Below are 115343 nucleotides of genomic sequence, written 5' to 3' on the forward strand. Positions count from 1 at the left end.
TTGATCAGCTTGGTAAAAATCTTGCCGCGCTTGGCATCCGCGGCGCCTTTCTTGTGTTTGATGGTACTCCATTTATTATGGCCTGACATTAGCTGCTTCCTTTCCGATCAGTTTGTGATTGAAACGCCAAATACTATCACGCTGAAAATGCTGTTGTAAAGTGGGAAAATGGCGGTTAAACTGTGTTGCCGGATTGATCTAGATAGGACTTTCGTCCTGACAGGGAGAAAAATGAACAGGGACTGTCGGCCATTGAAAACTTTCCTGCCTGTGCTTTTGCTGCTTTGCCTGGTTCTGACCGCCGGTTGCGCCAGGGTTGTCTTCACGGGCGAGGGGCCACCCATCCTGTCCGAGGAAGAGGTGACGCGCCCCTACCAGAAGGTGGGGACGATAGAGGTGCACCGGACTCGGGACTTCACCACCGAAACCCTGACTCCCGCCGACTACAACTGGGCCTACGACGCCCTGCGTGCCGAGGCGGGCAAGATCGGAGCTGACGCCGTCATCAGCCCGGAGGTGAAGGTGGAGACGGAAACCTTCATCATCTTCCCCAGAAGCGAGATGACCGCGCGGGGAACCGCCATCAAATTCCGCTGATTTATTTCCTCCTCCTGAGAAAATTCCGTTGATTATCGGCGGCTGTTTTTGAGATAGTGTGCGCCGTATACACTATCGCGGCCGGTGCACCGGTCGCCATGAATTCAAAACATATGGGAGGATGGCCATGAAAGCGGTACTGATGGAAGGCTTTGGCGGAGTCGATGTGCTCAAGGTAGGTGAGATGGAGAAACCGGCACCCAAGGAAAACGAGGTGCTGATAAAGGTCTGCGCGACCTCCATCAACCGTCCCGACCTGGTACAGCGCGAAGGGAAGTATCCTCCCCCGCCGGGTGATTCCGAGATCCTCGGTCTCGAGGTTGCCGGCGTGATCGAGGCGCTCGGTTCGGGCGTCACTGGCTGGAAGGTGGGTGACCGCGTGGTGTCGCTGGTGGGCGGCGGCGGCTACGCCGAGTACGCCGTGGCGTATGCGAACCATCTGATGGCGATTCCCGAAACGGTCAGCTTCGAAGAGGCCGCCTGCATCTGCGAGTCTTACATCACCGCGTTTTTGAACGTCTTCATGATCGGCGGACTGCAGGACGGTGAGACCGCGCTCTTGCACGGTGGCGGCGGCGGGGTGAACACCGCAGCGATCCAGCTCTGCAAGGCGCTTGCGCCCAACTCCAAGCTGATCGTCACCGCTTCCCCCGAGAAGATCGAACGCGTGAAGGAGCTCGGCGCTGACCTCGTGATCAACTTCCGCGAGAACCCGGACTTCACCGAGATCGTGAAGGAGTTCACCAACAAGAAGGGGGTCGACGTGATCCTCGACCACGTGGGTGCCAAGTACCTGGGACCCAATATGAACTCCCTGGGGTACAAGGGTAGGCTCGTCATCATCGGCGTCATCTCCGGCATCAAGGCGGAGCTGAACTTGGCCCTCATGATGGTGAAGCGCCAGCAGATCATCGGCAGCGTGCTCCGCTCCCGTCCCGTCTCCGAGAAAGGCGAGATCGCGGCCGAGTTCGTGCGCCGCGCCATGCCGAAGTTCGCCGACCGTACCATCGTACCGATCATCGAGAAGGTGTTCCCGATCGAAGAGGTGGTCGCCGCACACCGCATGATGGAAGAAGACAAACACTTCGGCAAGATCGTGCTGAAGGTAGCGCAATAGCGGAAACCTCCCCCTGGCGGGGGGAAGCTTGCAGGTGTCTGTAGGGGCGAATAATCATTCGCCCCTACAACTTTGGGCACCTCGACTGCTCCCTCCGTATGGATGGAGGTCCTACAACAAAGGAGAGCAGTTTCAGGATGGAAGCATATTCGGATTTTTTCTTCACCGTGTGGATCAGGTTCTTCTTCCTGCTGACTCCCTTCTTCGTCCTCTCCACCTTTCTCGCCATGACCCCCGAGCTAACCGCCCGTGAGCGGCGCGCGACCGCGTTCCGGGTGACCCTCGCCGTCATGGTCGCCTGCTTCGTCCTCTACTCCTTCGGGAACACGCTCTTCTCCCTTTTCGGCATCACGCTCGACTCCTTCCGGATCGGCGCCGGGAGCCTTCTTTTCCTCTCCGCGGTGCACATGGTGCACGGTGACGACAGCGCGCCTACGAGTGAGAAGCGCGACGCCATCTCCGTGGTACCCCTTGCGATCCCGGTGACCGTCGGGCCGGGGACGACCGGCGCGCTCCTCGTCATGGGTGCGGAGGTGCAGCACAACTGGCAGGTGTTCGTCGGGCTTGCCGCCCTTGCCATGGCGGTTCTGTGCGTCGGCATCCTGCTCGTGTGCGCCTCCTTCATCGAGCACATCGTCGGGAAGAAGGGGATCACCATCCTGAGCAAGCTGACCGGTCTCTTCGTCGCCGCGCTCGCCGCCCAGATCGTCTTCACCGGGGTCAGGAACTTCCTGAAGGTCGGGGCGTGACAGAGCCCTAAGCCGAATCCCCCTCTCCCGCCGGGAGAGGGTGCCCGTAGGGCGGGTGAGGGCGCCGCCACGAAGTGAGGGGGCCGCATCTGCCGATGCCCTCACCCCTGCCCCTCTCCCGAAGGGCGAGGGGGATTGCTGTATCTTTGGGAATTGCACAATTTAAAAGGGGGCTTCCGTAACCGGAAGCCCCCTTCGTTTTTCCTGCTTATAATGCCTGGCGACTACAGGCTGAGCTCGGCGTGGCCGTTGCAGAGCCTTTCGCGCTCGGCGATGACGCCGGCGTCCTCGAGGTAGTCGTCGAAGTTCATGTCGCGGTCGATGATGCCGACCGGCGTGATCTCGATGATCCGGTTCGCCACGGTGGAGACGAACTCGTGGTCGTGCGAGGAGAAGAGCACCACCTCGGTGTAGGAGATGAGACCGTTGTTCAGGGCGGTGATGGACTCAAGGTCCAGATGGTTTGTCGGCTCGTCAAGGATCAGCGCGTTCGCGCCGGCGAGCATCATCCTGGAGAGCATGCAGCGGACCCGCTCGCCGCCGGAAAGGACGCTGGTCTTCTTGGTCGCCTCGTCGCCGGAGAAGAGCATCCTCCCCAAAAAGCCGCGCGCGAAGCTCTCACCCTCGGTCGGCGGGGAGTACTGCCCCAGCCACTCGATCAGGTTCAGGTCCCCCTTGAAGTAGTCGCCGTTCTCCTTGGGGAAGTACGCGTTGGTTATGGTGATACCCCAGCGGTAGGTACCCTCGTCCGGCTCCAGTTCGCCCGCGAGGATCTGGAACAGGGTGCTTTTGGCGAGCGAGTTGCTCCCCACGAAGGCGATCTTGTCGTTTTTCCTGACGATCAGGTCGAGGTTCTTGAACACCTGCACCCCGTCCACCGTCTTGGAGAGACCCTTCACCTCGAGGATGATGTCGCCGCAGGGGCGCTCGGGCTTGAAGACCACGTACGGGTACTTGCGGGAGGATACCGGCATGTCCTCGATGGTGAGTTTTTCGAGAAGCTTCTTCCTGGAGGTCGCCTGCTTCGCCTTCGATGCGTTGGACGAGAAGCGCTGGATGAACTCCTTCAGTTCGGCGGCCTTGTCCTGGACCTTCTTGCTATCGTCCTGGCGCTGCTTCAGGTTCAGCTGGCTCGCCTGGTACCAGAAGTCGTAGTTTCCGACGTAAACCTGGATGCGGCTGAAGTCGATGTCGGCTATATGGGTGCAGACCTGGTTCAGGAAGTGGCGGTCGTGGGACACGACGATCACGGTATTCTGGAAGCGGTACAGGAAGTCCTCAAGCCATGCGATCGATTTCAGGTCCAGGTGGTTGGTAGGCTCGTCCAGAAGGAGCACGTCCGGGTTCCCGAAGAGGGCCTGTGCCAAAAGTACGCGTACCTTGTCACCTGCTTCCAGTTCCTTCATCAGCTTGCCGCGCAACTCCTCGGGGATACCTAGGCCGTTCAGGAGTACTGCGGCCTCGCTCTCCGCCTCGTAGCCGTTCATCTCGGCGAATTCGGCCTCCAGTTCGGCGGAACGGATGCCGTCCTCCTCGCTGAACTCCGGCTTCGAGTAGATCGCCTCGCGCTCTGCCATCACCTCATAGAGTTTCTTGTGCCCCATGATGACGGTGTTGAACACGGTGTGCTCGTCGTAAGCGAACTGGTCCTGCTTCAGGACCGCGAGCCTACCCTTGCCGATCGAGACCTCCCCCTTGTCCGGGTCGATGTCGCCGGCGAGGATCTTCAGGAAGGTGGACTTCCCCGCGCCGTTGGCGCCGATCAGCCCGTAGCAGTTGCCCGGGGTGAACTTTATGTTTACGTCCTTGAAGAGCACCCTCTTGCCGTAGGCGAGGGTGACGTTTGATGCGCTGATCATGCGGTGCTCCTTCTGCGAAAAATGAAAAAACCACAGGGTTGCCTGTGGTCGAGAATCTTACCCTTATAACATCCCTTTCACCCGCGGGGCAACGTATTTTTTGCCTTTGTGACACGGCACACTGTAGTCGATTTCCTTATAAAAAAATGCTAAAGTCCACTTCGTCCCTGTCGAGGAGACAAAGACGTCTGTCACAAGCGTCGTGATGCGTGGCGGACGGATCAGCTACGGAGATTGCATGAAGATAGTTGAAAAGATGGACCGCCTGCAAAAGCAGTTCATCTCCCTTGAATTCTTTCCACCAAAAGATAAGAACGAATGGCCCGCCTTCTTCCGGGTGGCGGACCGCCTGGCGCAGTTGCAGCCGCTCTTCGCCTCGGTCACCTACGGCGCCGGCGGGAGCACCAAGGGGGACACCCTCGAGATCGTGAGCCGGCTGAGAAACGAGCACGGCCTCGACACCATGGCGCATCTCACCTGCATCGGCGCCTACCGCGGCGACCTGCAGCTCTTCCTGGACCGGCTGGTAGCGACCGGGGTCGACAACGTACTTGCCCTTAGAGGCGATCTTCCGCAGGACGCCCCGCCGGAATTCTCCGCCTGCCGTACCCTCCTGCACGCCTCCGACCTCGCCGCCTTTATCAAGGAGTGCCACCCGGACCTGGGAATAGGCGTCGCGGGGTACCCCGAGGTGCACCCGGATGCGGTTGACGCGGAGCACGACCTTTCGTACCTGAAGCTCAAGCTGGACCAGGGTGGGGACTTCGCCATCACCCAGCTCTTCTTCGACAACGATCACTACTTCGATTTCGTCGCCAAGGCCCGTTCCATCGGCGTTGACAAGCCTATCATTCCCGGTATCATCCCGGTGGTGAGCCTCAAGGTGATCCAGCGCATCATCTCGCTTTGCGGGGCGACACTCCCAGCGGCGTACCTCGCCGAGTTGGAGGAAGCCGATCGCCGGGGTGGGGCGGCCGCGGTGCAGAAGGTTGGTGTCGCGCATGCGCGCAAACAGGCCGAGGAGCTTCTGGCCGCGGGGGTCCCTGGGGTTCACATCTACACGTTGAACCGCGATCAGGTCGTGCTTGATCTGGTCGATGGACTGTTACCGTAGGAGTGTGATGCAATTTTCAATGTGATGGCGGCTGAAATAGCCGTTGTTGGGAGGGAAGATGAATAAGAACGTACTACTGCCACTTCTGCTGTTCGTAGCCATTTGCCTTTCCTGTACATTCCCATCACGACTTCTCGCCGATTACTACAGGTACACCGATAGCCGCGGTATCGTTCACATGACAAACCGCCTCGAGTCGGTCCCCCCCAAATTTCGCGCATCCATGAGGGTGATACGTGAAGAGCCGAAAAAGGAGGCCGCCGGCCAAGCTGCACCAGCTCTCGACTCCGCCGGTGAAAGCGTGTCGGCGTCGCAGGAGGCGTCGGAGCAGAAGCAGGGACTTTTCGCCCAGCTGGCCTCGCGGCATGTGTGGATCAAACCGCTTGCCGTCGTCGCGGCGATAACACTGCTGTTTCTATCTGTCGTGAAGCTTGCCTCCTGGCTCTCCTCTCCCATGCTCTCAAGGGTTATCTACATCTCCTTTTTCGCGGGCGTCATGGTGTTCCTTTACAAGAGTTACGTGACTTACCTGGTCGACGGGAGCATGAAGCTCAAGGACCGGGCGGTGATCATGATGAAGAAAGCTTCCAACCGAGAGGTTCCCGAGGGCGGTGTGGCGGCCCCTGAGGGATCCTCACTGCCGTCCGCCGTACCGTCTTCGGAAAACATGAATCGGCAATGAAGCCGGCTGCAGCACAATACATCTAGGAGGGTGCCACAATGCTAGTACGAGACAGGATGACAAAAAACCCGATAACCATCATTCCGGACATTTCGGTGACCGAAGGGCTGCGTCTGATGGGGGAAAAGAAGATCCGGCGCCTCCCCGTAGTAGACCGTTCCGGCCAACTGGTCGGGATCGTATCGGACCGCGATCTGCTTCAAGCCTCCCCCTCACCGGCCACCTCGCTCGCCATATGGGAGATCCACGACCTGTTAGCCAAGCTCACGGTAGAGAAGTGCATGGCAAAGGACGTGATCACCGTTTCCGAGGACACCCCTCTGGAGGAGGCCGCGCGCATCATGGTGGACAGCAGGATCGGCGGCCTGCCGGTGGTTACCGACGGCAAGCTCGTCGGCATCATCACCGAGTCTGACCTCTTCAACATCCTTCTCGAGCTTTTGGGTGGGCGCCGCAAGGGCGTACGCATCACCGTCGCCACCACCGGCGCGAAGGGAACCCTGGCCGACGTCGCGAAAACCATCTACGAGGCGGGGGGGGACATCGTGGGGCTCGGCTTCAGCGAGGTCGACGGCAACACGAGTGACACCTGGGTGAACACCTTCAAGGTCCAAGGGGTTCCCAAGGAGAAGCTGGTTGAGGCGATCCGTCCGCACGTAAGGGAAATCAGGGACGTGCGCGAAACCTCGTAGCGGGGGCACCATGCACCTGATCCAGATCCTCCTGCCACTATACGACAACGAGGGACAGCCGTTCACCCAGGACGAGTTCCTCAAGATACGCGACGAGCTTTCCGAGCGTTTCGGCGGCATCACGACCTACATGCGCTCGCCTGCGCGCGGGCTCTGGAAGGAGACCAAGGAGACCACGGTCCAGGACGACATCGTCATCTACGAGGTGATGACCGAGACGCTGGACCGGGCCTGGTGGACGAAGTACAGAAAGCAACTGACTGCAGCGTTCCGTCAGGCGCTCTTGATAGTGCGGGTGAGCGAGGTGGAGCTTCTCTAGCTGTCGGAGTGGAGAAAACATAAAAAAGCCGGGTACCGAGGCGACCTAGATGGTCACCGGGGCACCCGGCTTTTTTCATTGCGCCTGCAGATTTTTTAGAACCTCTCGAACTCCTCGTCCATGTCGAGGTCGGCACCGACCGCTTTGCCGAGGTGCGCGCCGGCCTGATGGGGCGCGCTCTTTGCCGCGGTCATCGTCTTCGCAGGTTGTTTTTGCGCGGTTTTGGCCGCCTTTGCGCCGCCCCTGCCCCTGCCTCTCCCCATTTCACCGATGTTGAAGAAGGCGATGGTCCCTTGTAACTGTTCGGCCTGCGAGGCGAGTTCCTCCGCGGTCGAGGACATCTCTTCGGAGGCGCTGGCGTTTTGCTGGATGACCTGGTCGAGTTGTTGAATCGCCTTGTTGATCTGCTCGGCACCGGTATCCTGCTCGCGACTGGCGGCGCTGATCTCCTGGACCAGTTCGGCGGTTCTCTGGATGTCGGGCACCATCTTGGCCAAAAGTTCGCCCGCGCGTTCGGCTATGTTGACGCTGTTGGCGGATAATTCCGAGATCTCCCCTGCCGCCTTCTGGCTCCGCTCGGCGAGTTTTCTCACCTCGCTCGCAACCACCGCGAACCCCTTGCCGTGCTCGCCGGCGCGCGCCGCCTCGATGGCGGCGTTAAGCGCGAGGAGGTTGGTCTGACGCGCGATCTCCTCGATGATGTTGATCTTGCTGGCGATCTCCTTCATGGCGTGCACCGTTTCCAGGACCGCCTTGCCCCCTTCTTTCGCGTCCTCCGCCGACTTCACCGCGATCTTCTCGGTCTGGATGGCGTTGTCGGCGTTTTGCCGGATGTTTGAGGTCATCTGTTCCATGCTGGAAGAGGCTTCCTCGGCCGCCGCCGCCTGCTCGCTGGCACCCTGCGACATCTCCTCGGAACTGGAGGATAGCTCCTGGCTTCCCTGCGCCACGTAGTCGGTGGCCGCCTTCACCTCGGTAACCACCTCCCTCAGCTTGTTGAGCATTGATTTCATCGAGGCAAGCAACTGGCCGGTCTCGTCCTTTGAGGTCTGCCCGATCTCGATGGTCAGGTCGCCGTCGGCGAGACGGTTCGCCGTGTCGACGCCGATCTGCAGTGGCTTTTTGATGCTGCCTGTTACCAGGATGCTGAGCGCGACGGCAAACAAAACGGCGATGAGGGAGATGCTGACCAGCAGCAATACCACGTGCTGGGTAGCCTTTTGAACCTCTCCCTTCTCCTGTTCCATGGTCTTGTTGGACTCCTGGGCCATCAGGATCGCTGTGCTCTCCATCTTATGGCTTTCATCCTTGAAGGCGGCGATCGCCGCGTTGGCCGCAGCCGGATCCTTCAGCTTCCCATCCAGTATCGAGGCGGCTACCTTGTTGAAACCGGCTTTATAGCTTGCGAAGTTGTCCTTGATGATCTTTGTCTGCTCCAAATCATCCTTTTTGTGCACCACCTTTTCCAGATCGGCAATCCGGTCGGTGAGCTTGCCCGCTTCCTCGCTCCACTTGGCATGGTACTCCTCGACCGCCTTGGCGTTCGTGATGTTAAGGAACATGTCCTTTTCATAGCGCCTCATGCCCACCACGTTGGCCCTTGCTCTGGAAGCGTGTTCCGCGATCTTGGCGTCGCCGTCGAGGACGGTCACCATGGTGTTCTCACCTTCCTTGACCCCCCAGTAGCCGGTCCCTGCGACTATCAAAAGCAGCATGGTGACGAGACTGAAACAGAGCATCAACCTGGTACCGATTTTCATGTTTTTTAACATTCTTGCCCCTCCTCAAGGCTGTTTGCCACTTACTGCAAGCAATCGACCCGAACGCAGTGAGAGTGAATGGTACTTATGCGAGGATATGGTTCGCTTTTTCCCGTAGCCTGTAAGGTACGGCAAGCGCCATTGTCACAATCATCGGGTATCAATGAGGGTATCGGTGCGAATTTATGTCTACTTTAAGGAAATTTTTCAAACGTAGTTTGGCGATAACCGATCGCTGAGAGTACAACGCGAGGCTCATTGCCTGAACGGCAAAGTAAGGCGGGGCGAAAAGGGGGGGGAGTGGGGGGCTAGGACGCCCCCGGCGGTTCGTATTTGTACCCGGCACCGTAGATGGAATGGATCAACTCCTCTTCCGGGGCCACGGCGGCGATCTTCTTGCGCAGCTTCTTGATGTGGCTGTCGATGGTGCGGTCGCTCACGATGCGCTGGTCCGAATAGATCCGGTCCATGAGCTGGGTGCGCGAGTAGATGCGCCCGGGGTTCTGGTAGAGAAAGTGCAGCAGCTTGAATTCGACCACGGTCAGGTCGAGGTCGTGCCCCTTCCACTGTGCCGAGTAGCGCTCCGGGTCGAGGGTGAGGCCGCCTGCCGCGGGGGCGGGATGCTCGCCGCTTCTACGCAGCACCGTCTTCACCCGGGCCACTACCTCACGGGGGCTGAAGGGCTTGCAGATGTAGTCGTCCGCCCCGAGCTCGAGGCCCAGCAGTCGGTCGATTTCCTCCACCCGGGCGGTGATCATGATGATGGGGAGCTGTGAGAAGGTGCGGATCTCCTTGCAGATCTCCAGGCCGTCCCGCCCCGGAAGCATCAGGTCCAGCAGTATGAGGTCCGGCTGCCTTTCCTTCACCCGCGGCACCACGTCGGTGCCGTTTCCGATCCACACCGTTTCGAAACCGGACTGCCTGAGGTAATCCGCCAGAAGGCTCGCGAGCTTCTCCTCGTCCTCTACGATCATGATGGTCTGTGTCATGTCACGTTCCCCGCAAGCGGCAGTTCTACCCGCACCAGGATCCCGCCGGTGGGGGAGGGGAGCGCCGCTATGGTCCCCTCGTGTGCTTCGACGATGTTCTTGCAGATGGCAAGGCCCAGGCCCGCTCCGCCCAAGGATCGGTTCCGGGAGCTTTCCACCCGGTAGAGGCGTTCGAAAAGCCGCTCCAGATCGTCCGGCGGCACGCCCGGCGCGCTGTCGGCGAACTCGATCACGGCGAAGGCATCACGACGCGTAAGTCGCACCGACAGCTCGCCTCCGGCGTCGGTGTACTTGAGTGAATTCTCCAAAAGGTTCGTGAAGAGCTGGTTGAGCCGCACCGGGTCGGCGAAGACGGGGAACTCGCCGTCCGGAAGTCCCGGAAAGAGAGCGACACCCTTGTTCTTGAATTCCTGGGCGAAGGGGTCCAGGGCATCCTCCAGGAGTTCGGTGAGGTCCATCATCTCCTTTCGGTAGTTGAGCGCGCCGATGTCGGACATGGATATCTGGTACAGGTCCTCGACCAGCCGGTTCAAGTGCATCACCTCGGCGTGCAGCGAGCGCATGGATTCTGGACCCATGGGGCGCACGCCGTCCTGCAGCGCCTCGATCTCGCCCCGCAGGATGGAAAGGGGGGTGCGCAGCTCGTGGGATATGTCGGCCAGGTAGCGCCGGCGTGCCCGCTCGTTGTTTTCCAGGGCGAGGGCGAGCGTGTTGAAATCGCGCGCGAGCTGTCCCAACTCGTCCTGTGACCACACCGGAACCCTCGTGCCGAACTCGCCGGAGGCAAGGCGATGCATGGAGGCGGCGAGCCGTTTGATCGGCTCGACCAGGCGGTTCGAGAGCGGCAGGGAGAGCGCCGCCGAGACCAGGAGCATGATGACGGCGACGAGCCCCATTGTGAGTTTTTGCTGCTTCACGAAGAGGAGCTGATAGGTGTCGGTGAGGCGCTGCCTCGGGCGGAGCGCCACGTAACCTATCAGGTCGCCGCCGCTGGTGAGTTTTCTTACCTGCGCACTGTCCAGGTTGCCGGGGGTACCTGCTATGGGCGATTTATTGGCATCGAGCAGCACCACGCGCGCCTCGAAACGGTAGGCGAAACGTTGCGGCATGTGCCGTCCCTGGCCGCTTAGGTTGGAGAAGGTCATGTCGCGCCGCCCCATTCGGCGCTGCACGTTCTCCGTTTCCCCACTTTCGCGCCCCTCGCGTCCTTCGCGCCCTTCGCGGGTCGATGCAAGCAGCTCCGGCCACATCTCGGGGTTGCCGCGCAGAAACTCCCAACTCCCGTTGCTGTCGTAGGAGCGCTCCAACACGTGTGCCAGCCGCTGCAGGCGGTCCTTCTCCATGGTGTTGACGTAGGCGAGAAAGCCGCGCCCGACGCTCCACTGCATGATGAGGAACATACTGATCACGACGACGCCGGTCGCTGCCAGTATGGCGCAAAAGAGTCTGTATTTGATCTTTATCTTCATGACGATCCACCGTTAAAGTCGTTACACAATTTGTTATTAACACAGTTGTCGTGATTCTTCCATTGCATCTTTAGCTGCTCGGGAAATTCCATATTTGCTCCACAATTGTTCCTCATTGTGCTGTTAGCTTTGCTTTCAAAGATAGAGAGAGCAAACAGTCTCATTGACACTCTCAACCGTTGGCTGGAACGATCACGAAACGAAAGACGGCCTAGGCCGCAAGGAGGAGATCATGAAAAGGTTCATCGCACTCGCAGCTCTTTTCGTGCTTGGCGGGGCTGCCACGGCACAGGCGAGATTTGACGTCAGCGTGAATATCGGCGTACCTGTGGCGGTCACCCCGGTACCGGTGGCACCCCCTCAGGTAGTGTATCCGGCACCCGCTCCGGTAGCCTACCCGGCGCCCGCCGTCCCGGTGGCCTATGCCGAACCGCCAAGCTTCATCTTCTCGCCGGCCCTTGGCTTCTACGTCTCGGTCGGGCTCCCCTACGATGTGGTGTACCTCGACAACTGCTACTACCAGTACCGTGACGGCAGATGGTACACCGCCGCCAGCTACCGCGGGCCATGGACCTACACGTCCTATCGCGGGCTCCCTTACGGGCTGAGCCGTCACCGCTACGAACAGATCCGCTACTTCCGCGACTATGAATACCGCACCTACCTGCACGACCGCGACCACTATCGCGGCAACTGGTACCGCCCGGTAGCGGAAAGGCGCGACGGCCGCTGGGGCGAGCGCAGGGATTACTACCGCGATACCTATCGCGACGGCCGCCGTGACGATTCCCGCGACGACCGCAGGGACGACCGCAGGGATTACCGAGAGCGCCACTGATTTTCCGTCCGGATCCCCTCTCCCCACGGGCCTTCGCACACCGTTGGGCTTCGGTCCGCAGGCGGGAGAGGGCGGGGGGGGGGGAGCCCGGCTTTCGCGCCGGACATCCCCTCTTTGTGCCTACTCCGGGAGCTGCGAAAGCCGAATATCGAAAAATCGCACTATTAGATAAATTTGAGCCGTCTTTTCTCCCGTTTCGTGTTATAGTCACCACTCTAATGAGTCACAGACCCCATGGGCTTTTCCGGCTTCTGGGGTTTTTTGTGGCGCGACAACGAAGAAACAGGAGTAGTAGTGGATTTCAAAGAGTTTAATTTGCACCCCAAGGTTCAGGCCGGCGTCGAAACCGTGGGGTATCTTACCCCGACACCCATCCAGATGCAGGCAATCCCTACGGTCATGGCCGGACAGGACGTCCTGGGCCTCGCCCAGACCGGCACCGGCAAGACGGCCGCCTTCGGCCTTCCCATGCTGCACCGCCTGGTTGACGGTGAGCGCGGCCGGTTGCGCGGCCTCGTGCTCGCCCCGACCCGCGAGCTCGCCGAACAGATCAACGAATCGCTCAGCGCCTTGGCGCAGCAGACCCGGCTGAAAAGCATCACCGTCTACGGCGGGGTCAACATCAACACCCAGATAAAGAGACTGAAGGAAGGGGCCGATATTGTGGTCGCCTGCCCCGGCCGCCTTTTGGATCACATCTCCCAGGGGACCATCGACCTCTCGAAGGTCGAGGTGCTTGTGCTGGATGAGGCGGACCAGATGTTCGACATGGGCTTTCTCCCGGACGTAAGGAAGATCCTGAGGGCGCTTCCCAACAAGCGGCAGAACCTCATGTTCTCGGCCACCATGCCCGACGACATCCGCGTCCTCGCCCACGAGATCCTGCACCGCCCGAAAACGATCCAGGTGAGCCGCATCGCACCCGCTGCCACGGTCTCGCACGCGCTCTACCCGGTGGGACAGCACCTGAAGACCCCGCTTCTCTTCGAGCTTTTGAAGCATTCCGACACGGAGAGCGTGCTCATCTTCACCAAGACCAAGTACCGCGCCAAGCGGCTGGGCGAGCAGCTCGAGAAAAGCGGCTACAAGGCGACCAGCCTGCAGGGGAACCTCTCCCAGAACCGCAGGCAGGCGGCCCTGGACGGTTTCAGGGACGGCACCTACCAGATCATGGTGGCGACCGATATCGCCGCCCGCGGTATCGACGTCTCCCAGATCTCGCACGTCATCAACTACGACATCCCGGACACCCCCGAGGCGTACACGCACCGGATCGGCCGCACCGGCCGCGCCGCGAAGACCGGCGACGCCTTCACCATGGTGACCGGTGAAGACGAGGCGATGGTGCGCAGCATCGAGCGGGTGCTTGGCGCGAAGATCGAGCGGCGCCGGGTGGAGGGTTTCGATTACAACGTCCCGGCACCGAAGAAAGACGTGGAGTTCGCACGTCCCCCCCGCGAGCCGCAGCGCAGGAAGGAGGCCAAACCTGCCGGAAAGCCCGCCGAAGCGAAGGGAGCGGCCCCTGCCAAACCGTCCCACGGCAACAGGAGCGCCGGCTCCGGCCGTCCCGCCGGTCGAGGCGGCGACGAAAGGCGTGGCCCCGGTGCGCCGGGCGCAAACGGCGCGGCACCGAAGCCGGCACGCCCCGGCGGCCGCCCCGGAAACCGTCCCCGCCGCAGCAACTAGCGCCTTTCGCCCTTTGCTCCCCTGTAATGGGGAGGTGAGCGCGGCGTTTCATCTGGTGCCGTTTCAGCAACTGACAAGAAATGAGGGGGAAAGGCAGGCGCCTTTCCCCCTCTTCTTTTCGAAGCCGTCATCCCCACACGGGCCGATCTCTGAGGCAGTTGCCGCTACTTTCTTTTATCCCAATTTGATAAAATATATAGATAAAGGGAGCAGTTACGGCAGATAAAGGAGGAGCGCCATGTTAGAATCCAGATGCCCCAAATGCAACGGAAAAGGCAAAATCATGACCTTTTCCCGCCAGACAGGATACGACCCGGTGGAAGTTCCCTGCAACATGTGCAAAGGAAGCGGGAAAAAATAGCAAAGCATCACAGTAGAGCAGCAAAAAAAAGGGGAGGAGCCTCATACGGTTCTTCCCCTTTTTCTGTGTGCGACCATAGCCGACCGCGCTCAGGACGCCTCGCTGATCGGCACCAGCAGAAGAGGACAACGGCTGCGGCTGCAGATGGCGTGGGCGACGCTTCCGGTCCAGAAGGCCTTCATGCCGGTCTTGCCGTGGGTCGCCAGCACCATCAGGTCGATCTTCGCCTCGGTAGCGGCGAGCGCGATGGTTTCCGCCGGATCGCCCCTTAAGACATGCGAGGAGGCGCGTATCCCGGCATCGGTCAGTTCACGTGCCAGAAGGTCCAGGTGTTCGGACGCGTCGCGCACCTCCAGTTCCAGCATGCGCGAGGCGGTTGATGGGAGGGTCCGGGCCGAGACCTTCTCCTCGGGGGAAAGCGATTCGTAGGTCGGGATCACCGTGGCGATGTGCAGCTCGGAAGAGCAGGCAAGGGCCACGGCACGCACCACGGGAAGCCCCTTTTCGTGCTCGGGATCGGTGTCGAGCGGCACGAGGATCTGCCGGCAGGCGAAGGGGGGAGGCTCCCCCTGCTCGTCGGGGTGGGTGATGAGTACCGGCAGCGTCCCGCCTGCGATCACCTTCTGGGCGATGCTGCCGAACAGTAGGTGGAAGGCCTTGCCCCGCCCGTGTGAGCACATCACCACCAGGTCGTGGCCCAGTTCCGCGGCGTGCGCGATGATGCTCTGGGAGACCAGTTCCGTCTCGGTCTCGTGCACGTGACACTCGACCTGGGATACCCCCTGGAACCAGCGCTGCGCCACCTCCTCAAGGTAGTGCTGCGCCTCCTCGAAACCGGTCAGGTGCTTCTGGCCGTGCACCTGGCTCGGGGCGTCCTTCTCCACGACGTGGAACAATGTCACCTGGGCCGCGAACTTGTCGGCCATGTAGCGCGCGGCGGGAAGCGCGGCCTCGGCCAGTTTGGAACCATCCATCGGTACGAGAATGTGCTTGAACATGACGGTCATCCTGTGAAGGTTGTGTAGAGCAGGTATATGTTGAGCGCCACGATGACGGCGGCAGCGAAGCCGGCGAACATCGTGGTAGTGCGCCGGTTGACAAGGTCACCCATGATGTCGGCGCGGCGGGTGAACATGACCAGCGGGATTATGGCGAAGGGGAGACCGAAGCTTAACACCACCTGGCTGATGACGAGGGTGCGGGTGGGGTCGAACCCCATGGCGATGACGAATAGCGAGGGGGCCATGGTGATGATGCGCCTGATCCAGAGCGCTATGTGGCGCTGTATGAACCCCTGCATGATCACCTGTCCCGCACTCGTGCCGACGCTGCTCGAGGAGAGCCCCGAGAAGAGCAGGGAAACGCCGAAGATGAACTTGGCGGCCGGGCCCAAAAGCGGCTCCAGTGTACGGTACGCCTCCTCGATGGTCGCGACCGAGGTCTTGCCGGTGGCGTAGAAGGTGGCCGCCGCCATGATGAGCATGGACATGTTCACGAAGCTCGCGATCCCCATGGCGATCACCACGTCCATGATCTCGTAGCGGAACAGGGTGCGCAGCTTCTTCCTGTCCTTCACGACGATCCTCCCCTGCATGAGCGAGGAGTGCAAAAAGATCGCGTGCGGCATCACCGTCGCACCGATGATGCCGGTGGCGAGGAGGACGCTTTCGCTGCCGCTGAAGCCCGGACGCACGACGTGCGCCGCGATGTCGGACCAGTTCGGCTTCACGATGAAGATCTCCGCCACGTAGCAAAGGGCGATCACCGCGACCATGGCGGAGATCACCGCCTCAAGGGGCCTGAAGCCGAAGCGCTCCATGCCGAGGATACCGATGGTGGTGACCGCGGTCAGCAGGGCGCCGGCAAGAAGCGGAATGCCGAACAAAAGCTGGAAGCCAAGCGCCGCACCCATGAATTCGGCAAGGTCCGTGGCCATGGCCACCGCCTCCATGATGAGCCACATGCCGAGGGAAACCGGCTTCGGGAAGTGAAGGCGGCAGTGCTCGGCGAGGTTGTGACCGGTGGCGAGCCCGAGCTTCGCCGAGAGGGTCTGAATGAGCATGGCGATCAGGTTGCTCGCGATGATCACCCACAAAAGGAGGTAGCCGAATTGGGCGCCACCTTGGATGTTGGTGGCGAAGTTGCCGGGGTCCACGTAGGCGACGCTGGCGATGAAGGCTGGGCCTAGAAAAGGGAGGACGCGGGTGAGGCGAGACCCGCGCGGCTGGCGCGAGAGCGCATCGAGGGCGGACTGGACGGTCTTTGAATCTAGGTTGTTCTTTGGCACTAAATCCTCACTGCCCTGCTTGTCTGGCTGAACGTCCAGCTAATTCTAGCTGCGGCAGGCTCAAGTTCAACAGTTATGCCTCTCTTTACCGTCCCGAAGCTGCTTTTTTCCCAGAAATCGATTGGCAAACGCCCTCGAGAGCCTTGCAAAACGAGGCAGGCGACGCCCTGTGCCAGCGGAGCGACCGCTGAAATTGTTTGATAATTAACATTACCTCGGCTAGAATCTGGCGTCCGCCTCCTCTTAACGGGAATGGGAAATGCCGGAAGACATGAAAAACATAGCTGATGACAGCGAGCGGCTCGCCCCGGCATGTCAAAAGGCGCTGGGCGATACCTCCAAGGCATTGAAGGCGTTTGCCTTCTATCCGGAAAACCATCCCCTGCGCCGGCAGATCTTCGACTCCGCCTATCAATCCATGGCCGCCCTCGCCGCAATGGGGCGCATCTCCCTCATCGTGCAGCGCGGCGGCTTTGCCATCGCCGGCAGCCAGAGCGTCATCGAAACTAACCCGATGACCAAGGCGCTCGCCCAGGAACTCTTCGCTCGCGAACTGCAGCGCATCACCATCCAACCGGAGCTGTCACTCGCCGACTTCTCGGCCCTGCTCTCCATTCTCGCGGTCGCCCCACAGAAGATCGCCGAGGAGGGAGGGGTGGGCGAGATGCTTGCCAAGGCCGGTGTCACGACCGTCACGGTGAACCAGATCGACGTCACCGCCGTCTTCACCAAAAAGACCGCGGGACAGCCCGAGCAGGATGCCACCGAAGAAGGGGCGGTCGGCGACGAGGAGCGTGAGCCGGAGCCCGAGCCGGAAACGGTGACAGCGCAGAGCGGTGCGGCGCCGCAGGCCGAGCCGGGGATCGACCAGATCCTGGCCGCGCTGGCGGACGAAAAGGACGAGTCCCGCTACCGGCAGCTTACGCGCCTTTTGCTGAAGAAGGCGCTCCCCCTGAAGCTCGAGGGGAACTTCGACCGGCTCTACGTGGTCTTTTTGCGCCTGATACCTCAACTGGCCGATCCAGCGCGCAGCGCCGCCTGCCGTGAAGCAGCGCTGGAGGTTTTGGAGCAGTTGTGTCTGGGTGAGATGGCCGAGCACCTGCTGGACCACCTGGAGGACGTCGATTTCCCGCAGAAGGAAGAGATCTGCCGCATCCTGAAGCTAGGTGGTGGGGGCGTGGCGGAGGCGATTGCCCGGCGTCTGGCGGCCACCGGCAGCAGGGCCTCACGCAAGGCCCTCGGTACTGCCCTCGTGCGTATGGGGACCGCGGCCCAGCCGCAGGTGCTGCCGCTTTTAAAGGACGGCAGGATCGCGGTGGTGCAGATGGCCGTCGCCATACTGGGCGAGATCGGCACCAGGGATGCGGTCCGGGCGCTCACCGTGACGCTCCAGCATCCGGACCAGCGCGTGCGCATGGAAAGCATCCGGTCCCTCGCGCGCATAGGCGGCATGGAGGCAACCGGTGTTGTCCTCTCGCTCATCCAGGCGGAGGACGAGGCCGCCGCGGTCCAGGCGATCACCTGGCTCGGCAATTGCCGCAACCACGCGGCCCTCGAGCCGCTTTTGCAGCTCGTGGCGCGCCGCGATCTGATGGGAAAGCTACAGGTGCTCAAGAAGGAGGCGCTGCGGGCCATCGGGCGCATCGGTGACCGTCGGGCGCTCGATCCGCTGTTCCGGCTCGTGCGCAGGCGCCACCTCATCGCTCCCGCGCGCCGCCTGGAGCAGAAGTTATCCGCCATCGAGGCGATCGCGGCGCTTGGCGGGGAGCAGGCCCGGGTCTTTCTGCAGGAGATTTCGGCCGGCGGCGGCGAACTTGCGCGCCCCGCCCAGGTGGTGCTGGAAGCGATGCAGCACAGAGGCGACGAACATGAGTGAGATCAACAAACAAGACGTGCAACGGGCGGCGATGCTCTTGACCGCCTCCATCAAGTCGGTGCTGCTCTACCCCCTGGCACACCCCGCGGTGCGCCAGCCCCTGCAGGAGCTGGTCGGCCTCCTGACCGGCATGATGGGGGAGAAGCACGAACTGCACTTCGGGGTGGTCGAGGGGACCTTCTTCATAGAGGGGTGCCTGCTGGTCGCCCCGAACGCCGCCGTCACCGAACTGGTGGAGCGCCTGACCCAGAAAGGGATCGACGCCTGCACCGTCTTTTCCGGCGTGACCCCGGACGACCTCTTTGGTTTTGCCGCGGCCCTCGCCGCCCGCAACAGCAGCGCCGACACCATCCCTGCCGAACTGGAGGGGAAGGGTATCGTCAACATCCGGCTGGGTATCGAAGACGTGGTGGCGGGCGAGGGGGGCGAAAAGGGGGAGGCGCTGGTGCCTGCCGCCATCTACCGGGACGCCCTCAAGGCGGTGCGCGACACCATGCGCGAGATCGACAACGGCAGGATCCCGAGCGGCGACTGGATCAACGGCGTTGTGGAAAACATGGTTCAGGTCACCATGGAAGAGCCGACCACCCTCCTGGGGCTCGCCATGATCAAGGACTACGACAACTACACCTTCAGCCATTCGGTGAACGTCGGTATCTTGGCCCTCACCCTCGCCGCGTTCCTGGGGCTCGATAAGGACGCACTGCACGAGGTGAACACCGCCGGGCTTCTGCATGACATCGGCAAGACACGGATCGACAAGACCATCCTGAACAGCCCGGGGAGACTCTCCGACGACGAGTTCAAGCAGATGAAGCGGCACACGGAGGAGGGGGCGGAGATCGTCCGCCAGATGAAGAACATCCCGCCGCAGGTGGCCCAGGCGGTGCTCGGGCACCACATAAAGCACGACCGCACCGGGTACCCGGAGTGGGCGAGGGAGATCCCCTTCGGGCTCTACACCGAGATCGTCTCCGTCGCGGACTGCTACGACGCCATCACCACGCTGCGCACCTACCAGAGGCCGACCCTTCCCAAGGAGGCGATGGAGATCATGCGGCGCCTGTCGGGAACCTCGCTGAACGGGGAGCTCGTGCAGCAGTTCGAGGCGATGATGGGGGAATACCCCGTGGGGAGCCTCGTACGTCTCGACACGAACGAGATCGCCCTGGTGATGAAGCCCCACCCGATGGAGAGCGTGGAGCCTGCGGTGAAGGTGCTCATCGGGGCGCACGGGGAGACCCTGGAGACGCCGCGCCTTGTGAGCCTTGCCGAGGAAAACGGCAGGCGCTACGCAAGTATCGTCGCCCCGGTCGACCCGCTTTTGAAGAACGTCTCGCTGGCGCATCATCTCCTGGCCGCTTAAGCGCCGCGTAGGCGGGGACAAGAGAAGTTCCTACGAGAATTTTTGGTGAAGTTGCCGCTCAGGTGTAATGCGGAGTACAGCTGCCACGAAGCACCGTGCGGGCCTAACGTCCCCCCCTTCGCGCGTGTCGCGAAGGGGGGACAGGGGGGATTTGCCTTAGGGGAGCTTTGCTTTTTGTTACCAGGGAAGAACCAAAAAGAAAGGGGGGACGGCTTAAAACCGTCCCCCCTTTTGCATGTGTAGATGCGGGAGCTTGCCTAGGCGGCCCAGTGGCCGTGCAGGTTGCAGTACTCGCGGGCTCTCACGTCGGTAGCGGTGACCTGGAAGGTCGCCTCCGGCGCCTGACCCGGCTGCAGCTGGGCGCGGTAGATCTTGCCATCTGCGATCAGCTCGATCCACTCGATGTAGTGGGCGCTCTCCATCGGGTGCGGCACGCTGCCGACCTTGACGGTGATGGTCCCCTCGCCGCGCTCGATGACCGGTACGTGCTTTTCCTTGGCTGCGTCGACCGTGTTCTCTTTCTGCAGGGCCATCGCCTCGCCACAGCAGACCAGCTGGCCGCCGCCCGGGTGGAACACCTCGACTATGTTGCCGCACATCTCACACTTGTAGATTTCCAAAGCCTGTGCCATTGAATCCCTCCTGTCGGTTTGCTTGATGAGTACAGCGCTACTTGAGCCAGGCGGCCAAGTTTGCTGCGAGAGTCTTGTTGTTCCCTTCGAGGAACTTGTTTTGGAAGATGGCGTCGTCGCCGAAGACGAGGAAGCTACCCTTGCCGAGGTCGCCGGCAACGGCAACGCCGATGCTCGCGGTTTCCTCCCTGGTCTGCACCTTGTCCTGGTTCAGGTCGATCCAGGCGTTGGGGCTGGTGGAAGCGATGACCCTCGCGGCTTCGGTGCGGTTGATGACACCCCAGACGCCGTAGAGGCTGAAGTCGCTAAGTCCGGTGAGGACCGGGTGCGCCTCGAGGCGGTTCACCTTGAACTTCAGGGGATCCCCGTCGATGACGTTCTCATGCTCCAGGATGACGCCGTTCGTGTACGCCACGTCGAGCCGGTCCAGGATCGACCTAAGCGGCGGGGCGATGTGGAGCATCACCACCAGTTTGCCGCCGTTTTGCAGGAACCTCGCCACCGCCTCGACCTCGCTGGGAAGCAGCGGCGTGAAAGCACCCGAGATCACCAGCGCTCCGGCACCCGAGAGGGTCGCGTCGGTGAAGGGCTGGTCGATCACCGCGGTCTGAAGCCCGGCACCCTGGAACACCTCGGCGAGACCAGAGAGCTGCAGGGGGCCCTTGTCCCCGATCTGGAAGCGTTCACCGTGCGCGTTGTCGAAAAGGACCTTCTGGGCCGCCTCCCCGTTCGAAGCGAAGACGAGGCAGGCCAGTACAAGTATACTCATGAATTTCAAAGCGCCAGTCATTTAATCCTCCATTGCATAAAATTTTAAATAGGACCTTTTCGATCCTGTTGGTCCTTATATCAGCATTGTTTTCGCCGTGCAACCTTTTTTTTGCGCCATCGTCCACCATCGTTGACAGGGGGGCGGGCGCCGATGTATTAACAGATGTCCTTGTGACGCCACTACCTTATTGGGGGATGACGATGATCGTGCATATAGTGCTGTTCAAGCTGAAAGAAGCGACCGCCGAGAACGTGGAGAAGGCAAAGGAGCGCCTGCTCAGCATGGAGGGGAAGGTCGAGATGCTGCGCCAGCTGGAGGTCGGTGTCGACTTGATCCGTTCCGAGCGTTCCGCCGACGTCGCCCTTTATACAAAGTTCGACTCCCTGGAGGACCTGCAGTCCTACCAGGTGCACCCGTATCACGCCAACGAGGTCGCCGCCTACATGAAGAGCGTCTGCTCTTCCGTGGTAGCCGCCGACTACGAGATCTAACGGGAACTATAAACAACAAGAGGAGGAGTAACTGATGGAGCTTTGTGCCTGTGGCAGCGCCCTGGCTTACGCCGAATGCTGCCGCCCCATCATCAAGGGTGAGCGCGCAGCCGAGACGGCCGAGGCGTTGATGCGTGCGCGCTACGCCGCGTACGTCAACGTGGAGACCGATTTCATTTTCGAGAGCACCCACCCGAAGCACCGCGAAGGGTATGACGCCGAGGGGACCCGCGAATGGGCGGAAAAGTCCGAGTGGCTGGGACTGGAGATCGTCTCCACCAAGGACGGCGGCAAGGATGACGCGACCGGTGAGGTCGAGTTCATCGCGCGCTGGAAGGAGCAGGGGCAGGACCGTGTGCACCACGAGCGTGCCCTGTTCAAGAAGGAAAAGCAGGGTTGGCTCTTCACCGACGGCAAGGCGGTTACCCGTCAGCCGGTCGTGAGGACGGCCCCGAAGATCGGGCGCAACGATCCGTGCAGCTGCGGCAGCGGGATGAAGTACAAGAAGTGCTGCGGCAAGTAGGCTGTCCGCGGTAAAGCAAAAGGGGCGAGTGGAAATCCACTCGCCCCTTTCTTTTTGGGAAATTCGTCGCTGCCGCGAAGCTCTGCACGAGGCCTGACGTCCCCCCCCTTTGCGAAGGGGGGACAGGGGGGATTTGCTTTGCAGCTTATCCTACTTCTGGCTCGCTAAAAGCGCCTGGTTCACGTCCTCGATCAGGTCGTCGATGTGCTCGATCCCTACTGAGAGCCTGATCAGGTCAGGCGAGACGCCGGAGGCGATCTGCTGCTCCTCGGAAAGCTGGCGGTGCGTCGTGCTCGCCGGGTGCAAGACGCAGCTCCTCGCGTCCCCTACGTGCACGACGAGCGCAACTAACTGGCAGCTCTCCATGAACTTCTTGCCGGCTGCGGCACCACCCTTGATGCCGAAGGTGAGCACGCCGCTCGCCCCCTTGGGGAGGTACTTCTTCGCCCGCTCGTAGCTCTTGTGGCTCTCCAACCCGGGGTAGTTGACCCAAGAGACCGCCTCGTGCTTTTCGAGGTATTTCGCCATGGCGAGGGCGTTCTCCGAGTGGCGCTGCATCCGAAGCGGGAGCGTCTCGAGCCCCAGGTTGAACAAAAAGGCGTTCATCGGAGCGGGGCAGGGGCCGATGTCACGCATGAGCTGCACGCGCGCCTTGACGATGTAGGCGAGCTTGCCGAAGGTCTCCAGGTACTTGAGGCCGTGGTAGCTCTCGTCCGGCTCGGTCATCTCGGGATACTTGCCGCACCCCCAGTCGAAGTTGCCGCTGTCGACGATCACCCCGCCAACGCTGGTCGCGTGGCCGTCGATGTACTTCGTCGCGGAGTGCACCACGATGTCGGCGCCGTGCTCGAACGGCCGGCAGAGGTAAGGGGTCGGGAAGGTGTTGTCGATGATGAGGGGCACCTGCATCTTCTTCGCGATGCGGGAGAACTTCTCGAAGTCGAGGATGTTGAGCCCGGGGTTCCCTATCGTCTCACCGAACAGGCAGCGGGTCTCGGGGCGGAAGGCCGCACAGATGGTCGCCTCGTCGGCCTCCGGGTCCACGAAGGTCACCTCGATTCCCATCTTCGGGAAGGTGTTGGCAAAGAGCGAGTAGGTGCCGCCGTAAAGGGTGCTGGCGGCGACCACGTGCTGACCGGCGCGGCAGATGTTCATAACGGCTATGGTCGAGGCCGCCTGGCCGCTCGAGGTCGCCATGGCAGCGACGCCACCCTCCATGGCCGCGATCTTCACCTCGAAACCTTCCGCGGTCGGGTTGGAAAGCCGGGTGTAGAAGTGTCCCCCCACCTCGAGGTCGAACAGCTTCGCCACGTGCTCCGCGCTGGAAAACTTGTAGGTGGTGCTCTGGTAGATGGGCAGGATGCGCGGGTCACCGTCCTTCGGGGTGAATCCCTCCTGGATCGCCTGGGTCTCGATGCGCCAATGCTTCTTCATTGTTCCCTCCTTCTAGGTTCTGATGACAAGGCAAGGCGCGTATCATAGCAGATTGTCCGGGCGAATGCAGGGAAATATTAAAATGGTGCTCCGGTAGGGTGATCGCCGGGGGGAATACGCCTTGCCCCGGTTTACGTAATGTGTTAATAAAACTGGACACCAAACCAAGGAGGGTGGCATGCCTGTTGCCGATAAGATAGCCGGTTTCATTGCAAAATCGTCGTGGATCAGGAAGATGTTCGAGGAGGGGGAGAAGCTCAGAAAGGAATTCGGCGCCGACCAGGTGTACGACTTCACCCTGGGGAACCCCGACGTCGAGCCCCCCGCGGCGTTCCAGGACGAGTTCGCAAAGCTCGCCAAGGATCCGGTTCCGGGCATGCACCGTTACATGAACAACGCCGGGTACCAGGAGACCAGAGACGCCGTAGCCTCCATGCTCGCCGCGGCAAGTGAGCTCCCGGTCCAGGGGAGCCACGTGGTGATGACCTGCGGCGCCGGCGGCGCGCTCAACGTGGTGCTGAAGACGATCCTCAACCAAGGGGACGAGGTTATCCTCCTGACGCCGTTCTTCGTCGAGTACCGCTTCTACATCGACAACCACGGCGGCGTCCCGGTCGAGGTCTGGACCGACCGCGAGACCTTCCAGCTTGACGTTCCGGCCATCGCCGCCGCGATCACCCATAAGACCCGAGCCATCATCATCTGCTCTCCGAACAACCCGACCGGCGTCATCTACCCGGCGGAAAGCCTCAAGGCCCTGGGTGACATGGTGGCGGCAAAGGAGAAGGAGCTTTCCCGGCAGATCCTCGTCATCTCCGACGAACCGTACGCCCGCATCGCCTACGACGGCAAGAGCGTCCCGAACATCTTCCGTTACGTGGGCAACTCGGTGATCGTCACCTCGCACTCCAAGGACCTCGCCCTCCCCGGTGAGCGCATCGGCTACTTAGCGGCGAGCCCGAACATGAAGAACGTGGAGCAATTCATGGAGGGGGCGGTTTTCTCCAACCGCGTGCTTGGCTTCGTGAACGCCCCCGCCCTCATGCAGCGCCTGGTGGCGGGGCTGCAGCACGTCTCCGTGGACATCGACGCCTACCGCGTGAAGCGCGACCTCCTCTACGATTCGCTCACCGCCATGGGCTTCTCCATGGTGAAGCCCGACGGCGCCTTCTACCTCTTCCCGAAGTCCCCCCTGGCCGACGATGTCGAGTTCGTCAAGATGGCCCAGAAGCACCGCATCCTCCTCGTCCCCGGGGCGGGCTTCGGCGCGCCGGGCTTTTTCCGCATCGCCTACTGCGTGGACAAGGGGATGATCGAGAGGAGCCTCCCCGCCTGGAGGAACCTCGCCCGCGAAGCGGGGCTTTCCGGCTAGCCAAGGGAGCACCATGACCGACACCATTCTCATAGTGGACGACGAGGAGGGGATCCGCTCTTCGCTCGCCGGGATCCTCGAGGACGAGGGGTACCGCACCGTGTGCGCCGCGGACGGCGTCGAGGCGCTCGCCATGTGCAACAAGGAGCTCCCGGGGCTCGTGCTCCTCGACATCTGGATGCCCAGGATGGACGGCATCGAGACGCTCAAGCGCCTGAAGGAGCTGCATCCGGGGCTGAACGTCATCATGATGAGCGGTCACGGCACCATCGAGACTGCGGTGAAGTCCACGAAACTCGGTGCCTACGATTTCATCGAGAAGCCGCTCTCCCTGGAGAAGGTGGTGGTCACGGTGGAAAACGCCCTTGCCATGACGCGCCTGAAGGAAGAGAACGCGACGCTCAGGGGGCAGGTGCAGCAGGGACATGAGATGATCGGAACCTCGGCCCCCATGCAGCAGCTGGCCGAGCAGATCCGCCTCGTCGCCCCCACCAACGCCTCGGTCCTCATCACCGGCGAGAACGGCACCGGCAAGGAGCTCGTGGCCCGCTCGGTGCACTACCACAGCCAGCGCCGCGACAAACCCTTCATCGAGATAAACTGCGCCGCCATCCCAGAGGAACTCATCGAGAGCGAACTCTTCGGTCACGAGCGGGGCGCCTTTACCGGTGCCGTCGCGCAGAAGAAGGGGAAGTTCGACCTGGCCGACGGCGGGACCCTTTTTCTGGACGAGATCGGCGACATGTCGCTCAAGACCCAGGCGAAGGTGCTGCGCATCCTGCAGGAGAAGAAGTTCGAAAGGGTCGGGGGGACGCGGACCATGGAGGTCGACGTCCGTATCGTGGCCGCCACAAACAAGCTCCTCGAGGAGGAGATCAAAAACGGTACCTTCCGCGAGGACCTCTACTACCGTCTCAACGTGGTCCCCTTTAAGGTCCCCCCCCTGCGCGAGCGTCGCGAGGATATCCCGCTTCTTGCCGGCTATTTCCTGGAGGCCTTCTGCGACCAGGAGGGTAGGGAGCGAAAGCGCATCGTCCCCGAGGCGATGGATGCCCTCAAGCGCTACGACTGGCCCGGCAACGTCCGTGAGCTGAAGAACATCGTCGAGCGGCTGGTGATCATGACCCCCGGCGGCACCATCACGCTGAACCACCTCCCCGACTACCTGAACACGGCGGCCGAGCGTGAGGCGGGCGTGGGGAAACTCGACAGCGTGCTGGAGCTTTCCAGTTTAAGGGAGGCGCGCGAGGAGTTCGAGCGCGAGTTCATCATCCAAAAGCTCGAGGAGAACGACTGGAACGTCTCGAAGACCGCCGAAGCGATCGAACTGGAGCGGAGCAACCTGCACAGAAAGATCAAGAGCTACGGTATCGACATGAAGAAGTAGGCATTCATGTTCTTCAGACTATTTCTCATCTTCCTCATCGTCCCGGTCATCGAGATCTACCTCATCATCAAGGTGGGGCAGGTGATCGGCGGCGTCGCCACCGTTACGGTCCTCCTTGCCATGAGCCTTCTGGGCGCCTGGCTCATTCGCCACCAAGGTGGGCGGGTGCTCGGGCAGATCCGCGACGAGCTGGCCCAGGGGCGGCTTCCCGCGGCGCAGCTTCTGGACGGCGCCCTCATCTTCATCGGCGGCGTGCTCCTCACCACACCCGGCTTTTTCACCGACTTTCTCGGCATCTTCTTCCTCATCCCCGCCACGAGGCGCGTCATCAAGATGTGGCTAGGTCTCTGGCTGCAGGCGAAAATAGCCCGCGGCGGCTTCGTGGTGCGCCGGCACTTCTGATCCATCCCCCTTCCTCACCCCGCATTTCCCATTAATTGCACCCCCTCCTTTTTCCGCTACTATTCTTCAGTCGCCCGGACTGCCGCGCCGTCCGGGAGGAAAGGAGGGGCCGATGCTGGTCGTAGAGGAGTTTCGCGGCACTAAAGTGACCGAACAACGGGTCGAGATGGTGGAGCGCAAGGGGACCGGGCACCCGGACCAGATCTGCGACTGCATCATGGACGCCATCTCGGTCGCCCTTTCCCAGGCCTACCTCGCGGAGTTCGGCGTCATCCTGCACCACAACATCGACAAGGGACTCCTCGCGGCCGGGCGCGTCGAGAAGCGCTTTGGCGGCGGCGAGGTGCTGCAGCCCATGGAACTCACCATAGGCGACCGCGCTACCTTTTCGGTTGCCGGTAAGGAGATCCCGGTACGCGACATCGCCCTCGATGCGGCGAAAGGGTGGATCAGGGGGAACCTGCGCCACGTCGATCCGGACCGGCACCTGGCCTACCGCTTCAGGCTCGCCCCAGGCTCCCAGGAGCTGACCGACATCTTCGCGCGCCCCGGAGCGGTGCGGGGGGCGAACGACACCTCCGCCGCGGTCGGCTACTACCCGTTGAGCCCCACGGAGCGCACCGTGCTCTCCTTGGAGCGGGAGCTGAACGGCGAGCGTTTCAAGCACCTCTTCCCGGAGACCGGCGAGGACGTTAAGGTGATGGGGCTTCGCAACGGCTGTGAACTGGAGCTGACCGTCGCGATGCCCCTGCTGGCGGCAATGGTCAACTCGGAGCGGGAATACTTCGAGAGGAAAGAGGCGGTTGAGGCCGAGATGCGGCGCTTTTTGGAGACGACCTGTACCGGATTCGACCGGATCCGGGTCTACTACAACACACTGGATCAGGCCGGGCGGGGGCTGGGCGGCGTCTACCTCACGCTGCTCGGCACCTCGGCCGAGGACGCGGACTCCGGCCAGGTCGGGCGCGGCAACCGGGTGAACGGTGTCATCCCGATCGGGCGTCCCATCGGCACCGAGGCCGCGGCCGGGAAGAACCCGGTAAGCCACGTCGGCAAGATCTACAACCTCCTCTCGCACAAGATGGCGCGCTCCATCTGCAAGTCGGTCCCCGGGGTCGAGGGGGCGAACGTCATGCTCATGAGCCGCATCGGTTCTCCGGTGGACGAGCCGCAGATGGCCAACGCCCAGCTCGTCATGGAACCGGGGCGGGAGGTAGCCCAGGTCGAAGAGGCGGTCCGTGAGGTCATGCAGCGGGAGTTCGCTTCGATGAACGACTTCTGTCTCGCCCTTGCAAGGGGAGAGTACCGGGTCTGCTGAAAAGTTTCTAAAGTCGCAGTGATTACTGCCGAATACACTTATGTACTGTTTTGCCGGCTGACGGTAGCCGATATGGTAGTTCAACTCGGAAGCGAGGAGGATGGAAATGGGGCTTGATGCCGCGGTCTTGAGCGATGCCAATACCACCGAAGAAGCGGTCCGGAAGACCATAGCCGACATAACCCGGGGGGTGTTCTCCACGATGGTCATGCTCGACGTGGTAGACGAACCCCCTCTGGACGAGCCGGTGCTCAACTTCCACGAGACGGTGACCAGCATGGTCGGCCTCGCCGGGAGCCACACCGGGATACTCGCCATACACTGCCCGAAGCGGCTGGCGCTCCAGGTCACCTCGAACATGCTCGGGATGGACATCACCGAGGTCGATGACGATGTGAACGACGCCATGGGAGAGATCGCCAACATGGTCGGGGGGGACGTGAAGCACATCTTCTCTCCCGGCGGGGCGGATATCAACCTCTCCATCCCCACCGTCATCTACGGCAGCGACTACGCCATGGAGAGCGTCTCCAGCGCCGAATCGCTCGTGATGCCCTTTATCTGCGGCGACGACCGTTTCCTGCTTTCCTTCAAGATCGGCAGGTAGGATCTCATTCCAGCGGCCACCCCAGCGGTGGCCGCCGCACCTCCGCCAGGTTCCCCCAAGAGTAAATCCACTCTGTTCCCCACTTTGCTTCCCCCGTCCACACGACCGCTTCTACCGTCCAACAGCTACAAAAGGTTGACAAGGTGCCGGTTAGCGTTGAAAATGAGCACCTGTTGAGATTAGCAAGCCAAGGCACCTTCTTGGCGAGCCATGAACTACCGGAGGGTAATTGGACACCGTCTTCATCGAACTGCTGGTCATAGCCATCCTCATACTGCTGAACGGATTTTTCTCCTGCGCTGAATTCGCCATCGTCTCCATAAGAAAAAGCCGCGTTGCGCAACTGGTCTCCATGGGGAACCCGCGCGCCGCACTGATCGAGTCGCTGCAAAAGGACCCGCACCGACTGCTCGCCATCGTGCAGATCGGCGTAACCGTCGTCGGCTCGACCGCTTCCGCGGTGGGCGGCGTCATCGCGGTCGATTACATCCGTCCCGTGTTTCTCATGTCCCCCTTCGCGATGGTCAGAAACGCCGCGGAGCCGCTCTCCATCGGCCTCGTGGTAAGCGCCATCTCCTACCTCTCCCTTATCCTCGGGGAACTGGTCCCGAAGACCATCGGGCTTCAGTACGCGGAACAGGTGGCGCTGCGCGTGGCGCAACCGATCAACCTCCTAGCCCGCGTAGCCGGCGTCCTGGTCTCTGTGCTCAGCTTCTCCACCAAGGCGACGCTCGCCCTGTTCGGGCTGAAGAGCGAGGGGGAGGCCTTCGTCACGCGCGAGGAGGTGCAGCATATCGTCGCCGAGGGACACGAGAGCGGCATCTTCAGCGAAACCGAGCACACCTTCATCGACAACCTCTTCGATTTCACACACACCGCCGTGCGCGAGGTCATGGTGCCGCGTACCCGCATCGTAGCCTTCGACCTGAACCAGTCCAACGAGGAGATCCTGAACGGGGTGCTGGACAACATGTACTCGCGCTACCCGGTCTACCTAGGGAGCATCGAGGAGACGGTGGGGTTCATCCACGGCAAGGACCTCTTGGGGCGCATGGTGCGCGAGCCTGACTTCGACATCCGCTCCATCGTCCGTCCCCCCGTCTTCGTTCCGGAAGGAAAGAAGGTGAGCGACCTTCTAAAGGAGATGCAGAAGACCCGCGTGCATATGGCGTTCGTGGTGGACGAGTACGGCAGTATCAGCGGCATCGTCACCACCGAGGATCTGCTCGAGGAGCTGGTTGGGGAGATCGAGGACGAGCATGATGTCGGGGAGCCGAGCCGGGTGCAGGTGATGGCGGACGGGAGCTATCTGGTCGACGCCTTCATCTCGGTCTCCGATCTGGAAGACCTGCTGGAGATCGACCTGGGTGAGGACCTTCCCTACGACACCCTGGCCGGGCTCATCCTGGACCGGATCGGTCGTTTCCCCGAACAGGGGGAGAAAGTGGCGTTTGGCGATTATCTGCTCACCTGCGAGGAAGTGACCCGGACCGGGATCACCCAGGTCCGGATCGTGAAGCGGGAGGAGGAAAAAGTAACAGAGCCCGAGTGACGCCGCGCCCGGCGGCGACCTCAGGACGTCCGGTCACCCTTACCTGTGCTGCTTTTTGGTCAGGAGCACCGAGGTCAGGATGGAGATGGTGAGGGCGCCGATGATGACGCCGAGGGATAGCACGAGCGGGATCTCCACCACGTTGGAAAGGAGCATCTTCGCGCCGACGAAGGCGAGGATGACCGACACCCCCAGTTTCAGGTGGGTGAACATCTCCATGACGTGGGCCAGCAGATAGTAGAGCGAGCGCAGCCCCATGATGGCGAAGATGTTGGAACTGTACACGATGAAGGGATCGTGGGTGACCGCGAGCACCGCCGGAATGGAGTCCACCGCGAAGATCACGTCGCTTGATTCCACGACGACCAGGGTCAGGAAGAGCGGGGTGGCGGCCCAGATGCCGCGCCTTTTCATGAAGAAGCGGTCACCCCGCGCCCTTTTGGTGATGGGAACGAAGCGCCGGACCAGACGCACCATCGGGTTGTTCTCCGGGTGTACCTCCTCGTCGCCGCCGAAGGCCATTTTGAACCCGGTGTAGATCAGGACGACGCCGAAGACGTACACCATCCAGTGGAAGCGCTCGATCAGTCCGATGCCGACCATGATGAAGATGCCGCGCATCACCAGGGCGCCTATGATCCCCCACTTGAGTATCTTGGGCTGCAGCGCCCGCGGGACCTTGAAGTAGGAGAAGATCATGATGAAGACGAAGAGGTTGTCGACGGAGAGCGATTCCTCGATGACGTAACCGGTGAAGAACTCCAGAGCCTTTGCCGATCCAAGGACGTACCACACCCCCGCGTTGAAGAGCATGGCGAGCCCGATCCAGACCACGGTCCAGGTGAGCGCCTCCCTGAACTTGATCTCATGGCTCTTCCGGTTGAAGACGAAGAGGTCCAGAACGAACATCACCGTCATGATCACCGCGAAGGCGATCCACATCATCTCATTGTTTGTCAAAACTCCCTCCGGTTAACGTTCCATCTGTTCAAGCCGCGCGATCCGCTCCTCCATGGGAGGGTGCGTGGAAAAAAGCCTCATAAGGGCACCGGCGCTCAGCGGGTTCACGATGAACATGTGCGCCGTTGCGGGGCGCGCCTCCTGCATCGGCAAGACGTGCGAGGCCTGGTCCAGCTTCCTGAGCGCGTTGGCGAGGGCGCGCGGCCTGCCGCAAAGCCTGGCACCGCTCTCGTCCGCCAGGTACTCGCGGCTTCTCGACACCGCCAACTGGATCAGCATGGCGGCGATGGGGGCTATGATGGCGAGTGCCAGGCCCCCCCATCCCCCTCCCTCGTCATCGTCACTGCGGGAGCCGAAGATGGCGGCCCACTGCACCATGTTCGCCAGCATGGAAATGGCGCCGGCTATGGTCGCGGCTATCGTGGAGATGAGGATGTCGCGGTTTGCCACGTGGCTTAGTTCGTGCGCCATCACCCCCTCCAGTTCCTCCGGGGTGAGGATGCGCAGGATCCCCTCGGTCGCGGCCACCGCCGCATGCTCGGGGTTTCTCCCGGTGGCGAAGGCGTTGGGGGATTCGGACGGGATGATGTAGACCTTCGGCATGGGAAGCCCCCCCTGCAGCGCGAGCCGGCGCACCATGCCGTAGAAGGCGGGGTTCTCGTTTTCGGTGATCTCCTGTGCCCCGTACATGCGCAGCACGATCTTGTCCGAGAACCAGTAGGAGAAGAGGTTCATCACGCACGCCATGATGAAGGCGAGGTACATGCCGCCCCGGCCGCCGATGGCACTTCCCATGGCTACCATGATCAGCGTGAGCGTGGTGAGCAGGACTGCGGTCTTGAATCTGTTCATGACGTTACCTCCTGAGCCTCGTGGACTGGTCAAATAAAAAGACCTTTACCCAGGCGCTTGAAGCACTGGATAAAGGTCTTGCCTGCTGACAGGATTGTCATGCCCCATGTCCGGGCCTTCCGGCCGTCCTGACGAACACGGGTCGGTTGCGGTTCAACCGTTGGCTACTCCCCTTTACCTTGGTGAAATATAGGTAATGGTCGGCCGGGTGTCAACCGTTTCTTTTCCCCCGCTGCGGCGGGGAAACGGCTTCAGCCGGCGATACTTTCGGTGAGAAGAATGGCATCGGCCAGCTGGCGCATGGAAATCCTCCGGTCCATGGCGAGCCTCTGCATACGACGGAACGCCTCCGCCTCGGAGAGCTTGTCTCGCTCCATGAGGCGCCCCTTCGCCTTCTCGATCACCTTCCTGCTCTCGATGCTCTCCTTGAGTGAGGTCACCTCCTCCTTCAAGCGCTCCACACGACGCGCGGCAGCGATGGAGAGCGCGACCGCCGCCACCAGCTCGTCCTCGCGCACCGGTTTTGCGAGGATGGTGGACACCGTCGCTTCGCCCCAGGTCTGCACCTCCTCCACCTCGGTGCTCTCCGCGATCATGATGATCGGCAGGCTCAGCTTTTCCCAAAGCCTTTTCGCAACGCTGCTGATCTCCTGGTCTGCGGCGCGGTATTCGATCACAGCCACCTCCGGATGGCTGGACAGCGCCTCGTTCAACAGCTCTCCCGGACTCCCCGGCGCTATTATTTCAGCAAAACCTCGGTCCTTGAGCCTCTTTTTTAGGCTCCTCAGGAGTTCCTCGTCGCGAATGTACAGGACCGCTTTTCCCATGTGTTTCACCCCCTTACGACGATTGACACCGCCTTGAAATGACAGGATAACAAGTTAAAGAGCACAGAGCGTTCCAAAAACGGGGGGGCGATCCGATAAGGATGGAAAAAGTCGGCGGATGCCGGGAGCCGGGCGCACCACGAAACACCTCCCTTCTCTGTTAATTTCATTAATGTTTTCCGGCGTGGCGCCGATAAGATCATCGTCGCGTCAACAACGTCGTAATTCAGGTGCAAAGGTCATCCATGCCCTCTGGTTACAGGTCACTTCCTTGCCTTATCAGAAATACCATGCTCCTGGCGGTCTGCGCCTTGCTGCTGCTCGTCCTTTACGTCGCGGCGTTGCGTCCCCAGGCATGGTCGGTGAGTGCGCTCGCGATGGTGTTCGTGACAGGCATTCACGTCCTGCGCCTTAAGTGGCGCAGGCAGGCCGAGGGCGACTTGCGCCGCAGCGAAGAGCAGCTGCGCATCTCGCAGCGCATAGCCCAGATCGGCAGCTGGGACTGGGACATGGCAAGCGGCAGGCTGGATTGCTCCGAAGAGCTCTGCCGGATCTTCGCCGTCCCCTTCGAGGAGGCCCCCGCGAGTTACGAGGCTTTTCTCGCGCTGCTGCCCGGCAAGGGGCGTGAAGCGGTGGCCGCCGCGGTCGAAAAGGCGCTGAAGGGGGGCGATTCCTTCGCCGTGGAGTACGCCCTGGTCCGGCCGGATGGCGGGGAGCGCATCCTAGAGGAGGTTGGCGAGGTCTTCCGTGACACCTCCGGGACGCCGCTTAGGGTGGTGAGCGTGGTGCACGACGTAACCGAGCGCAAGGAGGCGGAAAGCGCGCTCTTCTTCGAAAAGCGCTACCGCGGCCTGATCGAGAACCTGCCGCAGCGCATCTTCCTCAAGGACTGCAACCTCGTCTATCTCTCCTGCAACTCCAGTTTCGCGCGTGAACTGGGCCTGCAGCCCGCCGAGGTCTTCGGCAAGACCGACTACGATATCGTCGCCCCCGCCCTCGCCAAAAAGCGGCAGGACGAGGACGCAAAGGTGATGCAGGCGGGCACCGCCGTGGAGCACGACGAGCTGCGCGAGAAGGACGGCACCTGGGTCAGCAAGTCCCTCACCCCACTTAAGGACGATCACGGGCGGGTCTACGGTCTTCTGGGCGTCCTCACCGACATCACCTTCAGGAAGAGGGCCGAGGAACAGCTGAAGGAGAGCGAGGAGCGCTTCCGCAACACCTTCGAGCAGGCCGCGGTCGGCATCTGCCATATCGCCCTCTCCGACATCCTGATCAGGATCAACAGCCGCTTCTGTGACATCCTGGGGTACGGCCAGGACGAGCTGATGGGATGGAGCCTAGAGCAGACCATCCATCCGGAAGACCGCGCCGCCGAGCAGAGCCACCTCTCGCGGCTCCTCAACCGGGAGATCGACAACTACAGTATAGAGATCCGGCAGATCCGCAAGGACGGCTCGCTGGTCTGGGTCAACCTGACCAAGTCGCTCGTCTGCGCGCCTGGAGGGGAACCCAAGTACCTGATCTGCGTCGTCGAGGACGTGACCGCGAAGCGCGAGGCGCTTGAGCTGCGCCGCGAGCGCGACCTGGTACAGGCGGCGAGCAGCGCCAAGAGCGAATTCCTCGCCAATATGGGGCACGAGATCCGCACCCCGATGAACGCAGTCATGGGGCTGAGCCGCCTGGCCCTGAAGACCGAGCTCAACGCGAAACAGCGTGACTACCTGGAGAAGATCTGCACGTCGAGCCGGACCCTTTTGAACATCATCAACGACATCCTCGACTTCTCGAAGATCGAGGCGGGCAAGGTCGAGCTGGAAAGGACCGAACTGAGCCTGCACGAGGTGCTGGGAAACATCTCCGACATGCACCACCTGAAGGCGCAGGAGAAGGGGATCGAGTTCCGGGTGCGTCTCGCCCCCGAGCTTCCCAAAAAGCTCATGGGGGACCCGCTGCGCCTTACCCAGGTGCTGAACAACCTGATCGGCAACGCCCTCAAGTTCACCCAGCGCGGCGAGGTGGTGCTCGCCGTTAAGCCGGTCGGGCAGGGTGAGGGGGAGGTCGCCGTGGAGTTCAGCGTCCAGGACACCGGCATCGGCATCACCCCCGAACAGATGGAACGCATCTTCACCCCGTTCACACAGGCGGACAGCTCCACCACGCGGCGCTTCGGCGGTACGGGGCTTGGCCTCTCCATCAGCCGGCAGCTGGTCGAACTCATGGGGAGCGAGCTCAAGGTGCATAGCGTTCCCGGCGCCGGAAGCAGCTTCTTCTTCACGGTCGGCTTCGCCCTTCCACCCGCCGGCAAGGCCGTGGTCGCGAGCAAAGAGGTGCAGTTACGCAGCATGCGCCTGCTCTTCGTGGACGGTGACACCGCTTCGGTCGAGGGGCTCAGCGAGATGCTGCAGGGGATGCCGATGGAGCTATGTGCCGTTGCCGACGTGGCCGAGGCGCTGGATGCGCTCGAGGACGAGGCGGCGCATCCTTTCGACCTGGTCGCCGTCGACGGCGCCACTGCGGGCATCGGTGGGGTGGAAAAGCTCTGCCGCAGTATCGGCAGGCGGTACCACGGCCGCGTTCCGGTAATAGTTGCGGCCGCCGCGGAGCAGTTGGAAGAGGTGCGTCAGGCCGGGGACGAGTGGGGGGCGAGTGCGGTGTACGCCGCTCCGGTGCGTCCCTCGCTCATGGTCGACGGCATGATCCGGGCCCTTTCGCGCGCAGCCCAGCAACCGCCTGCGCGGACGACCGCTGCGGGCGCGGCAAGGCCGGTTAAGACCGCACCAGAAGGCGCTTTCGAACCGCAGCGCTTCACCGCGGAGAAGGGGAAGCTGGAGCGGCTTTTGGCCCGCAACAGCCTCGATGCCAAGCGGCAGTTCGAGAAGTTCTGCGCCCAGGTCCCCCGCGGCGAGTACACCAACGAGTTGCAGGCGCTGCAGGCCTGCATGGAAAAACTCGATTTCAGAAAGGCGCGGCAACTGCTCGCCATATTCCCGGCGCCCCAGTAAGCGCGCACCGAGCGAGGGAGAATACATGAAACGCCAGACGGTCATGATCGTCGACGATACACCTGCCAACATCGAGATCCTCAGCGAGAGCCTGGGGGATGACTACGAGCTTTTCTTCGCCACCAGCGGAGCCGACGCCCTGGAACTCATCCGTGCGGACAAGCCGGACCTGATCCTGCTCGACATCATGATGCCCGGGATGGACGGCTTCGAGCTCTGTACCATCCTGAAAAGCGACCCCGCCACGCGCGACATCCCGATCATCTTCGTCACCGCCATGATCGAGGAGGAACAGGAGATCAAGGGGCTCGAGCTGGGCGCCATCGACTACCTCACCAAGCCGATCAGCCCGCACATCGTGAGGGCGCGGGTCAAGAACCACCTGGAGCTGAAGCGCTATCGCGACCTCCTGGAGACCCTGGCGAGTGCCGCCGACCGGGCCAAGAAAGAGTTCCTGCGCAGCGTAAGCCACGAACTGCGCACGCCGCTCACCCCGATCATCGGGATGACCGACCTCGTGCTGAACAGCGAGGAGGACGACAACAAGCGCAAGTACTTGGGGATGGTCCAGAAATCGGCCCTGCGCCTTCTGGGTATCGTGGAGGACCTCATCGAGACCAGCAGGCTGGAAGGGGAGGGGGGAGCCCCGGAGAACGCGCCGTTCCAGTTGAAGCCATTTCTGGACACCATCACCATGGAAGCGCGCGCCCTGGCGCAGGCGAAGGGGCTGCAGTGCGCCGTCCTGCTCGACCCGGCACTCCCTGCCGCCGTGGTGAGCGACCAGGGGATGCTGCACAAGGTGCTCAGCATGCTGCTCGGGAACGCGGTGAAGTTCACCAGCGAGGGAGGGGTGGGGCTGGAGGTGCGCGTTCAGGAGACGGCCGGGATCCCGATGCTGCAGTTCTCGGTATCCGACACCGGCGTCGGCATCGACCCCGTGGATCTCGAGCGCATCTTCAGCGACTTCACCCAGTCCGACGGCTCGATCACCCGCTCGTTCCCGGGGCTCGGCCTTGGGCTCACCCTCGCGCGCCGCATGACCGAACTGATGGACGGCAGCATCTGGGCCGAGAACGCGCCCGAGGGGGGCTCCGTCTTCCAACTGCAGATCCCGCTGGTGCTCCCGTAACCGCGCCCTCTTCCTGGGCGCCCCGTGCCGCCAATATCCGCTTCTCACAAGGCATGATCTTCCCGGATATCGTCCATCTCCCCTCTCCCTCTGGGAGAGGGTCAGGGTGAGGGCGTTGGCGCATGCGATTGCCTGCCTGCCGGTATTTCCCTTGACCAGTTTCTTCCCGTTGGGGTATTTTTCTGCCGGAGGTGATTGAAATGACCGTGAACGAAACTATGTATCTGCTGTCGATACCCGGCATGCTGGAGTCCTTGCTGGAGGGTATGGAAACGCCCTTGGAAGAGTGTAGTGACGAGGCTGGCTGGTGAGAAAACACGTCCACGTCACCTGCGCCGTCATCGAGCGGGACGGGCTGGTTCTGTCGGCCCGGCGCAGCGCATCCATGAACCTGCCGCTCAGGTGGGAGTTTCCGGGTGGGAAGATCGAGCCTGGGGAAGGGCGGGAGGAATGCCTGAAGCGTGAACTGGTGGAGGAAATGGGGGTGGAGGTCGCCGTCGGTCGCCCGCTCACGCCGGTCACCCACAGCTATCCCGCCTTCGATGTGACGCTCTACCCCTACATCTGCAGCATCGTATCCGGTGAAATCACCCTGCATGAACATTCGGCGATGATCTGGCTTCCTCCGGCACGGATGCTGGAACTCGACTGGGCCGACGCCGACCTCCCCATCATCCTTGAGTATCAGGGGCTTTTCTAGATAACCAGCTCCTGAGAGTCCTCGAGAACGTCCAGCAGGTCGTCCATCTCTTCCTGGCTAAGCTGCAGGATCGCCGCCTCGGTTTGCTCGGCGAGGTCGATGTCCGCATCCCGTACCAGCCCGATCCCCTTCATCCGGCACGCCGTGTTCACGAGCCGTACCACGGTCAGCACGATGTCCTGGGTGTCGAAGTTCTCATCGTGGTGATTGGCGACCACGTTGTAATAGACCTTCGGCATGTTCCAGTGCTCCATGAGCCGGCATCCCTGCTCGATGTGCAACTCCTCGAAGATCTCCAGCAACAGGTCCTCTTCCAGCGCCGCCTGTGCCACACCCATCTGGTTCAGCCGCTCCAGCGACTTCAAAAGGTACAGCTTGCCGATGTCGTGCAGAAGTCCCGCCATGTACGCCTGGTCGGCGTGTTGCGGGTACCCGGCCCGGCGCATGAGCCAGCGGCTCCCCAGGGCGCAGGCATGGCTGTGGAGCCAAAGCGACTGCATGAAACTGTTGATCGTGCGGTTATCCGAGGTGTGGAGGCTCGCCTGGGAGGCCGCCATGGCGAGGTTCGTTATCTCCTGCGCCCCGAGCCGCACCGTTGCCTCCTTCACCGTCTCGGCGCGTACCCGTCCGATGTACATCGGGGAGTTCGACATCTTGAGGATCTGGCCGGCGAGCGACTGGTCCTCGTTGACCAGGTCCGTCACCTGGCCCATCGTGAAGTCCGTCGTTTGCAAAAGGTGGACGAGCCTCAGCGCGATGGGGTGGAATACGGGAAGGTCGATCGGCTGATTACCCAGCAGACGCCTGATGGTGAGGGAGAGGGCCATGGTGATTCTCCTTGAACGGTTTACGGGCCGGCGGCCAGTGTAGTTCAGAAAAGACGGTGATACAGTACGAATCGGCAGCCGGCCCCGAAACTTGAGTACGCACCGCAGCATCTCCTCGAGGGATGGGCAGGCGAAAAAGTGTTGCCTTACGAAGGCGATTCAGTCAAGTATGGATGCGCAGCTAATCAGGAACACGGAGCAGATATGTCGCTAGATTATAAAGGCAGGAAGATAGCCGTCGCCATGAGCGGCGGGGTGGATTCATCGACGGTCGCCGCCCTTTTGAAAGAGCAGGGTGCGGAGGTGATCGGCATCAACATGAAGCTTTTTCGGCGCGAGGGGGAGGACCCGCAGGCAAAGGGGGACGCCCAGGTGGTCGCCGAGTACCTAGGGATAGAGTTTCACCAGGTGCATCTGGAAGAGGAGTTCGGGCGCCTCATCATGGACGATTTCCGCGCCCAGTACCAGGCGGGGGAGACACCGAACCCCTGCGTGCGCTGCAACCGCTACGTGAAGTTTGGCCTTCTCCTGGACAAGGCGCTTGAGCTCGGCGCCGATTACCTCGCCACCGGCCATTACGTGCGTACCGGTTGCGACGAGGAGGGGACCTACCACCTGCTTAAGGCGCATTACCTCGCGAAGGACCAGTCCTACTTCCTGTACACGCTCACCCAGCGGCAGCTCTCTCACGTCATCTTTCCGCTTGGGGAGATGCCTAGCAAGGATGAGGTGCGACGGCTTGCCGGGGAGTTCGGCATCCCCGTGGCCCAGAAAAGCGACAGCCAGGAGATCTGCTTCGTCCCCGGCGACGACTACGTGGCGTTTCTGGAGCAGGGGGGACGCGTTGCCGGCAAAAAAGGGGACATCGTCCACGTGAACGGGACCGTGCTCGGGCGTCACAGCGGCACGCACCGCTACACCATCGGGCAGCGAAGGGGGCTCGGTATCGCCTGGAAGGAACCGCTCTACGTCGTGGCCATCGACGCGGTCGGGGGAAAGGTGGTGGTGGGCGAGGCGGGTATCCTCTACGCCTCCGGGCTCGTAGCCTGCGAGCTGAACTGGGTCGTTCCGGTGCATGGGGAAGAGGTGCGAACCACCTGCAAGATCAGGTATCGCCAGCAGCCGATCGAGTGCAGCGTGAAGCTTCTTGGGGAAGGGCGCGGCGAGGTCCGCTTCACGGAGCCGCAGAAGTCGGTCACCCCGGGGCAGTCCGTGGTCTTTTACCAGGGGGACGAGCTGGTGGGCGGCGGCCGCATCGTCCGCGCCCTCGGCACGGAGGAGTAAGGCACCCTCGCCAATAAAAGCAACAGCCTCAAAGCAAAGGGCGCAGAGGCGGCTCCCGGATTTCGGTCCGGGGAGCCGTCCCTGCGCCCTTGTTTTTTTACCAACCTATTCTCTTCTATTCCAGCGGCCTGTTGCAGAAGCTGCAGACGTTGAGCCACTTCTGGATCGCCTCGGCCTGCTCCGCCCACTGGTTCCCAAGCCTCAGTTCAAGGAAGGTCGCGAAGACGGAATCGAAGAGCTGGTTTCCCTTCTCCAGGAGGAGCATCCTCTCGAAGAACACCGCCTCGCGCTCCATCGCCTCGTCCACCGTGCTGTCCTTCTCGAGCTTCACCGCAGGGGACTTGAAGGAGGCAAAGTGGAAGAGCTCCCCCTTGAGCGTCAGCTTGTAGTGATCGTCGCCGGTCTCCATATGGAGGGTCGCCTCGGTGATCTGCTTCTTGTTGAGAAGCGCGCTTCTCACCTCGTTGAAGTGGTCCTGGGGACCCGCCACGGTGATCTTCTGGGCCCCGTTCTCCCCGGAACCCAGGAGCACGACGCGGTCGTCGAGGTAGGCGACGAAGCCCTCCTTGGCGAGGAGCACGCCCGGCTGGTTCACGGTGTACTCGGATGACTCGTTCATGGTCTGGTACATTAGCCAGAGCATGAAGTCGGCGCCTAGCCACTGGTTCTCCTTGATGAGCTCCAGGTAGTTGTCTCCCCCTGCCTTGTTCGCCTGCTGCAGGAGCGCCTTGTACTGGTCGTCGAGTACGCTCTCGGCGCGTGCGTACGGGTGGAACGCGGAGACCCTCAGCCCCTCGAAGGTCTTCTTGAACTGCTCCTCGAAGAGCTCGATCACCTTGGGCGAAAGCGAGCTGAAGGTGAGGATGCCGCTCTTCGTGTCCCAGACCACGTCATAGGTCGCCGGGGTGGGAAGGGTCTGGGAGAGGAGCATGGCGCGCACCGCCTCCTTCAGGTCCTCCCTCTTCTGCTTGGGCACCTTGGTCATGCCGGGGTTTTCCGCGAGGAATTCCTCCTGGGCTCTTTCCAGGTGTGCCTTCAGCACAGCGGAGGGAACGGAGCGCTTGTCGCGGCGCAGGGTGAACATGAAGTAGTGCTCGCGGCAGCAGGCCGCGGGGGAATCGAAGTCGTAGACCCTGGGGTCGTCCAGGTGCGCCCAGCCGACCGAGATCTCCTCGCTCCCCTGGTCGATCGGGTTGAACCGGTTCGCCGCCAGCTGCTTGGTGACAAAGTCGTGGAGGTCCTGCTGTTGCGGGATCTCACCCTGAACCTTGAAGTGACAGACGCTTACTGTGTTGGCGAGAATGCCCATCGATGTTTCTCCTTCGGTTTTACGTATTGTTCTTCCGCCTGAGCGGGAGAGCATGGATACACCTTTTTGCCCCCGAGGGGCAAGTTAAAAACGGGACGTCACTTCATCTGCTCGAGCACTTTCCCCTTCTCTTTGGCGTACTCCTCGGCGCTCAGAGCCCCCCTGTCGAACTTGTTCTTGAGCGCCTTCAGCTCGTCCTCCGCGCCCGCCTGGGGCTTCACGCCTGCACCTTTTTGCCCCCGCTCCTTCAAACGGCTCGCCTCGCTCTTGATGTCGACTAAGTCCATCTTCAGTTCGGCATTGCCGTACCAGTGCGTGTACGAGGGGTTCTGATGGTAGGCCCCCTTCACGGTGCGGGCGTAGTCGTACTTCTTCATCTTGAAGAAGAGACGCTCGATGTGGGAGGTGTCCTCGTAGAGCATCTGGCTGTCGGTCACGAGGCGCGGACCGCTCAAGGGGTGCTGCGGCCGGTTTTCCGGCATGGGATCGAGAAGCCCACGGTCGTTTAGGTCCCAGATGATGTGTTCCGCCTCCTTCAGGATGGCGAGGCTTTGGCTGCGCACGAGGTCGCCGCGTTCGAGCTCGCGTTTGGCGAAGGCTGGTGCGTGGCAGGCGCTGCAGATGTTAACCATCTCCTTGCGCGCAGGTTCCGCCTTGGCGGCGGGGTAGGGGACGCCGCCCGAGTTCATGGTGATGCCGATGGAGACGTTGTGGGTCCCCTTGGGCATGTGGCAGGTCTGGCAGTCCGGCCCCGCCTTGGCACCCGCGCTCACGTTCAGCGTGCCGTGCAGCGAGGTCTGCCACATCTCCCATTGCGGGTGGTCCGGCCCCATATGGCACTTGGCACAGGAGTTCGGATCGCGCACGATCTTCAGGTCGGTCATGTGTTTGGAGTGGCAGGAATCGCAGGCGTCCTCGACGCTGTGGCAGTAGTTGCAGCCGATCTCCCCCATCTCCGGGGACTGCTTCAAAAAGCGGGCGCACTGCACGTCCGAGCGCGGCATCTCGTCGCCCGGCTGGTGGCAGAAGCGGCATTCGTCCTTCTTGCGGTCCGGAAGCCCCCTGGTGCATCCCCACCCGGAATGGAGCCCCATGCCGTGCCTGCTTAAGCGATGCTCCTCGTACGCCTTCTTGTGACAGGGGGCGCAGACCTTCATGCCGACCTTCGCCTCGCCCCTCACGATCTTGTCGTGGTCGCTGCCGTGGCACTTCTCGCACCCGATACCGGCTTTGGCGTGTGCGCTTCCCTGCCACTGGGCCACCGCGGCCGGAGTCTTCTCGGTGTGGCAGGGGATGCACGGTTCGGCGGCGCCCGACATACGGGGCGCGATGAGTGCAGCGAGGATGGTCGCCGTCAGCACTGCTCGGATCATCATTTACTCTCCTTCTTAAGCTGTTCCCGGTACTCCGCGTCGGTGATGAGCCCCTGGCTGCGCAGGGCGCGCAGTTTGAGCGTCCGCTCCAGGTCACCGGCCAAGGGGGTGGGCTGCTCGTCCTTCAGTCCGGAGACGAGGTAGAGCCGCTCCTTGTACATGATGAGCGCGCCCGTCCCGTCCGGCAGGAAGACCCCTGCGGCGTCGGGGGGGAAGGTTGCGATTTCCTTGTTCTTATGGAAGAGGTGCCCGCCCAGGAGGAGATAGGCTCCCGAAGGGGAGAGGGCTGGGGCGGCCCCGGAAGCGTTCCAGGTCTCCACTTCTTTTCCGGTGGGGAGCGAGATGCGGCGCCCCGGCGAGCCGCCGAGGACTAGCGACTCTCCGTTGGGGGCGTAGACAACCTTGCCGGCGCCCAGAGGCGCCTCGGCGATGCTGCCGCCGGTGCCCGTCGAAAGGTTCTGGACGTTCACCTTGAGGTACGGGTTGAAAAGCGGCGGGTCCTTCACCGTGGTGTAGGCGATCTCGTCGCGGTACGGCGAGAGTGCCACGATCATCTGGTTGTAAAGCAGCGCTTCGGGCAGGCGCGCCACCTTGGGGCGGAGCGTCACGTCGCCCAGAAGGGTGATCTCCGGCTTCCCGGCGCCGTCCCAGCGGTAAAGACGCGACGCCATCTGGGTTCCGAAGCTGAACTTCTTGACCACGAGGGCGCCCGCCAGGAGCTCCTTTTCCGAGCGCCAGACGAGCGAGGTGACCCGCCCATCGACACGCGTCTCCCCCACGCTGTTCCCGGCGCTGTCCAGGATGCGCAGGACGGTGCTCTCCCCGGGAGCTATCGCCACCGCCAGCCGGTCCCCCGAAGGCGAGAAGCTGATGAGCCTGGCCGCGGTACCTGCAACTGCCTTCTCCTCCCCGCGCAGGTCGGCCAGTCGGAGCGAGCCTCGCTCGACGCAGGCGACCGCACCTTTCGCACCGGCGTCAAACGGTGACCCGGCGTCGCAGCGGGCGAGCGCCTGCACCCGGAAGCCTTCCGGCAGCTGTGCCGGCATGGTGGTGGCGCAGCCGGTAAAAGAGCCCATGGCGATTACGAGCAACAGGGCTGACAGAGCTTTCTTCATGAATACCTCCGTTCGGCGAGGCGTCAGTGTACTCGTTTTATCCGCCCAAAACAACACGCAAAGGCTGCGCAGAAAGGGTGCCCGTGTATACTGGATTACCGCGTGCAGCCGCCACCGGCGCCCAACGTCCCCCCTTTGCGAAGGGGGGACAGGGGGGATTTGCCTTGCTCCGTCCCCACGACAACCGGAAAGGAACAACCCGATGCACGTAGTCCTGCTGCAAATGAGACTCCTCCTCCCCAGCCGCACCCTGAAGGAGAAGCGCGCCATCGTGAAGAGCGTGCTGTCACGGTCGCGTAACCGCTTCAACGTCGCCTGCTCCGAGAGCGCGCTGCACGACCAGCCCGCCGACGCGGAACTCTGCTTCGTCACCGTGGCGGCAAGCCCGATGCGCGCGAGGCAACTGCTGCAGGAGCTGGAATCCTGGCTCGTTTCGGAGCGCCCGGATGTGGAGATAACCGATGTCCAGCTCGAGGAGCTCTAGGAAAATTGCGGACTTCCCCGCCGCCTTAAAATGTGTTAGCTTCCGCTTTTATTGAATCCGCTTTATCGGGGTGACCGGGCATGGCGCAAGACGACCTGAACAGACTGACCATAGACAAGAAACGCTATACTCCCGGCGGCGCCAGAACCCGGCGCCCGCGCATCGTTGCAGCCGTGGTGCTCATCGCCCTTCTCCTGGGACTTTGGACCTTTATCTCAAGGCGCAGCGTCGAGGTTGAGGTCGCCACCGTTTCCCTCATCTACCCTTCCCAGACCTTTTCCCTCTTGAACGCAAGCGGCTACGTCGTGGCACAGCGAAAGGCCGCCGTCGCCTCCAAGGCGACCGGGCGCCTCGAATGGCTCGGCGTGGAGGAGGGGAGCGTGGTGCGTGCGGGACAGCTGATCGCCCGCCTGGAGAACCGGGACGTTGCCGCGGTGAAGGGAGAGGCCTCGGCAGCCGTCTCCGTGGCGCAGGACAACCTGGAGCAGGCCGGGGTGGAACAAAAGGACGCCGCCCGGGCGCTTTCCCGCGCAAAGGAACTGGTGGGGCAGGGGATCATCGCCCAGGCCGACTACGACACGGCGGAAGCCCGCTACCAGCGCGCCGTGGCCGCCGTGGCCGCGGCGCGCGCCAACGTGAGGCAGGCGCAAAGCGCCCTCAAGGGGGCCGATGCCTCCCTTGACTACACCCTGATCCGCGCCCCCTTCGACGGCGTGGTCCTCACCAAGAACGCCGACGTCGGCGACATCGTTTCCCCCCTTGCCGCCGCTGCCAACGCGAAGGCCGCCGTGGTCACCATGGCCGACATGGGCTCGCTGCAGGTGGAGGCCGACGTTTCCGAGGCGAACCTTGCCAGGGTGAAGGTGGGACAGCCGTGCGAGATCCTTCTCGATGCCCTTCCCGACGTCCGTTTCCGCGGTGCGCTCTACACCATCGTCCCGACCGCGGACCGCAGCAAGGGGAGCGTCATGGTCAAGGTCCGCTTCCTGGACAAGGACCCGCGCATCCTCCCTGAGATGAGCGCCAAGGTCGCCTTTTTGGAGCGCGAGCTGCGGGCGGGTGAGGGGACGCCGCGCGTGGGTCTCCCTCCCGCGGCCGTCGTGCACCGCGACGGCAAGGATTACGTCTTCAAGGTGGCGAAGGACCGGGCGCTGCTCACCCCGGTTACCCTGGGGGGGAGGCTGGGTGACCTGGTGCAGGTCGATTCCGGCGTGAAGGCGGGGGACCGCATCGCCACGAAGCCCCTGGACAAGCTGCGCGACGGCAGCCGCGTGAAGACGGCGGAAAAGTAACATGGCGCAAACGACCGAGCCCATCGTCAAGATCAGGAACCTCTCCAAGTCCTACCGCCGCGGCACCCAGATCATCCCGGTCCTCTCCGGCATCAGCTTCGACATCGCGAGGGGCGAATTCGTCGCCCTCATGGGGCCGTCCGGCTCCGGCAAGAGCACCCTCTTGAACCTGATCGCCGGGATCGACAGTGCCGACGAGGGGGAGATCGAGATCGGCGGCGTGGAGATCACCCGTCTTGGGGAGAGCGATCTTGCCCGCTGGCGCGCAGTCAGCGTCGGCTTCATTTTCCAGTTCTACAACCTGATCCCCGTCCTGACCGCCTTCGAGAACGTGGAACTCCCCCTTTTGCTCACCCACCTGAACCGGCGCGAACGCCGTGAGCACGTGGAGGCGGTGCTGAACGTCGTGGGGCTTGCCGACCGGATGGACCACTACCCATCCCAGCTCTCCGGCGGACAGCAGCAGCGCGTCGCCATAGCCCGCGCCATCGTCACCGATCCGGAAATCCTCGTGGCCGACGAGCCGACCGGCGACCTCGACCGCGCCTCCGCGGAAGAGATCCTCCAGCTCATGGACCGCCTGGTACACGAGTTCGGCAAGACCGTCATCATGGTGACCCACGACCCCCGCGCCGCGGAGAAGGCCCATCTCGTACGGCACCTGGAGAAGGGCGAGCTGAGCGTGACCTAGATGGGCATTCCATACTCCTACAGCTTCCGAAACCTCTGGACCCGGCGACTCACCACGGTCCTCACCGCGAGCGGCATGGGGCTCGTCGTCTTCGTCTTCGCCGCGACCCTTATGCTCACCGAGGGGTTGCAAAAGACCCTGGTGCAGACCGGCTCGCCGGACAACGTCATGCTTTTGAGGAAGTCCTCCAACTCCGAGGTGCAAAGCGCGGTGGAACGGGACCAGGCGGCGCTTCTGGAGAGCCAGCCGGAGGTCGCCGTGGGGGAGGACGGCGAGCCGCTTCTCGCCAAGGAGCTGGTGGTTCTCATCAACCTGAAGAAACGGGTGACCGACACGCCGTCCAACGTCATCATCAGGGGGATCACGCCCGCTTCCCTCAAGCTGCGGCCGGCGGTCCGGCTGAAGGAGGGGCGCATGCCGAGGCCCGGATCCGCTGAGGTGGTGACCGGGGAGAGCGTGGCGCGCCGCTTCAAAGGGTGCGGACTTGGCGAGACGCTGCGCTTTGCCATGCGCGACTGGCGCGTCGTGGGGGTATTCGATGCCGGGGCGACCGGCTTCTCCTCGGAGATCTGGGGCGATCGCGACCAGATGATGCAGGCCTTCAGGCGGCCGGTGTACTCCTCGATCATCTTCAGGCTGCGCGACACCACCTCTTTCGACGCCTACAAGGCGCGCGTGGAGGGGGACCCGCGCCTCACCGTAGAGGCGAAGCGGGAGACCCGGTACTACCTGGACCAGTCCGAGGCGATGGCGAAGTTTCTGCGCATCCTCGGGATGGTGCTCACCGTGGTTTTCTCCATCGGCGCGGTGATCGGCGCCACCATCACCATGTACGCCGCGGTCGCCAACCGGGTGACCGAGATCGGCACCCTGAGGGCGCTCGGCTTCCAGAGAAAGAGCATCCTTTCCGCCTTCGTCATCGAATCGCTCCTTTTGGGCGTGTGCGGCGGCATCCTCGGCATCTTCGGAGCCTCGTTCATGCAGCTCATCACCATCTCAACCATGAACTGGGCCTCGTTCTCCGAGCTCGCCTTTTCCTTCACGCTCAACTTCAGCATCATCTGGAAATCGCTTCTCTTTTCCGCCGTGATGGGGCTCGTAGGAGGTGCTCTCCCGGCTTTCCGTGCCTCGCGCATGAAGATAGTGGAGGCGCTTCGCGCCACATGAGGTTTCGATGTTCATCCTGAAATACATCCTCAGGAATCTTTTCCGGCACAGGCTCCGCTCCGTACTCACCGTCGTCGGAGTGGCGGTGGCGGTGCTCGCCTACGGCCTTTTGACGACCCTGGTCAGTCTTTGGTATTCGGGCGCCGAGCACGCCTCGGATACCAGACTCATCACCCGCAATGCCATCTCGCTCATCTTCCCGCTCCCCATCTCCTACCTGGAGCGGATCCGCGGCGTGCCCGGGGTCACCACGGCCTCCTACGGCAACTGGTTCGGCGCCTATTACAAGGAGCAGAAGAACTTCTTCGCCAACTACGCCATCGAACCGCGCAGCTACCTCGAGCTCTACCCGGAGTTCATCCTCCCTACCAAGGAGAAAAACGACTTTCTCCTCGACCGCAAGGGGTGCATCGTCGGGGAGCGCCTGGCCCGGACCTACGGCTGGAAGGTGGGGGACCTGATCACCCTGAAAGGGACCATCTACCCCGGGGACTGGGAGTTCGTGCTGCGCGGCATTTACCACGGCAAGGAGAAGGCGACCGAGGAGCGCATCTTCCTTTTCCACTGGACCTACCTGAACGAGACCATGCGCCGGAGCGTGCCCAGGCGCGCCGACCAGGTGGGCTATTTCGTCGTCGGCGTGAAAAACCCCGGGCTTGCCCCCGATGTGGCGCTCGCCGTGGACTCCATGTTCAAGAATTCCCTGGCCGAGACCCTGACCGAGACGGAGAAGGCCTTCCACATGAGCTTCGTATCCATGACCGAGGCGATCATGGTCGCGATCCAGATCGTCTCGTACATGGTGATCGCCATCATCATGGTGGTCGCGGCCAACACCATGGCCATGACGGCACGCGAAAGGATCGGCGAGTACGCGACCCTGAAAACGCTGGGGTTCAAGGGGGGGCACCTGGCCGGGCTCATCTTCGGGGAATCGGTCGCCATATCCCTTCTGGGCGGGCTCCTGGGCGTTGCCTTGACCTTCCCGGCCGCACACTGGATCGAGACCGAGCTCGCCCAGTACTTTCCCTACTTCACCGTCTCCCCGAAGACCCTGCTCTTCGAGCTTTTGGCGGCGCTCTCGGTAGGTGTCGTCTCCGGCATCTTCCCCACCTGGCGCGGCGCCACCATCCGCATCGCCGACGGCCTGAAGCGGATCGGGTGAATGGCTCTAACGCAAGGACGCCAAGGCGCAAAGGCGCAAAGAAGAAACCAAACTCTTGTATTTTCGATGAAAACCCAGTATAAGACCCCCCTGCCTTTGGTTTTTTAACCATTCCTTTGTTTGCTTTGCGTCTTTGCGGCTCTGCGCCTTTGCGTTAAAGCCTCTCGCCTTGACGCCTTTATTTTTTCAGGAGGCTCCCCTTGAGATTTTTCCGCATGCCCAAGGACCGCATCGTCTTGCTTTTGCTCGTGGTTTCCCTTGTCCTTTACCTGGCGGATTATTTCGCGTTCGGAAGGCTGCAGGAGATCGGCTTCGGGTTCATGTCCAACGTCGCCTTCCTGCCGGTCTACGTCCTCTTCGTCACCCTGATGATCGAGCGGGTACTGAAGGAGCGCGAACGCGAGGCGATGATCAAGAAGCTCAACATGGTGATCGGCATCTTTTTCAGCGAGGTGGGTACGCCGCTTCTGAAGGATCTGCAGGCCTTTTATCAGGACGGGGAGGAGCTCTCCAGGAATCTCAGGGTCAACGTGCGCTGGAAGAATGATGATTACCGCTCCGCCCGTCTTTTCCTCGACACGCACGACGTACGTCCCGACTCCCGCGTCGGCGACCTCGCCGCTTTGAAGGACTTTCTTGCCGAAAAGAAGGGGGTGATGCTGTCCCTCATGGAAAACCCGAACCTCCTCGAGCACAATTCCTTCACGGACCTGCTCTGGGCCGTCTTCCACCTGATCGAGGAACTCCAGGCGCGCCATTCGCTCTCAGGCCTCCCCGCAAGCGACATGGATCACCTAAGCGGCGACATGAAACGCGCCCACACCTATCTGCTCATCGAGTGGCTCTCCTATATGGCGCACCTGCAGAAGGACTACCCGTACCTCTTCTCGCTGGCGGTCCGCATGAACCCGATGAACCCGGAGGCGCGCGCCGAGGTCTCATAGTAAACAGAAAAAAGTTGCATCTTTGCGGCGGGTATCTTATAAGTATCAGCTCCGCAAAGTGCCACCATCCCTCCTGAAAGGCGACCCAAGGCTTTGAAAGAAAAGCAGACTCTGGCAAAACTCCGTCAGGACATAGATGCGGTTGACGACCACATCCTGGAACTTCTGAACGAGCGGGCAAGGCTCGTGATGCAGGTCGGTGCGGTGAAGACCGAGAACCGCAGCGACTTCCACGTTCCCAGCCGCGAGAGGGAGATCTACGACCGGCTCACCGCGGAGAACCCGGGACCCTTCCCGTCCGAGGCGGTGCGCGGCGTGTTCCGCGAGATCATCTCCGCCTCGCTTGCCCTGGAGAAGCCGCTCAAGGTCGCCTTCCTGGGGCCCAACGCCACCTTCAGCCACCTGGCCTCCATGCAGCATTTCGGACTCTCCGCCTCGCTTTCGCCGGAGCGCTCCATCCCCGCCGTCTTCGAGGCGGTCGAGAAGGGTGAGGCGTACTACGGCGTGGTCCCGGTGGAGAACACCACCGAAGGGATGATCTCGCACACGCTCGACATGTTCATGGAGAGCGAGCTGAAGATCAACGCGGAGGTGCTCCTCGAAGTTTCCCACTTCCTGCTCTCCCGCACCGGGCGCTTCGAGGACATAAAGAAGGTCTACTCGCACCCGCAGCCCTTGGCCCAGTGCCGCAAGTGGCTCGCCGAGAACCTCCCCAACGTACCGCTCGTGGATGTCGCCTCGACGACACTCGCGGCGCAGATCGTCGCCGAGGACTACACCGCTGCCGCCATTGCCAGCGAGTACGCCTCGTCGATCTACAACCTGAAGATCGTCAAGGCGCGCATCGAGGACCAGGTGAACAACTTCACCCGGTTCCTGGTCGTCGGACGGAAGATGGCCGAGCGTTGCGGCGACGACAAGACCTCGCTCATGTTCTCGGTCCGCGACGAGGCCGGCATCCTGCACCGCATGCTGGAGCCGTTCGCCAAGCGCAACATAAACCTCTCCAAGATCGAGTCGCGACCGCTCAAGAGGAAGGCGTGGGAGTACATCTTCTACCTCGACCTAACCGGGCACATCGACGATCCGGAAGTGGCCGAGGCTGTGAAGGAACTCGCCACCTGCTGCCAGTTCGTGAAGGTGCTGGGCTCCTACCCCCGGGCACGCCAATGAGGGAGTCCTAGCATGGTCTACTTCAAGAAGATGGCCGTGATCGGCGTCGGTCTGATCGGCGGTTCGCTCGCACGCGTCCTGCGTGAGAAGAAGGCCGTGGGTGAGGTGGTCGGCATCGGGCGCGGCGAGGCGAACCTGAAGCGAGGCGTCGAGCTGGGCGTCTTGGACAGCTACACCACCGATGCGAAAAAGGGAGTCGAAGGGGCCGACCTGGTCTTTATCGCGACACCGGTTTGCAGCATTCCGCAGGTGGTGGCCGAGATCGCGCCGCATCTCTCGAAGGGATGCATCGTGACCGACGGCGGGAGCGTGAAGGAGTACGTCGTCGCGGCATGCGAGCCGCTCATGCCGGAAGGAACCTGGTTCGTCGGCGGGCATCCCATAGCTGGTACCGAGCACTCCGGCGTAGAGGCGTCCTTCTCCACCCTGTACCAGGGGAGGCGCTGCATCGTTACCCCGACCGGGAACACGGATCCGGCCGCCTTGGAGAAGGTGGTCGAGCTCTGGAAGGTGGCCGGTTCAAACGTGCCGCTCATGGATCCGGTGCAGCACGACCTGGTGGTGGCGGCGATCTCGCATCTCCCCCACATGGTCGCCTACTCGCTGGTCAATGCCGTTGACGGTTACGACCGGTTCGGCGGCGATCTGCTCTCCTTTTCCGCCGGCGGGTTCAGGGATTTCACAAGGATTGCCTCGTCCGACCCGGTGATGTGGCGTGACATCGCGCTCACCAACAAGGAGGCGATTCTGGAGATGATGGATTTCTTCTCCGGGTACCTGGAGAAGCTGCGCGGCCTGGTCGCCGCCGAAGATGCCGAAGGGCTGCGGACTTTCTTCCTGAACTCCAAGCAGAAGCGGGACGCGATTCTGTAACAGCCGCCGCAGCCGCAGTCCGACCAGTCCGACAAAAAATTGTGAAAGCCGCACCGAGGTGCTTCATGCAAAGCTATACCGTTGAACCCGCCACCGGCATCCGCGGCGAAATCCGTGTCCCCGGGGACAAGTCCATTTCGCACCGCTCCATCATGTTCGGCTCCATCGCGAGCGGGATCACCCGGGTCTCCGGCTTCCTGCGCGGCGAGGATGCCCTGGCGACCCTGGAAGCGTTTCGCGCCATGGGGGTGCAAATCGACGATGACGGCGAGACGGTCACCATCCACGGCAAAGGCCTGCACGGCCTGGAAGAGCCGGGCGACGTGCTGGATTGCGGCAACTCCGGCACCTCCATGCGCCTTCTTACCGGCCTTCTTGCCGGCCAGAACTTCTTCTCGGTTCTCTCCGGCGACAAGTACCTGCGCGCCCGCCCGATGAAGCGCGTGGTGGGGCCCTTGAGCCGGATGGGCGCCCGCATCAGCGGACGCGCCGGCGGCGAAAAGGCGCCTCTCGCCATCCAGGGGGGACAGCTCACCGGGATCGAGTACGACTCCCCGGTCTCCAGCGCCCAGGTGAAGTCGGCCATCATGCTCGCAGGCCTGTACGCGGACGGCGAGACCGTGGTGCGCGAACCGCACCTCTCCCGTGACCACTCGGAACGCATGCTGCGCGCCTTCGGCGCCAGGGTCGAGACCTTCCCCGGCGGCGTGCGGGTCTTCGGCGGCCCCGAGCTTACCGGACGCGATATCGTGGTCCCCGGTGACATCTCCTCGGCAGCCTTCTTCATGGTGGCCGCGCTCATCGTGCCGGGCTCCGAGCTCCTGATCCGCGGCGTCGGCGTAAACCCGACCCGAACCGGCATCCTCGACATCCTGAAGGGGATGGGGGGAGACATCGAGCTTTTGAACGAGCGCGAGGAGTCCGGTGAACCTGTGGCGGACCTCCTGGTGCGCTCCTCGAAGCTTAAGGCGATGGAGATCTCAGGTGAGGTGGTGCCGCGCGCCATCGACGAGTTTCCCTCCATCTGCGTCGCGGCAGCGCTCGCCGAAGGGACCACCGTCGTTAGGGACGCCTCCGAGCTGAGGGTGAAGGAAACCGACCGCATCGCCGCCATGGCGGACAACCTGAGACGCGCCGGGGTCACCGTTACGGAGACGCCGGACGGCATGGAAATAACCGGCGTCGCCTCGCTGAAGGGGTGTGCGGCGGACAGCTTCGGAGACCACAGGATAGCCATGTCCATGACGGTGGCTGGTCTTACCGCAAAAGGGAATACCACGATCTCCGACGTCGAGTGCATCGCCACATCCTTCCCCGGCTTCCGCGAACTCCTCGAGGGGGTAGTAAGGCGTTGAGCGACACAGTAAGAGAAAACGGAGTAATCGTAGCGATAGATGGCCCCTCCGGGGCCGGGAAAAGCAGTCTCACCAAGCTCCTGGCAAGGCGGCTCGGATACATTCACATAGACACCGGCGCCATGTTCCGCGCCGTGGCACTGATGGCCAAGCGGGCGGGCATCGCCGCGGACGACGACGCGGGACTTGCCGGACTCTGCCGCACCCTTGAAATAAGCTTCGTGCGGGACGGCGAGGCGTGCCGCGTCCTTGCAAACGGCGAGGACGTCTCCAGGGAGATCCGCACCGAGGAGATCGGCCTTTTGACCTCTGCCGTATCGGCCAGAAAGCCTGTGCGCGCGGCGCTTTTGACCATGCAGCGTGCCATGGGCGCCAAGGGGGGAGTAATCCTCGAAGGGCGCGACATCGGCACGGTGGTCTTCCCTGACGCCGAGGTGAAGTTCTTCCTCTCCGCCAGCGCCGAAGAGCGCGGCAGGCGCCGCTACCTCGAGCTTGCCGCTCGAGGCGACAGCGCCACACTCGAAGAGACCATCGCCAAGGTGATCCAGCGCGACCGGCAGGACGAGGGACGCGAACACGCGCCGCTCAAGCAGGCCGCTGACGCACTCCCCATCGACTCGACCAGCCTCTCCATCGACGAGGTGCTCGCGGTCATGGAGAGCGCGGTGCGCGAACGCATTGCCAAGGGGGAGAAGGGGTAAAGCATGGAAGTCATACTCGCAAAACACGCAGGGTTCTGCTTCGGTGTCAAAAGGGCAACGCATCTCGCCTTCGACGCCGCCGACCGCGGCGGTGACACCTACACCTTGGGGCCCATCATCCATTCGCCGCAGGTCGTGCAGCGGCTCGAAGAGATGGGGGTCAAGTCGGTGGAGAGCGTCGAGGAGGTCGAAAACGGCGGCACCATCATCATCCGGTCCCACGGCGTCGCCTCGAGCGAGCTCGAGGCCGCGGAGAAGGCTGAACTCGAGGTGGTGGACGCAACCTGCCCGTTCGTCAAGAAGGCTCAGGAACACGTGGCAACCCTTTCCAATGAGGGGTACGACGTGATCGTCGTGGGGGACGCCGTGCACCCAGAGGTGCAGGGGATCGTCTCGTACGCGACGGGGCGGGTCTACGTGGTCAGCACCGGCAAGGAAGTCGACCGTCTGCCGCGCATGGCCAAGATGGGGGTGGTGGCGCAAACGACCCAGTCCTTCGAGCACCTGAACGACGTCGTTGCCGCCTGTCTGGCAAGGGGTGGGGAGACCCGCGTCTACAACACCATCTGCGATGCCACCGCGGTGCGCCAGTACGAGACCAAGAAGCTTGCCGGGGAGGTCGATTGCATGGTCGTGATCGGCGGTTTCAACAGCGCAAACACGAAACGCCTGGCCCAGATCTGCCGGGAACTCCTGCCGCGCACGCACCATATCGAAACCGCCGGACAGATCGATCCAGCCTGGTTCGAGGGTGTGAATCGCGTGGGGGTAACGGCGGGCGCTTCGACGCCGAAGTGGTTGATCGATGAAGTGATAGCTCGCATTTCGGCCATCGACCAAGATAAAATAGGTTGATATTTTTGACCGATGTGCTAGATTAGCTCGATTTTATACGGAGATTACACGAGGGGGTACAGTTTTCGATGGGTGAAGAAAAACGCAGCTTCAAGAAAAAAGATATGCCGATTAGGCGGTTACACGATAATGACGAGGAGCTGGACCAGGCCGAAGGTGGCGAGTTTGCCGACCTTTTCCAGGACAGCCTGAGGCAGCCGCAGAGCGGCGAAGTGGTCAAGGCCGTCGTGGTCCAGATCGAGCAGGACGTGGTGCTGGTCGATGTCGGCTACAAGTCCGAGGGTGCCATCCGCATCGCCGAGTTCATCGACGAGAACGGCGACCTGACCGTCAAGGTCGGCGACGAGGTGAACGTCTACTTCGAGCGCGGTGAGAACATCCGCGGCCACATGGTCCTTTCCAAGAAGAAGGCCGATTCCCAGGTCGCTTGGGAAACCATCGCCGCAGCCGGCGAGGGTGGCGTAATCGAAGGCAAGATCACCGGCAAGGTGAAAGGCGGCATGACCGTAGACGTCGGCGTCGAGGCGTTCCTCCCGGCATCGCAGGTTGACCTGCGTCCCGGCGGCAACATGGACCGCTTCATCGGCCAGACCTACCAGTTCCGCATCCTCAAGCTGAACAGAAAGCGCGGCAACCTCGTGCTTTCCCGCCGCGTCCTTCTCGAGGAGGAGCGTGACAAGGCAAGGACCGAGACCCTCGCGACCCTGAAAGAAGGCGACATCGTGGACGGCCAGGTGAAGAACATCGCCGAGTACGGCGCGTTCGTCGACCTGGGCGGCGTTGACGGTCTCCTCCACGTCACCGACATGTCCTGGGGCAGGCTCGGCCACCCCTCCGAGATGGTGAAGGTGGGCGACACCGTGAAGGTGATGGTCCTCAAGTACGACCGCGAGAAAGGGAAGATCTCCCTGGGCCTCAAGCAGACCGTGCCCGATCCGTGGCTCAACGTGGGCGAGCGTTACAGGGAAGGCGAGCGCGTCAGCGGCAAGGTCGTGAGCCTCACCGACTACGGCGCATTCATCTCCCTCGAGGACGGCATCGAAGGCCTGGTGCACGTCTCCGAGATGTCCTGGACCCGCCGTGTGCGTCATCCGTCCGAAATCCTCAAGGTAGGTGAGGACGTCGAGGCGGTGATCCTCGGGGTCGATCCGGGCAACCGCAGGATCTCCCTGGGCATCAAGCAGACCGAGGTGAACCCCTGGACCGTGATCGGCGAGCGTTACCCGGTCGGTACCAAGATCGAAGGCCAGATCAAGAACATCACCGACTTCGGCGTCTTCATCGGCATCGAAGACGGCATCGACGGCCTGGTCCACGTCTCCGACATCTCCTGGACCCGCCGCGTGAAGCACCCGGGCGAGCTCTTCTCCAAAGGGCAGACCGTTCAGGCCGTCGTTCTCAACATCGACGTCGAGAACGAGCGTCTCTCCCTCGGCATCAAGCAGCTGGTTCCGGATCCGTGGGAAGAGATCCCCAGGAAGTACAAGCCGGGCTCCAAGGTCAACGGCAAAGTGACCTCCGTGACCGACTTCGGCATCTTCGTCGAGATCGAGGAAGGGATCGAAGGTCTGATCCATGTCTCCGAGATCTCCTACGAGAAAGTCGCTTCCCCGAAAGACTTCGCCAACGTGGGCGATGAGCTCGAGGCGGCCGTCCTGAACGTGGACATGGTCGAGAAGAAGATCGCCCTCTCCATCAAGGCGCTGCAGACCGCGATGGAAAAAGCCGAGATGGCCTCCTACATGGGTAGCCAGGGCGAGGCAACCTCCAGCTTCGGCGATCTCCTCAAGGAGAAGCTGAAGAAGAGCACTGAAGAATAGACCAGTCACTTCGCCGACTGAGTAATCTAATAGTTTTTTGACTGAGGTGTTTAAATGACAAAGAGCGAACTGATCGACAAACTGGTGGAAGTGCGTGGTGCCCTCACCCGCAAAGATTCCGAAGCAGTAGTCTCCATGGTATTCGACGCCATGAGCGAGGCCCTCACCAAGGGGGACAAGGTAGAGATTCGTGGCTTTGGCAGCTTCACCATCCGTGACCGCGAGCCGCGCGAGGCCAGAAACCCGAAGAGCGGCGAGATCGTCAGCATTCCGAGCAAGAAAACCCCGTTCTTCAAGACCGGGAAGGACCTGCGCGAGCGCGTGAACAACATCTAGCAGCAAGTTGAACGGGAATCGGCCCGGATGGCGGAATTGGTAGACGCAAGGGACTTAAAATCCCTCGTTCGCAAGGACGTGCCGGTTCGACCCCGGCTCCGGGCACCACGATAACAACCGAATAACATTGAGTAAAGAAGAAGGGCTATGCTAAACACATAGCCCTTTTCTTGTATCATTACCTGGTTGTTGACGCAGATGTTGACGCAGATGTGAAGCGCAGTAAGAGTCCCTTGGTCTAACATCCTTCGGCTGGCACCACTAAATCCTTCGGATTTTGTACCAATTCCGCCATGTGTAATAGAGAGCAGAACCAGCTCGCAATTAATATGAAATCGTTATTGAATGTAATGACCTGTAGCGTTAGAGTACAGCAGCTAGTGACAAGGCATCCCTGTATGCAGGAGGCTTAAACAATGGTGCAATGGAAGAGGCTGAGGCAGATTCTTACTCTTGATGCATGGCCTGCTTGGCTGCTTACTGGCGGGCTATGTTGTGCTTGGTTGATATCATATTCGACCGCAAAGCATTTGACAGACCAAGTCCTCTACGCAGGTACCTTCCTGCAGGCAATTGGTCTGGGGGCGGTTGCTCTTGGCATACATGACCTACAGAAGGCATTTGGTAAACCATCGTTGGCAGCCCACATGGTCAATTGGTTGCATAACCTCAAGGCCTCCTTAAGCAAGCCTGTCCCTGTCAGGGGGACACTAACGGCTGAGAATATGTGTGTTGAGGTCAATATTGAGGGAGCTGCACTAACCTCTACGTCCGAAGCGACAATTGAGGATCGAGTTAAAGCATTAGAAAAGGCCTTAGCTGACTTACGAAAGGAGCATAATGAGCAGGTCGGCGAGATAAGAACCAACATATCGCGTGTAGAAGGACTGGTAAGCGCGGAAAGTGTTGACAGAAAAAAAGGTGATGTTGAGCTTTTGGAAAAAATAGAAGTGGTTGCTGTAGGTGGCGTTAGACTGGAAGCGATAGGAGTCGTATGGCTGTTTTTAGGGGTTCTGTTGACTTGTATACCCAGGGTGATAGCCAGTTTCGTTCCGGTTCAATTCTCCATGTAATTGTCTGATGTCTGCCGTGACTGCACCCAAAGGTGAACAGCTATCACGTTCTTACACGACGGCGTTGCACAACTGCTGGGTCCACGGAAAACAGTTGGCGTAAATTAAAAAACAAAATAATATTAGAGTGTTACATTAGTGTAGGGTCGTAGGGTACTACTTTTATGCGATAAGATGCCTGCGAGAAAGTAAAAGACTCTTTCAGTCTCGTTTGCATCTCACCAGTCTTATTAGCCATATAGTAGTTATGGAAGTGCTGCTCTGACTGGTTTTCTCTTGTACCGTCACTGTACGGTTATTGATGGTCGCCTGATCCTTGACGCCAGTTCAATTACGACGCCGCTTCGCTCCTGGTTGGGTAGGATGTTGTGATGTGGGAATGTTAGAGGAGAGACTGTTGGTAGTTGTGACCTATGGTCTGGCTGTTGATGTCATCGTTTGACTATGATATTGGTGTCCTGTCCTGTTGGCCTGGAAGGGCTATCAACGCTTCGCGTTGTTCGGCCTCAGTCGATCATTTGCAAGCAAACGATCTCTTTCGGTCCGATCTCAGTAATGCAGGTAAGTATGCATCTGTCCTTGTTCTTTGGGTAGGTCTTAAATGTGGATAAGTGGTAGGTTTTGCGTCAAAATGCGTAGCAACTGGATATAACTATTTGATCTTATGACCTTTGCAAGGGATATGTACTCCCTTTGTAGGCTTCGAGAGGATATTATGGGCCGTACTGGTGAGGATTTTTCGGAGGTTTACCAAGCTGTTAGGGGCAAGGTTAAACATGCAGATATAATCAAGGGAATCACTTCAATCCTATCAAAGAACTATAAGGCTAATGGCCTTGATCTGCCCCCACTGGCCCTTACTGAACTGGTGGCTGTTCTAAAGCAGGAGGCCATGCCTGTTTCTGCTAAGAAAGTTGATTTTAGCTTGCTTCAGAAATTGGTTTTCTTTCAATGCGCCTTTTATGCCCTTAGTGGTGAAGAAGATATAGAGGTTAAGGGCAAATACCTTGATGTCTATGCAAATCACATTAAGCTTTATAAAACCTTAGCTCGTGATACAGGGAAACTGTTCAATCGAATTGAAGTGCCTTTGATAATCAACCTTTCTCTTCCATTGAAAGAGACACAAAAAAGGTTGGCTAAGGTTACTGAGGTTGTTGCAGGTATTTACTATAAATGTGTTGAAGAGGCCATACTCGAATGTGATTTGACAGGTATAATGCCAGTTTGGACTTTTCACAAGGATGTAATTGGAAATGAGGTTGAATGGAGTAAAATACTTAGTGATTGGGGTGTTTCATATTATATATATGATTGCCTATACAATAAAAATAAGTCTAAAGTTAACATTATTGATGACTTGAAGCACAATAGCCTTATCTTTCCTAATCCTAAAGATAGTCCCAACTCAATTCACAAGCTTGATAGCTACGTCGATAAAGCCGAACGGTTAATATTGACGACCCAACAGGGAACGTTCCCGGCAACTCTTGACGTGTAGTATATTCCTCTCCTTTGTTGTCCCCACCACCATCATGCTTCTGTAAATGGCATCCCTTTAATGGTTGTTCTCCCTGCCTGCTGTTCTGCCGTGCCTCCTGTAGCTCCCATCCCAGTTTAAGCCCGAGGGTTGTAATTCGTGGTTACCCTCCAGCTTCTACAATGACCGCCGATCACGATGATGTTATCAATAGGTCACATGAAAGGCACTGGCAAGGGACCACGAACATTAACCGCAACCATCATCGGGGTGAGACCTGGAGATGCAACCAGAAAAGGAGATATATAATGGCAAAAGCAAGCGCAGTAGCAACTATCGCAGACGTAAAGAGAGAACTGGCTAACCTTGACGCAGCAGTGGCGAAAGACCCGAGTTTGGAGGGCTTGATGGGCAAGAAGCTATGGGTGGTCGTGGACAACCTCACCATTAAGGATGGGGTAACTAAGGACCTTAAACAGGCCTATACCAACGGCGAGAAGTGGCATGCCGTCAACGCTAAAAAGAAGTTGTACGGTTGTACAGATGACAATGAGCAGGAGAAAATAAAGGAATACATCCTGGGCACTGACGCTTATGCACGCCATTATGGTAACCCTGATACAAGGGCCAAGGTAGAAAAGTGGTTGGCTGACATGTTCCCTGAGCATGGCGACAACGCTGGTGGCCCTACCCAAGGGTAAACTATTGCGCCACATCATGAACCGAATAGCCCTGTACCGGAAGGTATGGGGCTTTTTCATAGGAGAGGATAGTGGAAGACTTTGATGATGTTGTGGATCTCGATGCCGAAGATGTTGCTGGTGATGGTATCGTTTCCACGCCAGCGGATTACAAGAACTCCAGGTACATAGAGTACAGCCGATGGAGCGACCATAAGGAAGTCAATCTGATGGTGAGGGTCCTCGTGTCTGGCATGAAAAAGAGGGAGGCGGCCAGCTACACTATGAACATGAAGGTGGTCATTATAAACCTGTACGACTCATGGCTGTCTGATCCCGAACAGTTCATCGCTTACCACAGGCGCTACGATCATTACAATTTTAAACTCAAGTCCGGCCAGGATAACCGATATATCAAGAACCCTCATGTAACAGCGAAATGCTTCGTCGGTAGTGTCAATTATCTTTTGAGCGAGGGGTACATCGAGAACAAGGAGGGTGGCCGCTTCTATGACGAGGCGAAAAACACGTACTATGGTTACTTGTCCCGGATGAGAGCAACTGACAAGTTGGTGGCATTATGGGGTGAGTATGGAGTGTCACCGTTGATGATAGGCCGTTATGCAGAGGAAGAAGTTATAATCCTCAAAGATGTGCAGATAGAGAAGAAAATCAATGGGAAAAAGAAAAAGATCAAGAATGTGGTCCAATACCCTGATACCCCAGCTACTAGGATAATGAGGCGGAAGGTGCAAGACTACAACAGGTTTCTTAACCGGTTTCATGTAGACATTGATGTGGAATGTATGTTCCAGACTGACAAAGAGGCATTCGCTAAAGACCTCGATGGACGTAAGAGGATGAAGTATGAAAAGATCAGGCTAGGCAGTAAGCGGGTTTATAGGATATTCAACAATAACAGGTTTGATCAGGGTGGCCGGTACTATGGTTCTTTCTGGATCGGATGCCCTAGTACACTCAGGAAGTACATAACAATAAATGGTATGAAGACCATAGAGCTTGACTACTCAGGGATTCACATTCAGCTGCTGTATGCATTGAAAGGGGTTAACTATGCTGCACTGGGAGAGGACGCATATAGTTTAGTCGAGAGTGATCCAGATAGGGAGTTAAACAAGTTGATATTACTCACAGCACTGAATGCTGAGAGTGACACCGCCACGGCTCAATCTATATTCGACCAGCTGAGAAGAACCAAATTGCTGAGTAAAAAAAGCATAACAAGTCATGAACCCATAAAGGCCAAACTAGATCAACTCAAGGAGAAACACCCTCTTATAGCCAGTTATATAGCAGAAGGATATGGTATCACCCTTCAGTATTATGATTCTTGCGTAATAGAAAGATTGATAGAGTGGGCTGTTAGCCATAATATACCGGTCTTAACCATTCATGATTCAGTCATATGCCCTGTGCAATATAAAGACTTTATTAAAGATAAAATGTGGCAGTTCTATAGTGACTTCATCAAAGACAATTTTGGTATAGATATTAGCTATAAGAGTATCCAGCCGAACGCCAGGCCATTCTTTAACAGCCAACTTGAGGTAACCAAATATCAAATGCCTCAGTACAATTATATGTCTCTACATAATTTAATATGGAACCTAGATCTGACTAAGTACCAGTATAAGCAGTATAGCTACGGCAAGAATACCATTATCAATATTAAGGCTGATGCAAGGGAAGGCGAATGTACTCAAAAATGCAATCATTATAGGAGAGTACGGTCATTTCTAGCAGAAGAGTACGTATATCTAAGAGATGTAACGGTTACACTAATTGAGACGGATGGATATAGAGATCTATTAATAGAGTAGAGCAATATAGAGATAAATAGAGGAGGGAACTAGAGCTATGACTAATAGGAATGGGATATATAAAGGATCGGCTTACATTACTGGAAACTACTCGCGTTAACTCGCCGAAATCATATGGATTCCGAATTTTCGGGGTGGCATGGCGGAGGCGGCAGATGGGCGACGATGGGGGGATGACTTTCAGTGGAACCTAGCATGTTCCCGGGAGCGTGAAATCCGGACAGAGAAGGGAGTTATATAAGGGCTAACAGTCATAGCCTTAGACCATGCGTCGATCGCTGATCCTGTTTACTAGCGAGGAAACATAAGCTATAGCGGCTATGACATCATTCAACATATTTGCGGGTGAGGCTTACTAAGAATGCACTAACAAGCAATACCCCAAAGAATCCTTCTGATATAGCCAGCCATCGGGCTAGGCCAAGGGGGACAATGTCACCATAACCTATTGTTGTAAAAGTAACACCTGAGTAATAAGCTGACTCTGGTAATGTCAAACCTCTTCTAATTGAGCCAACTACACCTGGTGCCATAAATTGCAAGCACGGCAAAGAATATATCCATGTAAAGGCCGATATGACAAAGGCCATTATTAGGACTATACGGCTGGGTTTAAGCAATGCACCGCTTACTCTGTAAAGAAAAGAAGACAATAGTGACTGCTCTGATGAAATACTTTCTAGATAACGTATGTGAGCATAAGTATCCCGATCAAGTTTTACATCAGAATGTTCAAGAATGAACTTATATGTTTCGTTTCTTGCTACTCTATGGCTTTGGGCAGACAGCTTGTCAAAGTCAAGCGAGGCATTGAACTTCAAGAAGTTGAAGTCGTTTACTATCTTGGTCTTTAATCGATCATGCAGGAATGAAGGTAATTTGGGTAATACCAGCTGAGAGCTTGAGAACACAACTTCCTTAAAAGTGTTACCAGATATTTGCAAGTATTTTATGCAATTGAAGTAGGTTTCCAGGTTCGCAATTTTTGAATTTTCGACAGTAAATAAGCCGAGATTGCAATTGCTCATGTGCAAATCATTGGCAGTCGATCCTGAAATACGAAGATTGGGGCAGTTGACTGATTCAATAATGATTGACTTTGGTTCGTCAACATTGATTATGAGGTTGCCTTTAAAGACGCAACTGTCAATGTATATATTACGTACCTTCTCACTATTATATGCAATAGAAAGTTCACCTACGAATACGCAGTCGTCAAAGGAAATATCATAGGTGTCTCGAAGGCGAATCTTAGGAATGTCAAATATGGTCCGGATGTAATCAACCTTTGCATCGTAAATCCTTTCTTCTCGATCTAGCCCTATGTCCTCCTTTCTGTAAATCTTGAAGGGTATTTTGGAACTCTTGCCGTAGTGACACTCGATGTACGCCCTAAGGTCTGATTCAGTAAAAATTCCCTCGTCTTGTAAGAGGGATTTTAGCTTCCGGTTGTCAGTTCGAGCAAAGTCCTCAGGTCTGGTCGCCATTACACCTCCATCCATCATACCTAAGAGTATTGAGCGAGTATCGGTGCGCCGATATAGCCTAACTCTCTATATTTTGTAGTTTATTCTGGATTACCTGCAACAACTCTTGTAGTTTCCCTACCACCGCATTCCTATCATCACCAAGGATATTAAGGTCTATGCTCCTGATGCACTTAAGGGCGGAATCTGTAGAGGTGATAGCCTTCTTCGTCTCACTAAGCCTAGGTCTCTTGATCTCCTTCTTGGGCATACCAAGGGAGGCAATAAGAGCATCATAAGCCTTCTTCTGAGATGTCGGTCTCTTGATCCTGGCAATCTTGAGTAATTCCCCTCTACTTAGCTCCTTCCTACCTCTAGCATCCTCTCTGATCTCCTCTGCCAGCTTCATCAACCCTAGTATGTCAGCTACAGTGTTCTGGGCCTTGCCGATTAGGTTCCCAAGCTGTTCTTGGGTATGGGTGTACTTGGTCTGGAGGTTGTGGAGAGCTTCAGCCTCATCTACAGGGTGAAGGTCTACCCTCTGAATATTATCAATTAGTGCAACCTCGTCGTAACGATCACTGTCGATCCTCATGGCCGGTATGCTCTCTCTACCCAAAGACCTAAAGGCCCTCAGTCTTCTCTCTCCAGATACCAGGATGTTGTTCCCGTTCTCGTCGACTCGGAACAGGACAGGGTAAAGCAGCCCCTTATCCTTGATGGACTTCTTGAGAGCATCCAACTCCCCTTCATCGAAGTGCTTCCGAGGCTGGTCAACATCTCTGTGAAGAAGGTCGATGCTGATGTCGTGAATCTTGCCTTTTCGATAAGCCTTGCTTGTTTCTTTGGCCTCGGTAGTCATGAAGCATCCTCCGTTAGGTTTGAAATTGCAGGTACGCAATATACACAGTCTCTCTTGATTTTCAATATTAAGTTGATGGGGAGTAAAGGCCAGGTGCTGAAATTGAGCGTTATCTAACCAACCCTTTCCTAGGAAAGCGATCCATGATATAACCAGCCCCACCAGTTATGTAGACAGGAGAAATCAGCACGACAGAACAGCAGATGGGGAAGTGGGATAATTAGAGGTGTGATGATATGACAAGGTATAGCAGCAACAAGGACGCCGAAGATGTCGGTTGCTATGGCTTGGTTGGCGGTTTTGCTAGGAATTTACATACCAATGAAATGTTCTCAGCTGAAGAGTGCTCCGCTGCCGATGGGCCATTCTATTGCACCTCCTGCTTTTCTGACGCAGTAGTAAGGAAGTGTATTGAAAAAAAGGACCATTTTGCACATAAAGCACGTTTGAGTCCTGTTTTTGAAAGCGGTGAAAGTGACCTTCACAATAAGTGTAAAGAAGAAATATGTAGTGCCTTAGTATCTCTTGCTCCTGAAGGTAAATGGGAAACAGAGCGGACTATTAGTCCTAGTAAAAAACTAGGAACACTGGAAGTGCGGCCAGACATCAGCGGACGAATCAAGGGGAAACCTGTAGCAATCGAAGTGCAAGCAAGTGTCCTCTCTCTATCCAAGATTGTCAAAAAGATGGAAACATATACAAAGTTAAACATTAATACTGTCTGGGTTATTCCTCTAACAGAGGCTTTAGGGAAACTGCCCTTTAGGCCCAGACTGTTTGAACGATATTTTCATAGCATGTATTACGGGCGGATATATTACTGGACAATAGGAAGTGGTGCCGAAGTAGATACGGTTCATCTAGGGATTGCTGGACGAGATATGGAATACAGAGAGTGGTATGAAGATGGTGAAATGAGAACCGCTGGAGGTTATTTTAAACCATACAAGATTGTAAAAACTCCGGTATACGGCAGAAAGATAAATCTTTTTAGTGACTTCGATTCCGATTTGCGCCAGGAGTTCATTCCATACAATGTACGTAAAACAATTCCAAAATGCTTATTGTGGAAAGATACCCTTAGTACTTGGTGGAATGCAGATGAAGAAGGCAAATACACAGTAGACTATTTCGAAGACGTATATTTTGATATGAAGCTCCCTGTGTCCAATCTGGTCAATTCATACCAGCCTATTCGTAATAGTTTTCATCCGTTTCGCACTTTAACCGTAGCACAGTGGGCTATTTTCTTTGATTCAATGGGAATCAAATATGAATACAAAAAGAAAAAATTTCAGCTCGATGATGTAGCATTCGCACCAGATTTCTGGTTGCCACAGGTAGGAATGTGGGCTGAAGTGGGTGAGAGTAAATTATCAGAGGCAGACTGTGAAAAATGTCAAAGAATTTGTAATATTAGTGGTGACCGATGCTTACTGTTAGAAGGGGCACCGAAGCGCAGATCTTATTGGGGGCTAGCTCCTGAGGCAGAAGACGAATTCTACCCTGACACTGATTATCTACTAATTTCAGAATACCTTCATTCCGAGAGCAGGTTCTATTGCGGTACAGGATATTCTAGAGAGACTCCAGCGAAAAGCAATGATTATGATTTTGGAGATGATTACATAGCGGCTGTAGAGCAATCGAGGTTGTTGCTGAAAAGTCTTTTATAAAAAGGGAATCAACCTAGATATGCCATTAGCCTATTAACGCCTTGCCGGGAGGGGATGTGGAGACTGATACTATCAAGACCTTTATTAGTTATTCTCATGATACAGAAGATCATAAAAGGCTTGTTTTATCGTTTGCTAATCAGCTGAGGAAGCAGGGTATAGATTGTAACCTCGATCAGTATGTCGAATCTCCTGAGTTGGGCTGGATCAAATGGATGGAAGATGAATTGGAGTCTTCAAGATATGTTCTAATTATATGCTCTGAGGGATACCATGAAAAGTGGAATAATAACGAGTCTTGCTCTGGAAGAGGTGTCAAGTGGGAGGGTGCGATCATTTCAGAGGAAATTTACGAACAAGCGGGGCGGAACAATAAGTTTATTCCAGTGATTTTGGGGGATTCCAATATTAGATTCATCCCAAAGGTGCTAAGGAAATACACTCACTATGACGTGTTGAGTGATGACCGATATAATAAGTTATACAGAAGACTAACGCAGCAGCCTTCGATAGCTAAACCGAAATTAGGTAAAGTTATTCCTTTCCCTGCGGAGAGAGTTAGTGCTGGTTTTAAAGCGCAAACCATTTTACACCCGGAGACCTCACCAAAGTCGAATGTAAAGCAAACATCTAAAGGTAACAACAACGTACAGGTCGGCATTGTAGCTGGTGATTTCAATATTAAAGGCGCTTGCAACGTTAAAGTTGAACGCCTTCCTGTCATTGGAACAATTGGTGCTAATCCTTTACTGAAGCAAGCTATAGTTGAACGCTTTAATAAGCTCGGAGAGGAAAGAGAAAAACGTCATGCCAAAAATGCATACACAGTTATGTATAATAAGTTCAAGACCGATTTTGAAATTAAGAATAACAAGTGGACTGTGATCTGGGATTGGCCTGAGTCTACGGCAAATGTAATTATCGAATACCTAGATTCAAAGTTCAAAAACACTATTGCAGGAAGGATAACAGGAGCAATTGAGACGGGTACTCTGGTCCCTTCTAAGGGGCATTTGTACGCAAGGGAAAAACAACTTTTGTTGCAAATCGGACTTGATATCTCTCACCCAACAGTAAAAGAGTCATTGGAGAGATACTTTGGTGTTAACAGCCACACAAAGTTATCAAGAATGCAACACTGGCAGTGGAATTTGTATCTTGAACGGTATATCGAAAACTTGATAAATGAGTAAGATTCCCAATCAGGTAGTTAGAGTATGCAACATTTTTTGCGTTACAATTCATAATTTCTAAAAGTCAAAGATCCTCTATCCGCTCTTCCAGTACAGGGTGTTAAAAGTCAATTGTACCTGAGATGCTCTGCTGTGGCGTTTAGCTATCCAGGATGGAGTGCTTTCACGCTGTGTGTTCACGGTATATGTACGCCAGCTAGACTACATTTCCGCCTACGTCCAATGGTTCAACTAAGGAACTATACATGGCTATTGATCTCAAGTTGTTGTCGACTAAGCTGATTCATATGAGAGAAAGTCATGACCTTTCTGTAAATGATGTGTCATCTCGTACCGGAATCCCGTTGCAGCGCGTAGCTGGTTTTGAGTCTGCGGAGCTAGAGCCAAATGGGGATGAGGTATTGATCATATCTGATCTTTATAGTTGCGATTACAAATATTTTATATCAAATGAGAAGTTTGCTTCTATCGATAAGGCGGACCAGCTCTTTAGGATGCTTGGTAATTCTGTGTCCCCGGAAGATAAGCTTTCCATAAGCCAGTTCTTAATGCTTTGCGAGAACGAGCATATGCTTTCGAGCCTCCTGAGCCTAGGCTCTGGAGGTATGCCCGCCTTACCTTCGCATATTGCACATGATAAGTTTTATAAACGACAAGGTCAGCATGCTGCTATGCATTTTAGGAAATCCATGGCGCTTAATGACCTTGCCATTGTCCCAGATGTGTACAGTCTTGTCCGAGACTTGGGTGTTCATATATTCCGAAGAAAGCTTTCCAACTCGAATGTTTCCGGAATATTTCTAAATCACCCAGAGATCGGACTTTGTATTCTTGTAAACTATGAAGACGACGTATTCAGGCAACGTTTCACGGTCATGCATGAGCTTGGACATGCTGTCTTCGATAGTGATTTAGAATATGTTATCTCTGGTAATGCTAGCAAGTGGTCAACTGATAAGCTGAGAGAAATAAGAGCAGACAATTTCGCTGCAACCTTTCTTTGTCCTTCGGTTATGGTGGAAAGGATACCTGATCCTGCTAGGTGGTCGTCAGAAAAGGTGGTGGACTTTGCTAGTCGCCTCCGTGTAAGCGCCTCTGCTTTGGCTATTGCGTTAGAGAATAATGGGCTTATTGATGAGCGGACTACCGAATTTATCAAATCGGTTCGTATCCCTGCCGAGCTCAAATTAGACCCTGAGCTAGAAGGGCTAGAGTCACCTGCTAGAGAGCGAAAGCTGCGCATGCTTGAGCTGGGATTGTCCTCTACCTATGTCAAGCTTTCAATAGATTGTTACTATCACAATTTAATATCCATTGGATGTTTAGCCGATATGCTGTTAGTTGATCAGTCTGAGCTTGCAGATATCGCTGAACTGTATAAATTTAGGTTGTAAGCATGGCGTTAATATCTAATATAGTGAATACATTTTATAGATTTAGCTCAATTGATACCTGCGCTGTATGGCATCTTATTTCTTGCAGTAGACTATACACTGTGACTTGCGAAAATGGATGCGAGTTTGTGATGTCTGGTTTTGTCGAATATGAATGTCTGTATAAGCCAAGAAAGGGGACAGAACGTAACGAGCTTCGGGCGCGCCTGGCAAGAGAAAAGAAACTAAATAAATTCGCAACTGTAAATATGGCAATAGAGGATTTGCAAGAAGTCTCCAGGCTCGAAGAGCGAAGAAGGTTAGGCCGAGGGGAGTTATCTGCTATTGCAATTGCAAAAAAGCTTAACCTGGGCCTTACTACCGATGATAGGAAAGCGTTCAGATTAGCTCAGGAGGAATTGCCAGATCCTATAAGAGTCCAGACCATTCCACAGTTGTTAGGGTGGTTGTTGTTTATAGGTGTCTTAACTGATGGGGACGTTCCTAATATCATTAAAGAACACACTGATTTGGGAGGATCCCATCAATCTCATTTTGAAGAGATTTACCTCGAGGCAATGAGATGTAAGCTCGCCAGTAACTAATTCAGTCTTTAGCGAAATTGCAATGGTTCATAGTTGGTGATTCTAGGCCAAAGGGTAAAGGCTGGAGAACTGATGGATCTCAGAAAGAGCAAAACCTTTAATTTGTTGGTACAGGAATGTCATCTCGCAAAAAATGCTATTCTCTCGTCGTTTGATTTACTGTTGGCGGCAAATCAGTACCAAGATAAAGATGGATATTTTTATTCCGCTTTTTTTCATATGACAATTGGGTTCGAAAGATTGATGAAGCTGGTGATAGTTTCTGATTATATGCTACGTAGTAATTATTTACCTCCGAGTCAAAAGGTGTTGAAAGAGACCTATAGGCATGACCTAGCTACTTTGTTCAACGATACGCTTTCTATTGCTAATAAGTATTTAAATAACGGTTATGACAAACCCTCAAAAGATTCACCTAAGATAGATATTTTAAATTTCCTGGCAAAGTTTGGGAACAAATCAAGATATTATAACCTCGATGTGCTTTGCAATGCGACAACAGAACAAAGCCCCATTGATGAGTGGGTATCTATTTTGTATAGGCTTTACGAGGAGAATGTTTCAGCCGCAAAGAGAGAGCAAACAGGCCTTAAACTGCTATATAGTTTAGATAATACGGTAACTGGTAATAGGTATACGTGGTATTTGAATTCTTTTGGTCACCCTATGACCACTTTTGATGTATTGCATGCCCAATTGGTAGTCAGTAAGTCGGCTCCTATAGCCATATGGGAGGTAATTGAATTGTTTAGCCCATTGTATCATTTGCTGCATGAAATAAGTGTACGGGCTTCCAAGTATGAAATCGAAAATAAAATAGCATTAGCGGTGATGCCACACTTTGAAGATTTCTTTTATTTCTTCTTGAGTCGTCGCCCTGATGCCTTGCGGAGAAAGAGGTGGCTTACCATCTTCAATAGTTAAAATATTGTTTGCATTGCCTCATTTTGTGGTTTACCTAGCTCTCCTAGTCATATTGTCCACCAGCGCCAAATGCATTCTCTCAATTTCCCGATCTTATAAGCATAACGCCATGAGTCAGGTGGAATGGTCCTACTTCTCTCCCGCCCTCACCACCAGCTTAACTAATCCCTCCTGTATATCCTCATCCTCAAGGCTCCTAAAACCCTTTATTAGTTTCTTTTCCCTATCAGATAGCGGTGGTCTCTCGAAGGTATACTCCTCGAAGAAGGCAGAGGCAGATACCTTAAGGGCACTGGCTACCCGTTGAAGCTTATCGGTATTGAGCATGGTACTACCATTCTCATACTTCTGAATCTGCTGAAAAGAAACGCCTACCATCTCCGCCAGTCTCTCCTGGCTCATACCTGCATGCTTTCGCAGTACCCTTATCTTTTCACCTATTTCCTTACTACTCAAAATCTTACCCATGGCGATTTCCCCTGGCGGGGACGATACAACTATGGGTTGTGGTGATCTACCAATTAGAATTAGATTAAAGTTGAAAAACTCTAAGTAGGGTTGTATGATTGCGCTTCTTCATGACTATGACTGCCGTAGGAGAGAGAGGCATGACATCAAATGTTTGCAGGCAATGCGGCACCATGTTTAATCTTTCGTTGAAGAGCTGCCCTAACTGTAATGCATTGGCTGTATGGAAATCAGGCGATAGCTATACTCCGCCATACAATTCAAATGGTTCTCCTGCTTTAAGCAACAAGCCTTGCTGTACAGTTCAAGAACCCAGACCTGCCCCTCGCAAGAGTTCTACCAGTCAGGCTTCATTCAGTGAAACTGTTGGTTGCTTCGGGATAGTCTTGTGTTTCATCGGTTTTGGCCTGTCTATCACTATGCCGCATGTAGGAATACCATTTTCTGCTGTACTGTACGTAATAGGACGGTCGATATATTGGGAAAGTGGTGGTAAGTAAGTTTAATCAAAATCTGAAATTACATACTACGAGGAGGCGGGGATGATTCAGGTAAACGTACAGAATATTTATGAGGCAATGCTTGCCGACGTACTGTTTGATTTGGAGAAGATTGATGTGTCTATAGACACTGAAAGTAATAAATTTCCACAGCTACGTTATAGAGTAACTGTACTGGAAAAGAATGGTGACACTTTTAAGGTTAATGTTGAACATAAAGGTATTAAATCCAACTTCAGTACATTCTGTCTCAAAGCCGAAAATAACGGAGCATCAGCTTCGATACACATTGAAGGTTTTTCTAATGTACAAGCCATTGACCCATTTAAAGGTAGTGAAAGTGTCTTGAACAAGCCTCTTCGGGAGGAGTTCAAAGTTGACTCCATTGGCAACTATATCAAGATACAAAATGGATATTCTGTTTTCGTATCAGGCTGTACAGTCAATGGAAAAGTCACCAATGATATAAAACGCGATATGACCGAATTTCTTGCCTTGGTTTTCGGATATGGTTCACTGCCTAACTATATAAATTTTTGAAATAACGGCATCGGTGGGAGGTTGGCGTTCTTGCCATGTGACGTAATCAACTGCATAACAGAATGTTACTTATACCTGTGCTGATTACATTGTCAGGTCGATAGGCAGAGTAAATTTGTAGTAACAGAAAAGTCACCATTCCGAACCCCGGGGGGCAAAAGGAGCCATGTCTTAACAAGATGTGGCTCTTTTTGCGTTTAAGGCTACCAGATCAGACCAATCGAAGAAGTCAGACACTAATGGTAAGCCGGTAGAAGGAGAAGCATTATGTGTAAGACTTATGACGTGATCAACAGCAAGATGATGGTGTTGTTAGAGCAAGGTACGGTACCATGGAGGAAGACTTGGAATGCGGAGAGCAACATGCCCAAGAACCTTATAAGCGGTAAGGAGTATAGAGGTATCAATGTCTTTATGCTTGGCTGTATGCCCTATGCTTCACCCTACTGGTTGACCTTTAAGCAGGTCCAGGATCGAGGTGGACATGTAAGGAAAGGGGAGAAGAGCACACCTGTCATCTTCTGGAAGTGGATCGACAATAAGGATGCTGATACCAAGACCGGCAAGGTGCCCATGCTCAGGTATTACAGCGTCTTCAATGTAGAGCAAGTGGAAGGGATCACATCAACTCCACCACCAGAGGCCATTAACAATTCCTTCACACCCATAGACAGGGCCGAACAGATGCTCTCCTGTATGCCTCTGAAGCCTCAAATCCACTATGGAGGTAATCAACCCTCATACTCACCTGTCCTCGATTACGTCAAAATGCCTGTAGCAGAGTCCTTCGAGTCACCAGAAGAGTATTACTCCACCTTGTTCCACGAATTGACCCATGCGACGGGCCATGCATCACGGGTCGGACGTAAAGGCATATTGGAACCGTCATTCTTTTGTAGCCATGAGTACAGCAAGGAAGAACTGGTAGCCGAGATGGGAGCAGCCTTCTTGTGTGGTGTTGCCGGCATCGAGCAGAACACCTTGGAGAACTCAGCCGCATACATACAGGGATGGCTTAAAGCTCTTAAGAACGATAAGACGTTGCTGGTACATGCAGCAGCCCAGGCCCAGAAGGCTAGCGATTATATATTGAACAGGAAAGGAGGTGAGGAAGAAGACCAAGATGACTAAGTAAACATGGACCTTCGGCGGTCCTTTCCCCTATGTAGACTATGATGCCCTACCTGATGTAATCCCTCCATCCTCTCCTCTATAACTCATCCCGATTCGAACTAACCCACTGTAATTACAGGTTTAGTAAAAATTCAAACTCGTATGTAAGAAGAGCTAGGCGTTCAAGCTATTGGCTTTTTCTATTTCAAAGGAGGAAGACCACATGACACCGATCATTCCAGAACTCAAGCTGTTTACCACCAACGACAGCACCAGCATCCACATTGACAGCCTTATCATCGGATATAAGGGCAACCATTACCACCTTCCGGGAGGGACCAACGATACCATCCATCTGTTTGCCGAGAGTATTGCCCTATATGCCCTTACGATAAATGAGGCTATGGGAACTATGGCTCTAAACGCCTTTATGGTACCTGAACCAGACCCGATTAACAGTATTTACCTACATTCGCTAAAGGAGATCAAGGGCCTATTGGGCTCTGAATGGGAGCGGTTATCAGTCCTCGATATAACCCAGGAACTCATTAACTATTTGATATAGCGCCTCTGGCAATCTACCTTTCCACTGCCCCTGTTGATAAGTCCTCTAATCCTGTGGATATCGTCTTAGGTTGTAACGTAAGAATAGGCACTTTTACGTCTTGCACATTTTCTGCACATTTCTCCAACTATCTGTAATTGCATGTCAATGTTTATTTGCATAACGGAGGTGAGGAGGTGCTGTATGCAGTTTTAACTATCACCTTGTAACAAATATAAGGAGGTGGATAAGTGACTAAAATCATGTGGTGAAAAACGGACATCTAAGGTCAGTATTTCACGCTGTTAGCATCAAACATTAAAACTATTGGAGGAACCACCATGACAGTCGAAACGCTATTCGGACCAGAGGAAGCACCAGTAGCCAAGCCACGGGCCATTAAGCTCAAGACGATTAAAGCCGTGTACCAGACCATTACCGTCAGCGACACCATCACCGATTACCTTAGACCCTACAGGCGATACACCTCTGCATCGGAAGTCTTTGATACATTCCAGTTCCTGAGGCAGGAGACCAAGGAGTACTTCATAGCCCTTCATCTTGATGGTAAGAACAGAGTGGTGTGCGTGGATATGGTAAGCACTGGCAGTTTGAACCAGAGTATTGTCCATCCACGGGAGTTGTACAAGACAGCACTTCTCTCATCGGCAGCAGCCATTATTCTCATTCACAACCATCCTACCGGCGATCCATCACCATCAACTGAAGACCGTGAAGTAACAAGACGATTACGCGAAGCAGGAGACTTGCTAGGTATCCGAGTTCTGGACCACATCATCGTTGGGGATTTCTACTACTCATTTGTCGAGGGAGGTCTGATATGAAATGTGAATACTGCGGAAGGACATTAAGGGAAGGAGATACGATACATGGTCTTAAGTATGGGACGTTGACCCACTCAGGATTCAAGGCAGCATCAGATTCAGCAGTGACAGTGATATGTGGGACTTGTGGAAATAAGGTCTACCAGATGGTGTACTCCTCACTAGACACCAGAGCATTGAGTTACCCGACCATGTTAAAAATGGTAACGGAGCTAACCTCTCTGATGAAGAATGGATACAAGCTGATTCAGCACATCGCTAGCCTCCCCGCAACAGACCAACGCGCACTTTACCATTTGGTAACCTCAAGTAAGCAACCTCAGTAATACCCTACCAGCCAATCCCGCCACATACTAGCCAGTTCAGTATCTTACCTGATAAGAACTGGTCCTCAAAAGTCTCATCGTTCGACATGTTTTCAGCCCTATATTGCACAGCTTTCCTATAGACCCTGCATCTAGCGAAGTCCCAAAAGCAGTAGTTCTCCACCATGAAATTCTTAGTGACAGGCATTTTAGGGAGGTTGTCGTTCGGAAAAGGACAGGCGCTGATATAGGTGCATCTCGACATGCTAGACCTCGGAGGAGGAAGATTAGTTCGCACTATAACAAAAGTGGAGATTTGGTCAAGTTAATTTGAGCGCTGAATTAAGAACCCATATCCTTACCTGCCCCATTAGCTAAAGTCCCGTCAGAAGCAAAATTTGGAAGCCGAATAGTCGTTCTCATTACTCATTAATCCCACAACTAATAGCAGCAGGACAACTAAGGGCCATAAGGCTCTTTTTTTATGTCCAAATCAAAAGGAGGTATCAACATGGCAGTCTACAAGCGCGGAGATAAAGGTGTGTTCTATATGAATTTCACGGTTAACGGGGTAAGGGTCTTTAGGAGCACAGGCAAATTCACAAAGAAGGAGGCTAAGCTGGTTGAGGCAGTAGAGAAGAAGAAGCTAATGGAGGATGCTGCTCTTTCGCCCAGGGAGAAGAGGGCACGTATGAAGTTCTCCGAGGCAATCAAGAAGGTCTACGATGAACGGTGGAAGAATAATAAGGATGGGGAGAAGTCCTACCGTAACATGGTGTTGGTGATGGGGATCATAGGTGATCTCCCTATCAGCAAGATAGACGAGGACATAGTAGCGCATCTGGTTGTAATGATGGAAGGGAAAGGGAACAAGCCAGCCACAATCAACCGTAACCTCGCAGGATTGAAGACCGTACTCAAGCACCATAAACAGCCGTGGGATCATATCAAGCTCAAGAAGGAGACAAAGGGAAGGATACGGGTACTGTCCAGAGAAGAGGAGAGTAGGGCCGTGGAGTTGTTACGTGGTACGACCCATAGGCAGAGAACCCATTATCCTGAGATTGCTGACCTCGTCGAAGTATTGGCCGATACGGGGATGAGGTTGTCGGAGTTACTGGACCTCAGGTATGACGACATCAGCTTTACCAGCAACCTCATCTCTATATGGATTAATAAGGGAGATAGGCCCAGAAGCATACCGATGACATCGAGGGTAAGAGCCATACTCGAAGCGAGGAAGGTTACTAATCCTGAGAAACCCTTTACTATAGATAAGTACCAAGCGGATAATGGTTGGAAGTGGGTACGGAAGGAAATGGGCCTTGACAAGGATTCCGAGTTCGTATTACATGCCTTGAGGCATACATGTGCCAGCAGGATGGTGAATAGAGGTGTGGACCTGTACGTGGTCAAGGAGTGGTTGGGCCACAGCAGTATTCAGATAACAGAGAAGTATGCCCACCTAAACCCTGCGAAGTTGGCTCATGCCGCTATGTTCCTTGAAGATGATGCCACTACTGCTGACGCAGATGTTGACGCAGGTAAGGCATAATGAATGCAGATAGTAGCAGTAGTGTGGATATGTAACTGCTTGAAGATAAAGGGGTATTGCATGCATGATAAGCTCGTATATGCTCTTAAAATCCCTCGTTCGCAAGGACGTGCCGGTTCGACCCCGGCTCCGGGCACCACGCATACCCGAAAGTTGAACACGAAGAGGGGCCGCCTAAAGCGGCCCCTCTTTTTTTCAGTGCTGTCCCCGATGGGAACGACAGCCTCAGCCGAGGCGATGGAAGAAACGGTCATGGAAAAAGGTGCACAGATGATGGTCAAGGGGTGCGATCCCGGTGGGTGTCAGGCCCTTTGCTGCTATGACGGCGTTTATCTCCTGCCTGGGGAGGCTGAGCTGATCCGCGCCGTGGTGCAGAGATACCCCGAGCACTTCCCGAACCTCCCTGAGGATTTCATCGTCAACGGCGCGTGGCCGGATGGGACCGAGGGTGTAAAGACCGCAACGCGGCCATTCGCCTTTTCAACAGACGATTTCCCACTCCACTTCAACCAAACCAAGTGCGTCTTCGCCACCGCGGATCACATGTGCCTGCTGCAGGCGCTGGCCGTCGAGTTCGGCGTTCACAAGTGGACCTTCAAGCCGACCGCCTGCTGGCTCTTCCCGCTTACCATCGAGGAGGGAGAACTGGCTCCCCCTCCCATGCCCGGCGAACCCGACCCCGACTACGTCGATGCATCCTACCCAGGCTACGTCACCTTCGTTCCCTGCGGTAAATTCACTCCGGGTGGAGAACCCTGGCAGGAGGCGTTTGCCGAGGAGATCGCCTTCTTCGAAACGGTCGACCAGCTCCCGCTCTGGGCCAACCGCGGCCTCCCCCTGGAGGAGATCATCGAGCGCGCAAAGCTGTAGTTCAACTTTTCCCCCCTTGCCTCAACCGCCGTGCCCCTCCGTGCCGCGCGTTTTCCAGATCGAGTATGCAAACCCGCCTGCAAGCAGCCCCACCGTGATCGCCAGCGACCACGATGCCGGGAACTTTTCCCACCCCATCAGATTGGAGACGAACACCTTGGAGCCGATGAAGATGAGGACCAGGGAAAGTGCGTACTTAAGGTAGGCAAAGCGCGCCATCATGGCCGCCAGGGCAAAGTAAAGGGCACGCAGCCCGAGAATTGCGAAGATGTTGGATGTGTAGACGATGTACGGATCGGTGGTGATGGCAAATATCGCGGGAACGCTGTCTACGGCGAAGATCACGTCGGCAATCTCGATCATGAGCAGGGTGAGGAATAACGGCGTGAAATAGGTGACCGACTTTCCCGACCTGGGATCGGGGAGGCGCACGGTGAAATCCTGACCGTTAATGGAATCGGTCACGCGCAGGTGTCGCCGCAGCCACCTGAGCAAGGGATTGGCCGCCAGATCCGTTTCTTCCTGGTGCGTCAGGAATGCGATCTTTCCCCCGAGCAAGGCCGTCGCTGCGGTGAGCAGGTAGACCGAGGCCTGGACCGCGACCCCTTCGCCGCTTTCCGCCATGCCGACATAGGCGGCGAAGCCTAGGGCGGTACAAACCAGTGCCCAGGCAAAGGCGGCAGCGGTACGTGCGCCGCGGAACGACCCGAGCACCGCCTGCGCTCCCTCGGTCAGCACCAGCAGTTTGTATCCGGTCAGCAGCAGAAACAGCGCGAAGATGTAAAGCACCCAGCCAAACTGGGAGACGAGGGTGGCTCCAAGCGCTATCATGATGGCGCGCAGGATGATGACCCCCAGGATGCCCCAAAAGAGCACCCGATGCTGGTATTTCCGGGGCACGGCGAAGAAGGAGAAGATCATGGCGATGACGAAGATATTGTCCATCGCCAGCGATTTCTCGACGACGAACCCGGTCAGGTATTCCAGTGCCGGCTCCTTTCCCATCTCGAACCAGATCCACCCACCGAAGGCGAGTGCGATGGTGATGTAGAAAGAGGAAAGCAGCAGACTCTCCTTCACGCCAATCTCATGCTGGTCCTTGTGCAGCACTCCAAGGTCTAGTACCAGCAGTACGAGCACCACAGCAACAAAGACAAGCCACATCCAGATCGGTTTGCCCAAGAATATCGTCGCAAGAAGTAGTTCCATGGCATGTCACCCCACTCAAGAATAGCGGCCGCGCCGGTCGCCTTTGACCGGTACCGGGACGGGGACCGGCGGCAGCACGACGGGTAACAATGAGTCCAACCACTCACGGATGCGATCCCCTATCTTCGTACCTGTGTCTTTCATCGACCTCTTCATTTTTACTCCTCCGTCGGCATGTCTCTGCCGTGGCATAAAAAAAAGACCTTTACCCGGGCATGTGCCTGGATAAAGGTCTTGTTGGCGTTCTGCTGCTCCGGGTCCCGGGCCTTAGGCCGTATTGACGAGAACCGGATCGGTCTTTTTCGGTGACCGATAACTACTCCCCTTTATTTACTGCCAATGTAATAAATGACCGTTTGTCATGTCAACGGAAATCGGTTTATGACTCAGCAACCTGCCCCGAGCATACCGGCACAGGTGGAGTGCAATCTGTTTCACCTGTACGACGCCTCTTTGCACCCCTTCGGGCCGTGGTAATGCGGTAACTGCGCGTAACTACGTGTTCAGGAACGGGCCATCTCGTTGGCACGTCTTATGTAAAAAGGAGGTGCAGTTGCAAAAAACATCAAAGGAGAACCATCATGAAGAGAACAATGGCCATTTATGCAGTGACAGCGCTTACCCTGCTTTCCTTTGCCTCCCAGGGCATGGCTCGCGGCGGGATGGGAGGCGGCTCTGGGCACGGCTCCGGTATGGGCTCCGGGCACGGTGCCGGCATGGGGTCCAGCGCAGGTGCCGGGACGGGCACAGGTGCCGGGATGGCCACTGGTGCAGGGATGGGTGACACCCATCACGGGACCAACGCCTCCGCGTCCATGACCGGCCAGGCCATGTCGGCCACGGCGACTATGAAACAGTCGACTATGCAGCAGTCCATGAAGGACAGGGCTCTCGCACATGCCGCCATGCACGAGCCTGCGGCACCAATTCCTTCCACACCCGGCAATTTATAGCGCCGCCACAGCCCAGGCAGTTTTACAGCCCTGCCCCCTTACGGGGGTAGGGCTTTTTTGTCAGCACTCTGCCTGTCTGTTGGCGGGAGGACGTGCGCAGTGTGCAAGAGGTCTCTCGCAGTGTGCAAGAGGTCTCCCGCAGTGCGCAAGAGGTCTTCCGCAGTGTGCAAGAGGTCTTCCGCAGTGCGCAAGAGGTCTTCCGCAGTGTGCAAGAGGTCTTCCGCAGTGTGCAAGAGGTCTTCCGCAGTGTGCAAGAGGTCTTCCGCAGTGCGCAAGAGGTCTTCCGCAGTGTGCAAGAGGTCTTCCGCAGTGTGCAAGAGGTCTTCCGCAGTGTGCAAGAGGTCTCTCGCAGTGTGCAAGAGGTCTTCCGCAGTGCGCAAGAGGTCTTCCGCAGTGCGCAAGAGGTCTCTCGCAGTGTGCAAGAGGTCTTCCGCAGTGTGCGAGAGGTCTTCCGCAGTGTGCAAAGGGTCTCTCGCAGTGCACAAGAGGTTTCTCGCAGCGCAAAAGGTCGCCTTCAGCCCAGCATGCCGGAGGCTTTTTTTGAATTGGGGTTGCTAACTCGGCGCCGCTCAGTATACTCCCTTTTTGTTAAAGAAAACCAATTCAAACAGGAGGCGACATGCAAATACCAACTGCGTACCGGAGGATGAACGCCGTCGCTCTTATTAATGAGCTGGGTTCGGTAGCCGCTGCAATGGAAAGTAACGCCGCTTTCAAAAACGGAATACCTCAAGGCGTGGCAAGTGCAGCCGAGTTGCTGACTACCAGAGAGAGGCTCAAGTACGCCCATGAGGGGTCATTGACGCATGATTCGATCAAGATCCAGGAGCGCAAGGCGGCGGAGGCGGAAGCAGTAAAAAAATTGGACACGGTGGCGGCATACTACAACCTCGCTGCCGTGAGTGATCCGAGCGTAATTCAGTACACAGGCTTCACCCCCAATGCTCCGCGCAAGGGGGACCCGGCGCTGTTGATGCCGCAAGGGGTCGCCATATACCAGGGGCCTGTTTCGGGTAGTGCCGCTATCACGGTGAATCCGCTCCCGGGGGTAATCCTGTGGGAACTGAAGGTGGGAGAAGGGGACCTTTCCATTGAAAGCAACTGGCGCCCTCACGTTTTCAACGCTGGTGAAACGATGGTGGTCCACGGCTTGACCGTCGACCGGGAACACGGCTTTCGGGTCAGGGGGCACAACCGCTCCGGCGCGGGGCCGTGGTCGCCGCCGGTCACCTTCTTCCTGAAATAGGACGAAATAATCAAAAAAAGGCGTCTTCCCTTGGGGAGACGCCTTCCTCTTTGAGAGCGGTGGTTTCAGCGCTTAGAGCTGGATGTACTCCTTGGGCTCCGTGTTGGTCGACATGGTCCAGACGGTGGCGTTCCCTTTTTTCAGGACGTACACGGCCAACTGGTCGTACCCGACCTTTTCCACCCACGGCCTCAGGAACTCTCGCTTCGCCACGATTTCTTTCTTGAGCTCCAGGTCCTCGAGCGCTTCTACGGTCCCTGCGATCCTCACCTGGATCAGGTTCTCAAAGATGCCGTTGCTGAAACAGAGCTCGACCCTCGGGTTCTTGTTCAACTGACGGTAAAGATCCTTGATCTTGCCAGTATTAAAAACGATGCCGTTTTCGTCGGCCCGGTAGAGCAGCATCCCCCTTACATGCGGAATGTCGCCTTCGGCGGTGGCCATGTGGAAAATGGGATTTGAGTTCAGAAACTCCAGTATTTCGTTTCTAGTCATGGGGGCACTCCTTTACGGGCGGTGATCATCGCCGGTGGCTGAGATACCGGATATTATACAACAATCCCGTTATCTGCAAGAATGATCAGATGAGTAACGGCAGGTCCTTTCTTTCACCTGCAAAAACCGGCGGTACGGCATGGTGGTAAGGCTCCTGTTCGGTACAATATAAAGCAGCAATGCTTCCTGCAAGCGTACTGATGCCATAGCTCGCAAACGCATCATGACAGGAGGACGAGCAGCCATGAGAACGTTGGTTTTTCTGATCGTGCTGTTTATTACGCTTCCGGCCTACGCCATCGATAAAGACAAAGTTTCCCACTTCGCAGGAGGGGCCGTGTTGGGCCTCACCGCTGATACAATTATCTATCACACGAAGGACTGGGAGCAGCCAAAGCGCATGGTCATTTCCGGGGGGCTCGCTTTCATTCCCGGTTTTGCCATAGAGGTGGTCGATGAATTCAGCGGAACGCACTTCAGTTGGTACGACCTGCTGGCTGATGGACTGGGGTCTGCGACCGGGGTGGTGGCTGGGGAGTTGATCAACGGCAAGCTGTGGATTTCCGCGTCGCCCCGCCGGGTCAGCCTGACGGGGCATTGGTGATCCGGAGGCAGGCTTATGAAAGAAGAGAAGCGCGCCGACCCGGCGGAGCGCTGGGTGGCGACCTTTACCTGGGAAGACCGGCTCATCGCGCGATTCTTCCCGCGCTTTTTCAAAAAGTACGCGCCCGAGGAAGTGCAGCAGCAATGGGCGGCAATCCTGGCCCGTAAGCAGAAGCACCGGTCTGGGCAGGATGGTGATCCCGATAGGTAAGGCGTGTTCCACTGCTCTTGCGGGTTGGGCTACGCCGCCATGCCCGCATGTTGGAGCTTCACTCACCCCTGCCCCCTCCCGCCTTCGCGGACCGAAGCACCGCGGCGCGCAGGTCCGTAAAGCGGGAGGGGGATGAGGACTCGCCAGCCGGCTCCGAGCCGGCCGCTACCCTACCTCTCCGTCTGTTCCTTTTTCTCCTTGTCTTCCTTTTTTTCCTTCTTGGTTTTGGCGGGGGCAACCTCAATTTCGTTGGTTACCTTGCCTTTCCCGACAACCTCTTCCGCTGCTTTCTCAACCGCTTTCTTTTCGTCTGAGTTCTTCACAGGGCCTTTCAATGTCACGTGACCGTCTCTGGTGATGATCTTCACGTTGTGCGCCTTTATCGAAAGGGCCTTGTCCTTTACTACGCTGCGCCGAATTTCCCTGGTTATCTCGCGGTCTGTCTTGTTCTCCTTCTGCTGCTCGGCGGTAACTCCCTTTTCGGCGTTCTTTTGGGTGTTGTCCGCTTTGCTTGTGCTTTGCTGGGCGGCATGGATCTGGATCGGGGCGCTCAGTGCGACGGCAGCCGACAGGCTTACTGCTAGCATCATGCTCATCTTTTTCATTCTTTGACTTCCTCCTTGGTTGTGATGTAAGGGATGCTCCCTGGTTGAATTGGAAAAACTTAATATATAATATGGAAATGTCAACGTAAGCGTGAGGACCGTGCAATGAGCCGGGAGCGACGACTGACAGAGAGGACGTTTTGACTTCTGTGTCTGGTCCGATATCATTGAACTTTTCGAAGGTGACGAGAAAAAAGCGAAAGGAGAAGTGCCATTACCGCCAGCGACGTTTCCCACATACGCAATATCGGCATCATCTCCCATATCGACGCGGGCAAGACCACCGTCACCGAACGCATCCTCTTCTACAGCGGCGAGACGCACAAGATGGGGGAGGTGCATGACGGTCAGGCGGTCATGGACTGGATGCCGCAGGAACAGGAGCGCGGCATCACCATCACCGCCAGCGCGACCTCTTGCCGCTGGGGCGAGCACCGCATCAACCTGATCGACACGCCCGGGCACATCGACTTCACCATCGAGGTTGAGCGGAGCGTCCGTGTCCTGGACGGCGCAGTGGCGATCTTCAGTGCCGTGGAAGGGGTGCAGCCGCAAAGTGAACTGGTCTGGCGCCAGGCGGATCGCTACCGGGTGCCGAGGGTCTGCCTCATAAACAAAATGGACCGACTCGGCGCGGATCACGAGCATGTGCTGCGCCAGATGGAGCAACGCCTTGCGGCGAGGCCGGTGCTCTTGCAGCTTCCCGTCGGCACCGAGGGTGGCTTTAGCGGCGTCATCGACGTCGTTGAAGAGGAGATGATAGTTTTTTCCGAGACCGACCTCGGGCGGACGGTAGAGCGTAAGCCTGTCCCTTTACAGCACGAGGAAGCCCTCCGAAACGCACGCTTGGCCGTCACCGAGGCCGCCGCGGACTTCGACGACCAGGTCATGTCCGACTTTCTCGAGGGGCGCGCGGTTGAGAGTGAACGCCTGAAGCTCGCGCTGCGTCGCGGAACCATATCCTGCCGCATCTTCCCCGTGCTGCTCGGATCGGCCTTGCGCAACAAGGGGGTGCAGCCGGTACTGGACGCGGTTTGCCTCTTCCTCCCGTCGCCACTGGACCTCCCGGCGATGATAGGGCGGCACCCCGGAAGCGGAGAGGCGGAAAGCTTCAGTTGCGACGCGAACCTGCCGCTGCGCGCCCTGGCCTTCAAGGTGATGGCGGAAGAGGGGCGGCGGCTTACCTATGTGCGCATCTACAGCGGCAGGATGAAGCAGGGGGCAAGCGTCCTAAACCCTGGGCGCGGCGCCGGCGAGCGCATCAGGCACCTCTTCAGGATGCACGCACACCGCAGGGAGGAGGTGCCCGAGGCCGTGGCGGGGGACATCGTCGCGGTGGCCGGGTGCCAGGCGACCCTTACCGGCGACACCCTCTGCGACCCGGAACATCCCCTGCTTCTCGAGGGGGTGGCTGTGCCCGAGCCGGTGGTGTCGGTGGCGGTGGAAGCGAAAGGGGCTGAGGACCGGGGGAACCTTCTCGGTACGCTGGATTACTTCCAGTGGGAAGACCCGACCTTCAGGGTGCACGAGGACAAAGAGACCGGTCAGACCATCCTGACCGGTATGGGGGAACTGCACCTGGAGATCATCGTCGACCGGCTGCGCCGCGAGTACGGTGTCCAGGTGAAAACGGGGCGCCCGCGCGTGGTGTACCGTGAGGCCCTGCGGCGCGAGGTGGTGCGCCGTGAGGTGTTCCAGACCATCGCGGAGCGTCGTCCCGAGCAGGCGGAGCTTCTCCTGCGCCTGACGCCCACATCGCGCGGTTCCGGGGTCCGCATCATCCTGCCCACACCGGTCGCACCGATCACCCCCGAGCTGCTCGCGGCGGTCGAGCAGGGGATCATGGAGGCGTGCCATGGAGGGTGCCTCACCGGCTATGCCATGACCGATCTCGAGGTGCAGGTCGTGGAAGTTCCCGTCGAGCCGGGTGTCGCCCCGAGCGAGCCGGTCTTAAGGGGGGCGGCGCAGCGGGGAGTGGTGCTAGCGGCCCGGGAGGGGAAGCCGATGCTCCTCGAGCCGATCATGAAGCTGGAGCTGGAGACGCCTGCCGATTACCTGGGAAAGGTGCTGGGAGGGCTGCAGCAGAAGAGGGGGAAGGTGGAAGGGCTGGACCGGCGGGGCGAGATGGAAGTCGTGCGGGCGAGCGTCCCCTTGGCGGAGATGTTCGGCTACATGACCGAGCTGCGCAGTGCGACCAAGGGGAGAGCGAGCTACACCATGGAGTTCCAGGGCTTCGACGAGGCGCCTGCGGAGGTGCAGGAACGGTTCGGCCTGGCCGGAAAGGGAAGGTCCGGCGGGATAACGTCAGGCTGATGTCACCGTTTTTGCGGCTGTCGTGTTTTTCGCACCCCTTTGGCAGGCCGTTCGTAGGTAAATCAGTGTGTTGCGGTTTTGGCCGGGAATTTGCTCCTATGGGATGGTTTAAAAATCCTGTCGCAAAAGGAGCAAGACGTGCTTTCATCGTTCCAGTCCTACCCAACTCACCGCGAGAACTCGCTTAAGCAGCAGTTGCTACACCGCTCCGTCCCCTCCGTTCCGAAGCACGACTCGAGGGCTCCGCAGCCCCCAAGGCAGGTGCGGCTTTACGTCGGAGAGGGGATCTTCGCACAGCCGTCTCCCCCTATGGTGTGAATTCTGACAGAATCACGCCTAAAGCAGTAACTTTGACGTGAGGTCTTCCCCATGACGCAAACGAGCGCAGCGCCCATAAAGATCGGGGTGAGTTCCTGCCTGCTAGGTGAGAAGGTACGCTATGATGGCGGTCACAAGCATGATCGGTACCTGACCGACGTGCTCGGGTGTTTCTTTACCTTCGTTCCGGTCTGCCCCGAGGTCGAGTCCGGCATGAGCGTGCCGCGCGAGGCGATGCGCCTGGAGGGAGACCCCGAGCATCCGCGCCTCATCACCCACAAGACCCGCATCGACAAAACCGACCAGATGCTTGCCTTCTGCCGCGATAAGGTCGAGGTGCTAGCCCGGGAGGAACTGTGCGGGTTCGTCTTCAAAAAGGGATCCCCCTCTTCGGGACTGTTCCGTGTCAAGGTGTACCGTGACGGCATGCCGGCCAGAAGCGGCAGCGGCCTCTTCGCGCAGGCGATGGTGAGGCGGTTTCCGCACCTCCCTATGGAGGAAGAGGGGAGGCTGAACGATCCGGTGCTGCGTGAGAACTTCATCGAGCGCGTCTTCAGCTTCAGGCGCTGGAAGGATTTCCTCGCCGCCAACCCCGACCTTGGGGGGCTTGTCGATTTCCACACCCGCCACAAGCTCCTCGTTATGTCCCATTCGACGCAGCACTACCGGGAGATGGGGGCGCTGGTCGGGCATGGCCGGGAGATCGCGCTTCCCGAACTCCTCGAGCGCTACGAGGAGCTCTTCATGACGGCCCTGGAGCTGCACGCCACGGTGAAGAAGCAGACCAACGTGCTGATGCACGTGATGGGCTATTTCAAGAAGGAACTCTCCGCGGAAGAGAAGCAGGAGCTTCTAGGCGTCATCGGCGATTATCACGACGGCCTCGTCCCACTCGTTGTTCCCATCACCCTGCTGCGGCACTACGTCGCGAAATACCGGCAGGAGTATCTGGCAAAGCAGGTCTACCTCGCCCCCCACCCCTCAGAGCTCATGCTGCGCAACCACGCCTAATTCAAAAGGAACAGAGGACAGCTCGCCCAAGCGTTCCCCCCTTTGCGAAGGGGGGACAGGGGGGATTTGCCCTGGTCAGTCAGCCTAAAGAGGGGGACTGGTCTACCCTGCATAATTTCCTGTCCCTCGCGTCCCGCTTCGGTTATAGTTTGCCAATTCCGCACCTCGGGGGGACTCAATGGAAGCGACGCGCGAGATCTACTGGAACGTCAACCACGGCCTCATCTGGGTCATGTACCTCTTCGCGTTCCTGGCCGTAGGTGCCTGCGGTTTCGGATTCTGGAAGCGTCTCCCCATGTACCGGCAGGCAAAGCCGATGGAGCGCCTCGATCGCCTCGCGCTGCGCATCAAACTCATGCTGCAGGGGGCACTGACCCAGGCCAAGGTGCTCCGGGTACCTGAGCCGGGAACGCTGCATGCCTTTTTCTTCTGGGGCTTTTTGCTGCTGTTCATCGGCACCCTCCTCATCATGCTGCAGGTGGATTTCACCGTCCCCCTCTTCGACCTCACCTTTCTCAAGGGGACCTTCTACAAGACCTACTCCATCGTTCTCGATATCGCCGGGATGGTCGCCATCCTCATGCTGGCGGGGCTCTTCGTGCGCCGCTTCTTCGTGAAGCCCGAAGGGCTCGTGACAAAGCGGGACGACTACCTGGCCCATGCCCTCCTCTTCACCATCCTCGTGTCCGGCTTCGTCATCGAGGCGCTGCGCATGGCGGCCACCGAGGTGACCGTCAACCCGGAGCTCGCCCGCTTCTCCCCCGGTGGCCTCCTGCTCACGCCGCTTTTCGCCGGATGGGACCTAGGGAGGATCTCGGTGGCGCACAAGGTGCTCTGGTGGGGGCACTTCTTTCTTGCCATGGGGTTCATCGTCGCCATCCCCGGCACGAAGCTTAGGCACCTCTTCACCGACCCTGCGAACTACCTATTCACCGACCTGCGCCCGAAGGGGAGCATCGCGACCATCGATCTCGAGGACGAGAGCGCGGAGCAGTTCGGCGCCGCCAAGGCGACCGATCTCGCCTGGAAGGACGTCTACGACGCCGATGCCTGCACCCTGTGCAAGCGCTGCCAGGATCGCTGTCCCGCCTGGACCACCGGCAAGCCGCTCTCGCCGATGCGGGTGGTGCAGCAGGTGGGGGAGATGGCGCTCAACGACCCGCAGGGGGATCTCTGCCGCTACGTGACCGAAGAGGTGCTCTGGGACTGCACCACCTGCCGGGCCTGCCAGGAGATCTGTCCGGTGGACATCGAGCACGTGAACAAGATCCTCGAGATGCGCAGAAACCTGGCCCTCATGGAAGGGAAGTTTCCCGGCGACGAGGTGCGTGGCGCCATCGCCAACTACGAGGTGAACGGCAACCCCTTCGGGCTCGGTTGGGCCGAGCGGGGCGCATGGGCGGAGGGGCTCGACGTGGTGACCCTGGAAAGCGGCGAGCCCTTCGACGTCATGTACTTCGTCGGCTGTTACGCTTCCTTCGACCGCAGAAACCAGGATGTGGCGCGGGCCTTCGCGAGGATCTGCTCCGCCGCCGGGGTGAGGCTCGGCATCCTGGGCAAGGAGGAGAAGTGTTGCGGCGAGCCCCCGAGGAAGCTTGGGAACGAGTACCTTTACCAGACCATGGCGCGTGAGAACATAGAGAAGATCAAGGGGTACGGCGTCCAGAGAATCGTCACCACCTGCCCGCACTGCTTCAACACGCTCGCCCGCGATTACCGGGAGCTGGACTTCGACATTCCCGTGCAGCACTACACCGTCTTCGTCGCCGAGCTGATCGAACAGGGGCGCCTGCAGCTCGCAAAGGGGGAGAGCTTCGACTGCACCTATCATGACTCCTGCTACGTCGGGCGCTACGCCGACATCTTCGAGCCGCCGCGCGAGATCATAGAGAGGCTCGGCGGAAACATCACCGAGATGGACAGAAACCGCATGGAGAGTTTCTGCTGCGGCGGGGGAGGGGGACGCATCCTCGCCGAGGAGCGGGTGGGAACCCGGGTGAACGTGGCGCGCGTGCAGATGGCCGGGGAGACCCGCGCACCGATGCTCGTCTCCAACTGCCCCTTCTGCCTCACCATGTTCGAGGACGGCATCAAGACCGGCGGGTACGAAGGGGATATGGCTGCAAAGGATCTCGCGGAGCTCGTGGCGCAGCGGCTCCGGTAAGGTTCGGGGATTCCCGGAAACACGGAGCCAGCTGCAACGAACTGGTGCATGCGCCCCAACGTCCCCCCCTTCGCAAAGGGGGGAGCGCGAGGGCACCGTTCTCAGCGAGAAAGGACAAGGGTTGCTTGAAACGCTTCTTCCCCGGAATTCCCGGATGAACCTTCGCAAAGGGGGGGGACGCTAGGTTCCCTGCAGAGCCTCATCTCGGGGAGACATTTTTTTATAATGAGCTTCATTGACTTGTACGCCTTGCGCGTGCGATAGTGGGACGGGCTGTCCCGCTGCCGACCCGAGGGGGGCGCCGCACCAACGCACAAGGATGGAACAGTGGTTCACGACGCCTGCACAGGCACAAGAAAGTCCTTCGACAAGAAGTTCAGGACCCGCATCTTCCATCCCGTAGCCGGTCTTATCTTCCTCACCTTCCTGCTCTTCACCCACGCGGCCCTGGCCGCTTCCGGGGGGCTCCTCCCCGACCAGCCGGTCCACTTCGACCCCGCCTCGACCATCGTGGTGGGGGGAGACCGGGCCTATCCACCCTACGAGTTCATCGACAAGGACGGCAACCCCGCCGGTTACAACGTCGACCTGACCCGCGCCATCGCCGAGGTGATGGGGATGAAGGTCGAGTTCCGTTTCGGCAACTGGTCCGAGGTGCGCGCCGGACTTCAGGACGGCCACATCGACATCCTGCAGGGGCTTTCCTACTCGGCGCAGCGCCTGCAATCGGTCGACTTCTCTCCGCCGCACACCATCGTGCACCACGCCATCTTCGCAAGACGCGACACGAAACCGGTGCGTGGGCTCGAGGAGCTGCGCGGCAAGAAGGTGCTGGTCTTTCAGGACGGCATCATGCACGAGCGCCTGAAGCAGCTGGGCTTCGCGAAGGATCTGGTGCTCACCCCCACCCCCGCCGAGGCGATGCGGCTTTTGGCCTCCGGTCAGTGTGACTACGCGGTGGTGGCGCAGTTGCCGGGGATGTACCTGATCCGCGAGCTGCACCTGACCAACGTGGTGCCGGTGGCGAAGGCCGTGGTGAGCGAGCAGTACTGCTACGCGGTGAACCGTGGCAACAGGGAACTGCTCACACGCTTCAACGAGGGGCTTGCCATCGTCATCAAAACCGGGCAGTACGCCGAGATCTACAACCGCTGGCTCGGCGTGAACGATCCCCCCAGGGTGACACGGGAGCTTGCCATCAGGTACGGCGCGATGATCCTCGTGCCGCTTCTCGTGATCCTGGCGGTCACCGCGCTCTGGTCGAAGACCCTCCACAAGCGGGTCGCCGAGCGCACGACCGCTCTCGCCCAGGAGGTGGCCGAGCGCAACAAGGCGCTGGAAGAGTTGAAACGCCACCAGGACAAGCTGATCCAGGCGGACAAGATGGCCTCGCTCGGCACGCTCGTCTCCGGCGTCGCCCACGAGATCAACAACCCCAACGGCCTGTTGCTCCTCGACATCCCGGTGCTGAAAAGGGTGCACGACGACGCGGGCGAGATCCTGGAGACCCATTTCCAGGAGCACGGCGACTTCATGCTGGGGGGCGTTCCATATTCGGAGATGCGCGAGGAGATCCCGCGCATCCTGGACGAGATGCAGGACGGCGCCCAGCGCATCAAGCGTATCGTCAACGACCTTAAGGACTTCGCCCGCAAGGACATGGGGCAGAAGACGCTCATCGACCTGGACGCGGTAGTGCGAACGGCGCTGCGCCTCGTCGACCCCACCATCCGCTCCTCGACGAACCATTTCCAGGCCGCGCTGCACGGCTCGCTTCCGAACGTGCGCGGCAACGCCCAGCGCCTGGAGCAGGTCATCGTCAATCTCGTGCTGAACGCCTGCCAGGCGCTCCCGGACCGGGAGTGCGGCGTGTTCATCGGCACGAGCTATCAGCAGGACGAAGGGGTGGTCCGGCTCCAGGTCACCGACCAGGGGGTGGGGGTGGCGGAGGAGCATCTGCCGTACCTCATGGACCCCTTCTTCACCACCAAAAGGGACAGCGGCGGAACCGGCCTCGGGCTCTCGGTTTCCGCGGGGATCGTGGAGGAACACGGCGGCGCGCTGCAGTTTTCTTCCGCTGCCGGCTCCGGCACCACCGTCATCCTCTCGCTGCCCGTCCCCCACAGGAGTAAGGAAGCATGAAAAAGACCCTTTTCCCCGCCTTCAGCATCCTACTGGTCGACGACGAGCCGGCCTGGCTCAAGTCCTTCTCGCTCACGCTCAAAAGCTGCGCCGGGATCAACAACATCGTGACCTGCCAGGAGAGCCGCGAGGTGATGGGGCTCCTCGACCAGGGAGGGATCGGCCTCGTGCTCCTGGACCTCACCATGCCGCAGCTTGCCGGCGAGACGCTCTTGCAGCAGATCGGCGAGCGGCACCCCGGAATCATGACCATCATCGTGAGCGGCATGAACCAGCTGGAGACCGCGGTGCGCTGCATGAAGCTTGGTGCCTTCGACTACATCGTGAAGACCGATGAGGAGGACCGGCTGGTCGGCGGGGTGCTGCGCGCCATCCGGATTCTGGAGCTGCAGCAGGAGTTCCGTACCATGTCGGACCGCATGCTGTCGAGGCAGCTGCAGCACCCGGAGGCGTTCACCGACATCGTGACCGGCGACCCGCGCATGCAGGACCTCTTCAACTACGTCGAGGCCGTTTCGCCAAGCCACCAGCCGCTTCTGATCACCGGCGAGAGCGGCGTCGGCAAGGAACTGATCGCGCGTGCCGTGCATACCTTAAGCGGCTGTTCCGGGCCGCTCGTCGCCGTTAACGTTGCGGGCCTCGATGACACGGTGTTTGCCGACACCCTTTTCGGGCACGTCCGCGGCGCCTATACCGGTGCCGATCAGGCGCGCCCGGGCATGATAGAGCAGGCGGGCAACGGCACGCTGTTTCTGGACGAGATCGGCGACCTGAGCATCGCATCGCAGGTGAAGCTTTTGCGCCTGCTGCAGGAGGGGGAGTATTTCCCGCTGGGAGGGGACCGGCCCAAGCGGATGAACGCCCGCATCGTCGTGGCAACGCATCGCGATCTTGCGGCGCGGGAGGCTGCCGGAGAGTTCCGCCGCGACCTTTACTACCGTCTCTGTACCCATAAGATCCACATCCCCCCCTTGCGTGACCGGGTCGGTGACATACCTTTGCTGCTGGAGTATTTTTTGGCTGAAGCGGCGAAAACGTTGGGGAAAAAGAAGCCGACCCCGCCAAAGGAGCTCGCCCAGATCCTCGCCACCTACAGCTTCCCCGGAAACGTGCGGGAGCTGCGCGGCATGGTGTACAACGCGGTGAGCCTGCACAAGGAGCGCATCCTTTCCATGGACAGCTTCCTAAAAGCCATCGGACAGAGCCGCAGCGACGAACCCCTGCCGGTGCAGGGGCAAAACCCCTTTGCCGTTTTCGAACGCCTTCCCACTTTTGCCGAGGCGGCGGAACTGCTCGTGGAGGAGGCGATATCCAGGGCCAACGGCGTGCAGGCCATTGCGGCGCGCCTTCTCGGGATTTCACCCCCTGCGCTCAACAAGCGTCTCAAGATGTCACGTAAGTAGCCAGACACAGAAGAAAGTAGCCTGCCGCGCCCTTCGGGGCGCGATTTTTTTCTCCATTTTTTTTCCGCAGTACCCCCTCCGGCACCCTCCAAACTCCCTCGGAACCGGCAATGGTGTTAACCATGGTTAAGATCTTAACCAGGGTTAAGTGTCGCATCTCGCCGAAATGTCGCGGTTTTTCCAATTGCAACAGTAAAGGTGTTTTCTTTGGTTAATACCTTTGATGGGGTCTCTCATGCCTAAAACATTATTTTTGTATTTGATTCCGGCATCTTACATTCGTATACAGAGCTTGGTATTCGTCTTGCTGATATGAGGTGTCAAACGATGTTCCGGCGAAATGAACTGCAGATTCGATGAGCGGTTTTGCAATAGAAACATTTTCAAAGGAGAGACCATGAAAGCGAAGAAGTTTTACCAGGTTCTGTACTTCCAGGTATTGATGGCGATATCGATCGGGGTGGCCCTTGGCTACTACCTGCCCGATACCGGGGCTGCCATGAAGCCGCTTGGTGACGGTTTCATCAAGATGATCAAGATGATCATCACACCCGTCATCTTCTGTACCGTGGTGACCGGCATCGCCGGCATGGACGACATGAAGAAGGTCGGGCGCGTGGGCGGCAAGGCCCTTTTGTACTTCGAGCTCGTCTCCACCGTGGCCCTCGGCATCGGTCTCTTCGTCATCAACGTGATCCAGCCCGGCGTCGGCATGAACGCGGACGTCACCAAGCTCGACACCAAGGGGCTCGCCACCTACACCGCTACCGCCGCCAAGTCGCACAGCTTCGCCGACTTCGCCCTGGGCATTATCCCGAACAGCGTCGTGGACGCCTTCGCCAAGGGTGAGATCCTCCAGGTGCTCTTCTTCGCCATCTTCTTCGGTATCGCCCTCTCCGCGCTTGGCGAGAAGGGAAAGCCGATCTACAAGTTCATCGATGACGTCTCTCACGCACTCTTCGGCGTCGTCAACCTGATCATGAAGTTCGCCCCCATCGGCGCCTTCGGGGCCATGGCATTCACCATCGGCAAGTTCGGTCTCGGCTCTCTCGCGAAACTCGGCATGCTGATGGGGAGCTTCTACCTCACCTGTCTCCTCTTCATCTTCGTGGTGCTCGGCACCATCGGCAAGATCTGCGGATTCAACATCTTCAAGTTCATCGCCTACATCAAGGAAGAGCTCCTGGTCGTGCTGGGGACTTCGTCTTCCGAGTCGGCGCTGCCGCGCATGATGGCTAAGCTCGAGAATCTCGGCTGCACCAAGTCCGTGGTCGGTCTCGTCATCCCGACCGGTTACTCCTTCAACCTGGACGGCACCTCGATCTACCTGACCATGGCGGCGATCTTCGTGGCCCAGGCGACCAACACCCCGCTCACCATGACCCAGACCCTCACCATCCTCGGCGTGCTGATGCTCACTTCCAAGGGTGCGGCCGGTGTCACCGGCAGCGGCTTCGTTACCCTCGCCGCGACCTTCGCCGCGATCCCGACCATCCCGGTCGCCGGGCTTGCCCTCATCCTCGGCATCGACCGCTTCATGTCCGAGGCGCGCGCGCTCACGAACCTGGTCGGCAACGGCGTCGCCACCGTCGTGGTCTCCCGCTGGGAGAAGGAACTCGACGTGGATCGCATGAGGCGCGTGCTGAACCGCGAGGAGCTTGAGGTTCCGGAGCTTGGGCTCATGGAGCCGGAGCTCGAGCCGGAAGAGGCGTAGAAACGTGTGCGGGCGGCCCAATGGGCCGCCCGCCTTTTTTGGGCTTCCGAAAGGGAGCCTTTTGAAGAGGGCGAGCACGCCGTTGCTGCTGCCCTCTTTTTTTAACCAAATTCCAGTATCAACGGGAGGAACGCCTAGTGAGTAAGAAACTGTCAGCCCTGGACTACCATTCCGGCGGCAGGAAGGGAAAGATCGAAGTCATCGCCACCAAGCCGTGCCAGACCGCAGCGGACCTGTCGCTCGCCTACTCTCCGGGAGTGGCCGAGCCCTGCCTCGCCATCCAGCAGAACCCAGACGACGCCTACAAGTACACAGCCAAGGGGAACCTGATCGCGGTGGTGTCTAACGGCACCGCGGTGCTGGGTCTCGGCAACCTCGGAGCTCTTGCCGGCAAACCGGTCATGGAGGGCAAAGGGGTCCTCTTCAAGCGCTTCGCCGACATCGACGTCTTCGACATCGAGCTTAACACCGAGAACCCGGACGAGATCATCAAGGCGTGCCAGCTCTTGGAGCCCACCTTCGGCGGCATCAACCTGGAGGACATCAAGGCGCCTGAGTGCTTCTACATCGAGGAGACGCTCAAAAAGACCATGAACATCCCGGTCTTCCACGACGACCAGCACGGCACCGCCATCATCTCCTCGGCGGCCCTTTTAAACGCGCTGCAGTTGACCGGCAAGAAGATCGAAGAGATCAGGATCGTGGTGAACGGTGCGGGCGCCTCGGCGAACTCCTGCGCGAAACTCGCCATAGCGCTCGGCGTAAAGCCGAACAACATGATCATGTGCGACACCAAGGGGGTCATCTACAAGGGGAGAGTGGAGGGGATGAACCCCTACAAGGAACTCTTCGCCGCCGACACGCCTTTCCGCACCCTCGAAGAGGCGGCGGCAGGGGCGGACGTCCTCTTCGGCCTTTCCGCGAAGGGCGCCTTCACCCCTGATATGGTGCGTTCCATGGCGCCCAACCCGATCATCTTCGCCCTGGCGAACCCGGACCCGGAGATCACCCCGGAGGAGGCGCACGCAGTGCGCGGCGACGTCATCATGGCGACCGGCAGAAGCGATTACCCGAACCAGGTGAACAACGTGCTAGGCTTCCCCTTCATCTTCCGCGGTGCCCTGGACGTCCGCGCCACCGCGATCAACGAGGAGATGAAGCTGGCCGCCGTGCATGCGCTTGCGAAGCTTGCCCGCGAGGAGGTGCCCGACGCGGTGTCGAAGGCCTACGGCAACGAGAAATTCTCCTTTGGACCGAACTACATCATCCCGAAGCCCTTCGATCCGCGCGTCCTTTTGCACGTGGCACCGGCGATCGCCCAGGCGGCCATGGAGACCGGCGTCGCACGCCAGCCGATCGAGGACATGGCGCGCTACCTCGAGCAGCTGGAATGCTCGCAGGGAAAATCCAAAGAGATCATGCGCATGGTCATCAATAAGGCAAAGAGCGACCCCAAGCGGGTGGTCTTCCCCGAGGGTGACAACGAGAAGATCCTGCGCGCGGCCCAGACCCTGGTCGAGGAGGGAATCGCCAAGCCGATCCTCGTCGGCGACCGCAAGAAGATCCAGCAGAAGATGGACGAGCTGAACCTCGACCTCGATGTGCCGATCGTCGACCCGGCCGACTCGGAGCTGACCGAGGGGTATGCCGACGAGCTCTACCGCCTGCGCCAGAGAAAGGGGCTCACCCTCTCCGAGAGCAGGCGCGTTATGCGCCGCAAGTCGAGGACCCATTTCGCCACCATGATGGTGGCCCGCGGCGACGCCGATGCGCTTCTTGGCGGCATCGACACCCATTACCCCGACACCATCCGTCCGGCCCTGGAGGTGCTTGGAAAGCAGGCGGGCCTCTCCAGCGTGCACGGCCTGTACATGATGGTGTTCAAGAAGGGGGTCTACTTCCTCGCCGACACCACGGTGACCATCGACCCGACCGCGGAGGAGCTTGCCGAGACCGCCATCCTTGCCGCCGAGAAGGTCGCCATGCTCGACATAGAGCCGAGGATCGCCATGCTCTCCTTCTCCAACTTCGGCTCCGTGGAGCATCCGCAGGCGCAGAAGGTGAAGCGCGCCGTCGAGCTCGTGAAGGAGCGTGCCCCGCACCTGGTCATCGAGGGGGAGATGCAGGCGGACACCGCGGTGGTCCCCGAGCTCCTCGACGGTTTCACCTTCTCGAAACTGAAGACCCCGGCGAATGTCCTCATCTTCCCTGACCTCAACTCCGGCAACATCTGCTACAAGCTTTTGCGCCGCCTTGGAGGCGCTGAGGCGATCGGCCCCATTCTCATGGGTATGAACAAGCCGGTGCATGTGCTGCAGCGCGGCGACGACGAGAGCGACGTGGTCAACATGGCCGCCATCGCGGTAGCGGACGCCCAGAACCTGTAATTTTACGCGCCGCAGTGCCGGAATCCCCCGTTCCCCAAGCAAGGGAACGGGGGATTTTTTTGTCCAAGCCTTCCTCCTCGTTTACGCCGTGTTTTATTTTACGGCTACACCTTTCCCCTCCTTGATGAACCACCGATTTCTCTGTATTACAAAGTAACCAAGAAACGAATCCGGGTGCGTTTTATTTTTATAACGCTCGTTCGATCAGTTTTGGACCTGCCTGCGTATTGCAGGTTAATGTGCCGTATTTTCACAGTAATTTACATTACGGGTGGGCCGGTGTTTACCCTTGGCGGTGCGGTGTCTGTTCGTGCCGATTTGGTATGACCAATTTTATTTACAAAATAGTATAAAAGTGTTTGCCAAACATTTTGCAGAGGAGTATATGAGTGTTGAGCGGAGCCGATACCGGTTTTTCTGCCAAAATAAAACAAATAAACTCTAATGTTGCACCCTTCGCTGGGAGAATGAAACGGGGGGCGAGGAGGGAAGATGAACATCCACGAGTACCAGGCCAAGGCGATTCTCAGGAAGTTCGGCGTGCCGGTTCCCGACGGCCACGTCTGCTACAACGGCGCGAGCGCCCGGGAGTGGGCGAAGCGGCTGGGTGAGGGGCCCTGGGTGGTAAAGGCCCAGATCCATGCCGGCGGGCGCGGCAAGGGGGGGGGCGTGAAACTGGCCCGAACCTCCGGCGAGGTGCAGATGATCGCGCGCGACATGCTGGGGATGACCCTCAGGACCCACCAGACCGGACCTGAAGGGAAGGTGGTGCACCGGGTGCTGGTGGAGAACGGCTGCAACATCGAGAACGAGCTTTACGTGAGCTTTCTCGTGGACCGCGGCACTTCCCGCGTCACGGTGATGGCCTCGACCGAGGGGGGGATGGACATCGAGGAGGTCGCCGCGAAGACCCCCGAGAAGATCGTCACCGAGGCGGTGGATCCCCTGGTCGGGCTCACCCCGTTCCAGTGCCGCAAGATCGCCTTCAGTTTAGGCCTCAGGGGTAAGCTGACGAACAAGGCGGTGAAGCTCTTCGGCAACCTATACACCGCCTTCGTCGCCTGCGACTGCTCGCTTCTCGAGATCAACCCGCTCGTGGTGACCGCGGAAGGGGAGCTTCTTGCCCTGGACGCGAAGTTCGGCTTCGACGACAACGCGCTCTTTCGTCACCTGCAGATCGGCGACATGCGCGACTTCGACGAGGAGGACGCGAACGAGATCGAGGCCTCCCAGCACGACCTCTCCTACATCTCGCTTTCCGGCAACATCGGTTGCCTCGTGAACGGCGCCGGGCTCGCCATGGCCACCATGGACATCATCAAGCACTACGGCGGGGATCCGGCGAACTTCCTGGACGTAGGGGGCGGGGCGACCATCGAGCGCGTCACCGAGGCCTTCAAGATCATCCTCTCGGACAAGAACGTGAAGGGGATCCTCGTCAACATCTTCGGCGGCATCATGAAGTGCGACGTGATCGCCACCGGCGTCATCGAGGCGGCGCGGCAGGTCGAGATCAAGGTGCCGCTCGTGGTCAGGCTCGAGGGGACCAACGTGGAACTGGGCAAGCGCCTTCTCGCGGAGAGCGGCCTGAACATCGTCGCCGCGGATGGCATGGCCGACGGGGCCAAAAAGATCGTCGCCGCCGTAGCGGCAGCGGCTTAGGAGGGGAGTCATGAGCATAATGATCAACAAGGACACCAGGGTCATCACCCAGGGGATCACCGGCGCCACCGGTCTTTTCCACGCGCAGGGCGCCCGCGAGTACGGCACACAGATGGTCGGAGGGGTTACCCCGGGCAAGGGCGGGAGCGTCGTCGACGGCTTCCCGGTCTTCGACACGGTGGCTGAGGCTGTGCATGAGACCGGCGCAAACGCAAGCGTCATCTACGTGCCCCCCCCCTTCGCCGCCGACTCGATCATGGAGGCGGTGGATGCCGGGGTGGAGCTCGTCTGCTGCATCACCGAGGGGATCCCGGTGCTCGACATGGTGAAGGTCAAGCAGTACCTGGTCGGGAAGAAGACCCGCCTGGTCGGCCCGAACTGCCCGGGCGTCATCACCCCGGGTGAGTGCAAGATCGGCATCATGCCCGGCTACATCCACAAGCCGGGCAAGGTGGGGGTCGTTTCCCGAAGCGGCACGCTCACCTACGAGGCGGTCTGGCAGCTCACCTCGATCGGCCTTGGCCAGTCGACCTGCGTGGGGATCGGGGGCGACCCGGTGAACGGCACGAGCCACATCGACTGCCTGCGCCTCTTCGAAGAGGACCCGGACACCGATGCGGTGATCATGATCGGCGAGATCGGGGGAAGTGCAGAGGAAGAGGCGGCCCGTTTCGTCAAGGAGCATATGTCGAAGCCGGTGGCGGCGTACATCGCAGGCGTCACCGCCCCTCCGGGGAAGAGGATGGGACATGCCGGCGCCATCATCTCCGGCGGCAAGGGGACCGCGACCGAGAAGGTGGCGGTTTTGAGGGAGTGCGGCATCAGCGTGGCGGATACGCCGGCCGAGATGGCCGAGGCGCTATTGAAGGTCTACAGACCGTGACAAGGGGGCCGCACCACGGTGCGGCGGCGGAGAACGACATGAAGAAAAAAGAGAACCCGCGCTATCACGTCCTCTCGGTTCGGGTGAGCCGCGAGGACCGCGAAGCGATAGAGAAGTTTTCCAAAGAGGTGAACATGAAGGTGTCGGACCTTATGCGGGAGGCGCTGCAGGACGTGGTTCCCTGGCAGAGCACCTCCTAGTCCGAGATAAGAGACTGCAGTGCATTTACAAGAGGAGCATAGGATGAAAAGAAGAATGGTAACCATAGACGGCAACACGGCGGCGGCACACGTGGCACACGCAACGAACGAAGTCATCGCCATCTACCCGATCACCCCTTCCTCGGTGATGGGGGAGATCTCCGACGCGAAAAGCGCGGTGGGGGAGAAGAACATCTGGGGGACGGTACCGCTTGTTTCCGAGCTGCAGTCAGAGGGTGGCGCGGCGGGTGCCGTGCACGGCGCTCTGCAGGCGGGGGCGCTCACCACGACCTTCACGGCGAGCCAGGGGCTTTTGCTGATGATCCCCAACATGTACAAGATCGCCGGCGAACTCACCTCCACGGTCTTCCACGTCTCGGCGCGCGCCATAGCGACGCAGGCGCTCTCCATCTTCGGTGACCATTCCGACGTCATGTCCTGCCGCTCAACCGGCTGGGCCATGCTCTGCTCCAACAACGTGCAGGAGGTGATGGACTTCACCCTGATCGCCCAGGCGGCGACCCTGCGCTCCCGCCTACCGTTCCTGCACTTCTTCGACGGGTTCCGTACCTCGCACGAGGTCCAGAAGGTCGAGGAGCTCACCTACGACGACATGCGCGCCATGATCGACACGGAACTCGTCAACGCGCACCGCGCCCGCTGTCTCACCCCGGACCGCCCGGTGCTGCGCGGCAGCGCGCAGAACCCGGACGTCTACTTCCAGGGGCGCGAGACGGTGAACGGCTTCTACCCGGCCGCCATCGATATCGTGGAGAAGGAGATGGAGCGCTTCGCCGCACTCACCGGACGTAAGTACGCCACGGTGGAGTACGCCGGGGCGCCGGACGCGGAGCGGGTCGTCGTGATCATGGGCTCCGGCGCCGACACGGTGCAGGAAACGGTGGACGCCCTGAACGCGCAGGGGGAAAAGGTGGGCGTCGTGAAGATCCACCTGTACCGTCCCTTCCCGCTGAACGCCTTCGTGAAGGCGCTCCCCGCCTCGGTGCGCCGCATCGCGGTGCTCGACCGCACCAAGGAGCCTGGTGCCTTGGGGGAGCCGCTTTACCTGGATGTCCGGACCGCGATCGGCGAGGGGATGGCGGCGGGGCTCACGAGTTTCGTCGGCTACCCGGTGGTGGTCGGCGGGCGCTACGGCCTGGGCTCCAAGGAGTTCACCCCGGCGATGGCCAAGGCGGTTTTCGACAACCTGAAGTCCGCCCAGCCGGTCAGCAACTTCACCGTGGGGATCAAGGACGACGTGACCGGCGCGAGCCTCGACTACGACAGCTCCTTTAGGACCGCCATGGACGGGACCTACGAGGCGATGTTCTTCGGCCTTGGCTCGGACGGCACCGTCGGGGCGAACAAGAACTCCATCAAGATCATCGGGGAGGCGACCGACAACTACGCCCAGGCCTACTTCGTCTACGACTCGAAGAAGGCGGGGACCATCACCACCTCGCACCTGCGTTTCGGCAGGAAGCCGATCAACGCGCCGTACCTGATCGACAACGCCGACTTCGTCGCCTGCCACAACTTCACCTTCCTCGAGAAGTACGACATGCTCGGCAAGGCGAAGCCGGGCGGCACCTTCCTCCTCTGCTCGCCGTTTTCGCACGACGAGGTGTGGGACAAGATGCCGGTCGAGGTGCAAAAGCAGATCATCGACAAAAAGCTCAAGGTGTACACCATCAACGCGATCAAGCTCGCCGAGGAACTGGGGCTTGGCGCACGCATCAACGTGATCATGCAGACAGCCTTCTTCAAGATCTCCGGGATCATCCCGCTTGAGGCGGCGATCGCAGAGATCAAGGGGGCCATCAAGAAGAGCTACGGCAAGGCTGGGGAGAAGGTGGTGGCGATGAACAACGCCGCCGTCGACCAGGCGCTCTTGAACATCCACGAGGTCGCCGTCCCCGCCGCTCCCTCGAGCCGCATCACGAAGCCCGCGCCGGTAGGGGCGTGCGCGCCGCACTTCGTGAAGGAGGTGACCGGCCGCATCATCGCCGGGTTCGGCGACGAGCTCCCCGTCTCCGCCATGCCGATCGATGGCACCTTCCCGACCGCCACCTCGCAGTACGAGAAGCGAAACATCGCGGTGGATATCCCGGTGTGGGACGAGAAGCTCTGCATCCAGTGCGCCATCTGCTCTTTCGTCTGCCCGCACGCGGCGATTCGTGTCAAGGCCTACGATCCCGCCGCGCTCGCCGGGGCTCCGGACGGTTTCAAGTCGGCGGACTCCAAGATGCCCGACCTGAAGGATATGAAGGTGACCTTCCAGGTCGCCCCCGAGGACTGCACCGGGTGCGGCGCCTGCGCCCACAACTGCCCGGCGAAGGACAAGGAGAACCCGGCGCGCAAGGCCCTGGAGATGCGCTTCCAGCCCCCCCTGCGCGTGAAGGAGGCGGCGAACTACCACTTCTTCCTGTCGCTTCCCGATCTCGACCCCTCGCGGGTGAAACTCGACACACTGCGCGGCAGCCAGCTGGTGCGGCCGCTCTTCGAGTACTCAGGCGCCTGCGCCGGGTGCGGCGAGACCCCGTACCTGAAGCTTCTCTCCCAGCTTTTCGGGGACCGTGCACTCATCGCCAACGCCACCGGCTGCACCTCGATCTACGGCGGGAACCTCCCGACCACGCCCTGGGCGAAGCGCGCCGACGGGCGCGGCCCGGCCTGGTCCAACTCGCTCTTCGAAGACAACGCCGAGTTCGGCTACGGCATGAGGCTCGCCGTGGACAAGTTCAGCGAGGCGGCGCGGGAAATCCTGGAGCAACTGCTCGCCTCCCCGTGCTGTACCGACCTGCAGCCGCTCATGCACGAGATCCTCGCAAGCCGCCAGGAAGGGCAGGCCGAGATCGAGGCGCAGCGGGAGCGGGTGGCGCGTCTCAAGGAGGCGCTTGGTGCCTGCCGCGAAGAGAAGGCGGCGGAACTCATACCGATCGCCGATTACCTCGTGAAGAAATCGGTGTGGTGCGTCGGGGGGGACGGCTGGGCCTACGACATAGGCTACGGCGGCCTGGACCACGTCATCGCCTCCGGCAAGAACGTGAACATCCTGGTGCTCGATACCGAGGTCTACTCGAACACGGGAGGCCAGGCCTCCAAGTCGACCCCGATCGGCGCCGTGGCCCAGTTCGCGGCGGGGGGTAAGGTGATGGCCAAGAAGGACCTCGGCATGATGGCGATGGCCTACGGCCACGTCTACGTGGCGAGCGTGTCGCTCGCAAACCCCGGGCAGGTGGTGAAGGCGTTCATGGAGGCGGAGGCGTACGAAGGTCCCTCGCTCATCATCGCCTACTCGCACTGCATCGCGCACGGCATCGACATGACCCGCGGCGTGGACGAGCAGAAAAAGGCGGTGTCGTCCGGTTACTGGCCGCTGTACCGGTACAACCCGGAACTCACCGGCGCGGGGAAGAACCCGCTGCAACTGGACAGCAAGGCGCCAAGCACCAGCTTCGAGGAGTTCGCCGGCGGCGAGAACCGCTACAAGGTGCTCAAGAAGGTGAACCCGGAGGCGGCCGGGAAGCTGATGGAGAAGGCGGGCGCCTGGGCGGCGAGCCGCTTCGAGTACTACCAGAAGCTTGCGGCGCTCAGCTTCGGGGCGGAGGAGTAACTATTAAATAGGGAAGGGCGCCTTGGGCGCTTTGCGGAAAAGGCCGGGGGGGACCCCGGCCTTTTCTCGTTTTCCCCCTCCGGGATGAAGCCCCTACGGGGGACGAGCCCCCATCCGGGATGAAGCCCCTACGGGGGACAAGCCCCTTTTCGGGATGAAGCCCTTATGGGGGGGCAAGGAGCGCCGGGAGAGGGGGACGCTCTAAAAAAATGAGAAGCGGCAAAAGAAAATTGACAAACGCCCCCACATGCATATTATCTTCAGCTTCGGAATTACCGTCCTTTAGCCCCCCTGGAGGAGCGATGCGAACCTTCATCAAGCTGGCCATCTTTCTTGCCGCAGCCTTACCGTGCCTCGCTTCGGCCGCCACCTACCAGTGGCGCGACGACGCAGGGGTGTTGCACTTCACCGACGACTCCGACCGCATCCCGGAGAGGTACCAGAAACGGGTGACGGAAACCGATTCGGCCGCTGCCGAAAAGGGGGCGGCCCCGGCGCAAAAAAAGCAGGAGGCGCCCGCCGCATCCGATGCTTCCGGGAGCGCGGCGAAGCCCGCCGCCCAGCCCGTCGCGGCGACCACTCGCGCGAAGCTGGAGGCCGAGCTGAAACGGCTGAAGGAGGCCCTCGTCCCCAAGAAGGAAGAGCTTTCCCGGCTGCAGCACAAATGGATGGTTTCCAAGGGACGCACGCCGACCGCGAAGGAGATCGCGGAGTTCGAGAAGAAGCGCGCTAAGGGGAAGGCGACCTACGCGGACAACCCGTACGTGAACAAGAGCCCGCTCTCCTCGACGATACCGGCGCGGGTCGCCTACCGGAACAAGCTCGAAGAGGTGCAAAAGGACGAGGCGCGGGTCGCTCAACTAGAGCAGGAACTGCAGGCGCTGAAGTGAGCCCCCGATCCGGTTGCAGGGGAGGGGGGGACGCAGCGCCGACGGTCAGTGAGGCACGCATCGCGCGCCACATCCGGAGTCTCGAGGGTGTGAGGCATCCTGCGGCTGCTCCCGCCGCCCTCGCCAAGGCACAGGCCTACATCGAGGAGAACCTGCGCTCGCTCGAGTACCACGTCGGGCTGCACCCCTTCACCGACGGCGGGAAAACCTTCCATAACGTCATCGCGACCCGCACCGGTCGCTCGCTTCCCTGCAAAAGGATCCTCGTCCTCGCGCACTACGACACGGTGGCGGGCTCTCCCGGGGCCGACGACAACGCAAGCGGTGTCGCCGTCATGCTGGAACTGGCCGCCATGCTCGGTGATCTCGTCCCGGAAAGGACCCTGCAGTTCGTGGGGGTGAACCTCGAGGAAAACGCGGAGACGGAGCTGTCGGGGAGCGGTCTGCGCGGCAGCACGGCCCTGGCCCGCCATGCGCGCGAAGAGGGGTGGGATGTCGAGGCGGTGGTGGTTCTGGAGTCGGTGGCCTTCGCCGGCGCGTCCGTGGTGCAAGAGGCCCCTGCCGGGGTACCGGTCGAGGTCCCCGCTGTCGGCGATTTCCTCGCCGTGATCGCCAACGAGCGGTCGCACGCCCTTGCCGCGCGCTTCGTGCAGGTGGCGGGGCGCGCCGCGCTGCCCGTGGTCCCCCTGGTGGTGCCCGGCAACGGCGAGATGCTGCCGGACACGAGAAGATCCGACCACGCACCCTTTTGGGACGCGGGCTTTCCCGCCATCATGCTCACCGACACCACCAATTTCCGCAATCCGCACTACCACGGGGCAGGCGACACCTTCGAGACGCTCAACCTGCCGTTTGCCGCTGCCGTCTGCCGGGCGGTCGCCGCGCTCCTCACCGAGCTTGCCGGTTCCCCCGGCCGGTAAGCCCCGCACCGACCCGCGCCGCCAGGGGTCCCAGCGGATGCTTCGCATCCAGCTTCAAAAAGGATGCGAAGAGGTCGCTGCGGCGTTTTTCTATCGTCTCCAGCAACTCCTCCCTGCCAGCCCCGTCGGCAACGCGCTCCCGGACCAGTCCTGCGAAAACATCGATATCATGCAGCTCTCCCAGCAGGTCCTGATAGCGCTTGAGGGTCCGCCTGGCTTCCTCCCCCTGGTCCGATAACAGCGGTGCCACGATCTCCAGGCGGTAGCGCAATTTCTTGACCGCTATCCGGAGACGGTGCTGCGCCGCGGCGTCCTTTCCCTCCAACGCTGCCGGCAGGAGGGCTTCAGCCTGTGCGCCGCGCTCGGCAAACGCCGCGGCGGCAAATGGCGGGAAGGGGTGAAACGGGTCCGCCTGCCGTCTCTTGAACGGGTTCGGGGGGCCGAACTTGAAATCCTTGCGCAGCGATGCGGCGTCGAAGCGCCTGAGGTCCTTTTCGAGCTGCAACCGGATCCGTCCCCCCTCCGCGATCAGCTCCTCCCTTAGCCGCCTTGCTTCCGGCGCTGCTTCCATCGGTGCCTGCGACTCAAGCTCGGTGAAGAAGAGGGCGGCCTCGTCGGCGTTGCGCAGTTCCCCAAGCAGCCGGGTCAGCCCTCTCACCCGGTGCGAGAGGCGCCGCAACCTGCCGCGCGGGAGGATGGGCGCGAAGAGGGCGAGACCCTCGCGCAGGCGCCGGGAGGCTACACGCAAATCGTGCACGTCTTCCGCGTCGAAGCCTTGTACGGTCTTCTTGAAGAGGCGGAAAAACTCGTCCTGCAGCGCGTCAAGCAGTTTGAGACCGGCAAGCCAGAGACGCGCCAAGTGAAGTTGCCGAGCGGAAATGGGTGTGCTTTTGACAGTCATAGCGATTACCTGGACTGGCAGTAGTATAACACCATCCTCTGATCAGGATAACCGCGCCGGTAACTGCATGCCCAAACGGTGGAAAGCTTTCCGCGACAGACAGGCAAATAAGAGCGTCGTGAAGCTCTACTGGACCTTGTTGATGGAGATGAGGAAATCCATGACTGCGAGGAGGTTGGTGAGCCTTCTGAAGAGTCTGTGCTTTTCCTGGGTGTCCCCCGTCGATTTAAACCTTGCCAGCAGCAGATGGTACTGTTCATAGGCCAGATCGAAGGCCTTCTTCTTTTTCAAGGTGTCGCTCCCCCCTTCTTGAGATAAAGATTAAATGTTTATAACAATCAGGGCGGCGGGTGTCAAGGGGGATGCCTGTGCACAGGGGTGTTTTGCAAAAACAGCCGGTGCGAATTGGTAATTTTTAATCATGTGCTATAGTGGGGCGGTTGTTCACCAAACGTCAGGAGGTTAGCCATGAAAAGAGCTCTTTCCATCATCGTCGGTGCCCTGGTTGCCGTTTCCTTCGCGGCAACGCTTTGGGCTGCGGACACCACCGGGACGGGTATGGACGGGAATGCGGGACCGGGAACCGGCATGTCTACCGGTAATCAAACCGACCAGGGAACTGCTGGTACGCATCAGACGAAGAAGACCAAGAAGAAGAAAAAGAAGAGGACGAAGAAATCCAGGAAGCAGACCCGGAGAACGACCGGCATGGACAACAAGCCCAACTACGGCAAGCCGGACCTGGGCGGCCCGAGCGGGAACATGGGGACCGGCGGGACCGGGCAGGGGACCGGGACCGACGGTACCACCGGACAGTAAGGCTCTTCGCAGCGCAGAGGCCGTCCCGAAAGGGCGGCCTTTTTCGTTGAGGGGCGGGGACGCACTAGGCGGAATCACCCGCAGGGGGGGCAATACGCCCACAAAATCTGCCCAGGTGCGTGGAGCGTAACGGGGCATGCATCCTGCGCGCCTCGTGCCCGGCCGGAAACCCGGGTGGCAGTTCTCGGTGAGCGCTATAAGGTCTTGATCTCGTTGGTTAAATTGCCGTACAGGGGAAGGGGGGCCGATAATTACAAAAAACGCGACTTCTGGTGCGACAATTGCTAGGAAATGCTCGTAATCATTGCGAGAAGGGCATCAGGCCAGGGAGGAGCGATGGAAAGGGTGCTGGGGACGGTGGGGCGAAACGAAGCAGAGATATACGAGCGGGAGAAAAGCGGCGCGCTTTTGACCTGCGTGGGGGTCTTGGCGGCGATCAATCTGGCGGTGCTTATGGTGGTGACGCAGCTCCCGATCACCTCGCCTGAGATCGAACGTCTAGTGCTCGGTGGGGAAAGCGTGCAGGTGCACATCCTGCGGGATCGCGCCGACGGCAAGCTACCCTTCCAAAGCTGTGCGGGGGGAGGCTCCGTCAACTGCCACAGAAACGAGAACCTCTCCGGCATCTAAACCGCACTATTTCCCGCCAACCCTCCTTAGACCCACCTGAGACCTTCTCCGGCGAGCGCCGAGCCGCCGTTGCCTCCCGATGCCATCGCCACACCGCCGTTGCCACCTTCGGCGCCTGCTTCCGTCCCCTCGACCTCGCCTTCCTTGCCTGAGTCGGAAAGCCCGAACTTCTTCATGCGGTAGCGCAGGGTATCCCTGCTGGTCTTCAGGAATTTGGCCGCCTTTGACTGGTTGCCGCCGGACTTCTTGAGCGCCAGCTGGATCAGCATCTTCTCGAGCTCCTCCAGCGAGATGCCGGTGGAGGGGAGCACGATATGCTCTCCTGCGAAGTCGGAACTGATCACGCCGCCTGCCTCGCTTTCCCCTACCGGGAGCCTGCACTGGCGGATCTCCGGGCTTAGGAACTCGGGCGTCAGCACCTTCCCCTGCTCGAGCATCATGAGCCTTTCGATGCAGTTGCGCAGCTCGCGCACGTTGCCCGGCCAGTCGTACCTGGTGAGATACTCGAGCGTCTCCGGCGACGCGTTGGTCACGCTCCTGCCGTATTCCTCGTTCAAGCTCTCGATGAAGTACTGCACGAGCGACTCGATGTCCTCTTTGCGTTCCCGAAGCTTCGGGAGACAGATGTTCATCACGTTCAGTCGGAAGAAGAGGTCGCCGCGGAATTTACCTTCCTTCACCATCTTCGGGAGATCCTGGTGCGTTGCCGTGATGATCCTAACGTTCGCCTCGACGTCCTCCTGCCCGCCGAGCCTTCTAAAGCGCTTGGTCTCGGTCGCCTTCAGGATCTTGGCCTGCATGGGATACGGCATGTCGCCGATCTCGTCCAGGAACACCGATCCCCCCTCGGCGAGCTCGAAAACCCCCTTCTGGCGCCGCGAGGCGTCGGTGTAGGCACCTTTCTCGTGTCCGAAGAGCTCGTTCTCAAGGAGGTTTTCCGGGATCGAGGCGCAGTTGACCTCGATGAAGGGGGCGTCCGCACGGGCGCTGTGGTAGTGGATCGCCTTTGCCACCAGCTCCTTCCCCGTGCCGCTCTCCCCGGTGATGAGCACCGTCTTGGCATCGGCGTCGGCGCAGATCTTGATCATCTTGAAGACCTCGATCATCTTGGGGCTGTTGCCGACCATCTTCTCCTGGTCCGACTTGCGGCGCAGTTCGTTTCTGAAGTAGTCCACTTCCTTCTTGAGGCGCCGCTTCTCAAAGGCGCGCTCCACGACATGCTTCACCGCTTCGAGGTTGAAGGGCTTGCCGAAGTAGTCCTCGGCGCCGTCCTGCAGCGCCTGCACCGCCGAATCCGCGTTGGCGTAGGCGGTGATCATGATGACGTAGAGGTCCTCGTTGGCGGCCTTGAAGCGCTTCAGCAGCTCGAGGCCGTTCACGTCGGGAAGGCAGATGTCCAGCATGACCAGCTCGGGCTTGAAAGTCTCGTATTTCTGGAGCGCTTCGCTGCCCGATGCCGCCGTGTCGACCTCGTAGCCGTCTTTTTTCAGGCTCGCCGCGAGCGACCATGAGATCAGCTTTTCGTCGTCAACAACCAGGATTCTGTTTTTACTCATGTTGAACGTTCCTTCCTCGACCTGCAACGGGTGGGTGATGCTCTGCGGCGGCTAATGTCCCAAGTATGGGAAAAGACTTAGGGAGTCGACGCCATTGGCGCTGCGAAAAACCGGGCCATACTACCATTCATGTTAAAATTTGTGTATAGGTTTTTTGATATAAATACGGTGCTCGTCACCTATTACGTCATTCGTTGGGGCATATCGCTACATTGACTTGGGGCAAATGACCCGCTTGGTGCGCCATCTGGCCCGCTTACGGTGCAGGCTGGGGGCTTTTACTTTTAATTTTGTCCCGTTGTGTTACAATTTCTTGCCCGTTGCGCTATTTCACGCAGTTTGTGCGGGTTTTTCAGTAGCCCGGCGCGCGAAAGCCAGTGGCGGCCCGGAGGCCTCACTTGTACATGCGGGTGAAAAGGTAACGGTTTTCAGCACCTTTAGCGCTCTGCCGCGTGTCGGCGGAGGAACGGCGGACCTTAATTAGCCCATTGCGGCAACCTCTTTCCTCATTGTACAGCACGATACGTGCCGACTTACCTCGCCCCGGCGCCCGGTGCCGCACTCGTCTCCGCCCCCCTTGAGATCCCCGGTGCGGCGAACGCCGCCTGAGCGGATGGCAAGTTATGTGCATATGTCGTGCATAGCATTGAAAAGGAGCGAGGTGGTTCTTATGAAAGTTATACGGGTATTTTGCTGGCTCTTCCTGTCGGTTTTGTTCGGGGCTGTTTACTGCCACGGCTTCGACGGCACCGACTTCAAAGGGATCAAGAAACTGGCGGAAAAGGGAGACGCCGAGGCGCAGATGAAGGTCGGGGTGATGCTTTCCGCCGGGGTAGGGGTCGAGCAGGACCTGCTCGAGGGGCTCAAGTGGTACCAGAAATCTGCGGACCAGGGGTACCCTGAGGGGGAGTGGAACCTCGCCTTCGTTTATATCCGCGGTGAAATAGTCCCGCAGGACTTCAAAAAGGCCTTCGGGCTTATGCAGAAGGCGGCCGACGCGGGGCTTGCCGACGCGCAGTACGACCTGGGCATGATGTACCTGCAGGGGCTCGCCCTGCCTGCCCCGGACCAGGGGAAAGCCGAGGTGTGGTTTCGGAGGGCGTCGACCCAGGGACACCGGGACGCCAAAAGGGTTTTGAAGGAACTTGCCGCGGTTTCGACCGCAGAGCAGCAAAAACAGTAGGAAGCCAGGGTCTCATTTCATTCAATCTGTTCCAGGAGCAGCAGATGTCCAGTACTCTCGAAGCACAAGACACCGAGCGCGCCGCAGCCGCGGCCTGCTTCGACTTCTCCCACATAGCCGGCGAACTCGAAGAGAGCCGCAGGCGCTTGAGCGCCGTCTTCGAAACGGTGCAGGTCGGCATCGTCATCATCGACGCGGAGACCCACACCATCGTCGACGCGAATCCCAAGGCGGTGGAACTGATCGGCATCGACAGGGAAAACATGGTCGGCGCCGTCTGTCACTGCTTCATCTGCCCCGAGAAGGTCGGCTCCTGCCCGATCACCGACCAGGGGCTGCGCATCGACAACGCCGAGCGGCGGCTTCTAAGGGGTAACGGCGAGACCATCACCATCGTGAAAACGGTGGCAAGGGTGAAACTGCACGGGCGGGACCACCTGGTCGAGAGCTTTCTCGACATCACCGACCGTAAAAAGGCCGAAGAGGAGTTGAGGGAGAGCGAGGAGCGCTACCGCGACATCCTGGACAACGCCAACGACCTCATCCAGAGCGTGGACGCCACCGGCAAGTTCATCTACGTGAACAGCGCCTGGAAACGCACCTTGGGCTACAGCGACGAAGAGCTCGCCTCGATGAACATCTTCGACGTGATCAAGCCGTGCTGCCAGAGCCACTGCGCTAACATGTTCGACCAGCTGAAAACCGGTCAGAAGATACCCCGGGTGGAGGTGGAGTTCCTCGCCAAGGACGGTCGCAGCATCATCCTGGAGGGGAGCATCAACTGCAACACGGAAAAGGGGCAGGCGATCAGCACGCGCGGCATCTTCCGTGACATCACCGAGCGCAAGCTGATGGAAGCGGAACTGATGCAGAGCGAGGATCGCTACCGGAAGCTCTTCGAGAACGCGCCGGAAGCGATCGTGGTGCAAAGCGAGGGGCGCTACTTGTGCGCCAACAAGGAGGCGTCCAACCTCTTTGGTCTGGAAAGCCCTGAGGAGCTGGCCGGCAAGTCGATCTTTACCTTCGTTCACCCCGACTTCCACGGTATGGTGCTCGAGCGCATCCAGCAGATCAAGGAGACCGGCGAGGCCTGCCCGCTGCGCGAGTCGAGGATCGTGCGCAAGGACGGCGCGATTATCGACGTAGAGGCGACCGCGACCGGGATCATGTTCCAGGGGCAGGAGGCGATCCAGGTGATGCTGCGCGACATCACCGAACGAAAGCAGGTAGAGGCCCAGCGCAGGGAGCTGAACGAACGGCTGGAAAAGATGGTCGAGGAGAAGACCCGGCACCTGAAGGAGGCCCAGGCCAAGCTGATCCAGTCGGAGAAGATGACCACGCTGGGCGAGGTGATCGCGGGCGCCGCTCACGAGCTTAATAACCCGCTGGCCGGGATCCTCGGGGCAATCCAGATGCTGCGCAGCAACGCACTCGCCCACCCCATCGACAGCGAACTGATGGAAGGGATCGACGTGCTCGAGAGCATCGAGAGCGCCGCCGTTCGCTGCCAAAAGATCGTCGAGGACCTGGTCCGCTTCACCACGCAGGTGCGCTGCAACTTCAGCGAAATGGACATCAACCAGGTGCTCAAGGACACCCTCGAAATCATGGACGGTCCCTTCAAGGAGCAGAAGATCGAGGTGAAGCTGCATCTCGACCCGGCCGTCCCCCCCATCGAGGGGGACTTCGTGAAGCTTCTGGAGGTCTACGTCAACCTGCTGCAAAACGCGAAGAGCGCGCTTCCAAACGGCGGCAGGATCGATATAAGCACAAGGCTTGTGACCAAGTACGGGGAGCAGCCCCAACTGGCCGTTGTGATCAAGGACAACGGCTGCGGCATCCCGCCGCAGAGCATGGGGAAGATCTTCGATCCCTTCTTCACCACGAAGCCCGCAGGGAAGGGGCCGGGGCTCGGCCTCACCGTGAGTTACGGCATCATCAAGCGCCACGGGGGGGACATCGACGTCCAGTCGACGGTCGGCAAGGGGACCGAAGTCACGGTGACCGTGCCGATGCGGCAGCAAATGCGGTCGTCCCAGATCATCGGCTAAGCCCCGCACGGGGATTTCCCGAGGACAACCTGCAAGATGAGCTTAATTTCATTTGACTTTTCCCTCTCCATCTGGTTAATAGTCTGACTCGATGGCAAGGCAAGCCGGCTACCTGGAGCGATCTCCGGGGCGGGTTCGAGCCGATCGCAAGCGCGCTATGCGGACAGCCGAAAAACTGGATAAACGATAATACTAAACCATCCGCGAGGATGGGACGGAAAGCCTATAGGGTCTCACCGAGACAGCCGGGTTGCCGAAATATCTAAGCTAAGATATCGGCAACCCGTTTTTTTTCGCCCGCTTTTAATGATCCCTCCCCAACCACCCCGGCGCCGAACCTGCGGACCGGAGGCGTTTTTTCCCTCCTTTACACACATCACATTTTTCGTGTCGGGGCGCTTGCCACGGCAGGAGCTTTCCCATGCATGATGCGGCCAACGCCGAAATGACCTGTTTTCCCCCGGCCCGCGAGCAGCACGGTACCGGTTCACCCCAGGACCAAGAGCGGCTTACGATGCTGAAGGAAGCGATCGACTCGCTCCCGATCGGGCTCGGGATCACCATCAGCGACACCGACGGCAGGATCGTCTACACGAACAACGTGGATGCGGAGATGCACGGGTACGCACCGGGAGAACTGGTCGGGAAGGAGGCGCGCATTTTCGCGCCGCGCCGCGACGACGTCGTGCCGCGCATCAGCCCCGGCAGCTTCTGCCTCTGGACCCGGGAGTGTCTGAACGTGCGCAAGGACGGCGTGGAATTCCCGGTGCAGCTCACCTCGCGTGCCATCAAGGACCAAAGCGGGCGCTGCCTTGGTGTCGTCACCGCCTGCGAGGACCTCACCGCCCGGAAGCTGTGCGAGCAGCAGTTGGAAACCCTCGCCTACTACGATCCCGTCACCCGGCTCCCGAACCGGTCGCTGCTCATGGACCGCCTGCACCAGGCGCTCGCCCTGGCCGAACGGGAGAACAGGGAGCTTGCCCTGCTCTTTCTCGACCTCGATAACTTCAAGGACCTGAACAGCTCGAAAGGGCACGAAAACGGCGACCGGTTTCTCCAGGAAGTGGCCGCACGTCTGGCCGGCTCCCTCGGCGAGTCGAACACGCTGGCCCGGCTAGGGGGCGACGAATTCGTCATCGTGATCAACTCCGGACCGGACGAGGTCGGTGTCGCGGCGATGGCCGCCAGGCTGCAGGATCTCTTCACGGCACCCTTCGTCATCGACGGCGAGGAACTCTACGGCAGCACGAGCATCGGCATCGCCCTTTATCCGGACGACGCGGTCGACGTCGAGAGCCTTTTGCGCTGCGCCGATGCCGCCCTTTACCAGGCCAAAAGCGAGGGGAAGGGGATGTTCCACTTCTTCTCCCAGGAGATGAACGAGCGTAACATGCGCCGTGCGGCCCTGGAAAACGGCATGCGCCAGGGGCTCGGACGGGGGGAGTTCTACCTGCACTTCCAGCCCCAGTGGGACCTGAAGAGCTTCCGCCTGACCGGGGCCGAGGCGCTTTTGCGCTGGCAGAGCCCCGAATTCGGCCTGGTCGGGCCGGACGAGTTCATCCCGATCGCCGAAACAAGCGGCCTCATCTTCGAGCTGGGGGAGCTGGTGCTGCATGAGGCCTGCCTCCATGCGGCGCGCTGGTGCCGTATCTGCCCGCAGATGAAGATCGCGGTCAACATCTCCGGCCGGCAGTTCCGCCAGCCGGATTTCCTGCAGACCGTCGAGCGCCACATCGAGGCGACCGGGGTTCCCCCAAACTCGCTGGAGCTCGAGTTGACCGAGAGCGTCATCATGGAGCGCGCCGAGAGAAACATCGACACCCTGCGGGCCCTGAAGAAGATGGGGGTGCGCCTGAGCATCGACGACTTCGGCACCGGCTATTCATCGCTTAGCTACCTGAAGCACTTCCCCATCGACGCCATCAAGATCGACCGTTCCTTCATCGCCGAGCTCACAAGCGACAGCGACGACGCCGCCATCGCGGTCGCCATCATCTCGATGGCGCGCAGCCTCAAACTCAAGGTGGTGGCCGAAGGGGTGGAAACGAGTGACCAGCTCCACTTCCTGGCCGGCAGGAAGTGCGACGAGGCGCAGGGGTTCTACTTCGCCACACCGATGCCGGCGGAAGAGTTCGAAAACTACATAAGGGAGTTCTGCGGGCGCAGTGAGACCGTTCGTCCCCCTGCGTCACACTGACACCCCAATCCAGAGGAGGTACATCCGTGTCGCTTAAGAGAAAAGCGCTCTTCGCGCTCATGCAGGTCGTTGCCTTGCCGCTTATGGTCCCCGAGATCCACGCATCCAACGTAGGGGTCGACGTCAACATCCACCTGGGTAACCAGCCCCGTCCCGTGGTCGTGGCGCCCCCTCCGCCGGCACCCCGCCCGGTGGTGGTCGCTCCGGCGCCTCCTGCTCCCTATTACGACGACGTCGAGGAGGACGTGGATTTCGTCTACCCGGAGCGGCTTGGCTTTTACGTCGCGGTCGGCGTTCCGTACGACCTCTTCTACCTGAACAACGTCTACTTCGTGTTCCGCGACGGTCGCTGGTATCGCTCTCCGGACAACAGGGGGGGATGGTATCCGGTGCGCTACCGCGAACTGCCGCCGTCCTTGCGTCGCTACCGCATCGAACGCATCCGCGAGTACCGTGCCCGCGAGTATGACGTCTACCGGCACGACCGCGAGCATTACCGCGGGCGGCACCGCAGCGACAAGGGGTACTGGAAGGGGGTGCGTCACGACGCGAAGGAGGAGAAGCGCTTCGCAAAAGAACAGCGCAAGGAAGATAAGCGCTTCGAGAAGGAGCAGCGCAAGGAGGATAAGCGCTTCGAAAAAGAGCAGCGCAAGGAGGAGAAGCGTTTCGACAAGGAGCAGCGCAGGGAGGACCGGGAATTTGACCGTGACCACCACGGGCGGTAGCGTGAACCGCTGCGGATGGGCGGGGAGCGATCCCCTCTACTGTTCCTACCACGACCTCGAATGGGGAGTGCCGGTGCACGACGACTGCCTCCTCTTCGAGTTCCTCACCCTGGAGGGGGCCCAGGCCGGGCTTTCCTGGATCACCATCCTCAGAAAGCGCGAGGCTTACCGGCGCGCCTTCGCGGGGTTCAACCCCGAGGCCGTGGCGCGCTTCGGGGCGGCCGACGAGGAGCGTCTCATGGCCGACGCCGGGATCGTGCGCAACCGGCTGAAGATCTCCTCCACGCTCGGCAACGCCCGCGCGTATCTCGCTGTGCAGGAGGAGTTCGGGAGCTTCGATGCGTACCTCTGGCGCTTCGTGGACGGCACTCCCGTGCAAAACGCCTGGCGCACCCTGGGCGAGGTGCCCGCGACGAGCGAGGTTTCGGACCGGTTGAGCCGCGACCTGAAAAGGCGCGGCTTTCGCTTCATCGGGAGCACCATCTGCTACGCCTTGATGCAGGCGGTAGGCATGGTCAACGACCACACCGTCGACTGCTTCCGGTGGCAGGAGCTGGGGCCGCGCTGACCGGCAGGACAATTCCCCCCCAAAAAAGCAGAGCCAGCTCAAAACCTTCCTTACCATTTGCACCCTCGCCCGATTTCGGGTAATTATGAAGGGTCGTTCCTCAAGCTTTTCACTTCCGCCATCTACGTCACGAGCCCTTCCGGATGCCCGCCCCGCGGCGGCCCTCCGGCGGGCTCCATGAGGAGAACCCATGTTTCGTCGCACCAAGATAGTAGCCACCGTCGGCCCCGCCAGCGACTCGAAGGAGATGCTGGAAACCCTGATCCATGCAGGGGTCGACGTTTTCCGCCTGAACTTCTCCCACGGCGATTACGCAACGAAGGTCCAGGTCATCGAAAACATCCGCGCCCTCTCCAAGGACCGCGAGCACGCCGTCGCCATCCTGGGGGACCTCCAAGGTCCGAAGATCCGCACTGGCCTCATGGCGGGTGCGGGCATGCCGCTTGACGCCGGAAGCGAGGTCGTGGTCACAACGAGAGAGGTGCTCGGCGAGGGGAACCTGATCCCGACCATCTACCGCGGGCTGCCGCACGACGTGAAGCCCGGGGATCGCATCCTTCTGGACGACGGCCTGATGGAGCTCAAGGTGCTCGGCGTGGAAGGGGATGACGTCCGCTGCCTGGTGATCACCGGCGGTCTCTTGAAGGACCGCAAGGGGATCAACCTCCCCGGCGCCAAGGTCTCGGCCCCGGCGCTCACCGAGAAGGACCGCGAGGACCTGCAGTTCTGCATGGAACAGCGGCTTGACTACGTGGCGCTCTCCTTCGTGCGCCAGGAGTCGGACGTTTTGCAGCTGCGCGAGATCATCGACGCCGCGGGCTCCCCTTTGCGCATCATCGCGAAGATCGAAAAGCCCGAGGCGGTGCTCAACTTCGCCGCCATCCTGCGCGCCTCCAACGGCGTCATGGTGGCCCGCGGCGACCTGGGCGTCGAGTTGAACCCGGAGAAGGTGCCCCTCATCCAAAAGCGCATCATCCGCAGCTGCAACGAGGCGGGGAAGCCGGTCATCACCGCGACCCAGATGCTCGAGAGCATGGTCAACAACCCGCGCCCGACCCGTGCCGAGACCTCTGACGTCGCCAACGCGATCCTCGACGGCACCGACGCCATCATGCTCTCCGCTGAAACCGCGTCCGGGAAATACCCGGTGGAGGCGGTATCCATGATGGTCCAGGTGGCGCGCGACATCGAGAACGACCCGCAGCTCATGGCACAGTGCTGCAAGGGGCCGGACGGCAAAAACGGCCTCCCCAACATCTCCGAGGTGATCGGCATGGCCGCCTGCCGTGCCGCGGAAAGCGTCAAGGCCGCCGCCATCCTCGCCTTCACCCAGACCGGGAGCACGGCGGCGCTGGTTTCGAAGTACC

103 protein-coding genes, 1 tRNA gene, 1 pseudogene and 1 riboswitch (2 of these 106 cut by a window edge) are annotated in these 115343 nt (G+C 59.0%); of the genes and pseudogenes, 78 read left to right on the forward strand and 27 right to left on the reverse strand.

Features of this window, described 5'->3' with window-relative positions; genetic code table 11:
* On the reverse strand, positions 1-89 hold the start of the coding sequence (locus E4633_RS12270) for a YebC/PmpR family DNA-binding transcriptional regulator (protein WP_135870559.1). 655 nt of this gene lie to the left of the window's left edge; 89 of the gene's 744 nt are visible here — the first part of the coding sequence; it begins with the start codon at positions 87-89; the stop codon falls past the left edge of the window.
* Positions 90-252: 163 nt separating this feature from the next.
* On the opposite strand from E4633_RS12270, the gene E4633_RS12275 reads away from it, so the two are divergent.
* From E4633_RS12275 to E4633_RS12285, 3 genes are all read left to right on the forward strand, one after another.
* Positions 253-597 (forward strand): hypothetical protein, encoded by a 345-nt coding sequence (locus tag E4633_RS12275; protein ID WP_246038087.1) that lies wholly within the window; start codon positions 253-255, stop codon positions 595-597.
* Positions 598-724: 127 nt separating this feature from the next.
* A complete protein-coding gene (locus E4633_RS12280) occupies positions 725-1714 on the forward strand; it encodes an NAD(P)H-quinone oxidoreductase (RefSeq protein ID WP_135870561.1) in 990 nt (329 codons plus the stop codon).
* A gap of 137 nt (positions 1715-1851) precedes the next feature.
* On the forward strand, positions 1852-2463 hold the full coding sequence (locus tag E4633_RS12285; protein WP_135870562.1) for a MarC family protein: 612 nt from the start codon (positions 1852-1854) through the stop codon (positions 2461-2463).
* A gap of 224 nt (positions 2464-2687) precedes the next feature.
* Here the strand turns inward: E4633_RS12285 and E4633_RS12290 are convergent, their stop codons facing one another.
* The gene (locus E4633_RS12290) at positions 2688-4322 is read right to left on the reverse strand and encodes an ABC-F family ATP-binding cassette domain-containing protein (RefSeq protein ID WP_135870563.1); all 1635 of its coding nucleotides are present in this window, start codon (positions 4320-4322) and stop codon (positions 2688-2690) included.
* Positions 4323-4560: 238 nt separating this feature from the next.
* Here E4633_RS12290 and E4633_RS12295 point away from each other — a divergent pair, with 238 nt between their 5' ends.
* The 4 genes from E4633_RS12295 to E4633_RS12310 are packed head-to-tail and all read left to right on the forward strand — an operon-like array spanning position 4561 to position 7129.
* Entirely contained in the window at positions 4561-5436 is an 876-nt protein-coding gene (locus E4633_RS12295) for a methylenetetrahydrofolate reductase (protein ID WP_135870564.1), read from the forward strand.
* A gap of 58 nt (positions 5437-5494) precedes the next feature.
* On the forward strand, positions 5495-6118 hold the full coding sequence (locus E4633_RS12300; protein WP_135870565.1) for a DUF4124 domain-containing protein: 624 nt from the start codon (positions 5495-5497) through the stop codon (positions 6116-6118).
* A gap of 56 nt (positions 6119-6174) precedes the next feature.
* Positions 6175-6810 carry a CBS domain-containing protein gene (locus tag E4633_RS12305; protein WP_246038090.1) on the forward strand — a complete coding sequence of 212 codons (636 nt, stop codon included), beginning with the start codon at positions 6175-6177 and terminating at the stop codon, positions 6808-6810.
* A 10-nt stretch (positions 6811-6820) separates the two neighbouring features.
* A complete protein-coding gene (locus E4633_RS12310) occupies positions 6821-7129 on the forward strand; it encodes a hypothetical protein (RefSeq protein WP_135870567.1) in 309 nt (102 codons plus the stop codon).
* A gap of 95 nt (positions 7130-7224) precedes the next feature.
* Here E4633_RS12310 and E4633_RS12315 read toward each other — a convergent pair whose 3' ends face one another.
* From E4633_RS12315 to E4633_RS12325, 3 genes are all read right to left on the reverse strand, one after another.
* Positions 7225-8901: a methyl-accepting chemotaxis protein gene (locus tag E4633_RS12315; RefSeq protein ID WP_135870568.1), complete on the reverse strand. Its 1677-nt coding sequence runs from the start codon at positions 8899-8901 to the stop codon at positions 7225-7227.
* Positions 8902-9197: 296 nt separating this feature from the next.
* The gene (locus tag E4633_RS12320) at positions 9198-9878 is read right to left on the reverse strand and encodes a response regulator (RefSeq protein ID WP_135870569.1); all 681 of its coding nucleotides are present in this window, start codon (positions 9876-9878) and stop codon (positions 9198-9200) included.
* Positions 9875-11347 (reverse strand): ATP-binding protein, encoded by a 1473-nt coding sequence (locus tag E4633_RS12325; protein WP_135870570.1) that lies wholly within the window; start codon positions 11345-11347, stop codon positions 9875-9877. The genes E4633_RS12320 and E4633_RS12325 overlap by 4 nt, the downstream gene beginning before the upstream one ends.
* A 232-nt stretch (positions 11348-11579) precedes the next feature.
* On the opposite strand from E4633_RS12325, the gene E4633_RS12330 reads away from it, so the two are divergent.
* Positions 11580-12185 (forward strand): hypothetical protein, encoded by a 606-nt coding sequence (locus tag E4633_RS12330; RefSeq protein WP_135870571.1) that lies wholly within the window; start codon positions 11580-11582, stop codon positions 12183-12185.
* Between the two features lie 294 nt (positions 12186-12479).
* A complete protein-coding gene (locus tag E4633_RS12335; protein ID WP_135870572.1) occupies positions 12480-13871 on the forward strand; it encodes a DEAD/DEAH box helicase in 1392 nt (463 codons plus the stop codon).
* Positions 13872-14321: 450 nt separating this feature from the next.
* On the opposite strand, the gene E4633_RS12340 is transcribed toward E4633_RS12335, so the two are convergent.
* Entirely contained in the window at positions 14322-15230 is a 909-nt protein-coding gene (locus E4633_RS12340; protein ID WP_162604991.1) for a universal stress protein, read from the reverse strand.
* Positions 15231-15235: 5 nt separating this feature from the next.
* Positions 15236-16519, reverse strand: a complete 1284-nt coding sequence (locus tag E4633_RS12345) for an Nramp family divalent metal transporter (protein WP_135870574.1) — start codon at positions 16517-16519, stop codon at positions 15236-15238.
* 271 nt (positions 16520-16790) lie between these two features.
* Between E4633_RS12345 and E4633_RS12350 the strand changes: the two genes are divergently transcribed.
* Together E4633_RS12350 and E4633_RS12355 are read left to right on the forward strand one after the other, a co-directional pair.
* Complete coding sequence (locus E4633_RS12350) at positions 16791-18395, forward strand: HEAT repeat domain-containing protein (protein ID WP_162604992.1); 1605 nt, start codon at positions 16791-16793, stop codon at positions 18393-18395.
* Positions 18388-19761, forward strand: a complete 1374-nt coding sequence (locus tag E4633_RS12355) for an HD-GYP domain-containing protein (protein WP_135870576.1) — start codon at positions 18388-18390, stop codon at positions 19759-19761. The genes E4633_RS12350 and E4633_RS12355 overlap by 8 nt, the downstream gene beginning before the upstream one ends.
* Positions 19762-20018: 257 nt before the next feature.
* Here E4633_RS12355 and E4633_RS12360 read toward each other — a convergent pair whose 3' ends face one another.
* Together E4633_RS12360 and E4633_RS12365 are read right to left on the reverse strand one after the other, a co-directional pair.
* Positions 20019-20393 carry a desulfoferrodoxin gene (locus E4633_RS12360; RefSeq protein ID WP_135870577.1) on the reverse strand — a complete coding sequence of 125 codons (375 nt, stop codon included), beginning with the start codon at positions 20391-20393 and terminating at the stop codon, positions 20019-20021.
* Between the two features lie 37 nt (positions 20394-20430).
* A complete protein-coding gene (locus E4633_RS12365) occupies positions 20431-21162 on the reverse strand; it encodes a DUF4350 domain-containing protein (protein ID WP_246038091.1) in 732 nt (243 codons plus the stop codon).
* Between the two features lie 203 nt (positions 21163-21365).
* Here E4633_RS12365 and E4633_RS12370 point away from each other — a divergent pair, with 203 nt between their 5' ends.
* Together E4633_RS12370 and E4633_RS12375 are read left to right on the forward strand one after the other, a co-directional pair.
* Positions 21366-21656 (forward strand): Dabb family protein, encoded by a 291-nt coding sequence (locus tag E4633_RS12370; protein WP_135870579.1) that lies wholly within the window; start codon positions 21366-21368, stop codon positions 21654-21656.
* A 31-nt stretch (positions 21657-21687) separates the two neighbouring features.
* The gene (locus E4633_RS12375) at positions 21688-22179 is read left to right on the forward strand and encodes a YchJ family protein (RefSeq protein ID WP_198419458.1); all 492 of its coding nucleotides are present in this window, start codon (positions 21688-21690) and stop codon (positions 22177-22179) included.
* Between the two features lie 150 nt (positions 22180-22329).
* On the opposite strand, the gene E4633_RS12380 is transcribed toward E4633_RS12375, so the two are convergent.
* On the reverse strand, positions 22330-23613 hold the full coding sequence (locus E4633_RS12380; RefSeq protein WP_135870581.1) for an O-acetylhomoserine aminocarboxypropyltransferase/cysteine synthase family protein: 1284 nt from the start codon (positions 23611-23613) through the stop codon (positions 22330-22332).
* A gap of 178 nt (positions 23614-23791) precedes the next feature.
* Here E4633_RS12380 and E4633_RS12385 point away from each other — a divergent pair, with 178 nt between their 5' ends.
* From E4633_RS12385 to E4633_RS12410, 6 genes are all read left to right on the forward strand, one after another.
* Positions 23792-24985: a pyridoxal phosphate-dependent aminotransferase gene (locus E4633_RS12385; protein WP_135870582.1), complete on the forward strand. Its 1194-nt coding sequence runs from the start codon at positions 23792-23794 to the stop codon at positions 24983-24985.
* 13 nt (positions 24986-24998) lie between these two features.
* A complete protein-coding gene (locus tag E4633_RS12390; protein ID WP_135870583.1) occupies positions 24999-26372 on the forward strand; it encodes a sigma-54-dependent transcriptional regulator in 1374 nt (457 codons plus the stop codon).
* Between the two features lie 6 nt (positions 26373-26378).
* Positions 26379-26774 (forward strand): FxsA family protein, encoded by a 396-nt coding sequence (locus E4633_RS12395; RefSeq protein WP_135870584.1) that lies wholly within the window; start codon positions 26379-26381, stop codon positions 26772-26774.
* 112 nt (positions 26775-26886) lie between these two features.
* Positions 26887-28092 carry a methionine adenosyltransferase gene (locus E4633_RS12400; RefSeq protein WP_135870585.1) on the forward strand — a complete coding sequence of 402 codons (1206 nt, stop codon included), beginning with the start codon at positions 26887-26889 and terminating at the stop codon, positions 28090-28092.
* A 106-nt stretch (positions 28093-28198) separates the two neighbouring features.
* Positions 28199-28699: a chemotaxis protein CheX gene (locus E4633_RS12405; RefSeq protein WP_135870586.1), complete on the forward strand. Its 501-nt coding sequence runs from the start codon at positions 28199-28201 to the stop codon at positions 28697-28699.
* A 229-nt stretch (positions 28700-28928) separates the two neighbouring features.
* On the forward strand, positions 28929-30251 hold the full coding sequence (locus tag E4633_RS12410; RefSeq protein WP_135870587.1) for a hemolysin family protein: 1323 nt from the start codon (positions 28929-28931) through the stop codon (positions 30249-30251).
* Between the two features lie 39 nt (positions 30252-30290).
* Here E4633_RS12410 and E4633_RS12415 read toward each other — a convergent pair whose 3' ends face one another.
* The 3 genes from E4633_RS12415 to E4633_RS12425 form a co-directional block, all read right to left on the reverse strand.
* Complete coding sequence (locus E4633_RS12415; protein ID WP_135870588.1) at positions 30291-31211, reverse strand: TerC family protein; 921 nt, start codon at positions 31209-31211, stop codon at positions 30291-30293.
* 12 nt (positions 31212-31223) lie between these two features.
* Complete coding sequence (gene htpX, locus E4633_RS12420) at positions 31224-32063, reverse strand: zinc metalloprotease HtpX (RefSeq protein WP_135870589.1); 840 nt, start codon at positions 32061-32063, stop codon at positions 31224-31226.
* 251 nt (positions 32064-32314) lie between these two features.
* Entirely contained in the window at positions 32315-32890 is a 576-nt protein-coding gene (locus tag E4633_RS12425) for an ANTAR domain-containing response regulator (protein ID WP_135870590.1), read from the reverse strand.
* Positions 32891-33180: 290 nt separating this feature from the next.
* Here E4633_RS12425 and E4633_RS12430 point away from each other — a divergent pair, with 290 nt between their 5' ends.
* From E4633_RS12430 to E4633_RS12445, 3 genes are all read left to right on the forward strand, one after another.
* Positions 33181-35895 (forward strand): PAS domain S-box protein, encoded by a 2715-nt coding sequence (locus E4633_RS12430; protein WP_246038093.1) that lies wholly within the window; start codon positions 33181-33183, stop codon positions 35893-35895.
* Positions 35896-35920: 25 nt separating this feature from the next.
* The gene (locus tag E4633_RS12435; protein ID WP_135870592.1) at positions 35921-37024 is read left to right on the forward strand and encodes a hybrid sensor histidine kinase/response regulator; all 1104 of its coding nucleotides are present in this window, start codon (positions 35921-35923) and stop codon (positions 37022-37024) included.
* Between the two features lie 307 nt (positions 37025-37331).
* Positions 37332-37724, forward strand: a complete 393-nt coding sequence (locus E4633_RS12445; protein ID WP_246038095.1) for a (deoxy)nucleoside triphosphate pyrophosphohydrolase — start codon at positions 37332-37334, stop codon at positions 37722-37724.
* On the opposite strand, the gene E4633_RS12450 is transcribed toward E4633_RS12445, so the two are convergent.
* Positions 37721-38551 carry an HDOD domain-containing protein gene (locus tag E4633_RS12450; RefSeq protein WP_135870594.1) on the reverse strand — a complete coding sequence of 277 codons (831 nt, stop codon included), beginning with the start codon at positions 38549-38551 and terminating at the stop codon, positions 37721-37723. The genes E4633_RS12445 and E4633_RS12450 overlap by 4 nt on opposite strands.
* Positions 38552-38755: 204 nt before the next feature.
* Here E4633_RS12450 and mnmA point away from each other — a divergent pair, with 204 nt between their 5' ends.
* Positions 38756-39835, forward strand: a complete 1080-nt coding sequence (mnmA, locus tag E4633_RS12455; RefSeq protein WP_135870595.1) for a tRNA 2-thiouridine(34) synthase MnmA — start codon at positions 38756-38758, stop codon at positions 39833-39835.
* Positions 39836-39950: 115 nt separating this feature from the next.
* Here the strand turns inward: mnmA and rdgC are convergent, their stop codons facing one another.
* The 3 genes from rdgC to E4633_RS12470 form a co-directional block, all read right to left on the reverse strand.
* Positions 39951-41144, reverse strand: a complete 1194-nt coding sequence (rdgC, locus tag E4633_RS12460) for a recombination-associated protein RdgC (RefSeq protein WP_135870596.1) — start codon at positions 41142-41144, stop codon at positions 39951-39953.
* Between the two features lie 98 nt (positions 41145-41242).
* On the reverse strand, positions 41243-42520 hold the full coding sequence (locus E4633_RS12465; RefSeq protein ID WP_246038098.1) for a multiheme c-type cytochrome: 1278 nt from the start codon (positions 42518-42520) through the stop codon (positions 41243-41245).
* Positions 42517-43632 carry a hypothetical protein gene (locus E4633_RS12470; protein ID WP_135870597.1) on the reverse strand — a complete coding sequence of 372 codons (1116 nt, stop codon included), beginning with the start codon at positions 43630-43632 and terminating at the stop codon, positions 42517-42519. The genes E4633_RS12465 and E4633_RS12470 overlap by 4 nt, the downstream gene beginning before the upstream one ends.
* A 202-nt stretch (positions 43633-43834) precedes the next feature.
* Here E4633_RS12470 and E4633_RS12475 point away from each other — a divergent pair, with 202 nt between their 5' ends.
* The 18 genes from E4633_RS12475 to E4633_RS12560 all read left to right on the forward strand — a co-directional run bounded on the left by E4633_RS12475 (position 43835) and on the right by E4633_RS12560 (position 61562).
* Positions 43835-44116: a DUF503 domain-containing protein gene (locus E4633_RS12475; protein WP_135870598.1), complete on the forward strand. Its 282-nt coding sequence runs from the start codon at positions 43835-43837 to the stop codon at positions 44114-44116.
* Between the two features lie 80 nt (positions 44117-44196).
* The gene (locus E4633_RS12480; RefSeq protein WP_135870599.1) at positions 44197-45408 is read left to right on the forward strand and encodes an efflux RND transporter periplasmic adaptor subunit; all 1212 of its coding nucleotides are present in this window, start codon (positions 44197-44199) and stop codon (positions 45406-45408) included.
* 1 nt (position 45409) lies between these two features.
* The gene (locus E4633_RS12485; RefSeq protein WP_135870600.1) at positions 45410-46099 is read left to right on the forward strand and encodes an ABC transporter ATP-binding protein; all 690 of its coding nucleotides are present in this window, start codon (positions 45410-45412) and stop codon (positions 46097-46099) included.
* Positions 46100-47266, forward strand: a complete 1167-nt coding sequence (locus E4633_RS12490; protein ID WP_135870601.1) for an ABC transporter permease — start codon at positions 46100-46102, stop codon at positions 47264-47266.
* Positions 47267-47273: 7 nt separating this feature from the next.
* Positions 47274-48431, forward strand: a complete 1158-nt coding sequence (locus E4633_RS12495) for an ABC transporter permease (RefSeq protein ID WP_135870602.1) — start codon at positions 47274-47276, stop codon at positions 48429-48431.
* Between the two features lie 200 nt (positions 48432-48631).
* The gene (locus E4633_RS12500; RefSeq protein WP_135870603.1) at positions 48632-49375 is read left to right on the forward strand and encodes a hypothetical protein; all 744 of its coding nucleotides are present in this window, start codon (positions 48632-48634) and stop codon (positions 49373-49375) included.
* A gap of 93 nt (positions 49376-49468) precedes the next feature.
* The gene (pheA, locus tag E4633_RS12505; RefSeq protein WP_135870604.1) at positions 49469-50548 is read left to right on the forward strand and encodes a prephenate dehydratase; all 1080 of its coding nucleotides are present in this window, start codon (positions 49469-49471) and stop codon (positions 50546-50548) included.
* Between the two features lie 12 nt (positions 50549-50560).
* Entirely contained in the window at positions 50561-51421 is an 861-nt protein-coding gene (locus E4633_RS12510; RefSeq protein WP_135870605.1) for a prephenate dehydrogenase, read from the forward strand.
* Between the two features lie 65 nt (positions 51422-51486).
* Positions 51487-52776: a 3-phosphoshikimate 1-carboxyvinyltransferase gene (gene aroA, locus E4633_RS12515; RefSeq protein WP_135870606.1), complete on the forward strand. Its 1290-nt coding sequence runs from the start codon at positions 51487-51489 to the stop codon at positions 52774-52776.
* Positions 52773-53477, forward strand: a complete 705-nt coding sequence (gene cmk, locus E4633_RS12520; protein WP_135870607.1) for a (d)CMP kinase — start codon at positions 52773-52775, stop codon at positions 53475-53477. The genes aroA and cmk overlap by 4 nt, the downstream gene beginning before the upstream one ends.
* Positions 53478-53480: 3 nt before the next feature.
* The gene (ispH, locus tag E4633_RS12525; RefSeq protein ID WP_135870608.1) at positions 53481-54332 is read left to right on the forward strand and encodes a 4-hydroxy-3-methylbut-2-enyl diphosphate reductase; all 852 of its coding nucleotides are present in this window, start codon (positions 53481-53483) and stop codon (positions 54330-54332) included.
* 68 nt (positions 54333-54400) lie between these two features.
* Positions 54401-56152, forward strand: a complete 1752-nt coding sequence (locus E4633_RS12530) for a 30S ribosomal protein S1 (RefSeq protein ID WP_135870609.1) — start codon at positions 54401-54403, stop codon at positions 56150-56152.
* A 54-nt stretch (positions 56153-56206) separates the two neighbouring features.
* The gene (locus E4633_RS12535) at positions 56207-56488 is read left to right on the forward strand and encodes an integration host factor subunit beta (protein ID WP_135870610.1); all 282 of its coding nucleotides are present in this window, start codon (positions 56207-56209) and stop codon (positions 56486-56488) included.
* 21 nt (positions 56489-56509) lie between these two features.
* Positions 56510-56596 (forward strand) — tRNA-Leu (locus tag E4633_RS12540).
* A 308-nt stretch (positions 56597-56904) separates the two neighbouring features.
* Complete coding sequence (locus tag E4633_RS12545; RefSeq protein WP_135870611.1) at positions 56905-57561, forward strand: hypothetical protein; 657 nt, start codon at positions 56905-56907, stop codon at positions 57559-57561.
* Between the two features lie 715 nt (positions 57562-58276).
* On the forward strand, positions 58277-59062 hold the full coding sequence (locus E4633_RS12550) for a hypothetical protein (protein ID WP_135870612.1): 786 nt from the start codon (positions 58277-58279) through the stop codon (positions 59060-59062).
* 287 nt (positions 59063-59349) lie between these two features.
* Positions 59350-59742 carry a hypothetical protein gene (locus E4633_RS12555; protein WP_135870613.1) on the forward strand — a complete coding sequence of 131 codons (393 nt, stop codon included), beginning with the start codon at positions 59350-59352 and terminating at the stop codon, positions 59740-59742.
* 71 nt (positions 59743-59813) lie between these two features.
* On the forward strand, positions 59814-61562 hold the full coding sequence (locus tag E4633_RS12560; RefSeq protein WP_135870614.1) for a hypothetical protein: 1749 nt from the start codon (positions 59814-59816) through the stop codon (positions 61560-61562).
* 326 nt (positions 61563-61888) lie between these two features.
* Here E4633_RS12560 and E4633_RS20600 read toward each other — a convergent pair whose 3' ends face one another.
* Positions 61889-63049 (reverse strand): potassium channel family protein, encoded by a 1161-nt coding sequence (locus E4633_RS20600; protein ID WP_198419435.1) that lies wholly within the window; start codon positions 63047-63049, stop codon positions 61889-61891.
* A 58-nt stretch (positions 63050-63107) separates the two neighbouring features.
* Entirely contained in the window at positions 63108-63890 is a 783-nt protein-coding gene (locus E4633_RS12570) for a ParB/RepB/Spo0J family partition protein (RefSeq protein WP_135870615.1), read from the reverse strand.
* A 236-nt stretch (positions 63891-64126) separates the two neighbouring features.
* On the opposite strand from E4633_RS12570, the gene E4633_RS12575 reads away from it, so the two are divergent.
* From E4633_RS12575 to E4633_RS12595, 5 genes are all read left to right on the forward strand, one after another.
* Positions 64127-65566, forward strand: coding sequence for a competence protein CoiA family protein (locus E4633_RS12575; protein ID WP_135870616.1), 1440 nt, complete (start codon positions 64127-64129; stop codon positions 65564-65566).
* A gap of 56 nt (positions 65567-65622) precedes the next feature.
* A complete protein-coding gene (locus E4633_RS12580; RefSeq protein ID WP_162604993.1) occupies positions 65623-66759 on the forward strand; it encodes an SEFIR domain-containing protein in 1137 nt (378 codons plus the stop codon).
* Positions 66760-67004: 245 nt separating this feature from the next.
* The gene (locus E4633_RS12585; protein WP_135870618.1) at positions 67005-68153 is read left to right on the forward strand and encodes an XRE family transcriptional regulator; all 1149 of its coding nucleotides are present in this window, start codon (positions 67005-67007) and stop codon (positions 68151-68153) included.
* A gap of 131 nt (positions 68154-68284) precedes the next feature.
* Entirely contained in the window at positions 68285-68737 is a 453-nt protein-coding gene (locus tag E4633_RS12590; protein WP_162604994.1) for a hypothetical protein, read from the forward strand.
* A gap of 72 nt (positions 68738-68809) precedes the next feature.
* Entirely contained in the window at positions 68810-69661 is an 852-nt protein-coding gene (locus E4633_RS12595) for a hypothetical protein (RefSeq protein WP_135870620.1), read from the forward strand.
* A gap of 129 nt (positions 69662-69790) precedes the next feature.
* Here the strand turns inward: E4633_RS12595 and E4633_RS12600 are convergent, their stop codons facing one another.
* Positions 69791-70129, reverse strand: a complete 339-nt coding sequence (locus tag E4633_RS12600) for a helix-turn-helix domain-containing protein (protein WP_135870621.1) — start codon at positions 70127-70129, stop codon at positions 69791-69793.
* Positions 70130-70671: 542 nt separating this feature from the next.
* Here E4633_RS12600 and E4633_RS12605 point away from each other — a divergent pair.
* The 6 genes and pseudogenes from E4633_RS12605 (at position 70672) to E4633_RS12635 (ending at position 76401) form a co-directional block, all read left to right on the forward strand.
* Positions 70672-71169: a hypothetical protein gene (locus E4633_RS12605; RefSeq protein ID WP_135870622.1), complete on the forward strand. Its 498-nt coding sequence runs from the start codon at positions 70672-70674 to the stop codon at positions 71167-71169.
* A gap of 267 nt (positions 71170-71436) precedes the next feature.
* Positions 71437-72300, forward strand: a complete 864-nt coding sequence (locus E4633_RS12610; protein ID WP_135870623.1) for an ArdC family protein — start codon at positions 71437-71439, stop codon at positions 72298-72300.
* A gap of 205 nt (positions 72301-72505) precedes the next feature.
* On the forward strand, positions 72506-72847 hold the full coding sequence (locus E4633_RS12615; protein WP_135870624.1) for a hypothetical protein: 342 nt from the start codon (positions 72506-72508) through the stop codon (positions 72845-72847).
* Positions 72848-73305: 458 nt separating this feature from the next.
* Positions 73306-73671, forward strand: a pseudogene (locus E4633_RS12620) (JAB domain-containing protein); the annotation flags it as partial.
* 816 nt (positions 73672-74487) lie between these two features.
* Positions 74488-75531 (forward strand): tyrosine-type recombinase/integrase, encoded by a 1044-nt coding sequence (locus E4633_RS12630; RefSeq protein WP_135870627.1) that lies wholly within the window; start codon positions 74488-74490, stop codon positions 75529-75531.
* A 252-nt stretch (positions 75532-75783) separates the two neighbouring features.
* The gene (locus tag E4633_RS12635) at positions 75784-76401 is read left to right on the forward strand and encodes a hypothetical protein (protein WP_162604995.1); all 618 of its coding nucleotides are present in this window, start codon (positions 75784-75786) and stop codon (positions 76399-76401) included.
* Between the two features lie 21 nt (positions 76402-76422).
* Here E4633_RS12635 and E4633_RS12640 read toward each other — a convergent pair whose 3' ends face one another.
* The gene (locus tag E4633_RS12640) at positions 76423-77610 is read right to left on the reverse strand and encodes a TerC family protein (RefSeq protein WP_135870629.1); all 1188 of its coding nucleotides are present in this window, start codon (positions 77608-77610) and stop codon (positions 76423-76425) included.
* Between the two features lie 581 nt (positions 77611-78191).
* Between E4633_RS12640 and E4633_RS12645 the strand changes: the two genes are divergently transcribed.
* A complete protein-coding gene (locus E4633_RS12645) occupies positions 78192-78563 on the forward strand; it encodes a hypothetical protein (RefSeq protein WP_135870630.1) in 372 nt (123 codons plus the stop codon).
* Between the two features lie 22 nt (positions 78564-78585).
* Here E4633_RS12645 and E4633_RS20990 read toward each other — a convergent pair whose 3' ends face one another.
* A complete protein-coding gene (locus E4633_RS20990) occupies positions 78586-79062 on the reverse strand; it encodes a hypothetical protein (protein ID WP_135871586.1) in 477 nt (158 codons plus the stop codon).
* 300 nt (positions 79063-79362) lie between these two features.
* Between E4633_RS20990 and E4633_RS12655 the strand changes: the two genes are divergently transcribed.
* Positions 79363-79809: a fibronectin type III domain-containing protein gene (locus E4633_RS12655; RefSeq protein ID WP_135870631.1), complete on the forward strand. Its 447-nt coding sequence runs from the start codon at positions 79363-79365 to the stop codon at positions 79807-79809.
* Positions 79810-79881: 72 nt separating this feature from the next.
* Here the strand turns inward: E4633_RS12655 and E4633_RS12660 are convergent, their stop codons facing one another.
* The gene (locus E4633_RS12660) at positions 79882-80304 is read right to left on the reverse strand and encodes a pyridoxamine 5'-phosphate oxidase family protein (protein WP_135870632.1); all 423 of its coding nucleotides are present in this window, start codon (positions 80302-80304) and stop codon (positions 79882-79884) included.
* Positions 80305-80548: 244 nt separating this feature from the next.
* On the opposite strand from E4633_RS12660, the gene E4633_RS12665 reads away from it, so the two are divergent.
* Together E4633_RS12665 and E4633_RS12670 are read left to right on the forward strand one after the other, a co-directional pair.
* Positions 80549-80908 carry a hypothetical protein gene (locus E4633_RS12665; RefSeq protein WP_135870633.1) on the forward strand — a complete coding sequence of 120 codons (360 nt, stop codon included), beginning with the start codon at positions 80549-80551 and terminating at the stop codon, positions 80906-80908.
* A 15-nt stretch (positions 80909-80923) separates the two neighbouring features.
* Entirely contained in the window at positions 80924-81118 is a 195-nt protein-coding gene (locus E4633_RS12670) for a hypothetical protein (RefSeq protein ID WP_135870634.1), read from the forward strand.
* A 170-nt stretch (positions 81119-81288) separates the two neighbouring features.
* Here E4633_RS12670 and E4633_RS12675 read toward each other — a convergent pair whose 3' ends face one another.
* Positions 81289-81723: a BON domain-containing protein gene (locus E4633_RS12675; protein ID WP_135870635.1), complete on the reverse strand. Its 435-nt coding sequence runs from the start codon at positions 81721-81723 to the stop codon at positions 81289-81291.
* A 213-nt stretch (positions 81724-81936) separates the two neighbouring features.
* On the opposite strand from E4633_RS12675, the gene fusA reads away from it, so the two are divergent.
* From fusA to E4633_RS12745, 14 genes are all read left to right on the forward strand, one after another.
* Complete coding sequence (gene fusA / locus E4633_RS12680; protein WP_135870636.1) at positions 81937-84036, forward strand: elongation factor G; 2100 nt, start codon at positions 81937-81939, stop codon at positions 84034-84036.
* Between the two features lie 138 nt (positions 84037-84174).
* Complete coding sequence (locus E4633_RS12685) at positions 84175-84354, forward strand: hypothetical protein (protein WP_135870637.1); 180 nt, start codon at positions 84175-84177, stop codon at positions 84352-84354.
* A gap of 51 nt (positions 84355-84405) precedes the next feature.
* Entirely contained in the window at positions 84406-85365 is a 960-nt protein-coding gene (locus E4633_RS12690; protein WP_135870638.1) for a YbgA family protein, read from the forward strand.
* 178 nt (positions 85366-85543) lie between these two features.
* Entirely contained in the window at positions 85544-87529 is a 1986-nt protein-coding gene (locus tag E4633_RS12695; protein WP_135870639.1) for a heterodisulfide reductase-related iron-sulfur binding cluster, read from the forward strand.
* A gap of 327 nt (positions 87530-87856) precedes the next feature.
* On the forward strand, positions 87857-89671 hold the full coding sequence (locus E4633_RS12700; RefSeq protein WP_135870640.1) for a transporter substrate-binding domain-containing protein: 1815 nt from the start codon (positions 87857-87859) through the stop codon (positions 89669-89671).
* Positions 89668-91074: a sigma-54-dependent transcriptional regulator gene (locus tag E4633_RS12705; protein WP_135870641.1), complete on the forward strand. Its 1407-nt coding sequence runs from the start codon at positions 89668-89670 to the stop codon at positions 91072-91074. Before E4633_RS12700 ends, E4633_RS12705 begins: the two co-directional genes overlap by 4 nt.
* Positions 91075-91471: 397 nt before the next feature.
* Positions 91472-92788 carry a dicarboxylate/amino acid:cation symporter gene (locus E4633_RS12710; protein WP_135870642.1) on the forward strand — a complete coding sequence of 439 codons (1317 nt, stop codon included), beginning with the start codon at positions 91472-91474 and terminating at the stop codon, positions 92786-92788.
* A gap of 137 nt (positions 92789-92925) precedes the next feature.
* Positions 92926-95175, forward strand: coding sequence for an NADP-dependent malic enzyme (locus E4633_RS12715; RefSeq protein WP_135870643.1), 2250 nt, complete (start codon positions 92926-92928; stop codon positions 95173-95175).
* Positions 95176-95667: 492 nt separating this feature from the next.
* Positions 95668-96837, forward strand: coding sequence for an ADP-forming succinate--CoA ligase subunit beta (gene sucC / locus E4633_RS12720; RefSeq protein WP_135870644.1), 1170 nt, complete (start codon positions 95668-95670; stop codon positions 96835-96837).
* 10 nt (positions 96838-96847) lie between these two features.
* Positions 96848-97720 (forward strand): succinate--CoA ligase subunit alpha, encoded by an 873-nt coding sequence (gene sucD / locus E4633_RS12725; protein WP_135870645.1) that lies wholly within the window; start codon positions 96848-96850, stop codon positions 97718-97720.
* 38 nt (positions 97721-97758) lie between these two features.
* Positions 97759-97920 carry a DUF6290 family protein gene (locus tag E4633_RS12730; RefSeq protein ID WP_129126753.1) on the forward strand — a complete coding sequence of 54 codons (162 nt, stop codon included), beginning with the start codon at positions 97759-97761 and terminating at the stop codon, positions 97918-97920.
* Between the two features lie 43 nt (positions 97921-97963).
* Positions 97964-101536, forward strand: coding sequence for a pyruvate:ferredoxin (flavodoxin) oxidoreductase (nifJ, locus tag E4633_RS12735; protein ID WP_135870646.1), 3573 nt, complete (start codon positions 97964-97966; stop codon positions 101534-101536).
* A gap of 302 nt (positions 101537-101838) precedes the next feature.
* Positions 101839-102426: a DUF4124 domain-containing protein gene (locus E4633_RS12740; protein WP_135870647.1), complete on the forward strand. Its 588-nt coding sequence runs from the start codon at positions 101839-101841 to the stop codon at positions 102424-102426.
* 89 nt (positions 102427-102515) lie between these two features.
* Positions 102516-103346: a M28 family peptidase gene (locus E4633_RS12745; RefSeq protein ID WP_246038100.1), complete on the forward strand. Its 831-nt coding sequence runs from the start codon at positions 102516-102518 to the stop codon at positions 103344-103346.
* Here E4633_RS12745 and E4633_RS12750 read toward each other — a convergent pair.
* Together E4633_RS12750 and E4633_RS20605 are read right to left on the reverse strand one after the other, a co-directional pair.
* Entirely contained in the window at positions 103315-104247 is a 933-nt protein-coding gene (locus E4633_RS12750) for a CHAD domain-containing protein (protein WP_135870649.1), read from the reverse strand. The genes E4633_RS12745 and E4633_RS12750 overlap by 32 nt on opposite strands.
* A 126-nt stretch (positions 104248-104373) precedes the next feature.
* Positions 104374-104538, reverse strand: a complete 165-nt coding sequence (locus E4633_RS20605) for a hypothetical protein (RefSeq protein ID WP_198419436.1) — start codon at positions 104536-104538, stop codon at positions 104374-104376.
* A gap of 177 nt (positions 104539-104715) precedes the next feature.
* Here E4633_RS20605 and E4633_RS12755 point away from each other — a divergent pair, with 177 nt between their 5' ends.
* Together E4633_RS12755 and E4633_RS12760 are read left to right on the forward strand one after the other, a co-directional pair.
* Entirely contained in the window at positions 104716-105066 is a 351-nt protein-coding gene (locus tag E4633_RS12755; RefSeq protein WP_135870650.1) for a hypothetical protein, read from the forward strand.
* Positions 105067-105402: 336 nt separating this feature from the next.
* Positions 105403-105696 (forward strand): hypothetical protein, encoded by a 294-nt coding sequence (locus tag E4633_RS12760; RefSeq protein ID WP_135870651.1) that lies wholly within the window; start codon positions 105403-105405, stop codon positions 105694-105696.
* 26 nt (positions 105697-105722) lie between these two features.
* On the opposite strand, the gene E4633_RS12765 is transcribed toward E4633_RS12760, so the two are convergent.
* Positions 105723-107252 (reverse strand): sigma-54-dependent transcriptional regulator, encoded by a 1530-nt coding sequence (locus E4633_RS12765; protein ID WP_135870652.1) that lies wholly within the window; start codon positions 107250-107252, stop codon positions 105723-105725.
* A gap of 670 nt (positions 107253-107922) precedes the next feature.
* Between E4633_RS12765 and E4633_RS12770 the strand changes: the two genes are divergently transcribed.
* From E4633_RS12770 to pyk, 6 genes are all read left to right on the forward strand, one after another.
* Positions 107923-108435: a tetratricopeptide repeat protein gene (locus tag E4633_RS12770; protein WP_135870653.1), complete on the forward strand. Its 513-nt coding sequence runs from the start codon at positions 107923-107925 to the stop codon at positions 108433-108435.
* Positions 108436-108479: 44 nt separating this feature from the next.
* Entirely contained in the window at positions 108480-110486 is a 2007-nt protein-coding gene (locus tag E4633_RS12775) for a PAS domain-containing protein (RefSeq protein ID WP_135870654.1), read from the forward strand.
* A gap of 181 nt (positions 110487-110667) precedes the next feature.
* Positions 110668-110744, forward strand: a riboswitch (cyclic di-GMP riboswitch).
* A gap of 163 nt (positions 110745-110907) precedes the next feature.
* A complete protein-coding gene (locus E4633_RS12780) occupies positions 110908-112683 on the forward strand; it encodes a putative bifunctional diguanylate cyclase/phosphodiesterase (protein ID WP_135870655.1) in 1776 nt (591 codons plus the stop codon).
* Positions 112684-112709: 26 nt separating this feature from the next.
* Positions 112710-113408 (forward strand): hypothetical protein, encoded by a 699-nt coding sequence (locus E4633_RS12785; RefSeq protein ID WP_135870656.1) that lies wholly within the window; start codon positions 112710-112712, stop codon positions 113406-113408.
* Complete coding sequence (locus E4633_RS12790; protein ID WP_135870657.1) at positions 113389-113976, forward strand: DNA-3-methyladenine glycosylase I; 588 nt, start codon at positions 113389-113391, stop codon at positions 113974-113976. Before E4633_RS12785 ends, E4633_RS12790 begins: the two co-directional genes overlap by 20 nt.
* A 190-nt stretch (positions 113977-114166) precedes the next feature.
* Positions 114167-115343: the 5' portion of a pyruvate kinase gene (pyk, locus tag E4633_RS12795; protein WP_135870658.1), read on the forward strand. The gene runs 257 nt beyond the window's last position; only the first 1177 of its 1434 coding nucleotides appear in the window; it begins with the start codon at positions 114167-114169; its stop codon lies off the right edge, out of view.

This window comes from Geomonas terrae, assembly GCF_004791675.1.
In the GTDB taxonomy this organism is placed as follows: domain Bacteria; phylum Desulfobacterota; class Desulfuromonadia; order Geobacterales; family Geobacteraceae; genus Geomonas; species Geomonas edaphica.

Excerpts from the sequence above, each read along its gene's own strand:
- E4633_RS12635 (WP_162604995.1), top strand. The coding sequence starts at position 75,784 with ATGGAAAAAGGTGCACAGATGATGGTCAAGGGGTGCGATCCCGGTGGG.
- E4633_RS12430 (WP_246038093.1), top strand. The coding sequence starts at position 33,181 with ATGCTCCTGGCGGTCTGCGCCTTGCTGCTGCTCGTCCTTTACGTCGCG.
- E4633_RS12615 (WP_135870624.1), top strand. The coding sequence starts at position 72,506 with ATGACACCGATCATTCCAGAACTCAAGCTGTTTACCACCAACGACAGC.
- E4633_RS12295 (WP_135870564.1), top strand. The coding sequence starts at position 4,561 with ATGAAGATAGTTGAAAAGATGGACCGCCTGCAAAAGCAGTTCATCTCC.
- E4633_RS12495 (WP_135870602.1), top strand. The coding sequence starts at position 47,274 with ATGTTCATCCTGAAATACATCCTCAGGAATCTTTTCCGGCACAGGCTC.
- E4633_RS12750 (WP_135870649.1), bottom strand. The coding sequence starts at position 104,247 with ATGACTGTCAAAAGCACACCCATTTCCGCTCGGCAACTTCACTTGGCG.
- E4633_RS12465 (WP_246038098.1), bottom strand. The coding sequence starts at position 42,520 with ATGATGATCCGAGCAGTGCTGACGGCGACCATCCTCGCTGCACTCATC.
- aroA (WP_135870606.1), top strand. The coding sequence starts at position 51,487 with ATGCAAAGCTATACCGTTGAACCCGCCACCGGCATCCGCGGCGAAATC.
- E4633_RS12630 (WP_135870627.1), top strand. The coding sequence starts at position 74,488 with ATGGCAGTCTACAAGCGCGGAGATAAAGGTGTGTTCTATATGAATTTC.
- E4633_RS12380 (WP_135870581.1), bottom strand. The coding sequence starts at position 23,613 with ATGAAGAAGCATTGGCGCATCGAGACCCAGGCGATCCAGGAGGGATTC.
- E4633_RS12675 (WP_135870635.1), bottom strand. The coding sequence starts at position 81,723 with ATGAAAAAGATGAGCATGATGCTAGCAGTAAGCCTGTCGGCTGCCGTC.
- E4633_RS12285 (WP_135870562.1), top strand. The coding sequence starts at position 1,852 with ATGGAAGCATATTCGGATTTTTTCTTCACCGTGTGGATCAGGTTCTTC.
- E4633_RS12325 (WP_135870570.1), bottom strand. The coding sequence starts at position 11,347 with ATGAAGATAAAGATCAAATACAGACTCTTTTGCGCCATACTGGCAGCG.
- E4633_RS12760 (WP_135870651.1), top strand. The coding sequence starts at position 105,403 with ATGGAAAGGGTGCTGGGGACGGTGGGGCGAAACGAAGCAGAGATATAC.
- ispH (WP_135870608.1), top strand. The coding sequence starts at position 53,481 with ATGGAAGTCATACTCGCAAAACACGCAGGGTTCTGCTTCGGTGTCAAA.
- E4633_RS12730 (WP_129126753.1), top strand. The coding sequence starts at position 97,759 with ATGAAGAAAAAAGAGAACCCGCGCTATCACGTCCTCTCGGTTCGGGTG.
- E4633_RS12355 (WP_135870576.1), top strand. The coding sequence starts at position 18,388 with ATGAGTGAGATCAACAAACAAGACGTGCAACGGGCGGCGATGCTCTTG.
- E4633_RS12640 (WP_135870629.1), bottom strand. The coding sequence starts at position 77,610 with ATGGAACTACTTCTTGCGACGATATTCTTGGGCAAACCGATCTGGATG.
- E4633_RS12305 (WP_246038090.1), top strand. The coding sequence starts at position 6,175 with ATGACAAAAAACCCGATAACCATCATTCCGGACATTTCGGTGACCGAA.
- E4633_RS12370 (WP_135870579.1), top strand. The coding sequence starts at position 21,366 with ATGATCGTGCATATAGTGCTGTTCAAGCTGAAAGAAGCGACCGCCGAG.
- E4633_RS12755 (WP_135870650.1), top strand. The coding sequence starts at position 104,716 with ATGAAAAGAGCTCTTTCCATCATCGTCGGTGCCCTGGTTGCCGTTTCC.
- E4633_RS12575 (WP_135870616.1), top strand. The coding sequence starts at position 64,127 with ATGACAAGGTATAGCAGCAACAAGGACGCCGAAGATGTCGGTTGCTAT.
- E4633_RS12280 (WP_135870561.1), top strand. The coding sequence starts at position 725 with ATGAAAGCGGTACTGATGGAAGGCTTTGGCGGAGTCGATGTGCTCAAG.
- E4633_RS12340 (WP_162604991.1), bottom strand. The coding sequence starts at position 15,230 with ATGTTCAAGCACATTCTCGTACCGATGGATGGTTCCAAACTGGCCGAG.
- E4633_RS12585 (WP_135870618.1), top strand. The coding sequence starts at position 67,005 with ATGGCTATTGATCTCAAGTTGTTGTCGACTAAGCTGATTCATATGAGA.
- nifJ (WP_135870646.1), top strand. The coding sequence starts at position 97,964 with ATGAAAAGAAGAATGGTAACCATAGACGGCAACACGGCGGCGGCACAC.
- E4633_RS12490 (WP_135870601.1), top strand. The coding sequence starts at position 46,100 with ATGGGCATTCCATACTCCTACAGCTTCCGAAACCTCTGGACCCGGCGA.
- E4633_RS12365 (WP_246038091.1), bottom strand. The coding sequence starts at position 21,162 with ATGAGTATACTTGTACTGGCCTGCCTCGTCTTCGCTTCGAACGGGGAG.
- sucC (WP_135870644.1), top strand. The coding sequence starts at position 95,668 with ATGAACATCCACGAGTACCAGGCCAAGGCGATTCTCAGGAAGTTCGGC.
- E4633_RS12425 (WP_135870590.1), bottom strand. The coding sequence starts at position 32,890 with ATGGGAAAAGCGGTCCTGTACATTCGCGACGAGGAACTCCTGAGGAGC.
- E4633_RS12665 (WP_135870633.1), top strand. The coding sequence starts at position 80,549 with ATGAGAACGTTGGTTTTTCTGATCGTGCTGTTTATTACGCTTCCGGCC.
- E4633_RS12330 (WP_135870571.1), top strand. The coding sequence starts at position 11,580 with ATGAAAAGGTTCATCGCACTCGCAGCTCTTTTCGTGCTTGGCGGGGCT.
- E4633_RS12710 (WP_135870642.1), top strand. The coding sequence starts at position 91,472 with ATGAAAGCGAAGAAGTTTTACCAGGTTCTGTACTTCCAGGTATTGATG.
- E4633_RS12670 (WP_135870634.1), top strand. The coding sequence starts at position 80,924 with ATGAAAGAAGAGAAGCGCGCCGACCCGGCGGAGCGCTGGGTGGCGACC.
- rdgC (WP_135870596.1), bottom strand. The coding sequence starts at position 41,144 with ATGGGCATTCTCGCCAACACAGTAAGCGTCTGTCACTTCAAGGTTCAG.
- E4633_RS12300 (WP_135870565.1), top strand. The coding sequence starts at position 5,495 with ATGAATAAGAACGTACTACTGCCACTTCTGCTGTTCGTAGCCATTTGC.
- E4633_RS12405 (WP_135870586.1), top strand. The coding sequence starts at position 28,199 with ATGGGGCTTGATGCCGCGGTCTTGAGCGATGCCAATACCACCGAAGAA.
- E4633_RS12765 (WP_135870652.1), bottom strand. The coding sequence starts at position 107,252 with ATGAGTAAAAACAGAATCCTGGTTGTTGACGACGAAAAGCTGATCTCA.
- E4633_RS12780 (WP_135870655.1), top strand. The coding sequence starts at position 110,908 with ATGCATGATGCGGCCAACGCCGAAATGACCTGTTTTCCCCCGGCCCGC.
- E4633_RS12360 (WP_135870577.1), bottom strand. The coding sequence starts at position 20,393 with ATGGCACAGGCTTTGGAAATCTACAAGTGTGAGATGTGCGGCAACATA.
- E4633_RS12770 (WP_135870653.1), top strand. The coding sequence starts at position 107,923 with ATGAAAGTTATACGGGTATTTTGCTGGCTCTTCCTGTCGGTTTTGTTC.
- E4633_RS12470 (WP_135870597.1), bottom strand. The coding sequence starts at position 43,632 with ATGAAGAAAGCTCTGTCAGCCCTGTTGCTCGTAATCGCCATGGGCTCT.
- E4633_RS12740 (WP_135870647.1), top strand. The coding sequence starts at position 101,839 with ATGCGAACCTTCATCAAGCTGGCCATCTTTCTTGCCGCAGCCTTACCG.
- E4633_RS12390 (WP_135870583.1), top strand. The coding sequence starts at position 24,999 with ATGACCGACACCATTCTCATAGTGGACGACGAGGAGGGGATCCGCTCT.
- E4633_RS12475 (WP_135870598.1), top strand. The coding sequence starts at position 43,835 with ATGCACGTAGTCCTGCTGCAAATGAGACTCCTCCTCCCCAGCCGCACC.
- E4633_RS12545 (WP_135870611.1), top strand. The coding sequence starts at position 56,905 with ATGGTGCAATGGAAGAGGCTGAGGCAGATTCTTACTCTTGATGCATGG.
- E4633_RS12320 (WP_135870569.1), bottom strand. The coding sequence starts at position 9,878 with ATGACACAGACCATCATGATCGTAGAGGACGAGGAGAAGCTCGCGAGC.
- E4633_RS12600 (WP_135870621.1), bottom strand. The coding sequence starts at position 70,129 with ATGGGTAAGATTTTGAGTAGTAAGGAAATAGGTGAAAAGATAAGGGTA.
- E4633_RS12695 (WP_135870639.1), top strand. The coding sequence starts at position 85,544 with ATGGAAGCGACGCGCGAGATCTACTGGAACGTCAACCACGGCCTCATC.
- E4633_RS12395 (WP_135870584.1), top strand. The coding sequence starts at position 26,379 with ATGTTCTTCAGACTATTTCTCATCTTCCTCATCGTCCCGGTCATCGAG.
- E4633_RS12450 (WP_135870594.1), bottom strand. The coding sequence starts at position 38,551 with ATGGCCCTCTCCCTCACCATCAGGCGTCTGCTGGGTAATCAGCCGATC.
- mnmA (WP_135870595.1), top strand. The coding sequence starts at position 38,756 with ATGTCGCTAGATTATAAAGGCAGGAAGATAGCCGTCGCCATGAGCGGC.
- E4633_RS12555 (WP_135870613.1), top strand. The coding sequence starts at position 59,350 with ATGGCAAAAGCAAGCGCAGTAGCAACTATCGCAGACGTAAAGAGAGAA.
- E4633_RS20600 (WP_198419435.1), bottom strand. The coding sequence starts at position 63,049 with ATGGCGACCAGACCTGAGGACTTTGCTCGAACTGACAACCGGAAGCTA.
- E4633_RS12705 (WP_135870641.1), top strand. The coding sequence starts at position 89,668 with ATGAAAAAGACCCTTTTCCCCGCCTTCAGCATCCTACTGGTCGACGAC.
- E4633_RS12480 (WP_135870599.1), top strand. The coding sequence starts at position 44,197 with ATGGCGCAAGACGACCTGAACAGACTGACCATAGACAAGAAACGCTAT.
- E4633_RS12315 (WP_135870568.1), bottom strand. The coding sequence starts at position 8,901 with ATGTTAAAAAACATGAAAATCGGTACCAGGTTGATGCTCTGTTTCAGT.
- E4633_RS12775 (WP_135870654.1), top strand. The coding sequence starts at position 108,480 with ATGTCCAGTACTCTCGAAGCACAAGACACCGAGCGCGCCGCAGCCGCG.
- E4633_RS12660 (WP_135870632.1), bottom strand. The coding sequence starts at position 80,304 with ATGACTAGAAACGAAATACTGGAGTTTCTGAACTCAAATCCCATTTTC.
- E4633_RS12605 (WP_135870622.1), top strand. The coding sequence starts at position 70,672 with ATGATTCAGGTAAACGTACAGAATATTTATGAGGCAATGCTTGCCGAC.
- E4633_RS12550 (WP_135870612.1), top strand. The coding sequence starts at position 58,277 with ATGGGCCGTACTGGTGAGGATTTTTCGGAGGTTTACCAAGCTGTTAGG.
- E4633_RS12535 (WP_135870610.1), top strand. The coding sequence starts at position 56,207 with ATGACAAAGAGCGAACTGATCGACAAACTGGTGGAAGTGCGTGGTGCC.
- E4633_RS12595 (WP_135870620.1), top strand. The coding sequence starts at position 68,810 with ATGGATCTCAGAAAGAGCAAAACCTTTAATTTGTTGGTACAGGAATGT.
- E4633_RS12530 (WP_135870609.1), top strand. The coding sequence starts at position 54,401 with ATGGGTGAAGAAAAACGCAGCTTCAAGAAAAAAGATATGCCGATTAGG.
- E4633_RS12510 (WP_135870605.1), top strand. The coding sequence starts at position 50,561 with ATGGTCTACTTCAAGAAGATGGCCGTGATCGGCGTCGGTCTGATCGGC.
- E4633_RS12610 (WP_135870623.1), top strand. The coding sequence starts at position 71,437 with ATGTGTAAGACTTATGACGTGATCAACAGCAAGATGATGGTGTTGTTA.
- E4633_RS12485 (WP_135870600.1), top strand. The coding sequence starts at position 45,410 with ATGGCGCAAACGACCGAGCCCATCGTCAAGATCAGGAACCTCTCCAAG.
- E4633_RS12690 (WP_135870638.1), top strand. The coding sequence starts at position 84,406 with ATGACGCAAACGAGCGCAGCGCCCATAAAGATCGGGGTGAGTTCCTGC.
- E4633_RS12400 (WP_135870585.1), top strand. The coding sequence starts at position 26,887 with ATGCTGGTCGTAGAGGAGTTTCGCGGCACTAAAGTGACCGAACAACGG.
- E4633_RS12570 (WP_135870615.1), bottom strand. The coding sequence starts at position 63,890 with ATGACTACCGAGGCCAAAGAAACAAGCAAGGCTTATCGAAAAGGCAAG.
- htpX (WP_135870589.1), bottom strand. The coding sequence starts at position 32,063 with ATGAACAGATTCAAGACCGCAGTCCTGCTCACCACGCTCACGCTGATC.
- sucD (WP_135870645.1), top strand. The coding sequence starts at position 96,848 with ATGAGCATAATGATCAACAAGGACACCAGGGTCATCACCCAGGGGATC.
- E4633_RS12290 (WP_135870563.1), bottom strand. The coding sequence starts at position 4,322 with ATGATCAGCGCATCAAACGTCACCCTCGCCTACGGCAAGAGGGTGCTC.
- E4633_RS12590 (WP_162604994.1), top strand. The coding sequence starts at position 68,285 with ATGTCTGGTTTTGTCGAATATGAATGTCTGTATAAGCCAAGAAAGGGG.
- E4633_RS12645 (WP_135870630.1), top strand. The coding sequence starts at position 78,192 with ATGAAGAGAACAATGGCCATTTATGCAGTGACAGCGCTTACCCTGCTT.
- E4633_RS12435 (WP_135870592.1), top strand. The coding sequence starts at position 35,921 with ATGAAACGCCAGACGGTCATGATCGTCGACGATACACCTGCCAACATC.
- E4633_RS12385 (WP_135870582.1), top strand. The coding sequence starts at position 23,792 with ATGCCTGTTGCCGATAAGATAGCCGGTTTCATTGCAAAATCGTCGTGG.
- E4633_RS12350 (WP_162604992.1), top strand. The coding sequence starts at position 16,791 with ATGAAAAACATAGCTGATGACAGCGAGCGGCTCGCCCCGGCATGTCAA.
- E4633_RS12310 (WP_135870567.1), top strand. The coding sequence starts at position 6,821 with ATGCACCTGATCCAGATCCTCCTGCCACTATACGACAACGAGGGACAG.